At 37.1% G+C, this 114718-nt stretch carries 126 protein-coding genes, 1 pseudogene, 2 riboswitches and 1 other annotated feature (1 of these 130 cut by a window edge); of the genes and pseudogenes, 38 read left to right on the top strand and 89 right to left on the bottom strand.

The genetic code is table 11. The annotated features are described in order from the left end of the window. Positions 1–178 carry the beginning of a helix-turn-helix domain-containing protein gene (locus tag AN161_RS16610; protein WP_053595456.1) on the bottom strand. The gene continues 206 nt to the left of window position 1, outside the view, so 178 of the gene's 384 nt are visible here — the first part of the coding sequence; it begins with the start codon at positions 176–178; its stop codon lies off the left edge, out of view. A gap of 164 nt (positions 179–342) precedes the next feature. Here AN161_RS16610 and AN161_RS16605 point away from each other — a divergent pair, with 164 nt between their 5' ends. Then, a complete protein-coding gene (locus AN161_RS16605; RefSeq protein ID WP_053595455.1) occupies positions 343–1059 on the top strand; it encodes a 3-ketoacyl-ACP reductase in 717 nt (238 codons plus the stop codon). Between the two features lie 136 nt (positions 1060–1195). On the opposite strand, the gene speB is transcribed toward AN161_RS16605, so the two are convergent. After that, on the bottom strand, positions 1196–2068 hold the full coding sequence (gene speB / locus AN161_RS16600) for an agmatinase (RefSeq protein WP_053595454.1): 873 nt from the start codon (positions 2066–2068) through the stop codon (positions 1196–1198). Positions 2069–2633: 565 nt separating this feature from the next. On the opposite strand from speB, the gene AN161_RS16595 reads away from it, so the two are divergent. After that, positions 2634–4688 (top strand): PBP1A family penicillin-binding protein, encoded by a 2055-nt coding sequence (locus AN161_RS16595; protein ID WP_053595453.1) that lies wholly within the window; start codon positions 2634–2636, stop codon positions 4686–4688. Positions 4689–5032: 344 nt separating this feature from the next. On the opposite strand, the gene AN161_RS16590 is transcribed toward AN161_RS16595, so the two are convergent. Further along, complete coding sequence (locus AN161_RS16590; RefSeq protein WP_053595452.1) at positions 5033–5548, bottom strand: YwhD family protein; 516 nt, start codon at positions 5546–5548, stop codon at positions 5033–5035. Between the two features lie 124 nt (positions 5549–5672). Next, a complete protein-coding gene (locus AN161_RS16585) occupies positions 5673–5855 on the bottom strand; it encodes a hypothetical protein (protein ID WP_053595451.1) in 183 nt (60 codons plus the stop codon). 83 nt (positions 5856–5938) lie between these two features. On the opposite strand from AN161_RS16585, the gene AN161_RS16580 reads away from it, so the two are divergent. Then, complete coding sequence (locus tag AN161_RS16580) at positions 5939–6124, top strand: 2-hydroxymuconate tautomerase (protein WP_053595450.1); 186 nt, start codon at positions 5939–5941, stop codon at positions 6122–6124. 324 nt (positions 6125–6448) lie between these two features. Then, the gene (locus AN161_RS16575; RefSeq protein ID WP_053595449.1) at positions 6449–7117 is read left to right on the top strand and encodes a class A sortase; all 669 of its coding nucleotides are present in this window, start codon (positions 6449–6451) and stop codon (positions 7115–7117) included. A 51-nt stretch (positions 7118–7168) separates the two neighbouring features. Here the strand turns inward: AN161_RS16575 and AN161_RS16570 are convergent, their stop codons facing one another. The 4 genes from AN161_RS16570 to AN161_RS16555 form a co-directional block, all read right to left on the bottom strand. After that, complete coding sequence (locus AN161_RS16570; RefSeq protein WP_053595448.1) at positions 7169–12397, bottom strand: collagen binding domain-containing protein; 5229 nt, start codon at positions 12395–12397, stop codon at positions 7169–7171. Between the two features lie 501 nt (positions 12398–12898). Beyond that, entirely contained in the window at positions 12899–14212 is a 1314-nt protein-coding gene (locus AN161_RS16565; RefSeq protein WP_053595465.1) for an HD domain-containing protein, read from the bottom strand. A 135-nt stretch (positions 14213–14347) separates the two neighbouring features. Further along, entirely contained in the window at positions 14348–14605 is a 258-nt protein-coding gene (locus tag AN161_RS16560; RefSeq protein WP_053595447.1) for a hypothetical protein, read from the bottom strand. Between the two features lie 864 nt (positions 14606–15469). Further along, positions 15470–15694: a DUF1450 domain-containing protein gene (locus AN161_RS16555; protein ID WP_049667962.1), complete on the bottom strand. Its 225-nt coding sequence runs from the start codon at positions 15692–15694 to the stop codon at positions 15470–15472. Positions 15695–16144: 450 nt separating this feature from the next. On the opposite strand from AN161_RS16555, the gene AN161_RS16550 reads away from it, so the two are divergent. After that, positions 16145–16795, top strand: coding sequence for an RsfA family transcriptional regulator (locus tag AN161_RS16550; RefSeq protein ID WP_053595446.1), 651 nt, complete (start codon positions 16145–16147; stop codon positions 16793–16795). A 43-nt stretch (positions 16796–16838) separates the two neighbouring features. On the opposite strand, the gene AN161_RS16545 is transcribed toward AN161_RS16550, so the two are convergent. Continuing rightward, entirely contained in the window at positions 16839–17672 is an 834-nt protein-coding gene (locus AN161_RS16545) for a lipoate--protein ligase family protein (RefSeq protein WP_053595445.1), read from the bottom strand. Between the two features lie 157 nt (positions 17673–17829). On the opposite strand from AN161_RS16545, the gene hemQ reads away from it, so the two are divergent. From hemQ to gerQ, 3 genes are all read left to right on the top strand, one after another. Continuing rightward, positions 17830–18579 (top strand): hydrogen peroxide-dependent heme synthase, encoded by a 750-nt coding sequence (gene hemQ / locus AN161_RS16540; protein WP_053595444.1) that lies wholly within the window; start codon positions 17830–17832, stop codon positions 18577–18579. A 940-nt stretch (positions 18580–19519) separates the two neighbouring features. Continuing rightward, on the top strand, positions 19520–19945 hold the full coding sequence (locus tag AN161_RS16530; protein ID WP_082340160.1) for a cell wall hydrolase: 426 nt from the start codon (positions 19520–19522) through the stop codon (positions 19943–19945). 21 nt (positions 19946–19966) lie between these two features. Next, positions 19967–20308, top strand: coding sequence for a spore coat protein GerQ (gene gerQ, locus AN161_RS16525; protein WP_082340155.1), 342 nt, complete (start codon positions 19967–19969; stop codon positions 20306–20308). Positions 20309–20493: 185 nt separating this feature from the next. On the opposite strand, the gene AN161_RS16520 is transcribed toward gerQ, so the two are convergent. The 5 genes from AN161_RS16520 to AN161_RS16500 form a co-directional block, all read right to left on the bottom strand. Continuing rightward, positions 20494–21672: a M20 family metallopeptidase gene (locus AN161_RS16520; protein ID WP_053595442.1), complete on the bottom strand. Its 1179-nt coding sequence runs from the start codon at positions 21670–21672 to the stop codon at positions 20494–20496. Positions 21673–21902: 230 nt separating this feature from the next. Then, positions 21903–22283 carry a DUF423 domain-containing protein gene (locus tag AN161_RS16515; RefSeq protein WP_053595441.1) on the bottom strand — a complete coding sequence of 127 codons (381 nt, stop codon included), beginning with the start codon at positions 22281–22283 and terminating at the stop codon, positions 21903–21905. Positions 22284–22303: 20 nt separating this feature from the next. Then, on the bottom strand, positions 22304–22570 hold the full coding sequence (locus tag AN161_RS16510) for a YwdI family protein (protein ID WP_053595440.1): 267 nt from the start codon (positions 22568–22570) through the stop codon (positions 22304–22306). Further along, complete coding sequence (locus AN161_RS16505; protein ID WP_053595439.1) at positions 22570–22746, bottom strand: hypothetical protein; 177 nt, start codon at positions 22744–22746, stop codon at positions 22570–22572. Before AN161_RS16505 ends, AN161_RS16510 begins: the two co-directional genes overlap by 1 nt. Positions 22747–22824: 78 nt before the next feature. After that, positions 22825–23502 carry a uracil-DNA glycosylase gene (locus AN161_RS16500; RefSeq protein WP_053595438.1) on the bottom strand — a complete coding sequence of 226 codons (678 nt, stop codon included), beginning with the start codon at positions 23500–23502 and terminating at the stop codon, positions 22825–22827. A gap of 174 nt (positions 23503–23676) precedes the next feature. On the opposite strand from AN161_RS16500, the pseudogene thiD reads away from it, so the two are divergent. After that, positions 23677–24506 (top strand): annotated as a pseudogene (gene thiD, locus AN161_RS16495) (bifunctional hydroxymethylpyrimidine kinase/phosphomethylpyrimidine kinase). Positions 24507–24721: 215 nt separating this feature from the next. Here the strand turns inward: thiD and AN161_RS16490 are convergent. Then, positions 24722–25273: an acyl-CoA thioesterase gene (locus AN161_RS16490; protein ID WP_053595437.1), complete on the bottom strand. Its 552-nt coding sequence runs from the start codon at positions 25271–25273 to the stop codon at positions 24722–24724. A gap of 182 nt (positions 25274–25455) precedes the next feature. On the opposite strand from AN161_RS16490, the gene AN161_RS16485 reads away from it, so the two are divergent. Then, entirely contained in the window at positions 25456–25791 is a 336-nt protein-coding gene (locus AN161_RS16485; protein WP_241774587.1) for a hypothetical protein, read from the top strand. A 732-nt stretch (positions 25792–26523) separates the two neighbouring features. Here the strand turns inward: AN161_RS16485 and AN161_RS16480 are convergent. Together AN161_RS16480 and AN161_RS16475 are read right to left on the bottom strand one after the other, a co-directional pair. Continuing rightward, positions 26524–26886 (bottom strand): DUF779 domain-containing protein, encoded by a 363-nt coding sequence (locus AN161_RS16480; protein WP_053595436.1) that lies wholly within the window; start codon positions 26884–26886, stop codon positions 26524–26526. Between the two features lie 21 nt (positions 26887–26907). Then, complete coding sequence (locus tag AN161_RS16475) at positions 26908–28428, bottom strand: aldehyde dehydrogenase family protein (protein WP_053595435.1); 1521 nt, start codon at positions 28426–28428, stop codon at positions 26908–26910. A gap of 280 nt (positions 28429–28708) precedes the next feature. On the opposite strand from AN161_RS16475, the gene AN161_RS16470 reads away from it, so the two are divergent. Both AN161_RS16470 and bshB2 read left to right on the top strand, forming a co-directional pair. Beyond that, positions 28709–29059: a YojF family protein gene (locus AN161_RS16470; protein ID WP_053484519.1), complete on the top strand. Its 351-nt coding sequence runs from the start codon at positions 28709–28711 to the stop codon at positions 29057–29059. A gap of 13 nt (positions 29060–29072) precedes the next feature. After that, entirely contained in the window at positions 29073–29762 is a 690-nt protein-coding gene (bshB2, locus tag AN161_RS16465) for a bacillithiol biosynthesis deacetylase BshB2 (protein ID WP_053595434.1), read from the top strand. 234 nt (positions 29763–29996) lie between these two features. Here bshB2 and AN161_RS16460 read toward each other — a convergent pair whose 3' ends face one another. Beyond that, positions 29997–30740, bottom strand: coding sequence for a DUF475 domain-containing protein (locus AN161_RS16460; protein ID WP_053595433.1), 744 nt, complete (start codon positions 30738–30740; stop codon positions 29997–29999). A gap of 490 nt (positions 30741–31230) precedes the next feature. On the opposite strand from AN161_RS16460, the gene ilvA reads away from it, so the two are divergent. Then, positions 31231–32493 carry a threonine ammonia-lyase IlvA gene (gene ilvA / locus AN161_RS16455; protein ID WP_053595432.1) on the top strand — a complete coding sequence of 421 codons (1263 nt, stop codon included), beginning with the start codon at positions 31231–31233 and terminating at the stop codon, positions 32491–32493. 244 nt (positions 32494–32737) lie between these two features. On the opposite strand, the gene AN161_RS16445 is transcribed toward ilvA, so the two are convergent. The 3 genes from AN161_RS16445 to AN161_RS16435 all read right to left on the bottom strand — a co-directional run bounded on the left by AN161_RS16445 (position 32738) and on the right by AN161_RS16435 (position 35709). Beyond that, complete coding sequence (locus AN161_RS16445; RefSeq protein ID WP_053595430.1) at positions 32738–33697, bottom strand: nuclease-related domain-containing protein; 960 nt, start codon at positions 33695–33697, stop codon at positions 32738–32740. Between the two features lie 196 nt (positions 33698–33893). Further along, a complete protein-coding gene (locus tag AN161_RS16440; protein WP_053595429.1) occupies positions 33894–34688 on the bottom strand; it encodes an ABC transporter ATP-binding protein in 795 nt (264 codons plus the stop codon). Further along, a complete protein-coding gene (locus AN161_RS16435; protein ID WP_053595428.1) occupies positions 34681–35709 on the bottom strand; it encodes an ABC transporter permease in 1029 nt (342 codons plus the stop codon). Before AN161_RS16435 ends, AN161_RS16440 begins: the two co-directional genes overlap by 8 nt. A 356-nt stretch (positions 35710–36065) precedes the next feature. On the opposite strand from AN161_RS16435, the gene AN161_RS31100 reads away from it, so the two are divergent. Further along, positions 36066–36200 carry a hypothetical protein gene (locus tag AN161_RS31100; protein ID WP_277815958.1) on the top strand — a complete coding sequence of 45 codons (135 nt, stop codon included), beginning with the start codon at positions 36066–36068 and terminating at the stop codon, positions 36198–36200. Then, a complete protein-coding gene (locus tag AN161_RS28955) occupies positions 36188–36388 on the top strand; it encodes a hypothetical protein (RefSeq protein WP_143114872.1) in 201 nt (66 codons plus the stop codon). The genes AN161_RS31100 and AN161_RS28955 overlap by 13 nt, the downstream gene beginning before the upstream one ends. 108 nt (positions 36389–36496) lie before the next feature. Here AN161_RS28955 and AN161_RS16430 read toward each other — a convergent pair whose 3' ends face one another. From AN161_RS16430 to AN161_RS16415, 4 genes are all read right to left on the bottom strand, one after another. Then, positions 36497–37519 carry an ABC transporter substrate-binding protein gene (locus tag AN161_RS16430; protein ID WP_053595427.1) on the bottom strand — a complete coding sequence of 341 codons (1023 nt, stop codon included), beginning with the start codon at positions 37517–37519 and terminating at the stop codon, positions 36497–36499. Positions 37520–37873: 354 nt separating this feature from the next. Continuing rightward, entirely contained in the window at positions 37874–38452 is a 579-nt protein-coding gene (locus AN161_RS16425; RefSeq protein ID WP_053595426.1) for a TetR/AcrR family transcriptional regulator, read from the bottom strand. Then, positions 38449–40650 (bottom strand): ABC transporter permease, encoded by a 2202-nt coding sequence (locus AN161_RS16420; protein ID WP_053595425.1) that lies wholly within the window; start codon positions 40648–40650, stop codon positions 38449–38451. Before AN161_RS16420 ends, AN161_RS16425 begins: the two co-directional genes overlap by 4 nt. 17 nt (positions 40651–40667) lie before the next feature. Further along, positions 40668–41360 carry an ABC transporter ATP-binding protein gene (locus tag AN161_RS16415; protein WP_053595424.1) on the bottom strand — a complete coding sequence of 231 codons (693 nt, stop codon included), beginning with the start codon at positions 41358–41360 and terminating at the stop codon, positions 40668–40670. 292 nt (positions 41361–41652) lie between these two features. Between AN161_RS16415 and AN161_RS16410 the strand changes: the two genes are divergently transcribed. From AN161_RS16410 to trpB, 4 genes are all read left to right on the top strand, one after another. After that, positions 41653–41901, top strand: a complete 249-nt coding sequence (locus AN161_RS16410; protein WP_053595423.1) for a hypothetical protein — start codon at positions 41653–41655, stop codon at positions 41899–41901. A 104-nt stretch (positions 41902–42005) separates the two neighbouring features. Then, complete coding sequence (locus AN161_RS16405) at positions 42006–42398, top strand: DUF1259 domain-containing protein (protein WP_053595422.1); 393 nt, start codon at positions 42006–42008, stop codon at positions 42396–42398. A 234-nt stretch (positions 42399–42632) separates the two neighbouring features. Then, positions 42633–42677: riboswitch (PreQ1 riboswitch) on the top strand. Between the two features lie 6 nt (positions 42678–42683). Continuing rightward, positions 42684–43166 carry a QueT transporter family protein gene (locus AN161_RS16400; RefSeq protein ID WP_053595421.1) on the top strand — a complete coding sequence of 161 codons (483 nt, stop codon included), beginning with the start codon at positions 42684–42686 and terminating at the stop codon, positions 43164–43166. Between the two features lie 89 nt (positions 43167–43255). Continuing rightward, positions 43256–43456: a binding site (T-box leader), on the top strand. 58 nt (positions 43457–43514) lie between these two features. Further along, positions 43515–44678: a tryptophan synthase subunit beta gene (gene trpB / locus AN161_RS16395; RefSeq protein WP_053595420.1), complete on the top strand. Its 1164-nt coding sequence runs from the start codon at positions 43515–43517 to the stop codon at positions 44676–44678. 44 nt (positions 44679–44722) lie between these two features. Here the strand turns inward: trpB and AN161_RS16390 are convergent, their stop codons facing one another. Beyond that, the gene (locus AN161_RS16390) at positions 44723–46348 is read right to left on the bottom strand and encodes a long-chain fatty acid--CoA ligase (RefSeq protein ID WP_053595461.1); all 1626 of its coding nucleotides are present in this window, start codon (positions 46346–46348) and stop codon (positions 44723–44725) included. A gap of 163 nt (positions 46349–46511) precedes the next feature. Next, entirely contained in the window at positions 46512–46739 is a 228-nt protein-coding gene (locus tag AN161_RS28950) for a hypothetical protein (protein WP_143114866.1), read from the bottom strand. 299 nt (positions 46740–47038) lie between these two features. On the opposite strand from AN161_RS28950, the gene AN161_RS16385 reads away from it, so the two are divergent. Further along, the gene (locus tag AN161_RS16385; protein ID WP_053595419.1) at positions 47039–48031 is read left to right on the top strand and encodes a serine hydrolase domain-containing protein; all 993 of its coding nucleotides are present in this window, start codon (positions 47039–47041) and stop codon (positions 48029–48031) included. Between the two features lie 239 nt (positions 48032–48270). Here the strand turns inward: AN161_RS16385 and AN161_RS16380 are convergent, their stop codons facing one another. Continuing rightward, complete coding sequence (locus tag AN161_RS16380) at positions 48271–49224, bottom strand: L-threonine 3-dehydrogenase (protein WP_053595418.1); 954 nt, start codon at positions 49222–49224, stop codon at positions 48271–48273. Between the two features lie 354 nt (positions 49225–49578). Beyond that, positions 49579–51249, bottom strand: coding sequence for a methyl-accepting chemotaxis protein (locus AN161_RS16375; RefSeq protein ID WP_053595417.1), 1671 nt, complete (start codon positions 51247–51249; stop codon positions 49579–49581). Between the two features lie 58 nt (positions 51250–51307). Here AN161_RS16375 and AN161_RS28945 point away from each other — a divergent pair, with 58 nt between their 5' ends. The 3 genes from AN161_RS28945 to AN161_RS16365 all read left to right on the top strand — a co-directional run bounded on the left by AN161_RS28945 (position 51308) and on the right by AN161_RS16365 (position 52992). After that, positions 51308–51562 carry a hypothetical protein gene (locus AN161_RS28945; RefSeq protein ID WP_143114863.1) on the top strand — a complete coding sequence of 85 codons (255 nt, stop codon included), beginning with the start codon at positions 51308–51310 and terminating at the stop codon, positions 51560–51562. Beyond that, positions 51514–51702, top strand: a complete 189-nt coding sequence (locus AN161_RS16370; protein ID WP_053595416.1) for a hypothetical protein — start codon at positions 51514–51516, stop codon at positions 51700–51702. The genes AN161_RS28945 and AN161_RS16370 overlap by 49 nt, the downstream gene beginning before the upstream one ends. A gap of 120 nt (positions 51703–51822) precedes the next feature. After that, positions 51823–52992: an FtsW/RodA/SpoVE family cell cycle protein gene (locus AN161_RS16365; RefSeq protein ID WP_053595415.1), complete on the top strand. Its 1170-nt coding sequence runs from the start codon at positions 51823–51825 to the stop codon at positions 52990–52992. Positions 52993–53212: 220 nt separating this feature from the next. On the opposite strand, the gene AN161_RS16360 is transcribed toward AN161_RS16365, so the two are convergent. From AN161_RS16360 to AN161_RS16350, 3 genes are read right to left on the bottom strand one after another with little or no spacing between them, the layout of a single operon-like run. After that, a complete protein-coding gene (locus AN161_RS16360) occupies positions 53213–54571 on the bottom strand; it encodes an aspartate aminotransferase family protein (RefSeq protein WP_053595414.1) in 1359 nt (452 codons plus the stop codon). Positions 54572–54595: 24 nt separating this feature from the next. Next, a complete protein-coding gene (locus AN161_RS16355) occupies positions 54596–56125 on the bottom strand; it encodes a CoA-acylating methylmalonate-semialdehyde dehydrogenase (RefSeq protein ID WP_053595413.1) in 1530 nt (509 codons plus the stop codon). A gap of 24 nt (positions 56126–56149) precedes the next feature. After that, a complete protein-coding gene (locus AN161_RS16350; RefSeq protein WP_053595412.1) occupies positions 56150–57559 on the bottom strand; it encodes an amino acid permease in 1410 nt (469 codons plus the stop codon). Positions 57560–57785: 226 nt separating this feature from the next. On the opposite strand from AN161_RS16350, the gene AN161_RS16345 reads away from it, so the two are divergent. Next, positions 57786–59354, top strand: coding sequence for a PucR family transcriptional regulator (locus tag AN161_RS16345; protein WP_053595411.1), 1569 nt, complete (start codon positions 57786–57788; stop codon positions 59352–59354). Positions 59355–59435: 81 nt separating this feature from the next. Here the strand turns inward: AN161_RS16345 and AN161_RS16340 are convergent, their stop codons facing one another. The 5 genes from AN161_RS16340 to AN161_RS16325 all read right to left on the bottom strand — a co-directional run bounded on the left by AN161_RS16340 (position 59436) and on the right by AN161_RS16325 (position 62556). After that, entirely contained in the window at positions 59436–60230 is a 795-nt protein-coding gene (locus AN161_RS16340) for a carbon-nitrogen family hydrolase (RefSeq protein WP_053595410.1), read from the bottom strand. Positions 60231–60877: 647 nt separating this feature from the next. Continuing rightward, entirely contained in the window at positions 60878–61015 is a 138-nt protein-coding gene (locus AN161_RS30180) for a hypothetical protein (protein WP_198926898.1), read from the bottom strand. A 17-nt stretch (positions 61016–61032) separates the two neighbouring features. After that, complete coding sequence (locus AN161_RS16335) at positions 61033–61923, bottom strand: helix-turn-helix domain-containing protein (RefSeq protein ID WP_075807275.1); 891 nt, start codon at positions 61921–61923, stop codon at positions 61033–61035. A 124-nt stretch (positions 61924–62047) separates the two neighbouring features. Beyond that, entirely contained in the window at positions 62048–62341 is a 294-nt protein-coding gene (locus tag AN161_RS16330; protein ID WP_053595409.1) for a hypothetical protein, read from the bottom strand. Next, positions 62338–62556, bottom strand: coding sequence for a hypothetical protein (locus tag AN161_RS16325; RefSeq protein WP_053595408.1), 219 nt, complete (start codon positions 62554–62556; stop codon positions 62338–62340). Before AN161_RS16325 ends, AN161_RS16330 begins: the two co-directional genes overlap by 4 nt. Positions 62557–62740: 184 nt before the next feature. Here AN161_RS16325 and AN161_RS16320 point away from each other — a divergent pair, with 184 nt between their 5' ends. The 3 genes from AN161_RS16320 (at position 62741) to AN161_RS16310 (ending at position 64297) form a co-directional block, all read left to right on the top strand. Beyond that, a complete protein-coding gene (locus AN161_RS16320; RefSeq protein ID WP_053595407.1) occupies positions 62741–62968 on the top strand; it encodes a helix-turn-helix transcriptional regulator in 228 nt (75 codons plus the stop codon). A 95-nt stretch (positions 62969–63063) separates the two neighbouring features. Next, the gene (locus AN161_RS16315; protein ID WP_053595406.1) at positions 63064–63585 is read left to right on the top strand and encodes an SHOCT domain-containing protein; all 522 of its coding nucleotides are present in this window, start codon (positions 63064–63066) and stop codon (positions 63583–63585) included. 460 nt (positions 63586–64045) lie between these two features. After that, positions 64046–64297, top strand: a complete 252-nt coding sequence (locus tag AN161_RS16310; RefSeq protein WP_053595405.1) for a helix-turn-helix domain-containing protein — start codon at positions 64046–64048, stop codon at positions 64295–64297. 53 nt (positions 64298–64350) lie between these two features. Here AN161_RS16310 and AN161_RS16305 read toward each other — a convergent pair whose 3' ends face one another. The 26 genes from AN161_RS16305 to AN161_RS16190 form a co-directional block, all read right to left on the bottom strand. Continuing rightward, complete coding sequence (locus AN161_RS16305) at positions 64351–65064, bottom strand: N-acetylmuramoyl-L-alanine amidase (protein ID WP_053595404.1); 714 nt, start codon at positions 65062–65064, stop codon at positions 64351–64353. Between the two features lie 4 nt (positions 65065–65068). After that, positions 65069–65461 (bottom strand): phage holin family protein, encoded by a 393-nt coding sequence (locus AN161_RS16300; RefSeq protein WP_053595403.1) that lies wholly within the window; start codon positions 65459–65461, stop codon positions 65069–65071. A 93-nt stretch (positions 65462–65554) separates the two neighbouring features. Continuing rightward, positions 65555–65665 (bottom strand): CD1375 family protein, encoded by a 111-nt coding sequence (locus AN161_RS31095; RefSeq protein ID WP_277815957.1) that lies wholly within the window; start codon positions 65663–65665, stop codon positions 65555–65557. After that, positions 65665–66072 carry a hypothetical protein gene (locus tag AN161_RS16295; RefSeq protein WP_053595402.1) on the bottom strand — a complete coding sequence of 136 codons (408 nt, stop codon included), beginning with the start codon at positions 66070–66072 and terminating at the stop codon, positions 65665–65667. The genes AN161_RS31095 and AN161_RS16295 overlap by 1 nt, the downstream gene beginning before the upstream one ends. A gap of 13 nt (positions 66073–66085) precedes the next feature. After that, positions 66086–67735 (bottom strand): hypothetical protein, encoded by a 1650-nt coding sequence (locus tag AN161_RS16290; RefSeq protein ID WP_053595401.1) that lies wholly within the window; start codon positions 67733–67735, stop codon positions 66086–66088. Then, positions 67732–68553, bottom strand: a complete 822-nt coding sequence (locus AN161_RS16285) for a putative phage tail protein (RefSeq protein ID WP_053595400.1) — start codon at positions 68551–68553, stop codon at positions 67732–67734. Before AN161_RS16285 ends, AN161_RS16290 begins: the two co-directional genes overlap by 4 nt. Positions 68554–68563: 10 nt before the next feature. Then, complete coding sequence (locus AN161_RS16280) at positions 68564–68911, bottom strand: hypothetical protein (RefSeq protein ID WP_053595399.1); 348 nt, start codon at positions 68909–68911, stop codon at positions 68564–68566. Then, positions 68908–69948, bottom strand: coding sequence for a baseplate J/gp47 family protein (locus tag AN161_RS16275; RefSeq protein WP_082340144.1), 1041 nt, complete (start codon positions 69946–69948; stop codon positions 68908–68910). Before AN161_RS16275 ends, AN161_RS16280 begins: the two co-directional genes overlap by 4 nt. Position 69949: 1 nt before the next feature. After that, a complete protein-coding gene (locus AN161_RS16270) occupies positions 69950–70396 on the bottom strand; it encodes a DUF2634 domain-containing protein (RefSeq protein WP_053595398.1) in 447 nt (148 codons plus the stop codon). Further along, complete coding sequence (locus tag AN161_RS16265; RefSeq protein ID WP_053595397.1) at positions 70386–70667, bottom strand: DUF2577 family protein; 282 nt, start codon at positions 70665–70667, stop codon at positions 70386–70388. Before AN161_RS16265 ends, AN161_RS16270 begins: the two co-directional genes overlap by 11 nt. Continuing rightward, complete coding sequence (locus AN161_RS16260; RefSeq protein ID WP_143114857.1) at positions 70668–71648, bottom strand: hypothetical protein; 981 nt, start codon at positions 71646–71648, stop codon at positions 70668–70670. Beyond that, positions 71645–72067: a hypothetical protein gene (locus AN161_RS16255; RefSeq protein ID WP_053595395.1), complete on the bottom strand. Its 423-nt coding sequence runs from the start codon at positions 72065–72067 to the stop codon at positions 71645–71647. Before AN161_RS16255 ends, AN161_RS16260 begins: the two co-directional genes overlap by 4 nt. A gap of 14 nt (positions 72068–72081) precedes the next feature. Continuing rightward, positions 72082–74100 carry a phage tail tape measure protein gene (locus AN161_RS16250; RefSeq protein ID WP_053595394.1) on the bottom strand — a complete coding sequence of 673 codons (2019 nt, stop codon included), beginning with the start codon at positions 74098–74100 and terminating at the stop codon, positions 72082–72084. Positions 74101–74309: 209 nt separating this feature from the next. Further along, positions 74310–74702 carry a hypothetical protein gene (locus AN161_RS16245; protein ID WP_053595393.1) on the bottom strand — a complete coding sequence of 131 codons (393 nt, stop codon included), beginning with the start codon at positions 74700–74702 and terminating at the stop codon, positions 74310–74312. Positions 74703–74726: 24 nt separating this feature from the next. Continuing rightward, a complete protein-coding gene (locus tag AN161_RS16240) occupies positions 74727–75161 on the bottom strand; it encodes a phage tail tube protein (protein WP_053595392.1) in 435 nt (144 codons plus the stop codon). Between the two features lie 12 nt (positions 75162–75173). Further along, a complete protein-coding gene (locus tag AN161_RS16235; protein WP_053595391.1) occupies positions 75174–76229 on the bottom strand; it encodes a phage tail sheath subtilisin-like domain-containing protein in 1056 nt (351 codons plus the stop codon). 3 nt (positions 76230–76232) lie between these two features. Further along, positions 76233–76706 (bottom strand): DUF6838 family protein, encoded by a 474-nt coding sequence (locus AN161_RS16230; RefSeq protein WP_053595390.1) that lies wholly within the window; start codon positions 76704–76706, stop codon positions 76233–76235. Beyond that, positions 76703–77131 carry an HK97 gp10 family phage protein gene (locus AN161_RS16225; RefSeq protein ID WP_053595389.1) on the bottom strand — a complete coding sequence of 143 codons (429 nt, stop codon included), beginning with the start codon at positions 77129–77131 and terminating at the stop codon, positions 76703–76705. Before AN161_RS16225 ends, AN161_RS16230 begins: the two co-directional genes overlap by 4 nt. Further along, entirely contained in the window at positions 77128–77457 is a 330-nt protein-coding gene (locus tag AN161_RS16220) for a phage head closure protein (protein WP_053595388.1), read from the bottom strand. Before AN161_RS16220 ends, AN161_RS16225 begins: the two co-directional genes overlap by 4 nt. Positions 77458–77467: 10 nt before the next feature. Beyond that, positions 77468–77758: a head-tail connector protein gene (locus AN161_RS16215; protein ID WP_053595387.1), complete on the bottom strand. Its 291-nt coding sequence runs from the start codon at positions 77756–77758 to the stop codon at positions 77468–77470. Next, positions 77748–77903, bottom strand: coding sequence for a hypothetical protein (locus AN161_RS29750; RefSeq protein WP_158003040.1), 156 nt, complete (start codon positions 77901–77903; stop codon positions 77748–77750). The genes AN161_RS16215 and AN161_RS29750 overlap by 11 nt, the downstream gene beginning before the upstream one ends. Before the next feature lie 38 nt (positions 77904–77941). Further along, the gene (locus AN161_RS16210; RefSeq protein ID WP_053595386.1) at positions 77942–79111 is read right to left on the bottom strand and encodes a phage major capsid protein; all 1170 of its coding nucleotides are present in this window, start codon (positions 79109–79111) and stop codon (positions 77942–77944) included. 1 nt (position 79112) lies between these two features. Beyond that, positions 79113–79718 (bottom strand): HK97 family phage prohead protease, encoded by a 606-nt coding sequence (locus tag AN161_RS16205; RefSeq protein WP_053595385.1) that lies wholly within the window; start codon positions 79716–79718, stop codon positions 79113–79115. Then, positions 79708–80961, bottom strand: coding sequence for a phage portal protein (locus AN161_RS16200; protein ID WP_053595384.1), 1254 nt, complete (start codon positions 80959–80961; stop codon positions 79708–79710). Before AN161_RS16200 ends, AN161_RS16205 begins: the two co-directional genes overlap by 11 nt. A gap of 12 nt (positions 80962–80973) precedes the next feature. Further along, a complete protein-coding gene (locus tag AN161_RS16195; protein ID WP_053595383.1) occupies positions 80974–82653 on the bottom strand; it encodes a terminase TerL endonuclease subunit in 1680 nt (559 codons plus the stop codon). Beyond that, entirely contained in the window at positions 82650–83111 is a 462-nt protein-coding gene (locus tag AN161_RS16190; RefSeq protein ID WP_053595382.1) for a phage terminase small subunit P27 family, read from the bottom strand. The genes AN161_RS16195 and AN161_RS16190 overlap by 4 nt, the downstream gene beginning before the upstream one ends. A 54-nt stretch (positions 83112–83165) precedes the next feature. Between AN161_RS16190 and AN161_RS16185 the strand changes: the two genes are divergently transcribed. Then, entirely contained in the window at positions 83166–83639 is a 474-nt protein-coding gene (locus AN161_RS16185; RefSeq protein WP_053595381.1) for a DUF2321 domain-containing protein, read from the top strand. 229 nt (positions 83640–83868) lie between these two features. On the opposite strand, the gene AN161_RS16180 is transcribed toward AN161_RS16185, so the two are convergent. The 4 genes from AN161_RS16180 to AN161_RS16165 all read right to left on the bottom strand — a co-directional run bounded on the left by AN161_RS16180 (position 83869) and on the right by AN161_RS16165 (position 87822). Next, positions 83869–84258: an HNH endonuclease gene (locus AN161_RS16180; protein WP_053595380.1), complete on the bottom strand. Its 390-nt coding sequence runs from the start codon at positions 84256–84258 to the stop codon at positions 83869–83871. 69 nt (positions 84259–84327) lie between these two features. Continuing rightward, positions 84328–84951, bottom strand: coding sequence for a hypothetical protein (locus AN161_RS16175; RefSeq protein WP_053595379.1), 624 nt, complete (start codon positions 84949–84951; stop codon positions 84328–84330). Between the two features lie 218 nt (positions 84952–85169). Next, entirely contained in the window at positions 85170–85568 is a 399-nt protein-coding gene (locus AN161_RS16170; RefSeq protein WP_053595378.1) for a hypothetical protein, read from the bottom strand. A gap of 352 nt (positions 85569–85920) precedes the next feature. Continuing rightward, entirely contained in the window at positions 85921–87822 is a 1902-nt protein-coding gene (locus AN161_RS16165) for a phage/plasmid primase, P4 family (RefSeq protein WP_241774586.1), read from the bottom strand. A gap of 133 nt (positions 87823–87955) precedes the next feature. Here AN161_RS16165 and AN161_RS16160 point away from each other — a divergent pair, with 133 nt between their 5' ends. Then, positions 87956–88759, top strand: coding sequence for an RNA helicase (locus AN161_RS16160; protein ID WP_143114854.1), 804 nt, complete (start codon positions 87956–87958; stop codon positions 88757–88759). Between the two features lie 68 nt (positions 88760–88827). Here AN161_RS16160 and AN161_RS16155 read toward each other — a convergent pair whose 3' ends face one another. From AN161_RS16155 to AN161_RS31090, 9 genes are all read right to left on the bottom strand, one after another. Beyond that, positions 88828–89205 carry a hypothetical protein gene (locus AN161_RS16155; protein WP_053595375.1) on the bottom strand — a complete coding sequence of 126 codons (378 nt, stop codon included), beginning with the start codon at positions 89203–89205 and terminating at the stop codon, positions 88828–88830. 13 nt (positions 89206–89218) lie between these two features. After that, positions 89219–90937, bottom strand: coding sequence for a hypothetical protein (locus tag AN161_RS16150; RefSeq protein WP_053595374.1), 1719 nt, complete (start codon positions 90935–90937; stop codon positions 89219–89221). A 1-nt stretch (position 90938) separates the two neighbouring features. Further along, positions 90939–91736: a zinc-finger-containing protein gene (locus AN161_RS29745; protein WP_075807273.1), complete on the bottom strand. Its 798-nt coding sequence runs from the start codon at positions 91734–91736 to the stop codon at positions 90939–90941. Beyond that, positions 91733–92734 (bottom strand): AAA family ATPase, encoded by a 1002-nt coding sequence (locus AN161_RS16140; RefSeq protein ID WP_053595373.1) that lies wholly within the window; start codon positions 92732–92734, stop codon positions 91733–91735. Before AN161_RS16140 ends, AN161_RS29745 begins: the two co-directional genes overlap by 4 nt. Before the next feature lie 2 nt (positions 92735–92736). Next, positions 92737–93654 carry a YqaJ viral recombinase family protein gene (locus tag AN161_RS16135; RefSeq protein WP_053595372.1) on the bottom strand — a complete coding sequence of 306 codons (918 nt, stop codon included), beginning with the start codon at positions 93652–93654 and terminating at the stop codon, positions 92737–92739. Continuing rightward, positions 93655–94917 (bottom strand): DEAD/DEAH box helicase, encoded by a 1263-nt coding sequence (locus AN161_RS16130; RefSeq protein WP_241774585.1) that lies wholly within the window; start codon positions 94915–94917, stop codon positions 93655–93657. Beyond that, complete coding sequence (locus AN161_RS16125; protein ID WP_053595371.1) at positions 94859–95155, bottom strand: VRR-NUC domain-containing protein; 297 nt, start codon at positions 95153–95155, stop codon at positions 94859–94861. The genes AN161_RS16130 and AN161_RS16125 overlap by 59 nt, the downstream gene beginning before the upstream one ends. Positions 95156–95385: 230 nt before the next feature. Next, on the bottom strand, positions 95386–95610 hold the full coding sequence (locus tag AN161_RS16120) for a hypothetical protein (protein ID WP_053595370.1): 225 nt from the start codon (positions 95608–95610) through the stop codon (positions 95386–95388). A gap of 10 nt (positions 95611–95620) precedes the next feature. Continuing rightward, a complete protein-coding gene (locus AN161_RS31090; RefSeq protein WP_053595369.1) occupies positions 95621–95878 on the bottom strand; it encodes an AbrB/MazE/SpoVT family DNA-binding domain-containing protein in 258 nt (85 codons plus the stop codon). A 63-nt stretch (positions 95879–95941) separates the two neighbouring features. Between AN161_RS31090 and AN161_RS16110 the strand changes: the two genes are divergently transcribed. Then, entirely contained in the window at positions 95942–96229 is a 288-nt protein-coding gene (locus tag AN161_RS16110; protein WP_053595368.1) for a hypothetical protein, read from the top strand. A 146-nt stretch (positions 96230–96375) separates the two neighbouring features. Here the strand turns inward: AN161_RS16110 and AN161_RS16105 are convergent, their stop codons facing one another. From AN161_RS16105 to AN161_RS16090, 4 genes are read right to left on the bottom strand one after another with little or no spacing between them, the layout of a single operon-like run. Further along, the gene (locus AN161_RS16105) at positions 96376–96645 is read right to left on the bottom strand and encodes a hypothetical protein (RefSeq protein WP_053595367.1); all 270 of its coding nucleotides are present in this window, start codon (positions 96643–96645) and stop codon (positions 96376–96378) included. Further along, positions 96642–96878, bottom strand: coding sequence for a DUF6877 family protein (locus tag AN161_RS16100; protein ID WP_053595366.1), 237 nt, complete (start codon positions 96876–96878; stop codon positions 96642–96644). The genes AN161_RS16105 and AN161_RS16100 overlap by 4 nt, the downstream gene beginning before the upstream one ends. Beyond that, entirely contained in the window at positions 96868–97059 is a 192-nt protein-coding gene (locus tag AN161_RS16095) for a hypothetical protein (protein WP_053595365.1), read from the bottom strand. The genes AN161_RS16100 and AN161_RS16095 overlap by 11 nt, the downstream gene beginning before the upstream one ends. Before the next feature lie 25 nt (positions 97060–97084). Continuing rightward, positions 97085–97270, bottom strand: coding sequence for a helix-turn-helix transcriptional regulator (locus tag AN161_RS16090; RefSeq protein WP_198926899.1), 186 nt, complete (start codon positions 97268–97270; stop codon positions 97085–97087). Positions 97271–97613: 343 nt separating this feature from the next. Between AN161_RS16090 and AN161_RS16085 the strand changes: the two genes are divergently transcribed. From AN161_RS16085 to AN161_RS16070, 4 genes are all read left to right on the top strand, one after another. Beyond that, positions 97614–98045, top strand: coding sequence for a helix-turn-helix transcriptional regulator (locus AN161_RS16085; RefSeq protein ID WP_053595363.1), 432 nt, complete (start codon positions 97614–97616; stop codon positions 98043–98045). A gap of 17 nt (positions 98046–98062) precedes the next feature. Then, a complete protein-coding gene (locus tag AN161_RS16080) occupies positions 98063–98509 on the top strand; it encodes an ImmA/IrrE family metallo-endopeptidase (protein WP_053595362.1) in 447 nt (148 codons plus the stop codon). A gap of 82 nt (positions 98510–98591) precedes the next feature. Then, positions 98592–99773 (top strand): site-specific integrase, encoded by a 1182-nt coding sequence (locus tag AN161_RS16075; protein WP_053595361.1) that lies wholly within the window; start codon positions 98592–98594, stop codon positions 99771–99773. A gap of 132 nt (positions 99774–99905) precedes the next feature. Next, the gene (locus AN161_RS16070; protein WP_053595360.1) at positions 99906–101075 is read left to right on the top strand and encodes a pyridoxal phosphate-dependent aminotransferase; all 1170 of its coding nucleotides are present in this window, start codon (positions 99906–99908) and stop codon (positions 101073–101075) included. 130 nt (positions 101076–101205) lie between these two features. On the opposite strand, the gene AN161_RS30650 is transcribed toward AN161_RS16070, so the two are convergent. Continuing rightward, positions 101206–101349, bottom strand: coding sequence for a hypothetical protein (locus tag AN161_RS30650; RefSeq protein WP_241774584.1), 144 nt, complete (start codon positions 101347–101349; stop codon positions 101206–101208). A 121-nt stretch (positions 101350–101470) separates the two neighbouring features. After that, positions 101471–101576: riboswitch (SAM riboswitch) on the top strand. A gap of 87 nt (positions 101577–101663) precedes the next feature. Here AN161_RS30650 and AN161_RS16065 point away from each other — a divergent pair. The 4 genes from AN161_RS16065 (at position 101664) to AN161_RS16050 (ending at position 105449) form a co-directional block, all read left to right on the top strand. Then, positions 101664–102497 (top strand): MetQ/NlpA family ABC transporter substrate-binding protein, encoded by an 834-nt coding sequence (locus AN161_RS16065; protein ID WP_053595359.1) that lies wholly within the window; start codon positions 101664–101666, stop codon positions 102495–102497. Positions 102498–102600: 103 nt separating this feature from the next. Next, positions 102601–103626, top strand: a complete 1026-nt coding sequence (locus tag AN161_RS16060; RefSeq protein ID WP_053595358.1) for an ATP-binding cassette domain-containing protein — start codon at positions 102601–102603, stop codon at positions 103624–103626. Continuing rightward, positions 103619–104290, top strand: coding sequence for a methionine ABC transporter permease (locus tag AN161_RS16055; RefSeq protein WP_053595357.1), 672 nt, complete (start codon positions 103619–103621; stop codon positions 104288–104290). Before AN161_RS16060 ends, AN161_RS16055 begins: the two co-directional genes overlap by 8 nt. Positions 104291–104303: 13 nt before the next feature. Beyond that, a complete protein-coding gene (locus AN161_RS16050) occupies positions 104304–105449 on the top strand; it encodes an alpha-hydroxy acid oxidase (protein ID WP_053595356.1) in 1146 nt (381 codons plus the stop codon). A gap of 420 nt (positions 105450–105869) precedes the next feature. Here AN161_RS16050 and AN161_RS16045 read toward each other — a convergent pair whose 3' ends face one another. The 8 genes from AN161_RS16045 to AN161_RS16010 form a co-directional block, all read right to left on the bottom strand. Next, complete coding sequence (locus AN161_RS16045; protein WP_053595355.1) at positions 105870–106499, bottom strand: hypothetical protein; 630 nt, start codon at positions 106497–106499, stop codon at positions 105870–105872. Beyond that, a complete protein-coding gene (locus AN161_RS16040; RefSeq protein ID WP_053595354.1) occupies positions 106481–107347 on the bottom strand; it encodes an ABC transporter ATP-binding protein in 867 nt (288 codons plus the stop codon). The genes AN161_RS16045 and AN161_RS16040 overlap by 19 nt, the downstream gene beginning before the upstream one ends. Next, positions 107347–108936: a hypothetical protein gene (locus tag AN161_RS16035; protein WP_053595353.1), complete on the bottom strand. Its 1590-nt coding sequence runs from the start codon at positions 108934–108936 to the stop codon at positions 107347–107349. Before AN161_RS16035 ends, AN161_RS16040 begins: the two co-directional genes overlap by 1 nt. Before the next feature lie 78 nt (positions 108937–109014). Next, positions 109015–109392, bottom strand: coding sequence for a hypothetical protein (locus AN161_RS16030; protein ID WP_053595352.1), 378 nt, complete (start codon positions 109390–109392; stop codon positions 109015–109017). A 454-nt stretch (positions 109393–109846) separates the two neighbouring features. Continuing rightward, positions 109847–111046, bottom strand: coding sequence for a glycine C-acetyltransferase (locus AN161_RS16025; protein ID WP_198926897.1), 1200 nt, complete (start codon positions 111044–111046; stop codon positions 109847–109849). A gap of 59 nt (positions 111047–111105) precedes the next feature. Beyond that, positions 111106–112182, bottom strand: coding sequence for a nucleotide kinase (locus AN161_RS16020; protein ID WP_053595350.1), 1077 nt, complete (start codon positions 112180–112182; stop codon positions 111106–111108). Between the two features lie 280 nt (positions 112183–112462). Next, entirely contained in the window at positions 112463–113419 is a 957-nt protein-coding gene (locus tag AN161_RS16015; protein ID WP_143114851.1) for a hypothetical protein, read from the bottom strand. A gap of 479 nt (positions 113420–113898) precedes the next feature. Next, positions 113899–114618 carry a LytTR family DNA-binding domain-containing protein gene (locus AN161_RS16010; RefSeq protein WP_053595348.1) on the bottom strand — a complete coding sequence of 240 codons (720 nt, stop codon included), beginning with the start codon at positions 114616–114618 and terminating at the stop codon, positions 113899–113901. Between the last annotated feature and the right edge of the window lie 100 nt (positions 114619–114718).

Genomic DNA, 114718 nt, shown 5'->3' with positions numbered 1-114718 from the left:
ATATTTTCGGAAAAAGTCTTTGAAGCTCACTGAAGCGATGCGGCCCTTCTACACCTAAATGCCACAAAATAACAACTTTCCATTTCCCACTAATAATCGATAAGGTAAGTTCTTTTTCACAATGATAATCATTATTTACTATTCTCTCTTTTATCTCTTCTCTTAATTTATCCGACATAGAGCTAACCCTCTTTCATATAAGTAACTTTTAGTAACCTCCGCACAAAAAAGTGCACTCTTCACAATGTAGAAAACCGTAGTAAAATGAGGTTAGTCTTAAAGACAAATCTTAATCTATTTTTTCGTCTAAATAAAACGATCTTATTTAAAGGAGAGAAAAATATGCAAGTAATCGCAGGTAAAGTGGCGTTAATTACAGGAGCAGGACGTGGAATTGGACGCGCAACAGCAGTAGCTTTTGCGCAAGAAGGTATTCACGTAGGTCTTGTTGGACGTACGCTTGAAAATTTACAACAAGTAGCAGAGGAACTTAAACAGTATGATGTGAAGGTAGCCATTGCTGCGGCAAATGTAGCGGATTTAGACTCTATTACTACAGCCGTTGAATCTATTCGCGGCGAGCTTGGCTCGATCGATATTTTAGTAAACAATGCTGGTATTTCAAAATTCGGTGGCTTCATGGACTTAACGCCTGAAGAATGGACAAATATTATCGATGTCAACGTAAAAGGTGTGTATTACACAACACGCGCTGTATTACCGGAGATGATCGAGCGCAATACAGGCGACATCATTAATATCTCCTCAACAGCTGGTCAAAAAGGTGCACCAATTACAAGCGCATACTCGGCTTCAAAAGCTGCTGTTATCGGACTAAGTGAATCATTAATGCTTGAAGTGCGTAAGAAAAACATTCGCGTTACAACATTAACGCCAAGTACAGTTGCTACAGATATGGCTGTTGAACTAAACTTAACAGACGGCAATCCAGAAAAAGTGATGCAAGCAGAAGATTTAGCAGATTTAATGGTTGCACAGTTAAAACTTCATCCACGTGTTGTCTTAAAACATGCTGGACTTTGGTCGACGAACCCTTAATAGAACGATTCGAAATATCAAGACGCTATCCGATGTATTGGGGATGGCGTCTTTTTTTTATAACGATAAGGAAAATGGGGCTAGCTTATTGCTACCCCCACTCCAACTACTTTATATCAACATTAGAAAACCCTACTTATTTTATCCAGCCCAATATCATTTCTCTTAATAGTTTTGAAGCTGTATTCGCTGTCATTTCTGATGAGTCGTAGATTGGTGCTACCTCAACTAGGTCAAAGCCCACTACATTGACACCACTTGCTGCGATCGCATGGATTGACGCTAGTAATTCTTTTGATGTAATGCCTCCGCAATCTACCGTACCCGTGCCTGGTGCATGTGCTGGGTCAAGTACATCAATATCAATCGTCACGTAAACATTACGTCCTGCTAAAGACGGTAATACTTCTTTTAATGGCTCTAGCACTTCAAATTTTGAAATGTGCATGCCATTTTCCTTTGCCCATTCGAATTCTTCCTTCATACCTGAACGAATACCAAATGAATACACATTTTTCGGTCCGATATGTTCAGCAATTTTACGAATAGGCGTTGAGTGAGAAAGTGGCTCCCCTTCATATTCTTCACGTAAGTCTGTATGTGCATCGAAGTGGATAATTGCTAGGTCATCATATTTTGCTGAGACAGCCTTCATTACAGGCCATGATACTAAATGCTCGCCACCCATGCCGACAGGAATCTTGCCATCCGCTAACAGCTTTTCGATAAATTTTTCAATTTCATCTAACGAGCGCTGTGCGTTGCCGAATGGTAAAGGTATATCTCCCGCATCAAAATATTTCACTTCTTCTAGCTCACGGTCTAAATATGGGCTGTATTCTTCTAGACCAATCGATACTTCACGAATACGTTGCGGACCAAAACGTGAACCCGGACGATAACTAACTGTCCAGTCCATTGGCATACCATAAATGACTGCCTGAGCATCCTCATATGTAGGATGACTTTTTATAAAAACATTTCCTGAATAAGCTTCATCAAATCTCATTGCTCGACCTCCACTTTTATTAGAATTAATTCTATTAGATTCATTTGCATCACTTAGGGTTGATTTCCGTACCGACTGGGCGCTTTGTAGCTGCCGCTTCGCTTTCGCACAGAGCAAAGCTTCCTGGGGGCGTCGGGGCAACAGGATGTTGGTCACGAAGGCGTTATCACAGGATGTGATGGTTTTAGCCTTCGTTCCCCTATTGCTAATCCCCAGGAGTCGCCCAGTCGTAACGAAGATCAACTTATCCACAAGGGTACGTTTTAGCAAAACGTCATCCCTAACTTTCAGTGATGGACCTTTTACCATTACTCTATTAAGGGCTTACAGGATTGTAATGAAACCTCTATCCTTGTATCCTCGTATAAATTATTGGAACGTCTAGCAAAATTCGATTAAAATTTACAAGGTGTCATTCTTTTGTCGAATGCTAGCATTTCAAACAGTACAAAAAAAGTATAGATGTTTTTGAATAAAGTGCAATAGTTTTTGCCTAGAATTTCGATTAAAGATGATTGTTCAGACACATACTATACGCAAGTGTGAGAAAACGAGGTGAAGTCGGATGAAGAGAAAAAGCTATCAACGTAAGCAAAAACGTTCAAAGCGTACACGTAAAGCACTTACCCTTTTTGTCGCCTTTACATCCGCAATTGTAGTAGCATTTATAGCTTTACGCGTCTATGTTCAAGTGGCTGGTGCCCCGCCTTTAACCGTACCTAAAGCCTCTATTTTCTTAGATGAAAATGAGAACCAAATTGGGGATCACTTTACGAATGAACGACGTTACTGGGTTAGTCTTGATGAGATGTCTCCCTATTTAAAGCAAGCAGTAGTAGCTGTTGAGGATAAAGATTTTTATAAGCATGGCGGTTTAGATTTTTCTCGTATCGCTGGTGCATTATTAGTTGATCTTAAGGCTGGAAGTAAGGTTCAAGGAGCTAGTACAATTACACAACAATATGCTCGGAATCTATATCTTTCACATGAGAAATCGTGGACACGAAAATTAAATGAAGCACTGTATGCTTATAGATTAGAAGTTTTTTATGATAAGGATGAAATACTGGAAGGTTACTTAAATACTGTTTACTACGGCCATGGTATGTACGGCGTAGAAGCTGCAAGTCGATTTTATTATGGAAAATCTGCAAAAGATTTAACACTTGCGGAAGCAGCAATGTTAACTGGGGTTCCAAAAGGGCCAAGTATTTACTCCCCTATTGTCAATATAGATAAGGCAACTAATCGCCAACACGTTATTTTAAAACTGATGACCGATCAAGGTGCTATTACGCAAGATGAAAAAACACGTGCAGAAAGTGAACAGCTTGTCTTAAAGAATGATAGCTGGGTAGCAACAAAATCTGTAGCGCCATTTTTCCTTGACGTAGCATGGCAAGAGGCTAGTGAAATTTTGAAATCAAAAAATCTCGACATTAGTGAAGGTGGCTGGACCATCCAAACAACTCTTAATCTAGGACACCAAAAAGCAGCAGAAGAAGCGGTAACTAAAAATATGCCTGGTAATGATCTCCAAGCTGCATTCGTTAGTATGGAATCAAAAACAGGTGCCGTTACAGCACTAGTCGGAGGTCGTGACTATGCTACAAGCTCATTTAACAGAGTTACACAAGCAAAACGTCAGCCAGGGTCAACCATTAAACCTATTTTATATGCAGCAGCTTTAGAGAATGGTTATACACCATTAACTTTTTTAGAGGTAGGTGAAACAACTTTCACTTATGATAAAGGACGTGCCACATATTCACCTAAAAATGTTAACGGTGAATTTGCAAACCATGATATGTCTATGGCACAGGCTATTGCTATTTCTGATAATATTTACGCAGTTAAAACTTTAGAGGAGATTGGATTTAAACCATTTCACGAGATGGCTAATCGCTTCAACGTGAATATCGGTACTAAGGACAACCTATCCATCGCGCTAGGAACGGCGGAAACAACTTTATATGAAATGACGAATGCCTATAATATTTTAGCATCACAGGGTCAAAAAACCCTTCCTACTACTATTGTTTCTATTAAAAATGCTAATGGTGACGTCATCTACGAAAATAAAGAAGTTAGTAACGAAGCTGAGCCAGTTCTCTCAAAGGAAAATACGTATATCTTAACAGAAATGATGACAGGTATTTTCGATCCTGTATTTAGCGATTATTCTCCAGCTACAGGGATTAGCATTCGTTCTCGTATGACGCATACGTATGCAGCCAAATCTGGCTCTACAAATAGCGATCAGTGGTTAATTGGATTTACACCTAGCTTAACCGCTGGCGTATGGAACGGCTATGACCAAGGAAAAAATCTAACGGCAAAAGAAGATACTGCAGCTACAAAGCAAATATGGATCGATTTTATGGAGGCCGTCAATAAAGGAACAAAGAACGAGGATTTTGCTAAGCCTAAAGACGTTAAGGGTGTAGTCATCGATATTGAATCAGGTAAGTTGGCGACAGATGCCTGCCCTAAACAACGTCTCGTGTATTTAGATGCTAAGGATGTACCGACTGAAAAATGCGCAAACTTTGATATTCTCGATAGCAATACGTGGGGAGAATTTTGGAACATGCTCCCATTCTCCATTTTTAAAAAATAACTAATCAGGCGGAACCTTTATCCGCTGCACACGTTTAATAAGCGAAGGCTCTCGACAAAGTAACAGATATATACGAAAAAGAAAAGCTTTCTCTTCCCCGGAGCCGTGTCCGTGGGAACAGAAAGCTTTTCTTATTTATGGTTCGCGAAGTAGATGAGCATCATGGGGCATTCGGCTTGGGTTGTTCAAATGCCGCATAGCGCTCATCACATTCGCAGAACCAAGTGTCCTAGCTTACTAAAATGTAAGCTCTGAATCAAGTTTACTTTGTTTCAAACCCACTTTCAACCTTATATCGAAAGCGATTGCAAAATGTCACAGATTGTTCAATCATTATAGGTCTATTATACAAATAAGTCTTGACGTAATTGATCCTCACTACGTACCCAAAGTTCCGGATTGAGCTCCTCTAAGAAAGAAGCTAACACTTTTTTGGATGGTGCATCCATATGCTCTACAATAATATGACGCTTCATAGATTTATCCATTTTATTCACATGATCAGCTAAAATTTTATAGCCACGACGTTTTTCCCGATTGACTACCATTTCACACGCAGTAACACCCGCATAGTAAGGTCCATCCTCTTTATGGTCTATTGTTACCCATACTAGCCAATACGGTTTTCCACCCTCTGAATCAGCACGATCTTTCGTAAATTTAATACCTCGTTCCACATCACTGCGAGCATGCATTGCACCGATCTCAACTGATGCCGTCCCCTCTTCTATATCGATAATGACTGGCGATACGTTTTCAAGTGAAAGCGAACCGATACCAAATCCCTTATGTCCGTCTGTTGGGTCATTTTTGATAATAGTAAAGCCCATTTTTTGTTTTGGTTTTTCTTCATTTGACATTCTTTAATTACCTCCATTCTGCTATTATAAAGTAAAGCATAGTTAAGCGCATTGGTGCCGTAATGAAAGCGATACTGGCATTGCGCAAATGCCTAAATACAAGTAAGAAGTTTATACTTTCTTATCAATTTCGCCTTGGCGTAATTGTTGCTGTCGCTTCGCTATCGCACAGATAAACAATGCGTCCGAATTTTGAATTGTGCTCGCACAATTCATTCCTTTCAAAATCCGTGACATCCGCGGAGGCTTTATCTTCATTCAGTAGGTGTTTGGACACCCACGGAAAAGGAATCACGCCCGCATTCATCTTACCACCTTCAGAGGTTGAAGTCTTCTACTGAATGGAGATAAACTAACTATACAACATTATTCTATAAAGGAGGCAATATTATGCCATACGTAACAGTGAAAATGCTTGAAGGTCGTACAGACGAACAAAAACGTGCTCTAGTCAAAGAAGTAACAGAAGCCGTTTCTCGTACTGTAGACGCGCCACCAGAAAACGTAACAGTTTTCATCGAAGAAATGCCAAAAAGCCATATTGGAGTTGCAGGCGTACGCTTCAGCGATAAATAAAGATTATAACGGGTAGAGCAACCTAAAGCTCTACCCATTTTTATAATTATGATATAGTGTCCCCATTGGCGATACATAACGTTTAATCAGCTATAATTGCCGATTTTATTTAGTTCCAACAGCTGAGTATGACCTACTACCAGCGATGTCTTCGGTTCTAGCGACGAGACTTAATCTGTTACCGGCGATTCTTGCGGTTTTAGCGGCGGAATTTGATCTTCTTCCGGGAAGTCTTCAGTTCTACCAGCGGAACTCGGCCTGCTTCCGGTGATGTCTTCAGTTCTACTAGCAATCCGGAATTTCAACTAGGATGTGATCTATAAAATGAAAAAATTTAAACTGACACTACTCATTTGTATGCTCATCATTGGCCTCTTACTTATTTTTATTAATCCCATTCAAAATGCACTTATCGCCCATTTGAGTAACCTATTAAATACAACTGATTACAGCGCAGAAGATATTAAAAAGAACAACAATGCGGATGCCGACTTCGAATTTGAAGCAGTGCAATCCCTATCCATTGCGGAAGTTTTAAAAGCTCAAACAACGGCAAATAAAATGCCTGTCATTGGTAATATCGTTGTTCCTAGTGTTGATATGAAACTTCCCATCGTTAAAGGAGTCGGAAACGCCTCCCTTGCCGTTGGAGCAGGCACCATGAAGCCTAATCAAAAGCTTGGACAAGGAAACTACGCATTAGCAGGACATTACTTTGAGAAAACAGATATTTTATTTAGCCCCTTATACAAGGCGAGCATAGGAGATACGATTTATTTAACAGATTTAACGAATATTTATGAGTACAAAATAACGACTAAGGAAATCATCTCTGCAACAGATGTTTATGTTATCGATGATATCCCTGATAAAACTGTTTTAACCCTCGTTACATGCGCTGATAAGGGTACAAAGAGACTTGGTATTCAAGCTGATTTTGTCGAGCAATATCCATTTGAAGAAGCACCTGCAAAGCTATCAGAAGCTTTTTAGTATATGAAAAACCCCAAGATTTTTATGATCTTGGGGTTTTCTTATTGAAAATTATTTCACTTCCGTATTGCGACGACGCAATAAGAATAACGCACCTAGAACGAGCGCTACACCAATTAGTGTAAGAGCTGTTTGATTTGCTCCATCTGTTTGTGGTAGTTTGCCTTTCGCCTTTAATTGAGCTTCCAATTTTTCAGCGTCTGCTTTGATTTTGTCAATATCAAGAGATTTTGCTACTTCTGCCTGTTCCTCTTTTGATAAGCTGTTGTACTTATTGAGGAAATCCTTATACGCATCTAATGTGTTCGTATTTGTTGTAGAAGAATTATATGGCGGTAAGTTTGTCCCTTGATCAATGACTTCTTGTACAGATGGTTTTCCAGGATTTGTTGGATTTTTTGGATCTGTTGTTGAGTTACCTGGCTTTTCTGGATCAACTGGCTTTCCTGGACCAACCGGTTTTTCTGGTTCTGGTGTTGGTTTTTCTGGATCAACTGGTTTCTCCGGATCTGGATTTGGTTTGTTTGGATCAACCGGTTTCTCCGGATCTGGATTTGGTTTGTTTGGATCAACTGGTTTCTCCGGATCTGGTGTTGGTTTTTCTGGAACAACTGGTTTTTCTGGATCAGGCGTCCAGCCACCGCCATCTCCGCCTCCACCTGTTGATGAAGGTTTAACTGTTGCAGAGCATGTATCTTTTACAGTAAATGAGCCAATTAAACTATTTCCTTCATATACATAGTACGTACCTTGTTTAATAGCTTTATCTGGTAATACAACCGTTCCTGCAATACTAGTTGTGAGAACTCCATTGTCGTCTGCACCTTTAACAATATTACCTTTAGCATCTTTTATTGTTATCTTTGCATTCGCATTAGGCGTTCCAAATTTAGTTAGTACTGTTAATGTAAATGTAGGACAAGCAGGTGCTGCTGATATTTCTGCTTCACAATTAACTGAATATTTAACTGTAATTTGACCAATAAATAGGTCTCCTTGATATACATCGTACACACCTGAAGGAATATTTTCAGATGGAATAGTAATTTGACCTAATTCATTTGTTGTTTTGTTTGTAGCAATAGTTGCTCCTGTTTTATCTTTGATTGTGATGTTGCTTACATTAGGACGTGGATTGCCATTTTCATCCTTCACTGTTACTGTGAATAGGTCACATTTTGGTGCTGGTTGAACTGATTTTTCACATTCGATATTGGTTTGGAAGGTACCAATTTTTTCACCATCCACTTCAACTGTATAAGTACCTGGTTCTAAATCAGTTAATTCAATAACGCCTGTCTTAGTTGTTGTGTTAATGATTTCCTTCTCTTCAATATCTTTAACAACAATTATTGTAGTGTCATCAGTAATTTTATTACCATCCACATCTTTCACAGTTAATTCAAACTTTTCGCATCTTGGTAATTGTTTAACGATAAATTCATGCCCACATTTTTCTTTGTACGTTAAAGTTACTGTACCCAAGAACTGGTTACCTTCGTACACCGTATACTCACCTGGTTTTACGCCATTTTCAGGATTATTTTTGTTAGATTCAAAAATAAACTTACCTGACGCATCAGATGATATCTTTACTTCTGTTGTATCTGATTTTAACGTTAACTCTTTAATATTTGTACGGATATTTCCTTCTTCATCTTCAACCACGATTGTGAAGTTTTCGCACTTAGGTGCTGGTTGAATTACATCTTTACATTTACCATCGTATTTCACTGTAACGCTACCTAGATCACCTTCAACTGAATGAATTACTGTATACTCACCAGCTGTGAAATTATTAGGTAATGTAACTTTGCCATTTGTTACTGTATATGGTGCTGTTTCTAAACCATTTTTATCTATTAATGTAACTGTGCCTGATGTAATTGACTTACCATCAATATCATTGATAGTAATTTCAAATTGTGTACACGCACTACCTACTATTGGTGTTGTATTTACAAGTTGCATTACTAAATCTGGATTACGATCTAGTGTAGTATCTTCATCTAACTTAAATGGATAATCTCCCATTTTATCGTAGCCAATTGGTGCTGCTACTTCACGAATGAAATAATCGTTGTACGCTACATTATCAAATGTAAATTCACCATTCTCATTTGTCGTAGCCGTTTTAATGATATATTCATTCGTTGCTGTCTTTTTAATAAGTTGGAATGTAACATCAGCTAAATTTTCTTTGAATTGACCTGTAGCTGAATCAATACCAACTTTTGTGAATTTTGCGCTACCTCGTGTTGAAGTAAAGCTAGATTCTGAGCTACTAAAGTTAAAGTTACCATTAAACTTGTCTTCAGTTTGTTGGTTAGCCATTGTTTGACCAGTATAATTCAATGTTGCTGTGTTTATCAAAGAATCCTTAAACTTACCAAAGCCTACTGTTTCATACTGTACTTGATAGCCCTTATTAATTAGGTCAGGGAATACTATGCTAAAGCCACCTACTGTATCAAACGTTACAGTCAATCCTAATTGCTCAGGTGTTTGCCAAGCCCCATTCGTAATACCTGTTGGAGTTACCGTATATGGTGCTATTTTAATGTTATTCTCTAATAACATTAAGTTGTCACCTGGTAGGTCTGTTAATGTTACTTCTTTACCTAAATCAGAATGAGATTTATTTACATCTAACGTCCAAGTAATTAATTCTTTAGCCGCATCTTGAGTTGGTGTATTTTTCGTAATTAAATTATTCGCAACATCTCCATCAATTATTACTGGAGTTGAATCAAGTGTAAACTCTTGAGTACCATTTGTTTTAAATGTGGCACCATTCGTATAAACATTTCCTTCTTCTTTTTTATTATCTGAACCGATACCAAGAATTTTATCATCATCCATTGTTTTATAACGAACAACGTATGCTTTGTTGTTTATTTCTTCTGATAAAGACTTGAATGTTAGGGTAAAGCCTTTATCAGATTCGTCACTAACATCATAATAATCTGAAGAAATCGGTTTTGTTCCAATTGTCCCACCTGTATCACTACCACCTAAATTAGTTAAAGGTAGTACTTCAATTGTTCCTCGTACATACTTATGTCCATCTCCAACTGTATCAACTAATACGGCCCCATTAATATCTTTTTTATTAATATTAACTTTTACATCCCATGTAAATTCCTGTGTTACGTAATCGAACTTACCTGATTTACTACCGTTGTTAACTGTAGTTGTATCCGGAACATACTTATCTGTATCAGTTTTTTCGTATGTTTCTTTACCACTTGTCCACTTTGTAGTAGCTTTATTACCATAACCTTGATTCTGTACTACACCATTATCATCAATTGCGAAGCTTGTTTGATAAGTTATAGTTGCTGTTTCACCTGAAGGCACGTTAATATCTGTGATTGTAAAGCCTTTTTCAATAAGGGTATAATTTGCATCTGTACCGTTAAGCTTTACAGAATTAGCTATTAACTCATGTTTACCATCTGCATCATCTGCTGTAAATGTATCAGTTAATGTTAGGTTGTTAATCGGTTTTTTAGGATTGTCAGATTTAATCTCAATCGTCCATGTAATGACTTTTTTATCAAAGTCAACTTTATGTGATTTTTCTAGTAAATTCTCAGTTAGTTCATACGACTTATTATTCGTTTTACCTGAACCGCTTGTCACGCTGTTCTTAAATGGACCATCTTCTGTTTCATAGAAATCTTGTTTATTGTAATTCGCATCATAAACAATTGTATATGCATCTAAAATAGCACTATCAAATGTTAGTGTGAAGGTTTTAGCATCTCCATCAATAGTAAAGCCTGTTTTAACCTCTTCACCTTGCGACACTTCATTAACTACATTTCCAGTTGCATCATTCATTTTATATACTTTGATGCTTGATGTGTCAATTTCGTGAGGGCCTGTAATTGTATCAGTTATCTTTGCATTATCTTTACCGATATTTAACAGGTTATGGTTGTAATCAATACGCCACTCTGTTTTATAGTTTGTATTGCTGACTAACTTTTTTTCTAGCGCTTTACCATACGTAATTGTATGAGTAGCTTGTTTAGAAGTTTCACTTTGCCCATTATTAGTAAATGTAACTGTGTTATTGAATTTAACTTCACCATCACGCTTATCAGAATCTAATGATACTGCCGTTTTATACGTAATTTTATATGCGTATTTACCAGTTAACTTACTTTCAATATTTCCCCAGTCACCATTTTCAATAACCTGAGTTCCATTGCCTGTTTGATTTTTCACACCATTTAAACCAACTTCATATTGATAAACATTAACAGAATTAGCCACAATTTCATGTGATGGTGAACCTGCTAGCGGAGTTGGATTATCTATTAGTTTTGGATTATTTAACGTTTTACCAGCTTCGTTAACCCAAACTTGCCATTCCATCTCATGGTTACCGCTTGCTGTTGGTGTAGGAGTACCTACTTCTGACTTGCTTACTGTTTTATTGCTAGTTGATGGCAAGAAAGTAAATTTAGCTTTAATTGTATCACTACCACCAGTGACTGCTGGAATTTCCAGTTCTTGCTCAATTTCATCAGATAGATTATTAAATTCAGAATTGAATGTAATTGTCAATTCTTCTGGTTGAGAACTCGCTGATTCTGGTGTCATACCATTTAACTCTACACGTACTTTATTATCAGTAGTTGTATAAGTATATGTGATACCGTCAACTGTTCTACTACCATTAAATTTTTCATCAAAGTCAATTAATGATTTTGGTAATTGGAATTCAAACCAGCTACCGTCTCCCCACGCTTCTTCTTGATCATTTTGCATAGGGACAGAGAATTTAATAGTAAAGTTTGCTAATGTATCTTTAGGTAACTCTGTACCAAAACCACCATTTTCAACTGTTTTACCATTAATTTTCATTTCAAATGATGTTAAAGTAGCGGGAATTTGTTGAGCAGCTAATTCCTCCTTATTCAACGGCAATATCACCGAGTCATCATTTGTTGTTTCTTCACCTTCACTATCCTCGTCTACATCTTTACTTATTTCTTCTCCTATATCGCTTTCAGGAGATTGATTAGTACTTTCCTCTTCATTTGTATCACTAGCATTACCGCTAGATTCTTCGTCCCCGCTATCTGTGTCAGGTTGTTCAGTGTCAACTTGTTGTCCCATGTCAGCTTGTTGTTCAGTTACTTCTGATTGTTCCGACGGTGTTGAAGAAATGTCTTCACTCGCAAACACTGAAATCGGTGATAGTACGGTTTGGAATACGAGTAGCATTAAGATTATTGCTATGTTTAATTTTTTAAATTTTTGCATGTTTCTCTCCTTTTCTAAGTTCAGAGAGATACCTGTTGATGTTTGCTGACGACGTTGCATCTTTTCGTAGTGTCGGAAAGTATGCCACAAACACAAGGTTGGTCCCTCTTTTCTTCATTTAGCTTGTCGTCATAAATGAATACATTCTATTGAGTACTCACGAATAGGTAATCATGATGACTTATGTATGTGAGATGTACAATTTGCATGTATCCATAGTACTTTTGTGACGCCTTTAATAATAGACCTCACCCCCTTTAGGGTTTTAGTCTTATTATAAAAAAGACTACTGAACAAATTCTAAACAATTCCAGACTTTTTATTTACACAATTCAAAAAAATTCTATATTATTTCCACATCATTAATCTTTATACAACGACAAAAAAACAGTAAAAATCACTCAAATAGAGCACTTTTACTGTTTTTCATCATAGGTATGTTGGAAAGCTATTCATTTTACTTATTTTATATACATGTTTTATACATGGAAAATTTTTTATTTAATTTTTCCCACGTCCATATAGCAAGGTTAATATTTGTTGCTTCACATCGGAATGGGTACTGTTGTCCTCTAAGAATTCTAGTGGGAAATACACTTTATGATCTCGCTTCATGCGGCCAGAAATAGAATCCACAATAATAGATTCACGAGATAGCTCTTTTAGCTCTCCATTTTTCATTTCTAGGAAAATAGGAACGCGTACTTCTTCCTCCCCTGGGCGGTAAAAATCATAAGGTAAATCTGCCGTCGTATCATGGACAAGATAATATTCTGGATTTAAATCTGCTTGCTTGAAGAGCTCTTGAAGCTTTTGATATTTGTCTAGCTCTACACCTGGATCTAAATCGATGTACTGAAATAGCTTTCGATTGACGAAACGGCGACTTAAGTCACTCAAAATAGTATCTTCCTCTTGCATCCAAAGCTGAAAATATGTAAAAAGAATACTCTCATCTAATGCAAGATAGTCCTCAAGCGTAATGGAGTTGCGGAAAAATGCTAAAAAGTGTGTAGGCTCGTGCTTAAACTTGTAGCCAGCTATGCTTAATTGCTTAGCGCGTTTTAAAATATTATTTAAAATAACCTCCGCACTGCGAGATACTGGGTGGAAATAAATTTGTAGGTACATTTGATAGCGGCTCATTATATAATCCTCTACCGCATGCATGCCTGTCGCCTTAATAACGACCTGATTTTTTCGTGGGCGCATCACTCTTAAAATACGTTCCATATCAAAATGGCCATAGCTTACGCCAGTGAAATATGCATCGCGCTGTAGGTAATCCATACGATCAGCGTCGATTTGACTAGATATTAAACTGACAACCTGCTTATTTGGATATGTTTTTTCAATTACCTGTGATACTTTCTCGGGGAAATCAGCCGATACTTTTTTTAATACTGCATTCACTTCTGTATCGCCGACCAAAATTTGTCTTGTGTAAAATTCATGATCAAGCTCAAAGACATTTTCAAAAGCATGCGAAAATGGCCCATGCCCTAAATCGTGTAATAGGGCTGCACAAAGCACAAGAAGTCGTTCATCCTCATCCCATTCAGGACGACCTGCAAATATATCATCTACTATGCGGCGTACAATTTCGTACACACCAAGTGAGTGACTAAAGCGGCTATGCTCTGCTCCATGGAATACTAAAAACGTTGTACCGAGCTGGCGAATTCGGCGTAATCGCTGAAATTCTCTCGTCCCAACTAAATCCCAAATCACTTGATCCCGTACATGCACATAGCGATGCACTGGGTCCTTGAATACTTTTTCCTCTTGTAATTTAGCTTTTGCATAGTGTGTCAATTGTACAGCACCCCCGTTTCCTATTTGTTCTATTATATGCGATAAATGTAGGACTAGCATACATATTTCACTTTAATTATAGAGACTATCAACCTAACTCAATGTATTCTCGCCTTAATTTAGGATTCTATTGACCTAATTTCCAGGTTCATCATCAAAACGTGGGGTTGATTTCCGTTCCGACTGAGCGCTTTCCCGGGGGCGTCCGATGAGTCGCTTCGCTTCGCTGATTCTATCCTTCGCTTTGTCTCTTCTTTCCGTCGCTTCGTTGATTCTATCCTTCGCTTTGTCTCTGCTTTCCGTCGCTTCGTTGACTATTCGTCGCTTTGCCTCTTCTTTCCGTCGCTTCGATGGTTCTATCCGTCGCTTTGCCTTTTCTTTTCGGCGCTTCAATGACTATCCGTCGCTTTGTCTCTGCTTTCTACCGATCGTTGATTCTATCCGTCGCTTTGACCCTTCTTTCCGTCGCTTCGTTGACTTTCCGTCGCTTTGTCTCTGCTTTCCGTCACTTCGTTGATTCTATCCGTCGCTTTGACCCTTCTTTCCGTCGTTTTGCCTCTTCTTTCCGTCACTTCGTTCGTTCTATCCTTCGCTTTGCCCCTTCTTTCCGTCGCTTCGTTCGTTCTATCCTTCGCTTTGCCCCTTCTTTCCGTCGCTTCGTTAACTATCCTTCGCTTTGACTCTTCTATCCGTCACTTCGTTGATTCTATCCGTCGCTTTGACCCTTCTTTCCGTCGCTTCGTTGACTTTCCGTCGTTTTGCCTCTTCTTTCCGTCACTTCGTTCGTTCTATCCTTCGCTTTGCCCCTTCTTTCCGTCGCTTCGTTAACTATCCTTCGCTTTGACTCTTCTATCCGTCGCTTCGTTAACTATCCTTCGCTTTGACTCTTCTATCCGTCGCTTCGTTGACTTTCCGTCGATTTGACTCTTCTTTCCGTCACTTCGTTCGTTCTATCCTTCGTTTTGCCCCTTCTATTCGTCGCTTCGTTGGTTCTATCCGTCACTTTGTCTCTTCTTTTCGCCGCTTCAATGACTATCCGTCGCTTTGACTCTTCTTTCCAGCGCTTCGTTGATTCTATCCGTCACTTTGACCCTTCTTTCCGTCGCTTCGTTGACTATCCTTCGCTTTGACTCTTCTTTCCGTCGCTTCGTTGATTCTATCCGCCACTTTGCCTCTTCTTTCCGTAGATATTAAACTCTACAAAAAAAAACAAAAACTATCTTCAACTAGACTAGTGAAGATAGCATTTTGTTTAACTTATTTCTTTAACTTTGCTAAAACCTTTTCCATTAGTTCTTCTTCCGTTAGTGCAGCAACAGGGCGGCTATTTACAAAGGTAAATGTTTTTTTACGACCTGGGCCACAGTAAGAATGACAGCCAATTTCGATGGTTGCATCAGGATCGATTTCCTTTAATTTTGGAATTAACGTTTTTAAGTTAACGGCCTGACATTCATCGCAAACTTTAAATTCGTTTGCCATTTTGTCAACAACCCTTTCTATTTAGTATTTTTTTAACTTCTTTCAGCAAATGTCTTTTGTAGCTAAAGCAAAGCGTCAGCTACAAAAGTCTCCCACCTCTATAGGTGGTGAGATGAATGCGGTTTTAAATCACTTTTCAGCGGGTGTCCAAACATCCGCTGAAATAAAGGAACTCAGTCTAAGAACGCCACGTCCTGTGGCAACGACTGAGTGACCAACATCGTGTTGGCCTAAAGCCTCCGGCGGATGTCTAAAAATCGCTTCTATTGAACGTATGATCTTCACATATTTAAGTATGTAGCATACGTACAAACCTACATCCGGTATTGTATCGCACTTTTCACCTTGTATTCAAGCAAAATTCCTTCCACATAGATGAATAAAAGGTTAAAAGATTGGTCATGCTAGTTGTAAATAAAAAGTTCCAAATAAAGGTGGGAGGATTTTAATATGAGTAAAGTAAGACAAGATGCTTGGTTAGAAGAAAACGATGAATTATTAGCAGAGGCGGTAATTCGCCATGTAACGGAGGGTAGTACCCAGTTAAATGCCTTTGAAGAAGCTGGTGATGCTTTAAACCGTACTGCTGCTGCATGTGGTTTCCGTTGGAATGCTGTCGTTCGCAAAGAATTCGAGGAGCAATTAGCAGAAGCCAAAAAAGAAAGAAAAGAAAGAATGCGAGTGTTGGGAGCTCCAGCTAGACGCCGTGCTTCTAGTATGTTTACAGTCAATAATAGTGGCGCAGAAGGCAGATCAATTCCTCTATCTGCATTATCTCTTGATATTGTCATAGCCTATTTATTACGTTTACAGCACTCTGGTGAAGTAGGCAATGAGTCTTCAAAATGGAGACAGCTAGTGCACGTAACATCTGAGAAAAATAAAAAACTAGAGAAGACAATTACTCAGCTAGAAGAGGAAAATAGAGCTATTCGAAAAGATTACGAGCAATTTGTACAAATTATGAACCGTGCTAGACGACTAGTAACACTAGATGAAGAGGAAGAACGAGTTGCACCTGTTTTTAAAATGGAGAAAAACGGAAATCTTGTTGTAAGTAGTACTCCTTTTCAACAAGAAAATGGCGATGTGCTTAGTTAGCAGCATCGCTTTTTCTTTGGTCAATAATTATAGAAACCATCTATCACTTTAGTTCAAGCATTTTCGTATTCCGTTCTAAAATACGTTGTAAATAGAACCCATATAGCGTTAATTCTTCATCATGAAAAGACTCAACTCGAATTTCTTCTGCCATATTGTTAAGAAGTTGCTGTAAGCGAATAACAACATCTTCCACTGTTAACGATGCATCAACAAGTTCTGCTAGTGACGCCATCACATCAGGGACAATGTTAGGATACGTAAATTTTGTTTCTTCTCCTCTTAGACTTTCCTCATAAAAGTCACGAATGAGTGCTGCTCGGTCTGAACCGCTTCCTTCAATACATAAATAAATTTGTACTGCTACCCCTTGGCGTAAGCGTCTCTGAGAAATACCAGCAAACTTCTTTCCTTCAATACTTAAATCATAGGAGCCTGGGCAATAGGAACCTACAATTTCATAGGCTTCAATTTGATCCGCTACTTCAGGGAATAATCCCTTTACTAGAGCTACCATTACATCATAGCCATCATTAATGCTTAGCGCATCCGTTTGCTCAGATAAAACAATGGATATATTCAGTACGCCTTCATCAAGGACAACGGCTAGTCCGCCTGAATTACGCACAATGGGATGATAGCCACGTGTATTGAGCAAGTCCATACCCTGCTGCACATATGGTAAACGGTGATCCTGAATACCGAGCACAACAGATGCATCATGCACCCATGTACGAATAGTTGGTGGAGAGGCTAATTGTCCAACTAGCTGACATAAAGTATCGTCTGTTGCAAAGGATTCAAGTGGCGATCTTTGCTTCGCGCTAATGGATTGATCGTAAAAACGCCAAATCGGCTGTTGTAAAATACTTTTCATGAATGGTACTCCTCTATTTACATCTCTTCTCTTTAGAATACATTATCTATGGAAGGTGTCAAATTCGTGAAATGCAATCATGAACTTAGGGATTTTGTACAAACTATGATAAACTAAAATTTGAATGTTATTCACTTATAAAGGAGTGTTTTAAATAATGAATGAAGCAGCAATTACTTTAGATGGTTGGTACACTTTACATGATTTTCGCTCAATCGACTGGGCTTCATGGAAACTAGTTTCTGCTGAGGAACGCCAAGCAGCAGTTGAAGAATTCATTGCTTATTTAGAAAAATTAAATGAGGCTGATGTCGCTAAAACAGGTGCTCATGCATTTTACGCAATCGTTGGTCAAAAAGCTGACTTTATGATTATGACATTACGTGAAACAATGGAAGAGCTACAAGAGCTTGAAGCTGAATTTAATAAATTAGCGATTGCTGATTTTACAATTCCTACATATTCATATGTATCTGTTGTGGAGCTTTCTAACTATTTAGCAGGCGATTCAGACGAAGATCCATACCAAAATCCACATGTGCGTGCTCGTCTATACCCTGAACTTCCACGTGCTAAGCATGTTTGCTTCTACCCAATGGATAAGCGTCGTCAAGGCGATGATAATTGGTATATGCTTTCAATGGACGAACGCAAATCTCTAATGCGTTCTCACGGTATGATTGGTCGTGGCTATGCTGGTAAAGTTAAACAAATTATTACTGGTTCTGTTGGCTTCGATGATCATGAATGGGGCGTAACACTATTCGCAGATGACGTACTACAATTCAAAAAATTAGTATATGAAATGCGTTTTGATGAAGTTTCAGCTCGCTACGGTGAGTTCGGTGCATTCTTCGTTGGTAACCTTCTTGATCAAGAAAAACTAGTGAAATTCTTAACTGTCTAATCCAATATATAAAAATGCGAGTCCATACTAGCGGACTCGCATTTTTTAGAATTCGTTTTCTTCGCTGTTCTCTGATTCCAATATTAAAATAATTATATGAATAAAAAAACCAGTTAGAATCATAAGGAAAACTAAATACCAATTATATGGCTGATGGTAGTATTCTGCTATACCAATGGCCATGAATGCACTTATGATAATTGCTACAAACATACCAAAAATACGCATTGTAACACTCCTTCATGAAAGACAAAAATAATTTTCCATGTTAGTATGCCACAGTTTATTTTCAATATACTTGCAAAACATAAAAATTTAGCTATTTAATCATAAAAAGTTAACAAAAATAAAAAAGCGCCATCCACTACGAAGGGCACTGAAAAACTAAAGAAATTCATTTTTATATTACAAATCTGTCTTTTATTGGATTTAGAAACTTAAAAAAGTCGATTTGCATCACATTTTTTGTGGCAAATCGACTTTTTCAGTGCCATCCACTACGATGACACTTTCTTATATGGCTGCATTGTACCTCAAGACCTTTCATCCTTAACTTTCAAAATTAATATAATCGTATTGATAAAAAAACCTATAACGATTATTAATATAAAGAGATACCAATGGAGAGGCTGTCCGTAAAAACTCCCCACCAAAAATGCCAGCACAGCACTCAACAAAATACCAACCCAAACACCAAACTCCATTCCCTGTCACCTCACATGTATTCAATACACATGCAATTTTCAATCTCACATTCCCCAATATATTTTCTATTCTCTATTTACCCATTCTTTCTAAAAATTATATAAAGGATTTTCTCCTCTTTTACAAACTACTCGTCATTATTAATATATGCTCAGCATTTTTATAATGTGAATTTCTTTCATCAAAATTGAACATGTCTACAATACCTTCATGCATATACTGTCTGCGAGGAGGAATGAAAATCGCTGTTATAAAGACGAATGATGCACAAACATCCCTATTAGCAAGGCTTATGCGCGCCGAGGCAGAAGGCGATGGAGATTTAGGTATGCTGATGGTCGGCAATGTTGGCGTCAATCGTGTACGAGCAGATTGTTTAGATTTTACTGATGTTCGGACAATTGAACAAATGGTTTTTCAGCGTCCTGGAGGCTTTGAAGCAACAACACAAGGCTACTTTTTTCAACGAGCACGTGATCAAGACGTTAGATTAGCAAGGAGAGTTATTCAAGGTGAAAGATTCCATCCAGCAACTCGTTCGCTATGGTTTTTCAGACCTGGGGGAGATTGTCCTGCACAATGGTACGGTCAATGGAACACGGGAAGATTCAAAGCGCATTGCTTTTTCTCGCCAACTGAAGAAGATTGTCCTCAAATCTAAAAGAAAGAAGGTTGAAAATTTATGATGCCTTATTATTGGACACCGACAACGCAACAACAAATGCCTCCACAGGTAATGCCTCCACAGACGACTGGAGCACGACCACCTGGACGGGAGCAATCGTATATTGAAAATATTTTGCGTTTGAATCGCGGAAAACCCGCTACCTTCCATTTTTCCTTCGAGCACGCGGTTGAGCAAGGCAAAAACACGAAAACTGTGCGAGGCGTTGTAGAAGCTGCTGGTCGAGACCATGTTATTTTACGTGAACTCAAATCGAATCATCGTTTCCTATTCCCAATGATTTACTTTGATTTTGCTGAATATGATGAGGAAATGTCTTATTTTAACCAAAATCCATAATTGAAATGGGCTAACTCAAAGTTCTCAAAACAATAACTAATATATAAACCACCATACAAATGGTTCATAGGAGTCTACGTGGATATTTGCCCTTAGATCAAAAAAATCGGCATGTTAGGATAACCTCCTAGCATGCCAATTTTTACTTTAAGCTCAAGCCTTACAGTACGTCAAATGGGGACTTACTATTGATTTTCTTGTAAATACTGCAATGTTGCTTTTCCTAATGTTTTGGCAGCAATCAACATTGCACGCTCATCAAAGTCAAAGCGTACATGATGATGAGGATATGCCACTTCCCACTCTGGCTTTTTGGCACCTGTGAAGAAAAATGTACCTGGTACATTCTCTAAATAATACGCAAAGTCCTCACCAATCATAAATGGTGGGCACGTTATAATATTTTCTACTCCTGGTACATCTGCTGCAAGCTGTGCAATAAATTCTGTTTCTTTCACATGGTTGTAAACAGGTGGATAGCCTCTTGTATACCGATACTCATAGCTTGCGCCAAAAGCTAGACAAGTGGCATTTAATACTGCCTCAAGCTCTTGCTCCATCTGTCTGCGCACCTGCTCCTCAAAAGTACGTACCGTTCCCGCTAGTACTACTCGTTCAGCAATGACATTGAAAGGATTAATCGCCTCAAAATGACCAATTGTTAAAACGGCTGATTTTAAGGGATCAATGCGTCGAGATATAAGCTGCTGTGCATTGACAACAAACTGTGAAGCAAGGGCAACAGCATCAATAGAATGATGAGGCTCCGCACCATGACCACCTTTGCCTTGAATCGTAATTTCCACTTTATCCGCAGCAGCCATAATGGCTCCATCTCTCACCAAAATATCTCCCAGTGGCGTTGGTGCCCATAAATGTGTACCAAAAATAACGTCTACCCCATCTAGACAGCCATCTTCAATCATAGGCTTTGCTCCACCTGGTGCAATCTCTTCCGCATGCTGATGAATAAATACCACATTACCTGCAATCTCATCCTTTATTGCATTGAGTGCCTTAGCAAGCCCAAGTAATGTTGCAGTATGACCATCATGTCCGCATGCATGCATTTTACCCTCTATTTTTGACTTATAAGGAATATCGTTTTCTTCTTGAATCGCTAACGCATCAAAATCAGCACGCAATGCTACCGTTTTACCTGGCTTCCCACCACGTAATGTCGCAACAACACCACGCTCGCCTACATGTTCACGAACCTCATGTCCTAACGCTTGATGAAAAGCAGCTACATACGCCGGTGTCTCCACTTCCTCAAAGGATAATTCCGGATATTCATGTAAATGACGACGAATCGCTACCATTTCATCATAGTTATTATCTAGTAAAGTAAACAGCTTCTCCATATCACAAACCTCACTTTCTTTTGTCGAACTCATTTGGTAATAATAGTGTACTATAAATCCCTACAAAGACAATAGGATTAAAAACTATTATTCTCTATGTATTATATTGTTAGTTCGGAAGATAAATTCTCTTTATTATTACTAGTGGTTACCTGAGAAGCCTATTAAAACAACAAAAACTCCCTTACATATAATGTAAAAGAGTATCTTTGTAGGAATTCTAAATTTTATTATCGAGCATGTTTAAGGGCTGATACTATAATTAAAATCCATCCAGCTAAAAATAGCACACCACCAATTGGTGTAATAGCGCCTAGAACTTTAATACCGCTGATTGCCAGTACATACAAGCTTCCTGAAAAGAAGACAATACCGAGGTTAAAAAAGATGCCGGCTAGATTTAACTGCTTCACCTCACCTAGTAGTTTAGAGCTCATCAATAAGCCAATTATAAGTAAACCAGTGGCATGAAACATTTGGTACTGAACTGCTGTTTCCCAAATCCCCTGACCATAATCGTCTAGAATTTCTTTTAAAGCATGTGCACCGAATGCACCGAATGCCACTGCTAAAAAACCGTGGAGTGCACCTGTCACGATAAATTTTTTCATGTCATTTTTCCTACCTTTGGTTAAAAGTCAAAAATTGAATCACCATTTGCCCCGTCTTCTTCTTCAATTTTTGCAGTATATAAACTTGATTGCTTCGGCTCTGATACCAGCATTTGTGGCAAATGTTTTGACTGCGTTTTAGCAATGCCGTCAGGTGAGTCTAATACCACATCACATAATGCTCGAATTGCTGTTAAGGCTTCACGAATTTGCGGTTCGTTTCCAGCATTTTTGACACCAGATAATTGTTTTTCAAGTTGTTGAATAACGGCTTGATAAGGAATCATTACGCTCTCCCACTTTCTGCTTTTGGCACAAATTTTAGACATTCCGTGCCAGAGGATTGTTTAACGACAACGGATGGTATTTGCTTTGTTTTAAAGCCATACGCTACACAGGCCCGTGGAGTTTGTGGGTCCCATGTTACTTTAAAATATTGACAGTTGAAACAATTTACCTTCATCGTTGCCCCTCACTTTCTTCTATTATTAACTGTAACACGAAACGATGAGTGCATAAAGAAAACGATTTGTGCCAATCTCTAAGCTAGGCACCAATCAATTGGCTGCTCTCCCCATTCCATTAGCTGTGCATTGATCTTCGAATATGGTTTACTACCAAAAAAACCTCGATAGGCACTAAGAGGACTTGGATGAGGTGCTTCTAAAATGAAATGTGGCGTTGCGTATTTACGAATTAATTGTTTTTTTCGCTGTGCTGGTTTACCCCAAAGCACAAATATAATTGGTTTGTCCCGTGATGCTAATTTATCAATTACAGCATCCGTAAATTGCTCCCATCCTTGTTCTTTATGAGAATGCGCCTGGCCTGCTCGAACCGTTAATACAGTGTTCAATAGCATTACACCCTGTTGCGCCCATTTTGTTAATGTTCCGTTTTGAGGGATTGGACAGCCAAGATCATCCTGTAACTCTTGTAGCATATTTCGCAAGCTTGGTGGATTTGGGATTCCTGGCATGACCGAAAAACTTAATCCATGTGCTTGGTTTGGTCCATGATAAGGGTCCTGACCTAAAATTACGACATTTACATCCTGATAAGCTGTCGTATAAAATGCATTCATTATGTCATTCATTGGTGGATAAATTGTTTGTGTTGAATATTCAAGTGCTACAAATTGACGTAGCTTTTTATAGTATGGTTTTTCTATTTCTTCTGCAAGTACTGCTTGCCAATCATTCGGGAATACTTGTTTCATCGTAATATAAGCCCCTTTCTTCTCCTATAACGGTACAAAAAAATAATGTTGAATTCAAGCATTAGTTAAGACTGACATTATAAAAATATCGTATTGTGACTATTTTTATAGAATCAGAATAGGACTATACTAGATGGTAATTTTAAAACTTCATCTACAAAGGAGATCTATCACATGGCTCTTAAAAAAACTTTAACAATTGCTGGTTCAGACACATCAGGCGGCGCAGGTATGCAAGCCGATCTTAAAACTTTTCAAGAACACGGAACATATGGCATGGTGGCATTAACGGTTGTCGTAACAATGGATCCAAACGGCTGGACACATAACGTAACATCATTACCAACAGAGCTTTTACAAAAACAAATCGATACTGCTCTTTCAACAGGCATTGACGCAATAAAAACTGGCATGCTGTCAACTGAAGAAATCATTTCTATCGCTGGTGACGCTATCGCAAAGTCTGGCACTACAAATGTTGTCATCGATCCTGTAATGGTATGTAAGGGAGAAGATGAAGTATTGAACCCCGGTAACACAGATGCGATGATTCAACATCTTTTACCATTAGCAGCAGTAACAACACCAAATCTATTTGAGGCTGGACAATTAGCTGGAACTGGAACACCAAAGACAATCGAAGAGATGAAAATAGCAGCTCGTAAAATTCATGAGCTAGGTGCTAAAGCTGTTGTGATTAAAGGTGGAAAAGCGTTAGCTACTGAAAATGCAAGTGACTTATTCTTCGATGGTGAAAATTCTATTTATTAGAATCTGAAAAAGTCGCTTCTACTTATAATCATGGGGCTGGCTGTACATTTGCTGCTTCGGTGACAGCAAACCTTGCAAATGGTCTTTCAGTGAAAGAAGCTGTTATTGAAGCAAAAGAATTCGTATCTGCTGCAATCGCTCACGGTTGGGCATTAAATGACTATGTAGGACCAGTTATGCACGGTGCAAAATCTCGTTTTGGCGCACCACAAGTAACCGTAACAGAAATTTAACTTCTTTCAGCAAATGTCTTTTGTAACGAAAGCAAAGCGTCAGCTACAGAAGTCTCCCATCTCTAAAGGTGGTGAGATGAATGCGGGTTTAAGTTACTTTTAAGCAAGTTTCCAAACACCTGCTGAAAGAAGTTAAAGCCTCCGCGGATGTCACGCAATTATGCCGAGGCATAATTGATAAAGAGAAGGCATCTGATTAATTTCAGATGCCTCTTTTACATATAGTAGTTCTCCATCATTTCGAGCCGATAATCCCATGGATCGTTCATCGAAATGAATTGAGCCAATGCCTTACTTTCCTTTTTACGCTCTGCACGCGCCTTTGCTCGTTCAGATGCTGTTTCATGGAGTTTTGTCTCTTCTACTGTTTCTGGAATGACAGATGGAACTGGGGCTGGTTTATTATTTTCATCTAATGCAACAAAGGTTAATAATGCTGTTGCCGCTACCTTCCGTTCTCCCGTTTTCAAATTCTCAGAAATGACCTTCACGAAAACCTCCATTGAAGATATCCCAGTCCACGTTACATAAGATTCGAAATATACAGAATCAGTCGGGCGTATTGGATGTAGGAAGTCTACGGAATCCGTTGAGGCTGTCACACAATCTCTACGACTATGCTTAGCAGCTGAAATTGAAGCTACTTGATCGATGTCACTCATTAGTCGGCCGCCAAACAGTGTATTATGATTGTTAATATCATTCGGAAAAACTCGACTTGTACGCATAACTCTAGAATCTTTACAATATTTAAAGTCCTTGTTCACATCTATTCCCCCTAAAAACAACTGTTTATTTCTACTATATTGCTCTATTTTTCCATAAAAATCAAATAAATTATTTGAAAATTAAGAATTTTTATTCCGACTGTGGTTTTTTATTAATTCTCTGGACAAGATACGCTACTACTTCATATACCATATATTAGCTGTATATGGGAGGGAGAAGAATGGCAAGACGTAGACAACAACAAGACCCAAATACAAATACACAAGCAAGTTTCCTAGGTGGTGAAGAAGCAGGTCTCCTAGGAGAAGACATAGGTATCCAAGGTGGAAGTATAACCTCTACCAAAGTAGAATTAATTTCTTCAATGGTTTTGACAATAGGGTATTCACTAGCAACCCTCTCCACCATTTTAGCATTGCAGGAAGAAGAGGCAAATGAACAAGCAAGAACATCCGACGCGCAAAATCAAAGTGTACAATTTAGACAAATGCATAAGCATCTATCACATCTCAACAATCGTCTAGATTCCATTGAACGAAAACTCAACCGATATTAACATACATACCCCCAAAAACCACTAATTATAAAAAGCCGCGATTCTCCGTCATAAAAGAGAATCGCGGCTTTTTTACTATACTATGATAATGAGCTTTCTGTTTTCTTCCCTTATTACAGCTATACATATCAATGTTGAAGGAACGTCATCTATTGTACCAAGATAGAATTCGTTATTACCTAGTTTCCCTTCAACATTTTGAGCTGCCTATCCGTCAGTTAAGGAAGAAATCATGGTCAGTATCTTTTCATTTGTGAAACCGTATACAAAACAAAATGACACACTTTGTACAAATTTGCTTTCACATTCATTATATTGATATATTTCAATAATATTTTCAAGAATATTGCTTGATACATCTCCATAGATTAAAAGATGCAATCAATTATGCCTCGGCATAATTAACGTCCGGATTCGACTTTGTGCTTAGGCCTGCATGAGTCTGTCATTTCGGTAATGCGACAGGACGTGGCGTTCTTAGACTGAGTTCATCTATTTCACTAGGTGTTTGGACATCCACTGAAAAAGTAATTTCCACTTACATTCATCTCACTACCTATAGAGATGGGAGACTTCTGTACCTGTCGCTACGTTTTCGGTACAAAAAACATTTGTAACTGCCGTTTCACTTACGTTACATAAAACATCTGTAGCTGACGCTTTGCTTTCGCTACATAAAACATTTGTAGCTGACGCTTTGCTTTCGCTACATAAAACATCTGCTGAAAGAAATTAAAAGAGCTTTATTACTTCTTCATACTCTTCTGTTGTGAATACTCTAGAGTTCGTAATGAAATGCATATCTTCAACACTATCTAAAGAAAAACTTGCACCTCTGCCCTCAATCGCATGAATAATCAATTGAGTATGCTTAAAATATTCATATTGCGCTCTATGAATGTAAAAAGGAACGTCACCTATTGTACCAAGATAGATATCGTTTTCACCAATTTTAAAATCTCCTTCTACATAACACATCGGTGCAGAGCCATCACAGCAACCCCCAGATTGATAAAACATGATAGCGCCATGTCGACTCTTAATTAGCTCTATCAAATTTAAAGCCTCTTTTGTTGCAATCACTCGTTCTACCATGTTGTTATTCATCCTTTGGTATTAGAAAAATCCTTGTGCTTCTTTTTTGTAGCTCACTAAAAGACATTTAGTTTGTTGGTAGTGATCTAACATCATTGCATGGTTTTCACGACCGATACCAGAAAGTTTGAATCCACCAAATGCAGCACCCGCTGGATATTGATGATAAGTGTTTGTCCACACACGACCAGCTTGAATAGCTCGACCTGCACGGTAAGCAATGTCACCAGAACGTGACCAAACACCAGCACCTAAACCATATTCTGTATCATTTGCAATTTCCATTGCTTCATCGAAATCTTTGAATGTAGTTACGCCAAGCACTGGGCCAAAGATTTCTTCTTGGAAGATTCGCATTTTGTTATGACCTTTGAAAACTGTTGGTTGAATGTAGTTACCTCCAGCAAGGTCGCCTTCAAGAATATTTTCTTCTCCACCTATTAAGCACTCAGCACCCTCTTCTTTACCCAATTGTAAGTAAGAAAGAATTTTTTGCTTTTGTTCATTTGAAGCTTGAGCACCCATCATGACTTCTGTATCTAATGGATTACCAATTTTAATAGCTTTTACGCGTTCTAATGCACGTTCAATGAATTTATCGTAAATGGATTCTTGAACAAGTGCACGTGAAGGACAAGTACAAATTTCGCCTGAGTTTAATGCGAACATCACAAAGCCCTCAATTGCTTTATCTAAATATTCATCATCTGAAGCCATTACGTCCTCAAAGAATACGTTTGGTGATTTACCACCTAGCTCTAACGTTACAGGAATAATATTTTCAGTTGCATATTGCATAATTTGGCGACCAACAGCTGTTGAACCAGTAAAAGCAACTTTTGCAATTCGTTTGTTCGTTGCAAGTGGTTTACCAACTTCAACACCGAAGCCGTTTACAATGTTAAGTACGCCTTTTGGTAGGATGTCTTGAATTGTTTCAATTAACACTAATAATGAAACTGGCGTTTGTTCAGCTGGTTTCATCACGATACAGTTACCTGCTGCAAGTGCAGGAGCGATTTTCCAAGCTGCCATTAAGATTGGAAAGTTCCAAGGTATGATTTGACCAACTACACCTAGTGGCTCTTGGAAGTGGTATGCAACAGTGTCGTTATCTAATTGTGTTGTACGCCCTTCTTGTGCACGGATGACACCTGCAAAATAACGGAAGTGATCAATTGCTAAAGGAATATCTGCGTTTAACGTTTCGCGAACTGCTTTACCATTATCCCATGTTTCTGCAACAGCAATCATTTCTAAGTTTTCTTCAATGCGATCTGCGATTTTATTTAAAATAGATGCACGCTCAGTTGCGCTTGTTTTACCCCATGCATCTTTTGCTGCGTGTGCTGCATCAAGAGCAAGCTCAATATCTTCAGCTGTTGAACGAGCTGCTTTTGTGAAAACTTGACCTGTTACAGGTGTTTTATTTTCAAAGTATTGACCTTTTACTGGAGGAATCCATTCGCCACCGATAAAGTTATCATATTTTTCTTTGAAATTTACTACTGCTCCCGGAGTATTAGGATTTGCATAAATCATAGTATCAATCTCCCCATATTCTATTTATGAAACCGCATACAAATTATAACGACACAATTTATATTAATCTGTTTCACGTGTCCTATATTGATACATTAGAATAGTTTTTTCAAGTAATTAACCCTAGATAAATAGTGAATAATAATTATTTTAAAATAAAGAATTTTCTGTATTTTACTAACAGTATTTATTATTATGTTGGCAACAAAAGCCTTTCAATTTCCCTTTGTGAATTTTTTTTACTATACTTAAAGGAGAAATAATCGAGAGGAGTGTTAAGATGCAAGAAGTACAAGTAAAGACGTTGCAGGAATTATTGAATTCTTTCGCCAACAAAGACGTTTATATTCATCTTGAGACAACGAACGGTTCATATGCAGCACACTTTGATGAGAAATTTTTTAATGCAGGTGCTTTTATTCGCAATGCTAAAATCAACTATGAACTTGCTAAAGTGGTAGATGATTCACCCCATCGTGTCGGATTAAAAATGGCACATGGCTGGGTTTATGCTCAAGGCATCACACATTTTGAATTAGATGATTTAGGCCGTTTATTAATGGCTGGACTAGACTACTCAGGTAAATTGGCGATTGCACTTGAAATTAGTGAAACGCCGTTTACTTACTAAGGGGGACGACTATTTGAATTTACAACCACAACGTCATATTTTAATTGTTTACCCTCACCCAGATGATGAGGCTTTTTCAGTTGCTGGAACAATTGCCTATTATACAAAAAAAATGAATACTCCTGTTACATATGCCTGTTTAACTTTAGGCGAAATGGGGCGTAATTTAGGAAATCCACCTTTTGCGACACGTGAATCCTTGCCAGAAATTCGACGCAAGGAGCTTATTGCAGCAGCAGAGGCAATGGGAATACAAGATTTACGTATGCTTGGCTTCCGTGATAAAACGATTGAATTTGAAAACGATGAAAAAATGGTAAAGCTAGTTGAAGGTTTAATAGAGGAATTAATGCCTTCTCTTATTATTACATTCTTACCTGGCTTTGCAGTGCATCCAGACCATGAGGCAACAGCACGTGCAGTAGTAGAAGCTGTTCGTCGTATGCCAAAAGCTGCACGTCCACAAGTGTTTGGATGTGCCTTTGCAAATGATACAATTGAAAAAAATGGGGAGCCACATGTTGTCATCGATATTAGTGAAATGAAGACGGATAAAATTAAAGCATTACAAGCACATGCATCTCAAACTGCTTGGATGATGCAAGAAACTGAAAAACGCATCGATGACGGTGAGCCAATGAGTGAAAGCTGGCTAAATATTGAAAAGTTCTATATTGTGAATCCTGATCAATATGTAAAATAAGAACAAATGCGCTAAAGCGCTCGTTTACATCCGACAAGCGCTAGAGAGCCCGAAGCAAAAGTAAACGCTCTACCACTTTTGCCCGAGGGATCGAAGCGACCTCGAGGATGTAGCGCTTTAGCCTAGACGCCGACTATGCACTAGGTTATCCACAGGAAAAAAATCTATAGTTTCCTTAACTAGAACAAAACGGTTCTGTTCTCTTTCTTAAATGAGAACAGAACCGTTTTTATATTAAGCGACCCTTAATTTTTTTAAAATATGAACAAAAAAAGTTATAGCAAATACAATAATTAACACGATAAAAAACATATAGTGTGGAACGTGAACACCGATGACGCTAGCTAGCATTTTCAGCGCAATAATACCAATAATAATAAATGCTGTTGCCTCTAGTTCTGGTATTTTTTCAATAATGATTAAAAATAAGCCTGCAATGGTTCTCATCATTAAAATACCTAGCATCCCCCCGATGAGTAATATCCAAATTTGATTGGATATCGCAAAAGCGGCAAAAATCGCGTCAATTGAAAAGGCAATATCCATCAGTTCTACCGAAATAACAGTCGCCCAAAACGTGCCAAAAAGACGAACCATCAGCCCTGTTTTTTTCATTTCCTTGGCGCTATCCTCTTCCCCAATTTGTAAGAAATGGGCGACACATAGCCAACCTAAATACAAAGCTCCTAGCAATTTAATATACCAAAACTCTACCAAATAAACACCTATACCAATAAACAAGAACCTGAAAAAATAGGCACCAAACATACCGTACATTAACGCTCGTTTGCGTTGCTTGTTTGGCAAATGCTTCACTAGCACTGCTAATACAAGTGCGTTATCTGCCGACAGTAAACCTTCTATTATAACTAGTGTTGATATTAACCCCCAAGATACAGGGTCAGTTAAAATTTCTTTCCACATTTCCCAATCGAAAAATTGAATGTATGTAGATAGAATTCCTTGAATGATTTCCAATTACATACCCTCCTACTTGTCCTAAGGTATTCTAGTATATGCTTGACCATTTTCGTTATGAGGAAATGAACGTATCCTTTATTTCTACAAAAAATTCTCGAAAAAATTTAATTATTCTCCGTTATGTAGGTACCTAGATCAATTATGCCTCGGCATAATTGCGTCCAGAATCGACTTTGTGCTTAGGCCTGCACGAAGGCCGACACGATGTCGGTAATGCCACAGGACGTGGCGTTTTTACCGATGCAGGTCAGTTAGCCGTTATCGCATGGATGCGATGATTTTAGGCTAACATCCTCTGTGAACTCCTTTTTCCGATTCCGTGACATCCGCCAGAGGCTTTAACTTCTTTCAGCGGGTGTTTGGACACCCGCTGAAAGAAATTGAAATAGACACCGAAAATTTAGAATTTACTAAAAATTAATAACAAAAAGCTAATAAAATATGCTATCATAGATAAATGTTTTACGTATAACGGAGGATGAATACTATGGAAGTTGCTGACACTAGAACTGTGCAAGTAGAAAATGTCTTAATTGCTCATCATTTCTTAAAAGACGTAGTGGTGCACACGCCGCTACAAAAAAATGACTATTTATCCGAGAAATACGGAGCTAATATTTATTTTAAACGCGAAGATTTACAGCATGTACGCTCATTTAAACTTCGTGGTGCCTACTATAAGATTAAAAAAATTGAAGAAGAGGCTCGCAAAGCTGGCGTTGTTTGTGCAAGTGCAGGCAACCATGCCCAAGGTGTTGCTTACGCCTGTGCACAACTGAAAATTCAAGCAAGCATTTTTATGCCTCAAACAACCCCTAAGCAAAAAATTGATCAAGTGCGTATGTTTGGTCGTGATTATGTGGAAATTATTTTAGCGGGTGATACCTTTGATGATTCTGCGGAAAGTGCATTAGCTTACTGTGAAGAACACGATAAAATCTTTATCCATCCATTTGATGATTTTGATGTCATCGCTGGTCAAGGAACGGTTGCCGTTGAAATTATGAATGACATGGAGGAACCAATCGACTACGTATTTGGTAGTATCGGTGGCGGTGGCTTAATGTCAGGTGTTTCTGCCTACGTGAAAAACCTTTCCCCCAATAGTAAAATTATCGGTGCAGAGCCTGCTGGGGCAGGTAGCATGAAGGCTGCATTTGCAGAAGGCGGCGCAGTGGCACTTGATTGGATTGACAAGTTCGTAGATGGTGCTGCAGTAAAATGTGTCGGTAATCACACGTACAATGTTTGTCGCCGCTATTTAGACGACATTGTACTAGTACCAGAAGGAAAAGTATGTACAACGATTTTAGATCTTTATAATAAACACGCCATTATCGCAGAGCCTGCCGGAGCATTATCTGTAGCGGCACTCGATTATTATAAAGAAGAAATAAAAGGAAAATCTGTCGTTATCATCATTAGTGGTGGTAATAATGACATTGGACGTATGCAGGAGATTAAAGAAAAATCTTTAATTCACGAAGGCTTACTATACTACTTCATCGTAAGCTTCCCACAGCGTGCAGGTGCTCTTCGCCAATTCCTCACAAGCGTTCTAGGACCAAATGATGATATAACGACTTTCGAATATACAAAGAAAAACAACAAAGAAAGTGGTCCTGCCCTAGTCGGTATCGAGCTTGGCAATCGTGAAGACTACGAAGGATTACTAGCACGCATGAATGAATTCGGCTTCAAATATAAAGAGGTAAACAACGACATTCAACTATTTGGCTTACTAGTCTAAAATAAAGAGTCACACTTGCTATGTAAGTGTGGCTTTTTTTGTGGGGCTGAGAGGTTTATCGAGACTTTTTTGAGGTTTATCGAAACTTTTTTGAAGTTTATCGAAACTTTTTTGAAGTTTATCGAAACTTTTCTCTTGTTTATCGAGACTTTTCAGCGTTTTATCGACCAACTTTTTAAAAATATCGACATCTACCTTACAAGCGTCACTATCTGACCGCACCGATAGTTTGCGCCGCTTACATTTACTCTAACAAATTGGCAGGAATTACATATTTCCTGTTTTTATTTTCACCTATCGTTTCAAATTTTAACTTTTTCAATAAATAATAAACCGCCTTTTCTGAGTCAATATCAAAAAAATTGCGAAATTGGGCATTTGTAATATTGTTGCTCATCATTAATCGAAAATCATGTAATGCGATTAGCATTGATTGATTATCAATCGATTGGCAATTACTACAACGCCATTTCCCATGGGTGTAACGTAGGACATAGTCAAAATGACAATGCGAGCATAGTGCACCTTTCTTCAATTCATCCACTTTAATATCTAGGGTCCATTGAATTGATTTGTGCATCTTTAAAATATGCGCTGATAATTCTCTCAAATCTTTTTCACTTAGACAGACTTGTTGATACTGCTTGAACAGCTGCTCCATCCTTTCTGCCAACCCACTCACATGAATAATCGGTTGCGCAGACAAGCTTGGCGTCATAATCATGTTCGGATTTGCAGAGACGATCATATAAACAATAGGTATATGGTAGCTCACCTTTTGAAAAATCTGGCGCAAAAACCTAGCATGCCGCTTCACTTGATCAAATGGATTTCTAAAGCCATCTACTCTGCCATCAGACGTAATTCGAATAAATTGATGGTTATCTTCCATATATTCTACACGACCAACGATATTTTTAATTTCCACTATTAATACAAAATTTCGCGACATATATAATGTATCTATTTGATGTATTGCTCCACCTTCAGCTTTAAGCTGGACATCATGCAATAAATAATGCGCTTGCTCCAAATAGATTTCCTGCCATTCCTGATCTACTCGTTGCTCACCTGCATAGCCTGCTCTTGTTCTATTTAGCATTTCTTGATAGTAAGTAGACTTTGGGTGAGATTTCGGTAACCTCCTTTCAATCATTTCTAATATGAGTTGCTTCGATGAAACTTTGCGCTTTTTGAGTAACATATTTTCACCTCCTTTAGCTAGATTATAATGCAATTTATCGAAACGCATTGCCTATTTATCGAAAATTTCTGATTGTTTATCGACCAACTTTATCGATTTATCACCCAACTTTGTTAGTTTATCACCTAACTTTTAAAAAATATCGACATCCAGCGAAAAAAACGCCCATACCTATGTATGAGCGTTTTATCATTTATTATCCTAGTAACGCACGGTCTGAGTTCATTTTCTCACCGCGGATACGTTCGAACTCTGCCATTAAATCTGGGATGGTTAACTCGTGTTTGCGATCCTCGCCAACCTCTAAAATGACTTGACCTTTATCCATCATAATCAGTCGATTTCCTAAGTCTAATGCTTGTTGCATATTGTGCGTGACCATTAATGTTGTTAAGCTGTCTTTCTCAACTAAATATTTCGTAATACGTGTGATCAACTCCGCACGTGATGGATCGAGTGCCGCAGTATGCTCATCAAGCAATAAAATCGATGGCTTCGTGAACGTTGCCATTAAAAGTGACAATGCTTGACGTTCTCCACCTGAAAGTAAGCCAACCTTCGCAGATAGACGATTCTCCAGATTTAAGCCCAACATCTCTAACGATTCTTTAAAAAATTCTCGACGCTTTTTATCAACACCGAAACGCATGCCTCTACTCTTATTACGTGAGTAAGCTAATGCTAAATTTTCTTCAATTGTCATTGTTGGTGCTGTACCAGCCATTGGATCCTGAAACACGCGACCGATGTAGTGAGAGCGCTTATATTCTGGTAAAGTAGTAACCTCATTCCCATCGATTGAAACTGTGCCGAAGTCAGGTGTTAATGCGCCAGAAATCATATTCATCATTGTTGATTTACCAGCACCATTACTGCCGATAATTGTGACAAAATCACCTGACTTTAAGTGCAAATTAATTTCTGCAAGTGCTATTTTTTCATCGGGCGTACCTTCATTAAAAATTTTGTTAATGCCGTTTAATTTAAGCAAGGCCTTTCCCTCCCTGCTCTACGGTTTTTACTTGTGCACGCTCTGCTGCGCGCTTCACCTTACGTTTGCGCTCCTTACTTTTATTGATAAATTGAGGTAAAATCAACGCTAAAATTACAATGATAGCTGTTATTAATTTCATATCTCCTGAATCGAGGAAATCTACACGTAATGCTAATGCTAAAATAATGCGGTAAATGATCGCTCCCGTAATGACAGCTAAAGTTGTGCGCATAATGGTTTTTGTACCGAAGATGGCTTCACCGATAATAACAGATGCAAGTCCAATAACAATCATCCCAATCCCCATACTTACATCTGAGAACTTCGAATATTGTGCGATTAAAGCTCCAGAAAATGCGACAAGGGCGTTAGAAAGTCCTAGCCCTAGAATAATCAGTGTATCTGTATTTGCTGAGAAGCTACGAATCATACGCTTATTATCACCAGTTGCTCGAATAGCCAGTCCGACCTCTGTTTTTAAGAACCAGTCTGCAATGAATTTAATTAAAATCGTGATGATTAACACTACAATCAATGTACTCCATGTTGATGGTAGTTGCTGAACGCCGATGCCTTTTAATAGGTTATTTAATGCAGCATCGATACCTAAATCACTCCAAAATGCTTGAAACTTTGAAAATAAAGTCTCTGAATTCAATAGTGGAATATTTGGACGACCTATCGTATTTTCTGCAGTTAACCCCATGATACGTAAGTTAATAGAATACAAAGCAATCATCATTAAAATCCCCGATAATAGTGGATTAATTTTCCCTTTTGTGTGAAGAATTCCTGTCATACATCCAGCAATAAATCCAGCAACAATTGCCACTAAAGTCGCTAAGATTGGGTGGTAGCCAAGCAGAATCATCGTTGCTGACGTAGCCGCCCCTGTTACAAAGCTTCCATCAACCGTTAAATCCGGAAAATCTAACACGCGGAATGTTAAATACACACCAAGCGCCATAATTGCATAGATGATTCCTTGCTCCATTGCGCCAAATATTGCTAAAAACATAGTTGAATCATCTCCTAATAATTTCTTAAGCTCATTTTTATTAAAAATTCTTACTTGAGCTCCATTCCCTTAATGGAGCTCAAAACTAATAAATCCCTTTGAAAGACGTACATAATATTATTTTTAAGGTTTTAGCACGACGGCCTGCGATAACTTCTTGCCCAACATCCGCATTGCCAAAAGGAAGCTCAGTTCTCGCCTGTGGAAAGCATTACTAAATCCATTTGTTAAATTAATGGCCCATCACCCAAAATTGGAGAAGATATTTATAAAAAAGTATATAAGTTGATTGGAGTGGAGACTGGGCGACTCCTTGGGGATCAGTGTCACAGATGAGACCCCTGGAGCGCAAGCGAATGTTTTCTGTGCGAAAGCGTCGTACTAACGTAGCGACAGCAAATGTTTTATCTGTGCGAAAGCGTAGCGACAGCAACAACAATGTTTTATCTGTGCGAAAGCGTAGCGACAGCAACAACAAATGTTTTCTGTAGCGAAAGCAAAGCGGCAGCTACAAATGTTTTATCTGCGCGAAAGCGAAGCGTCAGCGGCAAATGTTTTCTGTAGCGAAAACAAAGCGGCAGCTACAAATGTTTTATCTGCGCGAAAGCGAAGCGTCAGCGACAAAGCGCCCAGTCTGAACGGAAATCAACCTTACGTTATGATAATGAGCCAAATTTAATAGGAATTCACATGAATTTCCCATCGACCCAAAACCGCTTTAAAATAAGATAAAGCGGGGGCAGCTTTAGTTCTCCCCCGCTTTGCTTCATAAGATGACTTCAGGCCATTACTTTTCTAAAAGCTCTGCACCCCAAGAATCTTTAATGTCGATTCCTAAATCATCTGCTACTTTTTTATTTATTAATAGTTTTAAGTTTTGTGGGTATTGCGCTGGTGTATCGGCAGGTGTTGCTTCACCTTTTAGAATCTTTACAGCCATTTGACCAGCTTCATAACCGATATCGAAATATTCAAAACCATATGCCGCTAAGCCACCACGTGCCACAGAGTCAAGCTCCCCTACAATAAGTGGTAATTTATTGGCATTCGCTACATCAATCACAGATTCTAGAGCAGAAACTACTGTATTATCAGTAATGATATAGAATGCATCTGCTTTACCAATTAATGATTCAGCAGCTTGTTTTACCTCCGCAGAAGTTGCAGCAGATGCCTCAACCACAGTTAGGCCTTGCTCGCCCATAACTTTTTTCACTTCTTTTACTTGTGCTACTGAGTTTTGCTCACCAGCGTTGTACACCATACCTACTTTTTTCGCACCTAATTCCTTTAAGAATGACACTGTGTTCGAAATAGTATCAGGATGTAAATCGATCGTACCCGTTACATTTTTCCCTGGCTTCTCCATAGATTCAATTAACTGTGCGTCAACAGCATCTGTTACAGAAGTAAAGATAATTGGAATATCACTAGTTGCTGTTGCTGCCGCTTGTGCGGACGGCGTAGAGTTTGCAAATATTAAATCTACGTTCGCACTTACTAGATTGTTTGCAATCGTCGTGTTAAGACTGTTATCCCCTTGCGCTATTTGTGGATCGTATTCAACTTTTAAGCCAGATTCTTCAATTGCTTTTTTGAAACCTTCCGTTGCAGCATTTAAAGATGGATGCTCAACTATTTGAGTAATCCCGATTTTATATGTTTTGCCATCTTCATTGCCGCTCTCGCTTACATTATTCTTTTCGTTCCCTTTCGAATCAGATGAACTAGAGCCACCGCTACCACAAGCAGCAAGCATTAAAACTAACCCAAATAACAGGAACGAAAGCTTTTTTAAATTGCTCTTCACAAATAATCCCCCCGACTATTATCTCTGATATTTATCACACTTCATCCAAACAAAGTGTGAACGTATCGCTATATTATCGTTATTATCGAGGTTCGTCAACAACATTATGAATGTTCTGACTTTTACAATTGACAAAATATTTTAGTTTTTCATTCAATTTGTCGCTTTAAACCGCTAAACTGCGCTGTTCTTACAAATTGATTTCTTTTTCTAACATAACAAAAAAAATTTTGACAATTTCACGAAGTTATTTTTCTGACATCTAATTATATGTAATATATGTAAAAATTAAAAAACCTGACATTCTCCATTGGAAATGTCAGGCTGCCTTCATAACAAGTATATAATTCGCTCTTACTTTTTCAAAATATCTACTAACCAACTACTTTGAGGTAACGGGATATCTGGGAAGCATACATACGTTTGAGCAACACCTTGAATTGCTGAATAAAAACAACCCGCGAGTGCTTTAGAATCACCCTCTCGTATTACTCCCTTAACTTGCCCCTCTTTTACTAGACTTTCAAATCCCTCAGATGCAGCAAGGTCCTTTGCAACTTGTTGGATCGTATCTGGTAAGTTACTTGCTATTTGCGTTTGAGCAACTAACATTAATAGTTTTGGCGATAATGGATGAGTTTTAAAGGAATCCAGTATCGAAGTAACGATCACATTTATATACTCTAACGGTTGTGCAAATTCCCCTTCTGAAATCCCAATTACAGACATACTAGCTTTAGCTCGATTTAAAAGTTCAAGGTATACCTCTTCCTTAGAGCCGAAATAATGAAACAGTAATCCTTGGCTAATTCCAACTGCGTCACCAATCTCTTTAGTTGTAGTCCCTTGATAACCATTTCTAATAAACAAATCTAAGCCCGCGTTTAGAATTTGCTCTCGTCTAACTTCCTTCTGTTCGCGGCGTTTATTCATTTCATCATAACCTCCTGTAATGATACTGCATTCATGCTTTTTTTATAGAGTAACATAATGACCTCGTATGAAACAGCAAAGATCACGAGAGAAAGTGCTATTCCCTTGCTATCAGGTGTCATTGGTATTGCTACTGTAGATGCTTTAGCCAATAAATCAAATAAAAACTTAGTTAATACAATGGCATAGAGCGTTCCAATTATAAATCCAATGTATGCAATTATTCGAAAGCCTGACAACACAATGCGATTACATTCTGCATTTGTATATCCAAATGCTTTCATCATCGATAAGTACTTACGATTAGATGAAATAATGATTTTCACTACAATACTAATCGTTAAAATACTTAAAGCTAAGCCAATTGTGATAAATAAAAAGGATAGTGCAAAATACGTTCCTTTTTGCTGAGAGCTTGAATATAATACGTCTTCGAGCTTTGAAACAAACATATGCTGCTTGCTGTCAAACTCGACATTGTCTTTAGTAAAAACACCATTATATTCTTCTTTTTCTAAAAGGCCAGCATTGATTGCAACATCCATATTACTGTAAACTACTTCCCCATACACTGCTTGCTCAAAAGCTGTTATAGGTAACTGATACGTAACATTATTTATATGTATTTTCGCAGCGTCACCAATCGACAAATCATATTTCTTGCGCATCCAATCATTCACGACAATGCCTTCCTGCTTTGAAATATCTATAGTCTCCTGCTTCTGAATACTATAAAGTTTAAAAAGAGAATGACTACTAGACAATGCCATAAATTGGCCGTTATTTAATACATCACCATTCGGAAATTCTATTTTACAGTCTTCTGAAAAATAAGGTGTTTCAGAGTCTAAAAGTTTCATTTCCTTCGTCTCAATAAATCGAACATTACTTTTATATTCGGAACCTTTAAGTGTTAAAGAGGATACCTTATCAGACATTGCCTGCAAAGAAAAAGCAATCTGTAAATTAGCGCTAGCCATGAATCCTGTCAGCAACGCTAAAAAGACTAACAGAATATTATTTAATACGATTGCTTTAAAGACCGCTTTTTTGAAAGGGTTAGTTGATCTGTTTTTCCTAATTCGCTTAACAAGAAAATTTAATTTTACTGATTCTGCATTATGAATCATTTCTAATGGCGGTTTACGCAAGGTAAATACGGCAATCCCAAAAGCCATTACAGAGAAAAACAGCGCGGGGATTGTTGTAAACGGTATGAACTGTACAAGATCAAAATTTAGTGAAACATTTGGCACGAGAAATGTAGCATTAATTCTATTAATGAACAGAGGACTAACTGCATAGGAAACTACATATCCTACAACTGCGCCTATAAACAAGAAAGGTCCAATTAGGAAATATCTTTTAGCAATTTGTAGCTTAGAGTAGCCTAGCGCTTTTAAAACACCCATATTTGATTTTGCTTCATTTATATTTTGGATAATGATAGTAACAAGCAAAACCATTACAGTTAAACCGAAGAAACTTAAGGCGCTAATAAGACAGATTTTAAACATTTTTTCTTTTGCGATTAATGTAGAAAGTATTTGTGGATTATCTTCTTTCTTCACCACGGACTTTATAATTGAATCCATAAGCATTTTTTCTAGAAGGAGTTGTTTCTGTTCCTCAGATACACTTTCAAAAAAACGGCCCGAATAACTCGTTTTTTCCTGTTCCTCCCAATTTGAGTAAACTTCTTCACTACATAGTATTAATGCTTGAGTAGTAGGTTTGTAGCCAACTCCATTAGTAGCTACCTGTGGTGAAATTGCGTCAGGTAAAGTAAAAACTCCACTAATTGAATATGTTGTATTACTAATAGTAACTGTATCTCCAAGTGCTATATTATTCTCCAGTGAATAATTTTTATCTATTGCAATTTCAGTTGTTCTTTTTGGAGCAACGCCTTCCAAGTATATTGGAATATCAATGTTGCGCGTATTTGGCATAATACGATATACATTTTTTTCATCATAAATGACTTTATATGTTACAGGTTCATACGTAAATGAATACTTATTTGAAAGGCCCGTTATTTCCCCTCCTTGTAGAATAAGTGTAAAGTCCTGCTGATGTTGATGTTCTTGCACTTTCTTTATGGAGTCTATGTTTTGAAGATAGAAAACCAGTAACGTACAAATAAATACTGCACAGGCAACAACCATTACGAGTGGAAACTGTTTTTTTACTCTCATCAAATGTACTCCCTTTCTCACCATGTAATTTCACTAACATCTCTTGGATCAGCATTGCTAGTTACTTCTATGATTCTTCCGCTAGTCATTTTAATCACTTTCGTTGCGATTTGAGCAATGCTAACATTGTGAGTTACCATAATAATTGTAAATTTCAATTGTTTTTGAAGCTGCTTCAAATAGGTTAAAATTTGTTTGCTCGTTTCTTCATCTAATGCCCCAGTAGGTTCATCACAAAACAAAAAATCCGGTTTTTTCGCTAATGCACGTGCAATAGACACTCGTTGTTGTTGTCCCCCTGAAAGTTCATAAGGAAGACGTTTTTCTAATCCCCGAAGTCCTAAACCATCAATTATTTCAGTAATATTTTTGTTCCCTTTTAAATCAGCACCCATTTTAATGTTAGATTCTACATTTAAAAATGGGAGTAAATAATATGCTTGAAAGATAAAAGCTGTTTTATCACGTCTAAACAACGTCAGTTCTTTCTGATTTAACCCACAAATCTCATAGTCATCATAAATAACACTCCCTGAATCTGGCTGCTCTAGACCTGAAATTACATTAAGAAGCGTAGATTTACCGGATCCAGAAGGGCCTAAAATGACAACGAATTCCCCATCATCAATTGACAATGAAACTGAATCTAATGCATAAAGCAATTCACGACCATTTTGATAACTTTTAACCAAATTTTCTACTCTTAACATGTTAGACCTCCAAACATTTCACTTATTAATTAATTAATCAATTAATTAATTAATAAAACAATATTATTGATTAATTAATTTGTCAATAAGAGCCGTGCTTATTTTCTTATATTTGTTCTGGAACGCTTGTTTTAAGTTCTTCTACGTAAGGAATATAGGTATATTAAAAAGCCACACGTGGTTAGATGTGATTTAACTTTTCTATAGAAAATGTTCATTTTAGTCCCCCTTTTTACATGTAATGCATATGATGCAAATGAGGTTAGTGCTGTTCCCAAAAAGGAGGAATACAATGAATAATGATGATTTAAATCAGCCGTCTTATTCACAAAAAAAACAAAATGCAAATACAGGAAATATTGACTCAATCATTTCTAATCTATGTGATAGTCTATTTGCATTTGCTTTGGATTTTGCCTTAAATGCCTTAGAGTATACAAAAGAATTGGATGAGGAATTAGAATATACAGATGAATTCAAGCAACAAGTAGAAGTTTTAATTTTGGAAATAGAAGAAATTAAAAATATTTTAGAGGAGTAATTTCAAATCAGAAACCCGTTATATCAGGATAGTGATATGTTTACGTACTACTTTTCGCGCCAAGACATCCTCATTATAAATATAAAAAAGTAGAGGTGTCTATAATGCAAAGCTTTCAAGATATGTGTACGAAATTTGCACAGATTGCCAACGGAAAAGCTTCTGTGGAACATGGCGTATGCTCAGTAAAACTTAGTCGAAATCTCCATGTGAAGATTCAAGGTCGCCCAAGCCGTAGTGCACTTCATGCTGGGATAACATTCGAATCGCTTGATATATATGGAAATGCACTTAACTTAGGTGAAGTTGTAGTACTCCAAGAGGAATTACAGCCATTTGTTAAAGTACTTGCAGAAAATAATTTAATTATAAGTGCAGTTCATAATCATTGGATATATTCGGACCCAACTATTTTGTACGTCCATTTTCAATCAATAGAGCCTCCATTAACCTTTGCCCAAAAATTTGCTCAAGCATTTAGTGTTTTAAAAAAATAATGAAATATTCACTTGTTAAAAGAACTGCTTAGAACAGTTCTTTTTGACGTGATTCAAAAACATTCATAGTAAGTAGTACAAGCTCCTCTTCTTATAAATATTGAATTGGGACATCATCCATATATCTAATTTAAAGTATTGAGAGTAAGCTCAAATATTACCATTATCATTTTTACACATTTTTTACTCATGACTATTTACAAATAAGCATGAACATTGATATGATTGCATTTGCTTCACGTGGTTCGTAACCATCCCACGTAAAAAAACTAAGGAGAAATAAATATGAAAATAAAATTTTTAGCAACGAGTGGCATTATTGCAGCACTCTACATTGCTGTTACATTACTGGTCGGATCATTTGGCTTTACAGAGGTGCAGTTCCGTATATCAGAAATGTTTAATCATCTAGTTGCGTTTAATCCACGCTTTGCCGTTGGGATCATTATTGGTGTATTTATCTCCAATATATTTTCACCACTCGGCATGTACGATTTAGTTTTCGGTGTTGGGCATTCGATGATTACGCTTGGGTTGTTCATTCTAATCTGTAAATTTGTCAAAAATATTTGGGCACGTTTAGTCATTAATACATTGTTATTTACATGCACAATGTTCATTATTGCCTTTGAATTGAACTTAGCTTTAGAATTACCATTCTTCTGGACATGGTTAACTGTTGCTGCAGGTGAATTTGTTGTCTTAGCAGTCGGTGCGCCGATTATGTATACACTGAATAAACGCTTAAACTTCAAAGATTTAATTTAGCAGACGGGTCTTAATTGATTCGTCTTCTTTTATTTTTTTGGACAATCACACCTTGACACTATTCTGAAAATACTTTACAATTCATTTCAATAAATGCTAGGAAAAAGAATAGTAGCAAGTGGTAGTACTTAAAGAGAGCTGATGGTTGGTGCAAATCAGTAGTATATACTTGTGAATGGACTTTGGAGCAGCCTCATCAAATGTGAGGCCGAATTCACTCCCCGTTACCGGAGTACGAGAGCGCGCAATTTTTGCGAATGAAGGTGGCACCACGGTTACTCGTCCTTTTTACAGAAGGATTGAAGTGACTTTTTTTATGGAAAAATTAGATAGAGGAGTCGAGAAAAGATGAGTACAGTAGCAGAGAAAAAAGGATATTTTGGTGAATTTGGCGGTAGCTTTGTTCCTGATGAGCTTCAAAATGTATTAACTACTTTAGATGAAAACTTCCAAAAATATAAAGACGATGAAGACTTTAATAAAGAGCTAGATTATTATTTCCGTGAATATGTTGGGCGCAAATCTCCACTTTATTTTGCTGAAAATCTAACAAAGCAATTAGGTGGCGCAAAAATTTATTTAAAACGTGAGGACCTTAACCATACAGGCTCACATAAAATCAATAACGTTCTTGGGCAAATTTTATTGGCAAAACGCATGGGTGCTAATCGTGTTATTGCCGAAACAGGTGCTGGTCAGCATGGTGTAGCAACAGCAACTGCTTGTGCAATGTTCGGAATGGATTGCACAGTTTATATGGGTTTAGAGGATACAAAACGTCAAGCATTAAACGTGTTCCGTATGGAGCTTCTTGGTGCGAAGGTAGTAGCTGTTGATAAAGGGCAAGGACGACTCAAGGATGCAGTGGATGAAGCATTTGCTGATTTAGTAGAAAACTATGAAACAACTTTCTACTTACTAGGTTCTGCTGTTGGACCTCACCCATTCCCTTCAATGGTGAAGCATTTCCAATCAGTCATTAGCCGTGAAAGTCGCGAACAAATTTTAGAAAAAGAAGGCAAGCTACCAGCAGCAGTACTTGCTTGTGTCGGTGGCGGTAGTAATGCGATCGGTGCGTTTGCAGAGTATATTGCAGATGAAAGCGTTCGCCTCATCGGTATTGAACCCGATAAGGCAGCAACATTAAATGAAGGAACACCAGGTGAATTACACGGCTTCAAATGCTTAGTACTGCAAGATGCAGAGGGCAATCCACTACCAACCTATTCGATTGCCGCTGGACTAGATTATCCTGGAGCTGGTCCAGAACATAGCTATTTAAAAACAATTGGTCGTGGAGAATATGTAACGGTGACAAATGAAGAGGTGCTTGAAGCATTCCAAGTGCTGTCAAAAGTTGAAGGAATTATTCCTGCACTTGAAAGCTCGCACGCAGTGGCTCATGCACTAAAGCTTGCACCAACATTATCTTCAGAAGAGAGCATTATTATTAATATCTCTGGCCGCGGAGACAAAGACGTAGAACAAGTATTCCAAATGTTAAATAGATGACGAAATGAAAGAGCGACTTCCCTTTGTGGAAATCGCTCTTTTGACTATACCAATGAACTTAATTTCGGATAAATTTCTGCCACATTATCTCGAAGCTTAGCTTTCAGGAATTTTCCAACTGATGTTTTTGGAATCTCCTCTAAAAATACCACATCATCTGGTACCCACCATTTTGCAAATTGGCTTTCTAAAAATGCAAGAAGTTCCCCTTCGGTTGCTGATTTTCCTTCCTTCAATACAACGCAAGCTAGCGGACGTTCTTGCCACTTGACATGCGGAATTGCGATAACCGCTGCTTCCAAAACAGCATCATGGGTCATTAACGTGTTTTCTAAATCCACTGAGGATATCCACTCCCCACCAGATTTAATTAAATCCTTTGTACGATCTGTTATTTTGATAAAGCCATCCTCTGTTCGTACTGCAATGTCCCCTGTATATAACCAGCCGTCTCGATAGGCATCATTTGTGCGTTCATCACGATAGTACTCGTGTGAAATCCACGGACCTCGTAAGCGTAACTCACCCATTGTCTCTCCATCCCACGGTACTTCTCCATTGTCATTAATAATACTTGATTCAATACCGGCCATCGTCATTCCTTGCATAGCTCGCGATTCGATTCGCTTTTCAATTGGCCATTCATCCATCCAAGACATATAATTTGATAATGCTACTATCGGTGTTGTTTCAGTCATCCCATAGACAACTATATATGGAATACCATATTGCTCTTCAAATGTACGAATAAGTCGAGTAGGTGAAGCAGAGCCGCCGCAACAAATGGAGCGCAGCGAACTTATATCTCGTTCACGCTTCTCCTGTTCCTGCAATGCTCCAATCCAAATTGTCGGCACTCCAGCTGTTAATGTGACCTTCTCCTGCTCCACTAAATCCAATATGATTGCTGATGTAAATTGTGGACCAGGCAGTACCTGTGTTGCTCCCACATTGACACTTGCAAAAGGTAGGCCCCATGCATTTGCATGAAACATCGGTACAATTGGCATCACGACATCACGCTCTGAAATGCCCATTGAATCAGACATACTCAGCATCATACTGTGTAACACTAGGCCTCGATGTGAATAAACAACGCCCTTTGGATTTCCTGTTGTAGCACTTGTATAGCACATTCCAGCAGGCTCCTCTTCCTCTAAATCCTCCGGAAATTGATAATTTTCATCTGCTGCTGCTAATAAATCCTCATATGATAATGCATTTGGTAATGTCGTTTCCGGTAAAGTGTCCTCATCTGTCATAATAATATAATGCTTCACTGTCTTAAGCTCAGGCGCAATGTTTTCAATGATTGGTAGCAAATCAACATCAATCATTAAAATTTCATCTTCTGCATGATTAATAATATAAATTAAATGCTCTTCTGATAAACGAATATTCACCATGTGCAAAATAGCACCAGAACACGGTACCGCAAAATAGGCCTCTAAGTGGCGATGCTGATTCCAGGCAAAGGATCCAATCTTTGTTCCCCTCTTCATCCCCAGCTTTGTTAGCGCATCTGCTAAACGACGTGTCCTTTTCGCCCACTCCCCATATGTTAAACGGTGAATCTTCTGTGGGCTTGTCCGTGAAACTATAGTCTTTCTAGCAAAATAGGTTTCTGCTCGTTTAAAAAAGCTTGTTAATACTAACGGCGTTTGCATCATAAAAATCATCCATCCCCTCTTCTTGTGAACTCCCTTTTTTACCTTTGTGAAATATTAACAGCTAATTTAATTGAATACTATTAATATTTTGAATATGATTATAGTAGAAAATTATAAATTAAGCTATATATTCCAATAATTTTCTTTTTATTGTTAACTTTTTCTAAAATAACTCATTCACATAACGTGGGGTTGATTTCCGTTCCGACTGGGCGCTTTGTTGCTGTCGCTTCGCTTTCGCACAGATAAAACATTGCCGCTGACGCTTCGCTTTCGCACAGAGCAAAGCTTCCTGGGGGCGTCCGATGAGCCGCTTTTGTCGCTGCCGCTTCGTTGCACTACGCTTTCGCGCAGAAAACATCCGCTTCGCTGCAGGGTCTCGGGCCAACATGAGGTTGGTCACGAAGGCGTTATCACAGGATGTGATGGTTTTAGCCTTCGTTCCTCTATTGCTGATCCCCGAGGAGTCGCCCAGTCTCCACTCCAATCAACTTATTTGCATGGCATATATTTCAAAATGACATCTTAACCTTCCGATGATGAACCAGAATATATTAGAAAATCCACTTGTATGGCTCATCACCATAACGTGGGTTGATTTCCGTTCCAGCTGGGAGCGTCGGAGGGAAGAATGAGTAAAATTGATACTTGCATACATCAATGTAAGTATATTTAAAGGAGAGAGAAACGATGGGGCTTGATGAATGTATAAACGAAGATTTTAGTGGGGTCATATCAGTCACTCAAAATGGTAAAAATGTATACCGTAAAGCCTTTGGATACGCAGATTTACCAAATAAAGTATCAAATGAGATTGATACAAAGTTTGCAACAGCCTCAGCAGGAAAAGTATTTGTTGCCATAGCCATTTTGCAATTGATTGAACAAAGGCAATTATCTTTTGATAGTTGTATCGGGGACATCTTGAATTTTGATTTAAAGAATATTGATCCTCAAATCACCATCAGGCAGTTGCTTAATCATACATCGGGAATACCCGATTATTTTGATGAGTCTGTCATGGAAGATTATGACGAACTATGGATAGATTACCCCAATTATAAAATTCGCACATCATCGGATATCATTCCATTATTTATAGATAAGCCGATGATGTATCCTACAGGAGATAGATTTCAATACAATAATACAGGATTTGTTGTTCTTGGTCTTATTGTTGAGGCCATTACTGGCTCTTCATTTGATGTGTATCTTAATGAACATGTTTTTATTCCTTGCGGTATGTTGAATACGGGGTATTATGAGCTGGACAGATTGCCTGCTCAATGTGCAAACGGGTATGTATATGATGACAGTATGCAAGAGTTTTATACTAATATTTACAGTGTAGACGTAAAAGGAACAGGAGCAGGTGGGGCATTTACTACTGTAATCGATGTTGAAAAGTTTTGGGCCAGTCTGATGAAGGGTCAATTGATATCGAAGGCAATGTTAAAAGAAATGTTAACTCCTCAAGTGAAAGAAGAGTGCTATGGGTATGGGATTTGGCTGGATAAAAAAGAAGGTGGCACGTTTGATTACCACTTTGAAGGCTGCGATCCTGGTATAAGTTTTTATAGTTCGTACGACAAACAACAAGATTTGCTTATCACATTGGTAAGCAATTTTGGGTGTAACGTATGGAAGGTTTTCAGAGATATCAAAGATTTGATCAAACGGTAATACAACTATATTTTAACCCCGCCCTAAATTTAGGACGGGGTTATGCTTGTTTTAGGTTCGTAACAGCAACAACATGAGGTTGGTCATCTGTGACGCTAATCCCAAGGTTCGCCCAGCCTTCACATTCAATCTACACGGTATACTTTTAGCAAGTGTCATTCCAATTTTAAGTGATTGCCCGTCAAAATAAAAAAAGACGAAGAAAACTAAATTCTTCGTCCGCTTTTAGGAATTTTTATTTATGAACAAGCTTTTGTTTGTAGTTTGATTTTTAATTTTTCTAGCATATCAACTGTCATTTTGGCTAAGTCATACTGTGCTTTAAAGCCCCATTCTTTCTGTGCTGCTTCTATATTTAAAGAATTTGGCCAACTATCTGCTATCGTCTGACGCACAGGATCTACATTGTAATCCATACGGAAATGTGGCAAATGCTTTTTAATTTCCGCCGCAATTTCAGATGGTTCGAAACTCATTGCAGTAATATTAAAGGCATTGCGATGAATTAGTTTACTACTATCCGCTTCCATTACATCTACAATAGCTTGCAATGCATCTGGCATGTACATCATATCCATGTAGGTGCCTTCTTGAATATAAGATGTATACTTACCTTGCTTAATCGCCTCGTAGAAAATCTCTACTGCATAGTCTGTCGTACCACCTCCTGGAGGCGTTACGTATGAAATTAACCCTGGGAAACGTACACCACGAGTATCTACGCCAAAACGATCGAAATAATAATCACATAATAGCTCACCAGCCACTTTATTTACCCCATACATAGTTGTTGGACGTTGTAATGTATCCTGTGGCGTATTATCCTTCGGTGTCGATGGGCCGAACGCGCCTATTGAGCTCGGTGTGAAAAATTGCAAGTTTAACTCACGTGAAACCTCTAACGCATTCATTAAACCACCCATATTTAAATTCCACGCTAGTAACGGATTTTTTTCCGCTGTTGCTGATAATAACGCAGCTAAATGCATCATTGTGTCTGCACCAAAATCCTTCGCTAATTCATGCATTCTTTGTCCATCCGTCACGTCCAATATTTCAAATGGACCCTTAGTATATTCAAGCTTTCGAATATCTGTCGCTAATATATTGTCCTCTCCATAAATACTTCTGAGTTTTTCTACAAGCTCAGAACCTATTTGACCTAGTGCTCCTGTAACCATTATCTTTTTCATTTCTCCAAACCTCCACCTATGAACAATTGTACTTCCTAAAAGTACAATGATATATAAACAAACCTTGATTTAATAACCCTTTTGATGAATTTTATTATAATGTGTTCACATTAAAAATACAACCATTATATTTTAAATTTTGAGAAACAGAACGCACAATCCTTTACTATCAGTATATGAGCCCTATTAAATATTGTGCTAATAAAACAAACGAAATACATATGTACGTTCAGAGTGTACATTTATACATTTTTTCTTAGTAACGATAGTAATTTTGTTGATGAACGGAATCCTAGCACCTACTAATCCACAAAAGGACCTTCTTTGATACAAAGAAAGGTCCTTTTGTTCTTATTAAATTGAGAAACGCTTTACGGCTATTTGTAAAACTTTTGAAACCTTATGTAACTCTTTAATATACTCATGGAATTGTTGCTGCGCAGTTAATTGGTCGGCTGTTAAAGTAGCTACATGTTTAGTTGATATTGCATTCGTATCAGAAAATGACGTTAACATTACCGCATCTTCACTAACTTTTTCCGTATGATTTGCAATCTCTTGAACGGTTGCAGATACTTCCATTATATATGGCTTAATTGTATGTACTTTTTCTAAAATCTGATCAAAGCTTGTTGCCGTATCCCCTGTTACTTGAACACCTTTTTCAGTTGCGACTAATACACCCTCCATCATTTGTACAGCATAGTTAGAATCTAAATGAATGTTTTGTACAATGGACGTAATCGTTTGCGTTGAATGAACTGTCTGCTCTGCAAGCTTACGTACCTCATTGGCCACAACCGCAAATCCTTTACCATGCTCCCCTGCTCTAGCGGCCTCTATGGATGCATTTAAAGCTAGGAGGTTTGTTTGGGCGGTAATTTTTTCAATCACCTCTACCATTTGATCGATTGTAGCTGCTCTCTCTACAAGATTAAAAATGGCTTTATTCGATTTTTCGACTGCATGCTTAATAGCCTGTATTTGTGTTAAGTTTGCCTGTACAATTTCCGTACCACTTTCTGCATCACGTGCAGTTTTATGAGCAAAATTTTCTACAACCTGCACTTTTTCTAAAATTACTTGCACCCCATTTAGCACTTCCTCTAGAGAAGCTGTATTGGACGCTAATTTTGTTGTAGAAGCAGCAGTTGAATCTGAAATGGACTGTACATCCTTTGCAATTTTGAGCGTCGTGTTAGACGAATGTTCAGAGGATTCCTGCAGTTTCCCAGTCATTTCTTCAACCTCATGTACACTATTTGATACTGTATGAAGTAGTCTTTTCACCTCTGTTACCATTTGATTGTAAGACAATACTACCTCGCCAAGCTCATCCTGCGCCACATAGCTGGCACTCGCTGTGAAATCACCCTGCTCTGCACGCTTTAATAGTGATTTCAATTGACGCGTTGGTATATTCACTGCCTTCGTTGCTATAAATCCTATAAAGATCACTAACAAAACAACAAATAAAGACACTCCTCCTAATAGCCAATAACCAAATTGCACATCTTTCTGGTATGCCTGTTGCTGTTCCTTAGCTCTCTGAACCAAATAGCTTTGAGTTTCTTCTAATAATGTATGACTTTGCTGGCTTACGGGTAAATAAGACTGAACATAAAACTGTTGTTGCCCATTTTGATCCAATTGCTTATAGCTATCAATCAATTCTACATGCTGTGCTAGTAAGGTCTTATATTTCTTCATCTGATGATCCATCTTTTTATCGATTACTAGACTTTCTAAATGACCTAAAGGCTGCTCAGTATTTTTTAAAATGGCTGTCATTTCTTGATAAACCCCAGCTGAATCCACTACATAATCTAATTGTCGTTGTGATTCTTCTAGTTCATTTAACCATCCGATCGGTACAAGTCCTTCTGTATAACTTTCACTTGCATGCCATGACATTTTCCGTAGATAATCAACGCTAAAAACACCTAGCAATACATTCGATAGTACACAAACAATCATCAGTACAAGTAGCTTGTCTTTCACCATTATGTATCGTAAAAAATGCATTATCCTTGGCTCCTTCTCCAACTCTTACCAATAATCATAGTATGAAGATATAAAGCCAGTGTTATGTTTTTGTAAAGATTGTACGAAGAGTTATGAAATTAATCCCATTACTTCTAATATAATAGGCGCACGTTCCTCTCAGGAGGAGCGTGATGTTGGTCCTAAGCGACTCATCGGACGCCCCCAGGAAGCTTTGCTCTGTGCGAAAGCGAAGCGACAGCAACAACAAGTGTTTTCTGTAGCGAAAGCAAAGCGGCAGCTACAATGTTTTATCTGTGCGAAAGCGAAGCGTCAGCAACAATGTTTTATGTAGCGAAAGCAAAGCGGCAGCTACAATGTTTTATCTGTGCGAAAGCGAAGCGACAGCAACAAAACGCTAATCGGAATGGAAACCAATCTCACGTTATGGTTGCAATCTACAAATGTACTCATATAGAACTAAATGTAAAATAAGCAACAATAGTAAAATTAGTTTATGATTTTTAATCTTTGTAATACTTATTTAACTTGCAACCTTCCACACTTACCTATCGTTGTCTATTAATAGTGTCTCTAACCAGAGGAGGTGTTTGAATGTTACAGTTCAATAAATTAGATAAAAGTTTAGTAATTAGCTTATCATTGCTCGGTATTATTAGTTGTCTTTTTGTACATTCCAGTAGTACGGTGTTTGAGCAATATACAAGCTCTTTTATTATAAAGCAGTTTATTTATTACCTGATCGGATTTTTGACTATGTATGGAGTAGCAATGCTTGATATTGAGCAACTTAAAAAAATTGGCTGGCCGTTTTATTGGGCAATGGTTTTGTTAACATTTGGCTTATTTATTGCACCGGAAAGTATAGCCCGAACTATCAATGAGGCGAAGCGTTGGTATCAAATCCCAGTGCTAGGATCATTTCAGCCATCAGAATTTTTAAAGTTCGCGTTTTTAATTGTTGTCAGCAAGATCATTGTTGCACATCGAGAGAAATATGTGCGCCCTACCTTTTTAACGGATATGCGACTTCTCTTAATAATTGCTGTTATCACTCTTCCACCGACACTTGCTGTTTACAAGCAACCTGATACGGGCATGGTAATGCTTTATATGTCGATGATTCTACCGATGATTTTCTTTTCGGGTATACAAAGAAAATTACTTATAATCTTTACAGCTATTCCTGTATCAATTATTAGTGTTGTGGTTATTCTTTATGTAAAATTCAATGATTTTTTTACAGATAAAATTTTAAATAAATTATCAGGGCATCAGATTTCACGAATTTATGGTTGGCTACAGCCTTATGAGTATCCAGATTCATCCTTTCAAACTAGGCAGGGCTTTTCGGCAATTGGTACAGGTGAGTTTACTGGGAAGGGATACATGAACAATAATGTCTATGTCGTGGAAAAGCATACAGATTTCATTTTTGCCAATATTGCTGAAGAGGTCGGGTTCATTGGAGCGGCATTTGTTATTACTCTTTTATTTTTTGTTATTTACCGTATCGTTCTCATTACAGTAGAAGCAAAGGACCCATTTATGACGCTGATGGGAGCAGGTATTTCTAGTTTATTAGCCTTCCAAATTACACAAAATATCGGTATGACAATTGGACTTTTACCTGTAACAGGTATGACATTGCCATTTTTAAGCTATGGCGGAAGTTCACTCATATCCAATTTCATGTTAATGGGCATTGTGATGATTATCCATAATTCTTATAGTGGCTACATGTTTAAAACAACAAAAGAGTAGGTGATGGTGCATATGAACACTACGTTAAAAAAGAGAATTTTATTATTATTTTCTCTAGCAGTAGTTGTTTTGTTCATACTCATAGTTCGCCTCGCCTTTCTTATGCTGTAAAACATTCAAAAAGCTGTCTCAAAAGTTTTTACTATGACTTACGAGACAGCTTACTTTTATAGGCAGTAATTTATCTGTACCGAAAGTGAGTTAGATAGAACCCCACTAATTATGCCTTCACTTTATGAATATTATCAATGACAACTTTTATTATTGTATCAAGATCTTCTTGTACGATATTAAGTGGCGGAGATAATGTTAATACGTTATTAAAGCCTGCAACAGTTGCCCCATTTTTCCCAATGATGACCCCTTGCTCCTTACATGCTGCAATAACAGCATTTACTTTATCTACTGGTAAAGGCTCTTTCGACGTTTTATCTGAAACTAACTCGATGCCAATTAATAAACCTTTGCCTCGAACATCCCCAACATTCGGGTGATTACCCAACGCTTGCTGAAGTGCTTGTAGAGTAGCAGCTCCAACCTCACTAGATCTTTCAAATAATGCTTCTTGCTGAAGAATCTCAATGTTTTTTAATGCGACCGCACATGCTACAGGTGATCCGCCAAATGTATTGACATGACGGAAATAACCATATGCATCAGACCCAGTGAATGCCTCATAAATTTCGCGTTTTACTGCTGTAGCTGATAGTGGTAAATAGGCGCTTGTAATCCCTTTTGCCATTGTAATAATATCTGGTTTTACACCGTAGTTCATAAAACCAAATGGCTTACCTGTTCGACCAAAGCCACAAATTACTTCGTCTACAATCATTAATGCTCCATGTTTTTTACACACTTCCTCAATGCCCTTTAAATAATTTTCCGGAGGCATGATGACGCCCCCGCCAGTAATAATCGGCTCTAAAATCATTGCAGCTATTGTTTCGCTTAGCTCCCATGTCATCGTCTTATCAACAGCCTTGACGCTTGCTAAATCAGTTGGGGCTAGTGTATCACTTTCGTGTTCTCGATATTGATCAGGTGGTGCTACATGGACAAAGCCAGGAGATAATGGTTCATATTTATATTTTCGTTCCGCCTGCCCTGTCGCAGCCAATGCACCAAAGGAATTTCCGTGATAGGCACGGTAGCGGGAAACAATTTTATAGCGTGAGCTTTCTCCCTTTTGCTGATGATACTGACGCGCAATTTTAAACGCAGTTTCGTTAGCCTCTGATCCACTATTAGAGAAGAAAATAACATAATCTCCACCAAGCATTTCATTAAGCTTTTCAGCTAGTTCGACTGCTGGTAAATGTCCTTGTGATAAAGGAGCATATGCATTTTTCAGCATCTGCTCATGTGCAACATCGGCTAATTCCTTGCGTCCATAGCCTACATTTACACACCATAATCCTGCCATTGCATCGATGTATTCAACGCCATCTGTATCAACAATTCTCGCACCATTTGATTTTTCTACTACATATGTTGCTTGTGGATTGTAGGGTTTCATTGAATGCCATACGTATTGTTCATCTTTCTTTAAAATATCACTTTTAAGATTTACTTGAACCATATCCATACACCCCTCTATGTTTTTTCACTTATTCACATCGTTATTACTTGGGAATGCAAATGAACTTGTCGTATCCTCTGTCTCATCTGGCCAGCGTTCAGAAATCGTTTTCGCTTTTGTAAAGAATCGTGCTTGGTCTGGTCCAAACATATGCCCTTCACCAAACTTAGATCGTTTCCATCCACCAAAGTTGTGATAGCCAACCGGAATTGGAATCGGAACATTAATACCTACCATACCTACTTCAATTTCTTCCTGGAATTTACGTGCTGCCGAACCACTGCTCGTAAACATCGTGACACCATTCCCAAGTTCGTGGTCATTAATCAAATCAATAGCTTCTTGTAAGGCTTCAACACCTACAACAATACGTACAGGACCAAAAACCTCCTCTTTAAAAATGGTCATATCGGGCGTTACATTATTCACCAATGTCGGGCCAAGGTAAAAGCCTTTAGATGTTTCGCATATTTCTGGATTTCGACCGTCCGTTACAAGATTTGCACCCTCTTCAACAGCACCGTCAATATATCGAAGAATCGTATCTTTTGATTGCTGCGTAATCACTGGACCAAAATCGACTTCGTTGTCTGTATATGGACCAACCTTTAGCTTCAAAACTTTCTCTTTTAATATTTCTGTAAAGCGTTTTTCTGTATCTTTTCCAACGACTATCGCTCCTGAAATGGCCATACAACGCTGGGACGCCGCTCCATATGCTGCACCTAAAAAGGCATTAGCTGTCTGCTCTAGGTTTGCATCTGGCATGACAATCATAAAGTTTTTCCCGCCACCAAATGCAGCGACACGTTTATTGTGCTTCGTCCCTGTTTGGTAAATATACTCCGCAACAGGTGTAGATCCAACAAATGAAATTGCTTGTATCTCTTTATTTTCTAGCAGTTCATTGACCGCCTCTTTATCACCATTAACGACAGTCCAAATTCCATCTGGCAGTCCTGCCTCTTTCCATAATTTACTCAAGTATAATGCTGAGATTGGCACGCGCTCAGATGGCTTTAAAATAACGGCATTTCCTACCGCAACTGCCATACTCGTAATCGCAAGTGGGACCATAACAGGGAAGTTAAATGGCGCAATCGTTGCAACAACTCCAAGTGGGGCTTTTGCAGAGAAGGCATTTATATTGCCGCCTACATTAACCGAATATTCCCCCTTCAGCATTTGCGGGGCACTTATTGCCATATCTACGGATTCAATGCCACGAACAATTTCACCCTTTGCATCTTCCTTCGTTTTCCCACTTTCCTCACAAATCACTTCAATCAGCTCATCCTGTCTTTCTATTAATAGCTGACGGAAACGATGTAAAACCTCGATTCGTTTGCCAATCGATGCCTTTTTCCATGCAGGGAAGGCTGACTTTGCTAGCTGGATAGCCTGCTTCACCTCATCTCTTGTCGCTAACGGAACTTGTGCAATAACCTCTCCTGTTGTTGGATTATAAACTTCCGAGTAACGACCACTTGTACCGGCTGTTTCAACACCATTGATAAAATGTGTTAGCGTTTTCATTTTTTGCTGAACTGTCATAATTTCCCCACTCCTCATTTATTATTATTCAAAATCTAATTCTTCCTTTTTGAAAATAGAACTTGCTTCATCTACTGGGTTAGGCGACTTTTTCTTTTGTGTAACTACATAGAAAATCATCACTACTGCCACTACAATACATGTAAATAAAATTTGTGAACGCATTGATTCAATAAAGAACATCGCGATTAGTAATGCTGTTGTAGCCAATATTGTGAAATACGTTAAATATGGGAATAACCACATTTTCACTTTTAATAGCTCGGGATTTTCTTTCTCAATTTTCCGTCGCATTCTTAATTGTGAAAATGCAATGATTAAGTAAAGAATTAGCGTGATTGCACTACATGAACTAAGTAAAAACATAAATACTTTATCTGGTGAAACATAGTTCATAATAACGGCAATATAAGAGAAGAATGTCGCTGTTAATATGGCATTAACAGGTGCTCCCTTTTTATTTAATTTCAAAAATGCTTTTGGGGCCTCCCCCTTCTCCGCTAAAGAAAATACCATTCGAGATGTTGCGTAAAGTGCGGAGTTCAAGCATGATAAAACCGCTGTTAAAACGACAAAATTCATGATTTGCGCAGCTGCAGGAATACCGATGTAATCCAATACTGCTACATATGGACTTGTTAATATATCCGAGGAATGCCAAGGTAATAATGTGACAACTACCGTTATCGATCCAACGTAGAAAATCAAAATACGCCAAGTAATTGAATTTGTAGCTGTTGTTACCGCTGCTAACGGCTCGTCAGATTCCCCTGCCGCAATGGCAACAATTTCTGTGCCCATAAAGGAGAAAATAACAATGACTACCCCCATCAAAACAGCACCGAAACCATTCGGTAAAAAGCCGCCTTCCCCGATTAAATTGGCAGTACCTACTGCATTAAAATTCGGTGCGATACCAAAGATAATAAATGCGCCAAGTGCCAGAAAAGCTATAATACTTGCAACCTTAATAAGAGAGAACCAATATTCAAATTCACCAAAAGCTTTTACGGAAAGAACATTTGTTAAAGTAAGTGCTACAGTTAATACAAGACTCAGCAGCCATAAAGGAATCCCATCATACCAATATTGAATAATCGCAGCTGCTGCCGTTGCCTCTAAAGCAATGGCAACGACCCAGAAAAACCAATATAACCAACCAATCATAAAGCCAGCCCATGGACCAATTGCTTCATGTGCATAATGCGCAAAAGACCCACTTGTTGGATTGACAGCTGCCATTTCCCCTAGCATTCGCATGACAAGAATAACGATAAAGCCTGCAAAAATATAAGATAAAATTGCTCCAGGGCCGGCCAAATTAATCACTGAGCCACTCCCCATAAATAAACCAGCACCGATAACCCCTGCAATAGCGATCATCGTCATATGCCTTTTCTTTAACCCTCTCTGTAAATGCGTTTGTTGCTCCATATCTGTCACCTCTTTTTATTAGATTGGATTGCCGCTTACAAAAATTTTACATGTTACATAGAAATGAAGGTATAGACAAACTGTAAAATTCTATACTTTTGTTTTAAACATAATGTAAAATAGACTAAACATTCTTAAAATATAATATTTTTTGTTTATTTAAGCTAAAATCGTACATCAATAAGAAAACCAGAAAGGAACTATGTTAAAAGGAAGGAGGATAAACATGAGTCAATTTAAGCTTCAAGTGAAAGATGTATTAGAAAATACATACTTTCAAAGTGCAGAGGTCGTAGCTGGTGAGGGTGGATTATTACGAATTGTCAAGTGGGCCCACGTCATTGAAATTATACAGGTAGATAATTTTCTAGCTGGTGATGAATTGGTCTTAACAACAGGGATTAGCCTTCAGCATTGCCTAGAGGATTTTGTCTTTTTTGTAGAATCATTAATCCAAAAAAATTGCGCTGCATTGTGCATTGAATACGGCACTTCCATACAAACCATCCCAGAAGCGATAATATCTCTTGCGAACCGTTATAGCTTCCCTATTATCGTTTTTCATGAAACGGTTCCTTTTGTCCGCATTACACAGGATTTACATAGTCAAATTATGAATCAACAATATTTAATGATTTCCTCTTTAGAATCGTACTCTCAAACGTTAAATAAAAATGCACTATTAGGGCAAACTGCAGAAGAAATTTTACAAAATATGTATAATGAACTAAAGACACAAATCACCTTTTCTATTAAAGGGCGAGAGCCGATCTTTTTTCCAAATATGTCACACAATAAGCGCCAACAACTATTAACGATGAAAAAAACGGCATCGAAATTTAAACATGAACCGATCTTTATTTTTGATCAGCATTATGCAGATTTATTTCTCTATAGGGAAGATGGTTTATTCTCAGAGTTTGAATTACTTATTTTAGACCGTACAGCCACTGCGTTAGCACAGCTATTAATGCGGGATTTTTATATTGAGGAGAAAAGGGACATTGAGGATGCCTCTATTTTAGCGGATTGGATCGATCAAAAACTATCGAAGGAGGAAATTTATAAATTTATCGTAACCTATCATTCTAACTATAATCTTTCTAGTGGGGCTGTCTTTATTTTAGCATCTCCTACTGCCGTCTCTAAGGTGCAAGAAGATATTGTCTATAGTAAGCTCTATTATCGAAACCTTTTTGAGCAAAATGGATTTATACCATTTTTATTTGAAAGAAAAAGCTATGTCGTTTTTATTTTGCTCCATACGAAGGATAGTAAATCGAGTCGCGAATTATTAAATACATTAGTTTCTTCCGTTCAGAAAACTGATTTTTATAAAAAACAAATGGTTCAAGGGTATCAAATAGCCATTGGCAAAGTCGTTGCAGACGTAGAGGAAATACCGAAGAGCTATCAAACTGCATTAGAAACATTGTATATTTGCAGTAAAGTACAAACAACTTCTTATTTTTACGATGATTTACATTTATATCACCTCATCTATAAATTACAGATGCAAGTAAATTTACAGGAAGTAATTCAAGATTATTTACAGCCTGTTATTGAATACGATAGAAAATATAATAGTAAACTGTTAGAAACACTGCAGGTATACTTACAAACGAATGGCTCTAAACAACAAACGGCCAATCAATTGTTCATCGTCCGTCAAACGCTCTATCATCGTTTAAAAAAGCTTGAGAGTCTCTTAGGGGAAAATTTCATGAAGGGGCATAATCGGATTACGCTTGAATTTATGTTGCTCGCCAATTCTTTAATTGAGGATAAAAACTAACTGCTGGGTTATGCTTTATCAGCGATGTTATATCATTAGCACGCTCAAAGTTGCTTTGTTCTTTGAGCGTGCTATCAGATTTTAATTTTTAGCAACTACTCCACTGTATAATGCTGGTCTGCGATCGTCATAAACTGGAATTCTACCTCGTACTTCATCGACAATCGAAAAGTCCACGTCAATGACAGCGACTTCTTCGTCCTCTGCGCCAACCCAAAGCACCTCGCCCCATGGTTGAATAATCATGGATTGACCATTGAAGTTTTCTACCTTTCTCGATATACGATTAACAGCGATCACGAAGCATTGATTTTCAATGGCACGTGCTTGTAGCAATGTGTTCCAATGATCGATACGTGGCGTCGGCCATTGTGCCGGCACGAATAATACTTTTGCACCCTCTAAGGCATGAGCACGTAGCCATTCTGGGAAGCGAATATCATAGCAAATCACGCCTGCAGCCTCGATATCACCTAGAGCAAAGCGATTCATTTCATCCCCTGCTTCTAAATATAAATGCTCGTCCATCAAACGGAAAAGATGTGCCTTGTTATATTCACCTACTAACTCACCATTGTTATCAAACGTATACATCGTGTTGTAAAATTTATCGCCCTTCTTCGTTGAAACAGAGCCTCCAACAATATGTACGCCAAGCTCTTTCGCTAAACCTGATAAAAATGCTTTCGAACGTTCTCCATCCACATCTGCAAGCTCTTGTAATTTTTCAAGTGCATAGCCTGAATTCCACATTTCCGGTAGTACAATAATTTCTGCACCTTGTTTTGCCGCTTCACGAATTTTGTCCTCAGCTCGAGCAAAATTTTCTTCCACTTTACCAAAACCAACATTTAGTTGGATACACCCAATTTTCATCTTAATTCCTCCCCTACTCCCAAACGTATTTCTTTTACTGCATTTGTGCTTTTCTAGATTCCATTATACTACAACTGAAAATGTTATCGCTGTTGTCTGAGCTAAGAGCAGCTTTGGAACAAATACAAAAAGACCAGGATCTCAGCAATAAAGTGAGCCCTGGCCTTTTCGCGAAAGTGAATCTTACTAATCATTTTTGCTCTTAGTTTTAGATTCTATTAATTAGTACGATTAAGTCCAATAAAAGTTACAGTAATTAATAAAAAAATTAAATATTTATTTTAAAGTACTTAAAAGTAATTCCTAAACTTATGTTTTATGGGCATTGTTCAATAAAAATAACGGTAAATCTACGCTTGCGTTTTCTGTGCGTCCACCTTTGTAAATAAAGACTCTAGACAATTAGTAAAAAAAGTAATAGCTTTTAGATTTAATGTACAAACAACTTCTAACACTTACAAAAGTGTTTGTTTTACTGCATTTACGCTTTTGTGAATTTCATTATACTACATTTAAAAGTAGCCTAATTTAGATTTCTTCAGTCGCTTGGTCGCTTTTTGGTCTCCTAAAGTCGCCTATTTTTACTGATGACCACCCATGCTTTCTTCTATCTAATTAAGACCACTTAGCGATGAGTGGTCTTTTCTTTATCTCCGCACAATATACCCTACTACACGAGGCACTATTACGTTCTTTTTATCAACAGCTTTATTAACATCTGTGGAAAGTTTTTTAATTGGTTGTTCTATAAAATCATACATAGTAATTTGTTTTTGTTCTTTCATATCTTATATTCCCCTCTCTACCATTCCAGCCAATTTTCTATGTTTGGTCTGCTATTTATTTGTGTACGACTATCACGTTCTTCTAACCAGTTATAAAACGGTACTGGACGTTCTCTATTTGGTGTTTCTTCTATATATGATGATTTATCCGATTTATTACTCAAACGTTCTACAGCCTTACCATATGCCCCTACGAATACGGCTCTTAATGTACTAGCAATTGTTAATGTACCGTTCGTAATATCACGGAAAATGTTAGCTAAAACGTCTTTAGCGTTCACAAAATCACGTATATCTTTCATTTTTGTAGCCAGTATGCACTTATGTAGCTGGTTCTTTAAATCGTCACGTAATGGTAATGAGTGCATGAAATCGAATAACATCACTTGGTACTCGTTCATGTATTCCTTTTTCTTTTCAGCTTGCAAAGCTAATTCATTTTCAAGACTCATAATATTATTTGCATGTTTAGAACTTAAAAGATTAAAAGAGTTTAAAGATAGGTTTTCGAATTGTTGCTCTCTAACCTTACTCTCACAATGCTTTTCAACGTTTTCACGCTCGGACATTGACGCTGGGACATTGTAAGGCAAAATGATGTAAATGCTTGCTCCTTGTCCACCTTTGCTTTTTACAGTCGTTTCTTTCTTGATAATTCCTAGTGACTCTAATTTTGTAATAGCTCGATAAACCGTCTTCGTGCTGATCTCCAATGTTGCAGCAATAGTTGCCGCCTTTAAGTGACAGGCCCCTGGATGTTCCAAAGCATGACTAGCAAGCTTGAAAACGATGGCACGTTCTGATTCAGTCAAATCATAGTAGTGTGCTGCCATGTGATTTTCTACAGCCGTGTCCATATCTGCTATTGATTCAAATGTTTTGTATGTTCCTAAATATTCAAATGCCATCGTTTTCACCTCACTTTCTAATTCCGAACTTTAATGGATCCTGAAACTAAATATTGTTCGTCTTTTAAAGAGTTATTTAAAAACTCAATCGAGAGCACCAGCTGTGATGCTCCCTGTTCAGTTTTTAAATTTTTAAATCTGAAGCACGATAGTGGGATTCAATTCGTGCAGCTACTGGATCTGTAATTTCTACTTTTAACGAGTATCCTTTTTCCTCTAAGAGCTTTACTTCTGCTCCCTTTGATACCGCCCATTTTTCAATTTTTTTCAAAGCTGAATATGCACTTTTCAATTTACCTCCGACTGCATTCACTCCATGAATAATGAATACATAAGGCTCCGTTTTTGAAACTTCTACACGTTTCTCTATAGTTTCAAAGATTAAATTACTTACTTCTAATCCAGCTAAATTTTTCATTCCGCACCCAGCTCCTTTTTATCAGAAAACTTTTCTTCCACAACTGCCAAACCTTCGTTTATGATTCCTAGTAACATAGTTGCAAACTCGACAACATCCCTTGATTCGCCGTACTTGATTGTTCCTTTCAAATGACCTTTCACCGTTGATAATACAAGTGTTTGCTCTAATAAATATCTAGATCGTTCTTGCTCGAACTTAAAATAATTGTTCATTGGTTTCCCTCCTTGTTTTTACGATTAAACGTATTTCATTTTCGTTATATACATTTAAAATGTAAATAACATATCTTAATTACACAATAAACAATTAAAATATAAATTTCAATTACGAATTGTGTATCTGAGTTAAATATTATATAATTTAAGTACATGAAATACATTTAAAGGAGTGATTTCTTTGGCGAAAGAAATTAAATTACGTTTACGTGTTTTGCTTGCAGAAAAAGAGTGGGAACAAAAAGATTTAGTCGAAAGAACAAATTTAACAAACCGAGCAGTTAGTGATTTATACAACGACAAAACAAAAAGTTATACCAAAAACACTATCAACGAGTTGTTGAATGCATTTGATATAACTGATATGAATGAATTATTTAAAATCGTAGAAGTAGAAGATATTGATTAAAACAGATAACTAATTACAGTTGTCTGTTTTTTTATATGTACTATTGGCAAGATTTTCTATAGAATTAAATTACAAATAAGTAAGGAGTGCATGACATGGATACAATAGCAGAAACAATAAAATTTGCTGGCTTTGGCAAAAAGAAAGCAATGGCAAAACAAATTCAAATGTTTGACGATAGACTGACAGAACAAGGTGAAGCATTACTCGCTGTATGTGCATCTGTAAAAGGTACAAAACAGCTTTATGTCACTGACCAACGAATCTTATTACATGAAATCAAAGGGATCGTATCCAATGATGAAACGAGCATTCCTTTGTCTTCTATTAGTAGTATCAACATTTCTAATAAACTTGTTTATTCAAAAATTGAAATAGTATCTACTGGAAACATAGCTATCATTGACGATGTACCAGCGCATATTGCACTTGAAATTAAATCGGGTATCGAGAATCTAAAGATAATGACCAAGAATGCATCTGCACCTTCATCTAAAGAGGGAAAGGATATGTATGATATTGGTGATGAAATTCGTGAATTGAAGGATTTATTAGATGATGGGATTTTAACGCAAGAAGAATTTGACGCGAAGAAAAAGCAATTGTTAGGAATCTAGGTCACTCATTTGAGTGGCTTTTTTATTGAAATATTTTAGCATAATAGGAAAATAAATCATCAACATCTATTTACTTAAGTATGTAGTTATGCTATAATAAGAGTATAGAAAGGGGGTAAGAAAAATGGAGATTGAAAGAGTAGTTGCACTAACCGCGTTCATCAACTTAATAATCACACTGATTAACTTACAGATAGTGATTAAGAACAACAAAAAAGACACTACTTCAAAGAAGTAGCGCCCAACAAAAGTTTTTAAAAAGAAGGTTAAGGCTGACCCCCTTAGCCTTCTACCCTAACTATAGAACATTTTAAATTGAGATACAAACAAAAACATCAAGAAAGAAGGTGTGTCATATGATGATCTTAACTTCAATTCTCATAGTTGCAGCACTAGTAGTTATTGGTATAACAGTTGTTATAATGAGAAGAAAATAATAAATATTAGGTGGTATAATACAATGTCGAAAAACTACTCTTTCAATAGCAAAGAAGATTTTATTAAATTAGTTCAAACTGAAATCTTAACATCATCAGAAGTGTTGGAGGAATTGCAAATTTCTAGGCAATCATTAAATTCACTTGTAAAGCGTGGAAAGTTAGTTCCTATCAAAGAGTTACCAAGAGATAGAATGTTTTTACGTGAAGATGTGGAAGCTAGAAAAGAAGCAGCAAAAGAATTGCATGCTAAATACAGACCATATGACGAATAAACAAAAAAAGACCAGGTACTCACTTTCAATTGAGCGCCTGGTCTTTGCTATTCCTAACTACGCTGTGCAATGATAAGTTTCAAGCCTTCATAGTCACCTGTAGTCATTGTTCCATTGTCGAATTTATCTAGCCATGACTTATCAATCAGCTTTTTATCAACTGCTTGTTTAATGTGGTCACGTACTGCAGCTTTAGTTGTCTCGTTTGTAAATTGCATTTTATCATCATCCTTTTCTGTTGGTTTATCTAAGCCGTTTTTAATGTCTAGCTTGAATTGTTCTTCTGAAATTCCCATACTCTGCAAATACGAATACGGATCTACATGAGTAGTGCCTCCTAAATTATGTGTAATCCATCGATGTGATTTAATACCGTTGCCTGTTCCATCTAAAATAACAGGAATCCCAGCATCTTTTGCAAGCTTGCGTAACAACCAAATATAAGCCGCATAATCCTTCTTGAACTGTTCTTTGTCAGCTGTACGCGCTAATTCTACTTGTGCATAGCTAAGTGGATTGCCTTTAGGTCCACAACCGTACTGTACACGATTAACTGGTGCAATTTGAACAATGCGACCGCCACCACCTACCCAATGTGAGGTGAATGCCTTTGCTTTATTTCGATTCATATTTGTTATTTCATTTTCTAATGCATTTGGACCACAATTGTTCGGATTGCCTGACTCATGAGCAATAACATATTTAATAGCTTCCAAAGCATAGTTTGGCAATCCTGACATCAAACGTTTTTCGATAGCATAAGTCATTTCCTCACTTCCCCTCTCGACGCATTAAGCCTTTGAAAAACTCAATGAATGGATCCATACTCTTGTCATCATCCGTCAATTTAAAATGATTAAGAATTGAATTAATCTCGCTAAATAAATAGCCCATATACAATACATACAATGCGCTAATTCCTAATGGTGCTGGCATAAGAAGTGCTACAGGAATTGCATACACAAGTACGATAAACAACACTAATTTACGAGCAATACCAAAAATCGCTTTCGCACTACTAAACTTTACTTTTTTATTAAACTTAGCGTTGAGCCAACCAATTGTGAAATCAATCATGTTGGCACTTAAAATTAACGCTAAAATATAAATTAACTTTGAACTATCTGATTCCAAAAAACGTTGTAACCATTCAATCATACTCATTTTCCTCATCCTTCATTTTGGTTTTTTGTATAATAAAAGCCCTCCACAATCATCTGTGGAAGGCATAAAAAATAACGCTAGCTTATGCTGCGTTTACTTGTTTTCGTTATTGAGTAATGTTTTTACATCTTCACGCCATAATAATGGCACTTGGTCAATCGTTCTTAGTGTTAATTTGATTAAATCCCAATATAATTTAGCCATTATAAAACCTCCTTAGTTGCTATTAATTCTGCCAATTCCGCAATAGCTAATTGATTTTCTATTTTGTCTTGTTGCTGTGCCTCTGCTGATTCAGCCAATGCCAACATTAACGTTTTATTTTCTGCTTTTACAGCGTTTAGCTCTTTTTGCAAGTCTTTAATTAGTTGTTCTGGTGACATAGGCGGTAACTCTACGTCGAAATATTTGTAAAATAGTTCCTGGGTATCCGTGTTATAAAACAACTCGGCGCGTTTATCAGGGATATTTTCAGCTTGTGGCACTTCGTCCACTAGAATACCTAGTTTTAATTCTTCCTCTGTTAACAACTCTGGTGCGTGGTGGTATGAAGCAATACGCTTTACATTTGGCTCGTCTGTTTTTTCTAGAAATAAAAATACTTTTCCCATGTTTATATCTCCTTTAGTATTTAACTTTTAGTGTTCTTGAAAATACTGGTGGATTCATCAATAGATTGTAGACAGGTGCGACGAATGCATTTTCTGAAAAACCTAAACATTTTATTGGATAACCAACAGTGTAATTAGTCCTGAACACCTTTTGGGCTTCCAGACTGTAGGAAGTTCCGTTGTTAGTAGCCCTAAATAACACTATAAGAGTGTCAGTCGAGTAAGCAAAATACTCACCTTTCATTGCTAGACCTGTACCATCTTGAACTATCCCAGGTATGGAGTTTACTATAGCTAATGACGTCGAATAATGAGTTAAAACGCCTAATCTATGCAAGACTGACAAACCGCCGAGGTGGTTCGGTGCTATGCCTCCTAGCGAATAAGCTCCGAACGGTGACGTTTTGGCTATAAATTGATAAGCGAATGTAAACGCGTATATACAGTCAGTACTAGCTAGGTAAATAGTAGAACCTGCAGTCTGTATCCAAAGAGGCAATACATCGTTGAATTGCGCCCCAACGTTACTGCTCATTTCTATAAATTTACCATCTATACTGTATTTTGCGATTAAATATATAGTACCTATATAGCCGTACACTAGTACGAATGGCGTGCTGTTGAGATTGTATAGACAAATATCATTAACATAACTCATATTGTAAGACCCTATGGCTTTTTCGTAGCTTATACGCTGACCTGTCAATGCGTTTATTACTTCTAATCCACAACCGTAACCTATCACACCGTCGTAATCTTCATAGCCCATATAAAGTTTGTCGCCAACAACAACCACGCGACCTTTATACTGGTACGCCGAAGCCCTTTGGTAGACCAACTTACCTGTCAGTACTTCCCAACAATAAATCTTACTATCCCTAGTAGTTCCGTAATAAGAAAAGCCGTACTCGACTCCATTGATGGTTGCGACTTCTGATGTGGCAAAGAAGCCTCCGCCAGTTATTCTTTCGGCAACGTTAGTTTGTATATAGTCGCTATCGACTAATGACCGTGCCTTTATTGTCTCACCCACACCATAAGCAACTAAATTCCCTGTTTGTTCGCCTTCGTCATTTGTAAATGTGTAACCTTTTCGCACATGTTGCGGTTGTGCGTTACCAGACCCCCCATCACCCTGTAAGATAAAAGCCCCTTTATCCGCGCTATATCTAAGAGTTAATATAGACCCTGCAATTGCATTTTTTGCTTGTTTCATCTTGCTAGTATAAACGACTTTGTTGACGCCTGTACCTTTAATCTGAATTAAATATTCAGATGCACAACTGGCGTCGATAGTTAGAACCAATCCCATGTTATTTATATATCCAGTAGGTGCGGGGTTAAGTTCCACTATATACGTAACGCCAGTTAGCTTTGTGGTAGCAATAGCAGGATGCTTCACATAATCAACCTTATGCTCAGTAAGTTGTTGATCCGTATACTCTTTGGCATTTGTTTGAACATCACTTACCGTTTGTTTAAGCTCATTAATCGCCCCCGCCAACGTCTTATCATTTGTTTCTAAATCAGGAATCGAAGTTGCACCTTCTTGTAATTCACTGACTGCAGTGTCCAACACGTCCATGTTTTCGTTTAAGTCTGTTATTAAAACATTCTCAATTAAATCAGGCTTCTTTAAATTTAAATTTGGTGTATATTTCATTTGCTCACCCCATCCCATATTCTTATATCGTTCCAAGTTATTTTGCTTACATCTTCCCACGTGCGCTCACTTACAAAGCCCCAAGTGTTGAAAGTATATACATAGTTAAACTGCAAATGGGCTGGAACAATAATATCAATCGCTTGCATAAGACCACTCATATTATTTGGAATGCCCTTTGTACCAATAAATTTAATCTCATATACACCTGGCGTATCCGTTGAATTTACCTCAACATCTCCATTACTGTAAGCAGCTGCAACTAACTTAATTGTTTCTTTTGTTGTTTGGTCAAAGCTTGCTCGACTTCGTGAATTAATTTGCTCTCTGCGTTGGTCATAGCGTAATGAGCTATTTGGTTTAATACCAAGATCACGTTCGTAAATTGGCAAAGCTTCAATAGCTGTGTCCACAAAAAGGTTTCTATCCACTATTTCAAGCTGTTGTTCAGTGTTCCGGAACTCTTTATCCTCAGAACTTAAAATAGCCCTAAAAACAGTTGATTTGCGCTCATACAGCGGTAAATGTTTTACCATATCTGTTAAATAGTCTTTTGTGGAAACAACTATACTTGTAATCATTTCAGTTTGTGTTTGCATGATAATAGGCGACTGAACTACTTTGACACCTTGCGTTTGTAGCTCTGTTATGACTTCATTTTGTGAAGTGCCTGACGTTGCTACAGTTACGCCCTGTGCCTGCAGTTCTGTTTCGGTTATCATTAATGCTAATCTAAAACATTCCCATTGGTGCGCTGATAGCTCTCCCCAGGTAAAGACTGAAACTTGTCCCCATTCTGTTTGTGATAATGCGTGCATAGTTAATCACCTACTTCAATCGGACAATTAGATAGTTTTTAGGGATCTTGTATTGGCTGGACACATCGATGTTCTTTGTAAATTCTGCTTGCGATTTAAACAGCAAATTACCTCCTGTTTTTGCGTCAAAAATGCCGATGTGTGAAATATCTCCCCAGGACTCTGCAGCAATGGGGAATAAAATATCAGCGTTATTCGATGTTTGGCCATCTGTTGGTACTGTAAAGCCTGCAGATTGACGCGAGTAGCTTGCTGCATTCACCTCTGTGTCACCGTTAAACAACGCACCATATACTGTCGCTGTCCTTAAATTGTCAGTTAGAACCTTATCTTTTAAATAGACTGTCATGTGATTCATTCATTTACACCTCCCATAAGTGCCACCGCATCATCAGGAATAACAACATTTGCTGTGGAATCATTAATGAGTAGATCCTGATAATCTAAAACACCACTACTTTCGATAACAAGCGCCCCAATCTTTGCATAACTAACGAAAGAGGATTTGAAGGCTATTTCTTTTAATTGCGTAGTAATATTCTTTTTAATATTGTTTATAACAATTTCCTCAGTGTAGCCAGGCATTAATGTTAAGGAAACTTTTAAATTAAGCTTTAGTGCAACTGCAGACATTACAAGCAAATCCTCAACACCAAATGGCATTTCTACCTCAATGTGATCCCTCACATCTTCCACTAATTCATTCGGTGCAGGTAGTTTATTCGCATCGATCACAACCACTTTCATTGATAATGGGCCGTTGTAGCGTTTAAATATTTTTGCATCTCCTGTACCTGTAACCTCTAAGGCCCATTCACGGTAATGATATTCATTTCCTGATTTACCTGGACGTTGTAACTTATCGTAATACCGTTGGCGTAAATCATCATCTGTTTCCTCGTCATATCCATCCACAACAGAATCAGGGTTGTACACATTGATTAAGCCAGGAATTGACACAGGAAAGTTTTTGATTGTATTGGCTGGCACGTTTCCTATTTGGCCAAACTCGTTACACTGTATTCGAACATGTCCTAATCCACTTTCATTAAGTGTTGCTTCCTCAATTACGGAATATAAAATTGTATCTGTGCCAACTAATTCGCCAGTCTTAACAATTGTTCCAGCTGCACCCGATACAATGACAGTCGTTGTCGCTTGTGTGGCCAACTTTCGACTTTGCCCCGTTCGTTGATATACGGTACGTGTTAATTCATCACCTGTTAACTTTTCGACATCTAATTTATCTTGTACTTCTGCAATCTTCTTTTGCTGATTTGCAAACTCTACAGCTGCAGGTTTTGTTGCATCATAAATAAATTCGCCTTTTGCCTTGTCGTACTCGTCATTAATACCTAACATCATACGATCATGAATGAGTTTTTCATCTTCCACTTTAAGCAGCCACCTCCTTTAACTGTTCATCAATATCAAATGCCCCTTCTACAGTAACGACTCTAAATTTGATCCTCATCCATTTACCATCACGCTCAAATTGCCACTCCTGGACATCCTGAATGTGTGTATGTTCCATCAATGAAGCTGTTACTTCTCGTTTAATTTCTGCCTCGACAAATGCACGTGGCAAGCTAGAACCTATTAAATCAGCAATTGTGACACCATAAGGAATATCTTTATAAATCCTGAAACGAAAGCGCTCAGTCTTTAAAACTTTTAAGATCCATTGCTTCAATGTTTCAAGACCGTGAATTGCAACCATCTTTCCGTTACGTATCACAAAATCCCCTTTATCAAAGTCATATAAAAAAGACTTACCAAGTGGCGGCAAGTCTGTTTCAATGTCCTGTGTATTAAATTCAAGTTCTGCAATCTTAGGTAACATCAAACTTCACCGCCTTATCGATTACAAAATACTGTTGTTCATCAGCTGTCGGTATTAAAATAACTTCATCACCGTTAATTAAGCCTTTGGTAACAACTGTTTCGGTAAATATAAGTTGTTCATTGTCTAAATCAATCGTATCATTTAGCTGTATTAAAGCCACAGGTGGAGGCAAAATTACTTTTCCAGTTGTCATAGATTTTGAAGTGCTTGCATTTGTACCATCTTGGCCACCTTTAATTATCAGGGCCAGTTCAGTTATTGGATCCATTTACTTCACCTCAAAACTCGGTTTCATCGTGTGAATTCCTTTACTTATCGTGTGTAATACATCTTTGATCAAAAATGTACCCTTAATGCCTGTTACTGGCTCCTCTAATTTAAATAGTCGGCCAGCTCTAAAATTATCATCGCCCATTAATTCAACTTCGTTTTCCTCGATAATTTTGGAAAACTGCTTTAATTCATTTTCAGCAATCTGTTTAGCACTTTTCTTCTCATTCTGATCTAGATTAACTACTTTAGTAATTCGACCATATTTCTCAACCATTTTATTATCCGATTTTGTTAAAACAACTTTATCATTGTTGCCTACAACCTGAATTGTGTTGGCCATGTCCACGATGCTGCGTCTTTTAGATGGATTCATAATAGCTGAATGATTGTCGTACTTTGTACCACCTTCATAAAGTTGAAATGTACCTGTTACCACTACATTACTTCGCTTTTCAATGTATAGTTTGCCCTGGCGCATTTCCATTAAATATTTCACGCCTAACGATTTTTCTGCAGTCTCTAAAATGTCTTTAATAATATCACTTACTTTTTTATCGTTATAAATTTGTGATATTGGTTTAGGAATAGATGTGATCTTACCAATTGGAATATTGAAGTCTTTTGCCAGCTTCTTAATACAGGCGTCTGCAGATAGCTTTTTAAATTGATATACAGCTGTGGATTTATTTAGATAAAAGGCATAATCAAATCCAATGTATGCAATTGGAGCAGTCCCACTCTTTACCTCGTCCACAATAATAGCACGCGTGATTTCTTTTCCATTGTTAAGCAAAACAACCATATCGCCTATGTCGCACGGATTCACTGGAAAGTAATTTGTATCATTGAAAGCAATGCTAAAATTAAGTTCATCCCCTAATTCCGCCATGTTACTACGCCAGGTTAAAGTGCCTATCATTGGTGTTATATTCGTCTTGGTACCACCCTTAATCAACCATAATTCATGAGCCATCATTTCACCTTCTTCTTATCAAGATTAATAAACTTAAATTCCGATAGACTGAGACTGTAATAAATATCACCCGAACCATCTTGTGGTCCATAATCAAAGTTTTCGATAGTCATTGCTAAATTAATTGGTGTATTTGTGATAATTAAACGAATAGGGACTCTCTTACCAATCCAAGATTCAATGATTTCAACGTATTCCCAACCTTTATAGGCTCGATTTCGAGAAAAGGGATAATGTTTTGAAGGAAAAAAGCTTTCAATCGTTAGCGACTTCAATCCCCTACGGCCAATTACTTTAATATCACCCTGGTTAATGGTTGTGAATGTTTCATTATTCATCGGGCTAGCTATTTTAAATTCAGATGGCACAATAGGAAGTTGAATAATTTGTTTGCGGTTATTGATACTTAAAAATATATCCATTTTTTTCAACCTCCCTACATATTGGCCAATCTTAATTTTAATAATGGCACCACTTCATTTACCACTTCCATTGCCGTTACACCTTTTGCATTTATATTTTCAATAACAAGTGAAATACCACCATTATTCGAAGGTGTTGCTTGTGATGTATTGCCCGATGGTGCAGGCTTTGCCACTGCAACAGATTTCGGTTGAATCATTTGATCGATGTTATCAATCGTCCCTCCTGCAGCACGGATACGAGCCGCTTGGCGTGCTGGAATTATCATTTCATCTTTATGAATATTAGCAGTCATATCACTCGCAACTTGGTTAGTCCCTACATCAAACGATGGTAAAAAGCTTGCTACTTTCGATGCCGCCCCACTTAGTGTACCGCCAATTGACGACACCCAATCAGGTAACTTAAAACTAGTAATTGCATCTTTAAAACTAACAAACTTTTCGTATAAGCCCTGGAAAAATCCGGTTACAGGTTGGATTTTAGACATCCCCCAGTCATAAATACCACCGAATACCTCCGTCACTTTACCCCACAACTCGCCTGCTTTCTCTTTAACTACATCCCAGTTACGATATAACGCGACACCTGCCGCAACTACTGCAGCAATACCAACAACTACCCAAGTGAGCGGACTGGCTAGCATAGCTGTATTCATAGCCCATTGACCTGCAGTAGCAAGACCCATAGCTGTTTTAAAACTACTAATCATTGACGTTACTGTTGTGACAACTTTCAAAGCCCCCATTCCTGCAGCTACAACGGCTACCGCTGTACTCACACCAATAAGAGTTTCTTTAATTGGCCCCCAATTTTCTCTCACCGTATTACCAAATTCAAAAGCTTTTTCAACAACGCCCTGAATTGCTGGTACAAGTTCATCAGCTTTATCCGCAACACCTTGTAAAAACTCCTGCGCTCCTGCTCCGTTTACAACGTCAGCTATTCCTACCTGCAGTTCACGCCAAGACGAAACTAGCCTATTTTTAAGGCTCCCTTCCACTTTGGCTGATGCGGAATCCGTAGCTCCTTCAAAATCCGACATAGCTTCTTTTGAACCAAGCATTGCATACATAGCCCCTGCCTCGAGGTCTTCCCATTTTGTACCGAAAAGTGATACAGCTAATTGGTTGGCAGTAACCTGGTCATCCATACCTTTCAACTCGCTTGTTACAGCACTTGCAACCTCAGCGACAGTTGCTTCACCCCTATTGAATGATTCCCAAAGATCAAATGTTGATTTACTCATGGCTGAGAATGTTTCATCTGTTGATTTCGAGCCATCTTTAACCCTGATCTGAAACTCTTTCATGACATCATTCACGTAATCTAAATTGTAAACGCCAGCTTTTGAGCCTCTTTCCATGATGCCGAAATATTCTTCCGCGCTATACCCCATATTGCCAAACAAAGATGAATACTCGGCAACATTGTCAAACATCTCATTACTAAAGTTCAAACCACGTTGGCCACCTGCTGTAAAAAGGTCAAACGCCTTTTCTGACGTGATACCGAAAGCTTCCATCATGTTGTTCGCGCCACGTGTGACTTCGTTTACGTCAGAATCAAATGTTTTTGCTAATAACATCGAATTTGAAGTAACTTTACTAATTTCCCCATTATCGATATTACTCATATTTTGTTTGACGCGAGCCAATGCATTTGTTACTTCATCGATGTTTTCTCCGTACCCTTTGCTAAATACTTCTTTTGCTGCACTACCGTATACTTCCATTTGCTCGGCTGTTGCACCAGTTTGGGCTTGCAACGTAGCAAAAGCACTATCCATATCAAAAATGGATTTTGCAACGCCTGCACCTAATGCCGCAACTCCGGCAGCACCTACTGCTCCGACACCCATCGCTACCGTTTTAAATGCCTTGGTAGCACCTTGCCCGAATCGTTGTATCTGATTTCCTACCCTGGTAACACCTCGGCCGAAATCATCTGATCGTTCACTCGCTCGTTTTAAATTGCTAGAAAAATCACGATCTTTCAACGATAAGACTGCAGATATAACCCTTTTTCCCACTTCCTCACCGCCTTTAGCAAAAGAAAAAAGCTAGAACGGTATTGTTGCAATCGCTCCAGCTTTCATACGTTTATCTCTTTCTTCCAACTCTTTATCCAAACTTGCAGTCATGAACAACTTTTCGTCATACTGCAAGTTCAACAGATAATCGAGTGTGTGACCTTTTTGTATATAGTGATGAAGAAAATAAAAATCATCATCACTATCAATTAGTTTTTTATAGCCTTAACCCCGCCTTTTTTATACCCTGCTAATTCAAATGCTATACCTGATAATTGTTCAATTTCACCAGGATCAAATATTTTCACCACAATGTCGGTTGGTAATGTAACACCATATGCTTTCTGTAATTCTGCATCTTTTAAATTTGGTTCAACCATCGTGTTATACACCATGTACGTATCTGCGTCTGTATCATTATTTTCATCGCGAGCCATTTTCATAGTATCTACGCAAAGAGATTTTTCAGGTTTACGTAAAACTACATCAACGCCTAAACGCTCTACAAGTACTTCCTCAGTAACATCATCCTTCACTTGGTACTTTTCTTTTTCCTTAATTAAATCTGTTACTGATAATCGTTTGATTGTTTTTTTAGACATTTATATTTCCTCCGATATATTTATTTAGGCACTAATTAAATCGATTAGATCGTAATCCGCAAAGGCAAATGGTAATTCTTCCGTTCCGACTGTTTTTTGTGCAAATTGCATTAACATGAATTCACTGAAAGTTACTTCTTTAATGGCCATACGTTCAGAACCGAAAGCGTCAGGATCAGCAAGCTTACCTACGATATTTACCTCGGGTACCTTACCCTTTTTAACATCGGCTGCTAATAACTTCGCACCTCGGCTATACACCTTTTTCACTTTTAAAGAACCTTCACCTGTCCAACCTGTCATTTTTTTATGAGTGGCTGGATCTTCTGCCATATTTACATCTTCGTAATCAATAGAAACTTTAGCTTCAAATTCCTCAACATCTAGCCATTTTTCATTGTTTACCCACACGCTACCATATGTGCCATTAATAACGCGATTAGACTTAAACTTTTCCATGTGTTCCCCTCCTTAAATTGTAATATCTAAATCTAAATCCTCCATCGCATCAACAATTTTGACCTTTCCGGCTAAAAATACATTGCGCTTAAAAGTTCTTTCTTTGACTTTTTGATCGTCCCAATCGGATGTATCGACACCTATTTTCTCCCATGCAGCACGCTGTTTTTTCACATTTACTTCTGCTAAGTTATCAAATTTAGGATCTAGTATTTCTTGCCCCCCTAACCCTGCATAATAAACATTTACAGACTGTATAAATAGAACCTGGTTATCGTAGCTATTGATTAATTTACCGACATAATATTTATCAAAGGTTGTACGAATATCATCTTTAATCAGGTCTTGCACTTCCATGATTCGAATTGATTTAAAGTCTTCCGTTTTTACCCCTATAAGTGTCGTTAAACTATTTACACCTCGTCCAATTTTAATAACCTCACTATCATTGATAAGAATAAGTTCACCATTATCAACAGCTTCGTCAGGATCTTCTATTTCTGTAATAGCATCGATTTCGTTCAACTCGTAATAAGTAGATGATCGAGTAAATGGCAACCCCGCTAAAATGCCTGCAATACGACATGTGTATTCAGCTGTCGTGTACTCTTTTTCACCCACTCTAATTCCGCCTGTTGTGAAGTTAATAATCCCTTCATGATCCGCCTTACAGTTAGGTAGTACAGCTTTAACAGTCTTTTTCTGGCCACGTTTGGATTTGATCCAAGAAGCTGTGGTTATTGTTTCCTTATCTCCAATACTTGGTATAGCCAAGTAATTAAAGCGTTTATTATTTAACCGTATCAATGCATCAGTGTAATCGGCTGCAGTTGATGGCAAACGTTCAATAATTACTTTGCCAGGTGTACCCTTAAACGTTAATTGAATATAATCTAAGTTTGTTGGAGACCATCCATCTGTTGGCACATCCTCAATGTTTTTATAAATCACTGTATCAGCTGTTTGCACATCATCTTTTAAAATTAAAGCTACAATTCCTAGCTGACTACGTTTGATAACATTCTCAGCTTTACCTATAAACTCAATATTAATTTGCGGTAGGCCCATTATTTAATCCCCTTCCTCATCATCCAATTCGCCCATAAGCTCAATTGGATGTTTTTCATACCAATCTTTACCGTTGTTAATTTCATCCTCGATGTTGATTCCTGACTCACGTCCATCAAAGAATTGAAGATCAAATTCAAACTGCAGCACGCCATCTATTTCATCAAAATTCGGTTCGTTTATACCTAAATGGCGATCCTCAACAGTGAATTTCAAGTCGAATAAATCGCCTAACTTTTCTTGAACATCTAACAATTCAACGGAGTTATCAATTTCATCTGCAGGGAAATAAAAAATGCGAACCGTACAAGACTTTTCAACTTGTGTTAAATAGCCCTCTCGCCTCACATTATCTAATTCCACTTTGAATGATGGCCTAGTAAAGCCCTCGTTCGCTGATTTACTTGAAACATCTATATCAAAATTCGATAGCAATTTCTTATTAATTGTCGTTTTAATTTGTTTAAAAGTAATCATAGTTTCGCCTTCTTCAACAGGTCATCAAGCCATTTTACTGTTTCAATTTCTACATCACCTGAGGCTTCAAATTCTCTCATGCCCTTGTCCAATGGTTTTTTACCTGGCACAAAATCACCTGTTTTATTGCCTTCGTGGTCTACCATCCAGTGGCCATCCTCCACCAAGTGTGCGTGAGGTGATGAATTATAAACACGTACAACTAATTCGCCGTGATAACCGACAAAGACTTTACCACGTTTCCACTTTTTGTGGTATGTTCCTGTCTTCTTTTTTACAAGACTGCGAGATTTTTTAGCCACAGTTGTTCTTGCTTTTGAGCCAATTTTACGCATCAATTTTGGGGCCTCATTTGGAAGACTTTTTGTTGCTGTATTATATAAATCTCTTTGAAAGTCAGTTAAACCGTTCATTTGAATGCTCACTTCAACACCTCCTGGACAAAGATTTCAAGCGTCTCATTCTTAAAATAAGGATTAAGAATATATTTGATTTCAAACTCATGACCCTTATAACCAATACGCATATCCTTTGTAATGTCTTTACTAGCGTTGTAACGAACAATGATTTTATGCGTGACATTCGTTAGTACTGTGTCAGCAACTTGTTTTTGTAGCGAGCCTGTTTGTGGAATGATCGCCGCCCATATTTTTTTAACAGGTAGAAATTTATAAATTGTTTCTTCTAATTCATTTTTTGCCTTTTGATTAGTGAAAATTTCAATTCTGTGTCTTAAATCTCCAGGATTCATAATGCTCACCTCAAAGTAAATTAATAGAGTGCATATCTAAAATAGATTGAACAACTTTATTTACATTGTTATCTTTCACTGTAAAGATACGGTTTTCATACATTTCATTCGCAAGCACAAATACAGCTATAGAAACATCTTCTTTTGTATCTAGTTGTTCATCCGATAACCCTGTATAGCCTTTTATATAAGCCTTTACAGCGGATAGAATAAGTGTAAAAGTTGAAAGGACTTCTGTATCCGTTTCATCTTCTCTCGCATATTTAGCCAGCTCACCTGGCGTAATTTCACTAACCTGCATCAGTTTTCACCTGCTTTTTTGTAACAACTTCCTCTACGTGGCCAGCCTGTAACAAGTCCTCTGCAGCTTCTTTAGACAACACTTTAACTTCATCTTTAGACATTGTGACGCTACCCGAAAAGCTTACAAGTGCTTTTACTTTCATCCTGTCACCTCCAATAAAAGAAGCGTAGAGTTTAGCCCCTACGCTGATTTCATAACTAATTTAGAGATTTTTTGTTCATTTTCAATCTTTGAATCAATTTCAATCCAACCAACAACACCAATTGCGTGTTGAGTAGCATACTTTTCGCGTAGAATTTCAATCGAAACATTCTCAGAAAGTTTTACTGCAAGGCCCGACATATCACCATAGTAAATTGCTGTTTTCCCTGCTTCCATTCCGGACATATTATCCGATGTATAAACATCTTTACCTAGTAAAGTATATCCCCAACGAGCTGTAGCATCTTTGTTTAATAGGTAGTTGCCTTGTCCATCTTTCAATTTTCGAATAGCTTTACGTGTAGTTTTATTCATAATCCAAATAGCATTGCCCTGGAAAGCGTCAGGTACTTCTTCTTGAACATCAATTAATTCATCTGCTGTTAATACTGTTGCGGCTGCTGCAGTTACAGATTGCTTAACCGTTGATAGGCCTGTAATTTTATTTTGTGTCCCATTTAATAATTGGTTTTCAATCCATTTTGCGATTGATTCAGCCATTTTCCCCACAACAAATGAAACAAGATCAAATTGAGAATTATTAACGAGTGACTTAGACACTTTACTTAATGCACCTGCTAAGAAACCTTTTAACTCAATTGATGTGAATTTTCCACTTGTAGATTCTAATTCCACAAATTCATCTGCATAAGCCATTTCAATTGTTCCTGCAGATTCATCATAATAAGGAATACTTAATGAACCACCGATATTATAGCGAGTTGCTAATTGATAAATCGGTGAAATATCATATACCTTTTGAATGATTTTGTTTGCAATACTGGAAGGAATTACGGCACCGTTTGCCCCTACAGTTAAATTAACATCTGCTCGTTCCTCCACTACCCCACGAATGTAATTTTCAAAAGCACGCGTTTCAGATTCTTCTAGAGTACGTTTTTCAGCTTGTTTAGCAGGTTCTTTTTTATCTAAAGAACGTGCTTCATCCAATGCAGCGATTGTTTTATCAAGCCCAGCGATTTCTTTTTTGACTTCATCAAAACGAGTTGATTCTTGGTCAGTTAGTGCGCGTGTTTCTTCTTTGGCACCCTTTAGTAAATTGTCCATTTCATCTAATAAGTTGTTGCGCTGCTCAACTAGTGATGGCATAGATCGCGTTTCAATAAATTTCTTAATACCTTTTTTCATGTTAGTTTCCACCTTTCAATTTTAAAAGCTCAATTTCTTTTTCATACAATGAGTAATCAATATCTTTTTTAGAACGTGTTTCTTCTGAGCGATTTTCAATTTCGGCTTTAAAATCTGCACCGCGAGTTTCAGAAATTGCTTGTTCCTCTCCGCGTGCTTCAATTGAAGTAGCAACATAAGCTGGCGTTTTATCTAAAATAGACACCTCTAATAGTTCGATGTCCTCTAATGTGCGTTTCTGAATGCCGTCTTCTCCGTCTTCCCATGATGGTTTGTTATCGACAAAGCCAAATGACCACCCTTTCAGCTTGCCGTCTTTCGCCTTTTGAATAATATCTTCATCAGATACATGAGCAATAGCACGTAAACCGATGTTATCCTCATAGAGTCGCAAATTGCCCTCTTGTAATGACCCAAGCTTACGGTTTTTGTCGTGATTGAATAATAAATCCACATTTTCAGCCTTATCCAAAGCTCTTTCGAACGTTTTGGCACGAATTTTTTCTTTAAATCGTCCTCTTGGTGAAGGTAAAACACGACTTTCACGCTCTACAGCATTTACATAGCCATCTAGCAACACTTGATTTTCTCTAATTTCAATCCTCAACTTCTTCACCTCCCTTCTCGGATACTTGGCCACCATCTGAAATATCAGCTGTTTTATTCGTGTTTGGTGTGTAAATCGTCCGTGTTTTTGGATCATACAAGACATCTTGCAAGCCTAACTTAATGAAATCTAACCCCAGCGGCGGCAGATCTTCTGAATAACGAACTTCATCTACTTGCATCCAACCATTTTTAACAGCAATTTCATAAGCTTTAAAACGTTTTTCAATATCACCTTTAACAAGCTCTTTCATATCGAAAGCAAAATAAAAAGACTGCTCTTTTTCCGATGGAAGAAGCAAGTCCTTGTTCAATGCCGTTTCAATTGCTCGAATAATCGGCAGTATGCAATTTTTAATAAAGTTTGTATGCACTTCTTCATTGGCTGATCCATCCAAAATGCTATCAGGTACTTTGAAAAGTTTATTTATTTCGCTTGAATTGGTCTTTTTGTTTTCATTCAGCTGCATTTCAACCGATGTGCTCGACGCCTCTTTGAAATCTAAGCCATTATTTAATACAACAATATTCTCTGTATTGTTCTTGTATAAATTGTTCCAGGCTGTTTTTAATTCCGTAATTGCATCCTTTGACAATCGGCCCAATGACTTTAAGAAACCTTTTTTATTACCGCCAGTCCTAACAAGCGAATCCTCATAAACTAGCGTATTGTACGCTACAGATAAAATTTTATTGTGATCCTTAATGATGCCATTACCTGTTACACCGTCTTTTGAATTTCGAGCGATCTTTATAAATTCAAATTCACGATAATTCACTCCATTAACGGAAATATCATAGCTTTTAAATATCGGATCAATACCAACTAGCACCGATACATTTCGATTTTCTACATAGTGAAGACTTTCGACATTGTTTCTTCTTCGGTTGATATATGCATACCCTGCACCCTCCAACAAGTAATCAGTTACTAGGGCCTTTTTAAATTGGAAGCCATCTAGCGTGTCGTGTGTCTCGTCATTAAGCAAAATAATTCGTCTATCTTCTTCCATTTCATCAACTTTACCGCTGGTTTCTTTGTGCAATTTGATAGGTAAAGTTGCAATAATGTCCGAAATCAAATCTACACAGGTGCCAACACTAGGTATACTTAGCGCTTCTTCCTTTGTTAAAACTGCACTTGTTAAACCTGCTTGCAGCAACAATTCATCCATTCCACTTTCACGAAACTCCTGAATACATCTATAATCACGCCATTCACGCCACTCTTTTATTAATCCCACAATCTCACCTCCTTATATGACTTGTGCGCCCCAATCAGAATCAGGATTAAAGATGACATCATGCTGCAGTAAATAGATCGCGTTGATTAGACTAACAACCATATCGACCTTACCAGTTGATTTTTTCTTATTAACGTAGATATTTTTGTTCGTGTCCTCAGTGACTTTTGCATTTTGAAAGTTTTCTTCTAGCAATTCATTTTCGGTATAGTGAAATTCTTTGTTCATAATCTTTTCTCTTAATAGCTTTGTAGCTGGATGTAACACGCTTGAATGCTGTTTTACTTCCACAGTAACTAGACCTTCCTTTTCTAGTTTTTGAGCAGTAGAAAGGCAGTTATAACGGTCATACGCTACGCCCATTACAATCACGTTGAATTTTTCTTCTACTTCCAAAATCATTTGTTCAATAAAACCATAATCAACAGTCATATCACCACAAGAAAAACATTTTCCTGTCTTAATGTGATCGTAGTAATTAATCTTTTCAACACGGTTTTTATCAGGGATACGCTCAGTTGGTACAAACGCGTAGGAATCCGAATAAATTTGCATGTCTTCCTCTGTCACCATCGAGAATGAACAGTTATCATTCGTCATGGCCAAGTCTAAACCTAGCCATACTTGACGGCCTGACCAATCAAAATTATCCATTTTACATTTCCGCAAGTCTTCAACATTTACATACGCTTCACCACTATTAGAAGGTAAAAAGTGATTCATGTGTTTACATAGGTATTCTTCGCGTTCTGAGGGCTTTTCTATGGCTGATTTACGGCTGTCTCGTATCTCGTTATAGTTTTCCTCAACTCTCAATGGATTCGCTTGTAATAGCCCTGTATCGTCCCATAAATGCTCGTCCTCAGCGTAATAAAGCAGTGCAAACATGCGATCATCTTCAATAAATCCATTAAAGACTTTCTTTGCATACGCCAATTCTTCCAGCATGATCGATTTATCCTCAGCGTAGGCTGTTGTTAATTTAAAGCGTAATGGATTTTTAACGTTTAATTGCCCTGATTTCATGGCGTTTATATTCTTGTAATCCTTAAATGCGCCCACTTCATCAGCAATAAAAGCAGATGGCCGGATTGAGTTGTTTCTATTCGCCTCTGCAGTACGTGCCTGGTAAAAACTATTCGTTAATGTGCAAACGATACGGCCACTCAATGTTTTGGGAATCACAAAGTATTTAGCTATGTTAGGGCTAGCCATGATAATTTGTGTCATAGCCTTTTTAACTTCACCTGCAAGCTCACGATCCAAACAAATAGAATAAAACTCCGAATAATCATCCTCTGTAAGCATTAAGATGATGATGATTAAAGCACAAATGAACGTCTTTGCATTCTTACGAGGAATGAACAACGTAATATCACGATACCTAAACTTTTCTTTATCGTTTTTAAAACGCCAACCGAATATATTGACAAGAAAAAAAGCCTGGAATCCTTCCAAGCCTTCTAAAATAGTTTTCCCTGCAACTCCTAAACCTGTTGCAAAATGAAGTAATTCCAATAGTCCATCGATCTTTTCTATTTCTTCCGTGTCGAAATAGTAATCAAAATCATCCTCATACTGCTTTTCTAAGTCTTTTAAAAACCAATTACATTGAATAATGACCTCTTTTGTTGTAATCTCCTTACCTTTTACAACTCTTTCAGCGTATTTTACCGCCTTTTCAAATATCATTTTTTACCACCACTCAATACTTTTAACAGTGGATCATCTTCTTCCACTCGAACTTGGAAATTAATATTACCTAGCTTTGCTCGGCTTTGTGGTGACAGGCTTAATTCATTACAGCAACGGAAAAACTCTTTTGAATACTTATCTTTAGCACTCAATAAGTTTCGATCTAAAAGCCGTTCAATATCCTTGTTAATGATTCGCTCAATTTGTTGTACTCGGTCAATGGCTACCGCACAGGTGCTTAAAATATAAATATCAAGGTTCCCTAGAATCCCACTCGCTTGTAATTCCTTCACAATGAAATTGAAAATTTTCTTTTGCCTTGCATTCAAATGAGTAGGAGGCAAGATTTCATCGGCAGCACCCTTTAATTTTTCTTCTGTTTGAGTACGAACAGCGATTTCTTCTTTCGTTAGATTCTTACTCATTGTTTTGACACTTTTAGACGGTCTAGCCAATTTCCTCACCTCCTTAAAATATTTGATATAATCACCTAAAAGGAGGTGATATAAATGAGTGGATACTATGATAATGCTACAATTTGTTTAAATGGTCATGTTTCTTCAAGTCGTTCATCTAACTATACAAAGCATTGTAAGACTTGCGGTGAAACTACAATTTCAAATTGTGAATCTTGTAACGCTTCAATTCAGGGTAAATATATTGTCCCTGGTGTCCTAGATTTAGCCAGTAAATATAAGAGACCCGCATATTGTCATAATTGCGGCTTGCAATATCCATGGACCTCAAGGGTAATAGAAAATGCTATTGAGTTACTTGCTCTTGATGAAGATTTACCCGATGACCATAAAGAAACTATTAAATTAGCTTTACCTGATTTATTAGTTGAAAAACCTTCTACACCAGTAGCTATCGCAAAATATAAGAAATATATTGATAAAACCCAATCATACATAAAAGATGGGCTTAAAAATATTCTTGTAGATGTAGTTAGTGAAACTGTAAAGAAATCTATTTGGGGTTAGGATTACCGCAATAAAGACAATAATTATCTTTTACTAAAATAATTTCATTACACCGAATACACTGTTTATGATTGCCGTCATTTAACTTAAAGTATTCGGTATATTTTTTTTGAAAATAGTAAAATAATTTTGATACCCAAAACATCAATTCGACCTCCTTAAAAATTTTCATTTAGGGAATTTTTTTTGAATAAATGGGGGCAGTCGGTGTACCGTAATTTCGATATTTTTAATCCAAAACCCCGGGGGTACTCTCACGAATTATATTTTTTAATTTATCTTTTGTTATTAAACCTTTCTCGGCAAGCTCATGATGATAACGACAAAGAGAGATTAGGTTGTCATCATCCAGTCTCTTATCCCATGCATCTGCTATAGGTTCTATATGATGTACCTCTAAGTCTATGAAGTTATATTGTATCTGTGTATTGTGTAGGTTACGTAAGCACACCTGGCATAGATGTTTGTCACGGTCAGCTATGTATGCACGCTTACTCTTCCATGCTCTGGACCACCTGAATCTATCAATGTATGTAGTCTTCTTTGTAGCTGCTGGCTTAGATGGACACCGTTGCCCATGCTTATGTATGCCACCACAATATGCACAACTCTTTAGCATCGTGTCACACCCTTTCATATGCATAATAAAAAGCCTACATCTGAATAGACGTAGACCTTTTATTCATAATTATAGCGATTGCCACCATTCTCCTACATTTTCGCTTTTTCTTTGTTCTTGTAAATATTTAATTCGGTTATTAATAGATTGTGCTTGTTCAATTAATTTAATATACTCATTATTAATTTTATAAAGTTCTTCTGTAAAAGTAATACCGTAAGCATATTTTAATCTACGTTGACCATCATAATTCCAGCCTCCGGAATAATCTCTTGTATATATAGCAGAAGCATCTACAATCTTGTATTTGATTAAAATTTTCCCTAGTTCACCTAACATTATTCTTATTGCATTTTCCTGTTTTTCTAGCAATCTATTGTTTTGCGGGTAATACAGTGAACTATCTTCTTTTTCATGCCACCAAATATTTTCTTTTTCCATATATTCACTGACAAGTTCGGAGCTTCTTTCTATGAGTTTTTCTATTTCTCTTTTAAGTTCCTTGGCTTTTTCATCACCCAATGCAGCAAATTTTTCTCCATCTTTTTTTACAGTGGATAAAGTTGTTTCGTCAAACCACCTGATTGTAAATTTCGTAAGCTCGTCGAGAAAACACTCTTTTTTTATTTCCATATCTCCTATTAATTTTGCCTTCTCATTTACTTTCTGTGCAATTTGTAGATCATAATCCATATCTCGCCACTCCCTATAAAATATTTGTTAAATTCACAATAACACAAACATTCGTTCTAAGGGAATATTATACATTAAATATTTACAAAATAACAAAAGACCGTACTACTTGTAAGGCAATTTTGTTAACGCATTTCCGTGCGCTTTTTGATACTACTATCATATAACGGATTTTCAATAGATTCAGCCACTACATGGTAAGGTACTATTTTAATACATTACTTAGATGATACTTTTTCAGCATATTGCATCATACGCATAATGTTAGCGTGTTTCATCTTAATATAGTTTGTGCTGTAATTTAATTCACTAGCAATTGTTTCAAGTGTCTTACCTTCCACATGCTTACGATAAAGTATTTTATATTCAAGCCCTTCGAATGTGCTAATAAGGTTTTTCAAATCATAAAGATCATTTAATTTATGAGCCAATTCATATTCGATTGCTTCGATTTTTACTTCTACATTTGCACCCAATGATTCAGCTTCTAGCTTGTACTTACCTAAATCATTTACATTTTCCCAACGTGATAATTCACGCTTTGTTTTATCGAGATTGTATTCAAGGTAAGTAATTTGTTCTTCAAGCTTTCGATAATCCTTCAACCATTCGTACATGTGCAGCACCTACCTTATTAATTTGGTTACAAATATAGATACAAGCAGTTACAGGATGTTTGTAACCCTAAAAACATTGATATATCAACGCTTCAAACTCTCTGGTTACAGATATACAGATTTTTAAGCGTTTTTTCTTTATATATTTTTCTATTTCTTTCTTTTTTTCTTTTATTTATTTTTTATATACTTATATCTATTATTTATCTGTAACAAAAAAATAAATATATATATAAATATATATATATTAAGGGTTTGTAGAGGTTACAGATGTATTTTTTTATCTGTAACCATTCTTCATATGAATATCATTCTAAACCCTTGATAAAATAGGCTTTTAAGATGGTTACAGTTATATACCTTCATCTGTTGCCTCATCCGTAACCTTTTTATAAACTCGTACGGAATTGCCCATAACTTTTACAACCCTTGATTCCCAACCTTCCTTCTTCATACGACGACCGAACTCGGTACTTCCAGCGGGTTTATGCCCCTCATCTTCACAGTAAGCCACGTACATTGCGTAGACATCCCTGGTTCTTTTATCTTCAATTTCATCACTATAATAATGCAAGAATGAAAGAGCACTATCGGATTGAATAAAGTATTCAATGGTTTGCTGTTCAATTGTGGCTGAATCAGATAGTTTGTTTCCGTTCTGGCGTATTCTCTTAATTCCTTCGAGTGCTAGCTTTAATATGTAAGACTTAGCTGTATCACTCGAAAGTTTTTCATCTAAATTTTCATCAATAACTTTAACCTCAGCATCACAAGGAATCACAACTAAACGCCGACCAATACCACCCGATTTATCTTTGAATTGTGGCATTTTGTTACATGTAAAAATAAGTGTTGCCTTTGAACGTATGGTAATTGGGCTTGAATAGATTGGTCGCAACATAACTGGATCACCAGATGCAAGTGTTTTGAAATTGGCCGACTTGTCCAGGTATGAAGCATCAATATCATCGGCGATGTTCATTAATTTACCGGACATGCCGTATACGGCTGTATCATCATCAAATTTATCTAAAGGCACGTTTGTCTCAAGACCGTTGGTAAATGCAGTTAACATTTTTAATAACGTTGACTTACCATTGTTCCCTTTTTCCGACTTGTAAAAGAATACTTTGTGTGGAAAGCCTTTGGTCATTAAAATATGGCCAAACATTTCTTCAATCACGTATCTTAAATCTTTTCGATTACAAGTGAAGAAATCTAAGAAAGCATCAACATGTTCGTCATAAGCTTCTTCATCGTATTGAACATCTAAATAATACGGTGTAAAGCCTGCATCGATTATTATTGGATCACCATCATCGATAATCACACCGTTAGGCAGCTGAATAACAAAATCGTTATCCTCTACAACATTAGATTTAATTTTAAATAGTTCAAGTAGCTGCTTATGTTGAGCTGGCTTTAATTTAATATTCTTGTCTATTTCACGCAGTAGTTTGTTGGAATCGCTAATGTAACGGTCCAGCTGCTTAAAATAAATTTGATTGTTGTAATAATGAAGATCCAAACGTTTAGCCAATACTTCACTAGTCATGACCATGTCTTTTGGATTTAGCCATTGTTGTGAACTAGGTGCTGGCTTTTTATCTAACACTGACTTGATAGTATTATTAAGCTCGTCATCGTCCATTGCTTCAGCAAATACTTTGGTATTGATAAAGGTTGCAAGTACCTGCAGCGTTTCGTTGTCGATCATATCGGTGCCATACTGTTCTAGCGTTGTGAGCAAATGACTATATATTGCACTATTGCGCCCTTGCCCTTCTTTAATGCCTAGTAAATTATGTTTTAATTTAGAAGGATACAAGAGCAAAGGAAGCTCTGGTAATGTACTCACATCTTCAAGATAATGAGCATTTTCCATTGGTCGAAGTTTGCCATTTTGCTTAATCGTAGCTTGTGAGCGCGTGCCTGTTTTATAATCGACCTTTAATCCGGCCACCGTTGTTTTATCTGTATAGTTTTTGATTGGTGTGGTCATTCCCTCAGCCTTTGGACGTTTATACCAAAGGTGAAACCCTCGATTTGTTTCAACACGTAATGATGGATATACAGAATAGATATATTCAGCTGCATCTGAGCGTGTATCAAAATCCACAACCACTATATCTTTTGTTAATATGACACCAGCACCTTTATAATTTTTGTGGTCCGTAGAAAATATGTCGAATGAGTGTTTCGGCTTCTTTTCTTCTAGCTCGATATAGCGCAATGGCTTTATTGTAGACTTCAAACCGTAGCACCTCCTTTCTTTTCCATTTAAAACTTTCATTTAAGTTACAACTCTATTAAAATAAATTTATTACAATATTTTTTAGAGGTGAAATAGATTGGAAAAAAATCCAGAATTACAATGTGGACTTATTATGCCTATTGCTCCTATGTTCGACTATACTGCGGAACATTGGTTAGAAGTTAAAAGCATCATTACACAAGCAGTATCACAAGTTGCTGATTTTAAATTTAAAACAGATATTGTAAGCAACTCTGATGGAGAAATTGACGTTATTCATAAACGTATTGTCCAGAACCTTTACAATGCAGATATTGTTATTTGTGATATAAGTGGCAGAAATCCTAATGTACTTTTCGAATTAGGTATGAGACTAACATTTGATAAGCCCACAATTATTATAAAAGATGATAAAACTGATTTTATTTTCGATACTGGCCTCATTGAACATTTAACTTACCCAAGAGATTTACGATTTAATCGAATTGTAAAATTTCAGGCTGAGTTAGCTAATGCAGTTATTCAAACTTATAAAAAGTCTAAAAATGATCCGACTTACTCTACATTCCTAGGGAATTTTGGGGAATTCAAAGTACCAGCATTAAATCAAACACCTGTTTCTGATGTACAACAGTTAATACTAGATGAGATTTCAAGTATTCGACGAGAAGTGAATAGCTTGAAAACGAATTCTCCCAAACGAGTTTCTAATGATGACAAACATCTAAAAATGAAAATGAGAGAAGCAGTACAAATCTACGCTGATTTTAATGACTTAGATGATGAGCCAATAGAGATTATAAGTAGACGTTCATTCAACGAACATCTTAACAATTTCGGAATAGTACCAACCATTGAAAATATGGAATATATTTTAAACTTAATAACTAATTACAAGGAATCTATTATTAAAAACACAAGAGTTAATAATTATTAATTAAACAGGGCAATTCACAGGACTTTTGAAGCCCTTCGAATTGCTCTTTCTATTTAAGAAATCACTCTCTACGCCTCATGCTCCGTTTCAAGATCATCAATACTCATTTGTTGAGGTTGTATTAATAAAGAAATATTCGTACCAGCTGCAGGATAAATAGCGTTTACTCGGTCTACATCCTCTGTTGCTACATTAAATTTGAGCACAGTCTTTTTATTGTCACGTTGTAAGTTCACAAATTCAGCTTGAATCGGCTCATAGGGCCCCTCATCATCAGAAATTGTTAAAATGGTCATTTTACCTGTTAATCTTAATAAATCAGCAGCATGTTTCGTTTCATCTGTTAAGATATGAAACATTAAAACTTCTTTTTTATCGTCCTTTTGCATTTTCTTAAAAAGCACATTAATTTGAATGTCTTTTGTTTGTACTGTTTCTGTTGTCATTTGAAACACGCTCCTATACAAATAATTGTTTTTGAATCATTTTTACGTACCAATTCAAATCGATTTTTCGTTTCTCAAAATCCTTCAAATCACCATTCCACACAATAACTTGCTCTGGACTATTAGAAACCTTTTGGTATTTTTCATCACGCACTTTATAAGCACCACCACGCTTTGGGTCATTCGTTGCAAAGATCCTAATTACTTTCTGCAGCTGTTTCATTTTCATTTGGCCATCCTCAAATACCTCACAAGTCAAACCCTCGAATTTCCCTTGTTTAGCCACCAATTGAAAAGCAGATAAATCTTTCTTAAACATATTAATGACCGTTTTTTGAATGGGTATATCATGCATGTAGTAATTGACCAGGGCTGTATCGATAATTGATAAGCTATTCCGTTCCCAGGTACCACCTTCAAAGTTTTTCATGATTCCTTTTGCTACGATTTTCCCATCAGAATAGCGTACACAATAATTATTGGCATCACGTTGAGCGATTTTATTAATCTCGTTTACTTTGAAAGTTATTTCATAGTGTTTACTAAATCGATTAATGATCTCATCGATAATCGGTCGGAATGACTTGTCCTCATATTTAACAATTAAGCCGTCTGTATTTGATTGAATGAGCTCTATGAAAGGCTCTAATAATACAATCAAATGCGTAAGAATTAATTGGCCATTTACTACGATATTGTTAAATTGTTGCGGATCAAATAGCGCATTGAACTCTGACTTGCAAGCACCAACTGCAGCATTAAGTAATATCTTATATATTTCCTCTTTTGATTCCCCTGCAGCTTGATACTTTAATCGTTCCTGGTATATCTTTTCGTATCTTTCAGGCATCTTTGCAGCTCTACTTATAAAGCCGTTATTGATCTTTAACGTTGGAAAATAAGACTTCGCATCGATGTGAAGAAAATGCCCTTCTCCTAAATAATTTTCTTTAGCTGCATGCAAACCACCGAAGCCATACGTATGAATTAATCCAGCAAGCTTGTATTCAAATTGTCGTTTCTCTAAATCCGTTACGGATCCACCTTCTAAATAGGACATATGGATATTGTTATAAAAATCTACAACCGATTTTGGCAATTCATTTATTTTTAGTCGCTTGTCATAGCTGAGCTTTAATCGATCTCGCTTATGGCTCTTAATTTTGAATGCTTTCAATACTGAAGATGCTAAATTTGCACGTGTCTTTTTCACATCAGATGGATGTAATTTGAAAGTCTCAATAATTTCAAATTTAGAGGTGAAATAATCTTCACGTTTTTGAAAAGCTTCTCCGGTTGCTCTTACATCGTTTTCACAGTAATTAAAAACCGTTTCAACTTCCTCTGGTGACAATGCTTCTTGTTGGAAATCTACTGGTGTTTCAATTATGTTCATACCTAAGTTGGCCATTGCTTCTTTTAATGAAAGTCCTTTATTTATAAGCTCTTGCTTCACGTCCAGGGTAAGAAAACCACAACTTACTTTCCGTCTAAAAGTACTGTCTATAATTTGTTTACTAATTTCATAAGGATTCTGGTCCGTTAATATCGCCCATAAAATGATGTCGTCATAGTGATAGTTATTGAAGCCAACAAGAATATCTTTTGAAGAAAGAGCGCTTTGTAGGCGCTCTTTATCGTTGTGTATGCGTATGATTCTATTGTTGGCCAGATTTAGGATGACGCACATCCAATCGTTAGGGAAAACCTCAAAATCATACACTTTGAACATATTAGAATGGCTCCGGTTGACTTAATGAAAAGTTAACAAATGTACCATTTTTAGATTTAGAATGCTTAATATCCATTTCACATTGGGTACCTAGTGCTTCTTTAAATGCATTGACTAAATCTGTCTCAGGTGAACCGAATACAGATGGATCCAATTCAATATCAAGCGCCGATGCACATTTCATCGTTTGTTTTAATGCACGCTCCATCATTTTTTCGGTGAAGAAGATCATTCCAAAATGTTTACGATTTTCATAACCTTCATTTAAAATTTCAAGGTCTAGTTGTAACCATTCTGTACCTTTATCATTTACACGCCATTGTACCTCTGAAAGTACAACATCATAACCACCTTCCGGTAATGCCTCATAATCATCTACCGGTGATGTTTTAGGATCAAATCCCTCTGCTAATAATTTTTGAGCCATAGCTGCTAAGTTACTCATATTCTTTGTCTCCTTTGGTAATAGTGATAATAATTTTTTACATTGTTCTTTATCAAACATACCGATATGTGCCATTTCTCGTGTTAATCCCATCATATCGGCTAACTGTTCATAAGCTTTTGAACGACTTACTTTTCCAAACTTCCACCGTACATCAAATCGTGCATGACACAATTTACGTAGTTCTCTCAATTCAGCGTTTGCCATTGTGCCAAGTGGTGTTTTACCCCGCCCATGCGTACCTACCCTAGCATCACATGGTCTACATACATATAAGTTGGTACGATAATTCGTACCATAAAAATCCTTTGAACTGATAAACTCAGCCGGTTCATGACAATATGGACAAATCATTTAGTGCGTGGAGCTCTTGGTGCTCTTGGTGCACCTGGTTTTGCTGTACGCGGTGCTTTTACAGTTGTATTTGGTTCATTAGCTGGCGGTGGGTTGTCCTTCACGTATTCTTCAATGTTAGGATCAACACTATTTGATTCATTTTCTTCTGATGAAACAACATCCTTATCTTTTTCAGTTACTACAGTAGCAATAGAACCATCTTCTAGTTCAACCGACACTTCTTCAGCAATTTCGGTTAATGTTTTCTTTTCTTCTACAGGCTCAGCTAGCTCCTCAACCTTACTCTCTGTTTGCGGTACTGCAGCAGAACCTTTATCGAAAGCACCAATTACAGAATCTAAGATTTTTAAGATACGCTCGTCCTCAATCCAATCACGTTGATAATTTTTACGGCGATCCACTACGCGGCGAAGATATTTTTTACCGATTTTTTGACACATGATGTTTAGGTCACAGTTGCCATTTACTACGTTTAAATCTTTATCCCCTAAAGATGGAATTGGCTTTTCAATAGTACCTTCAAGCTTTGTTGCATAGCGTGAGATATAAATAACATTCATCGGCAAGGCTTTAAGACGTACCACAATAGAAGTAATGAAGGTTTTACGTAAGCCCCATCCTTTTCCGTATGGAACATCCCCAACATAATCAACACCATTTTCTTCACAGATGGCTTGTTCAATTAGTGTGATTAAGTCATCGACTACATCGATAACAACAGTTTCAAAGCCGTGACCGCCTTTTTCAAGGTCCTTAATGAGTCCTAACATTTGTTCAACTACAGATACCTTAATTTCCCCAGTCTTTGGATCGCGCTCATTTTTCAAGTCTACTGACGGTGTTTCAATTTGTGCTGCGTTACCATCTGTATTAAAAATAACTGGATTAGGATATTCACTCGCAAGATACGATTTCCCATTCATTGTTGGTCCCCAGATGAAATAATTACGTGGTGTTTCAATAGTTTTCTTTGGTTTATTTGGTGGTAGTGCCATGGCTATTTAGCCTCCTTCTTAGGTTTGATTAGTACATATCCAGCACGATTGCTTGTTTTTTCTTCGATGATTTTTTTCGCAATGCGTGGATGCGCTTCTTTAAAAGCCGCAATATCAATTACTTCTTTTGTAGAAGTCGTTGGTAATACTGCTGTAATAGTTAGCCTGTCTGTTTCAAAAGATTTCACTTTTTGATCTATCATAAGTCCATAAAGTTTTTGTTTCATATCCTTGTATTCAGCCTCTAGACTTTTAAGATTAAAAATTTCGTTTTCTAATCTCTCTACCTGTTGCGCTACAATAGCAATCTCATTTTGTTCTTTTAAGGTAATAGAATAAAATTCAGCCTCTGTCATTTCATGATGTTGTTTCAATGCCTCACAACGTTTCCAGAACAACTCAATGGTTTGTAAAATCTCATTTATTTGCGACTCGTCACGATGGACCACTTCAATTTTCAAACGCTCTGGATCAAATTCAGCATCAAAGTTTTCTGGACGTTCATAGAGTGCTAACCAAGCTGCAGGTAAATTAAATTCATTCATATACAGTTGCATTTGAACTTTATAAACATCCATCGTTGGCTTTTTACCATGTGTTTTAATTTCAAGTAATAATGATTCGTCATAATCAGCGCCGTCACAGTTACCACGGATACGACTCTCTTTATTAATAACTGTATCCGGTCGAAAGTTTGTTTCGTTGATTACATTAATGTAGTCGCGAATTTGCGGCTCCATTGTTTGGCCATATACTGTGTATTCATTTCCTTCAAACACGGTTGGTACTATGCCAGTCTTTTCTTTCGCAAGCTCAAATTGTGATTTGTATTTGCTTAGACCTAAAATTATTGGAACATCCGAACCGCCTACAAAAATTCGGCGGTTTTCAGTGACGTTTTTATCATCTGTTTGGAACATTTATTTTTCCCCCTCCATATACTTCACAAATAATTCGTCTGTGAAGTCCTTCTTTGTTTTTAAGGCTCCGTATATTAATTCCTCAATCGTATCTTTGGTAATGAAATGATAGACTGTAACTTTTTTATCCTGGCCATTTCGATATGCTCGACCTAATGACTGCTCGTAATCTTGCAAGCTATAAGTTGGCGTGTAGAAAATAACAAGGTTCGCATACTGTAATTCAATCCCTGCAGCACCAGCCTGATATTGAACAAGCGTTACACTTCCCTTTAACTTGGACCATCGATTGCGTGCTGGTAACTCTGATTTTTGACCACTAACCTCAAACACTTTTTTCTTCAACTTTGCCATTAATGAAAGTAATGCTTCTTTTTCAGCCTTGAAATTATAGAAAATAATAATGTTTTCATTGGTACCCTCTGCGAGCATTTCGATATATTCAAGCTTGTTCTTTTGATTGGCGTAGAATCGCAATCCTTGCGCTAGTTTTGGATAAGTATCAAAGACAACCTTCTCACCATCTATCTCTAAAATGCGGTCTTTCTTTAGCTTCAAATACTCCGTGGATCGCTTGAAAAATACATCTTCCACAATCATTGGTGGAAGGTCCAGACAATCATCTTTGGAAAGCTTCACACTAAATGATTGGTACATTTGCTTGAGCTTATTTTCACGTGTCCATCCAACAACCTTATTCACTCGCCTTTTACCAAGATATAAGGTGTCGAATACGCCAAATTCACGTTCAAATTGTGTTTTACTTTGAGCCAAATTAAACATGATAAAATAATTAATCGTATCTACCCATCCATTACTTGATGGTGTGGCGGATAAAAGAAGAAAATACGTACTTGCTTTAACTAAGTTTTTAGCAGCCTTACCACGCTGTGATGTGGATGTTTTTACATAGTGGCATTCATCGAAAATAACGAACCAACCTTTATAATTCTTCCAATCACTAGCAATCTTGCCGTAACTTAATAGGTCATAATTTATTTCAATACCGTAATAATTAACAACCGTTTGAATATCTCTATCCCATCCACCTTCTTTAATTTTTTGTGGTGGTGCCACAATCAAAAGAGGTTCACCGTTGTTATGAAGCAAATAATGATGAATAGATAAGATTGTTTTACCGGTACCTGTATCAAGTGCATAGAGCCAATTAGGTTTAGCAGCTTTTAATACTTCCTTTTGATACTCATATAACATGGAATCGGTCAAGATTAATTCGGACATCTTCGACACTGTATGCGACAAATGCTATACCTCCTGCAGCTTGAATTTTTTCGATATTGTATTTTTGGAGCTCACTCACAACGCCACCTGGTCGTTTCACTTCAATTCCAATAAACTTTCCATTGATACAAGCCAGGATGTCAGGTACTCCCGACTTTTGAAACATGTCACCGTGTACTTTCATCCACCAATAACCTTGCGAGTCGAGCCATTTCTTTATTTGATTTTCAATTGTTTTTTCGAGTGGTTTTCTCGTCATACTAGGAAACAACCTCCCGATTTGATATACTGATTTCAGATATTTATTTTGACTAGAGCCTAAACCGTTGCACCGGTAATAGGCTCTTATTTTTTGGCCATCACTATAGTTCCTCGTTGCCATTCGGTCACAAATTCATGAAACTCCCAACCTTGGTTTACTAGATTGTTAGCTACAAAATAATCGCCCAGGACTTCTAAAAGACAATCGTTCATGTTTTTCACCTACTTTCAAGCTGTTAAAGATAATTCTTGAATATCAGCAAAACACACATATTTATCGCGCTTATTACCGACATCAATATAAATACCTCTCGAAGTGATACGTGTTAATTCACCATGCCAACATCCTCCGCTGTCACCTTTAGAGTTCCAACTACAACGTACATGATCACCAACGAAAATTTTGTCGCTACCAGCGCTTTGGACATGAAATTCACCTGTGTATTTATTCATTCATCTTCACCTACCGAATTAATTTAATTGCACGATCAATTGTCTCGAGCACATTTGGATTTTTAGCACCTGCAGCCATCTTTTTCAGCGAAGCAACAACCTCATCTTTCTCTGTATTTGGTTGATATTTTTGTAGAATGATTTGATCCTTATCGATAAATATTTCCAATGCATCTTTTACATCAATACCTAGTGTGCGACGTAGCTCAATTGGAAGAACTACACGTCCTAAATCATCGACTTTACGAACAATACCTGTTGATTTCATTTGATTTCTTCCTCCTTATATTTCCTTTCTGTTAAACTATTGGTAGAAAGGATGGTGATTGAAATGTTTGAAATTAAAAATCCTAGTAAGAAAATAAAGTCCATTTTAGAAGAATTAGGACATAACTATGAAATTAAAGTGATTGACGCTGAACAGTGTATTTACCGTAACTTACAGAATGGCTATGATATTGAAGTTAGCGGACTCAACAATCAAAAGCAGTCGATTGAAGCTAACATTTACGTATGGGACTGTAATAAAGGCTCCAGAATTGTTGATAGAGTTCAAAACGTAACATCACTAGATGAGTTAAAAGAAAAATTAGAAGAATTAAGTATCAAGTATTCTTAATTCGATACGTTTTTAATAACAAAATTAGCTCTTGGCGTGTTAAGCTCTTACACTCTATTAATTTCTCAGCTTCTGCCAAGAGCTCTTTGTCAATGACTTCAATCCTGCGATACAATGTTTCCTGTTTTTCGTGGTTGTCCTCCACACTACTCACCCCAATCCACTGTGAAGCCAGTTACGCCATTGTTATTAAAAATTGTATAGCCAGCTTTCTTTAACTCTGCTGAAAAAACTCCTAGCATACGTGGTTCGTCACCTTGATAAATGTAAGCAAATTTACAGCTACCTTGTTCTGCTTTTGATTCAATGCCTTTAACTAAGTCTGTGAAATATTCGCTTGCTAACGCATCCTTCTTGAATTTTTCAATTGCTTCATTTGAAACTTTTTTCATTTCATCTGCAGGTTGAAGCTTCATCCTTTTTCACCTCCTTTCAATGCCTGGTAAACCTTCTGAGCATAAGCAACTTGTTGCTTAATGTATGGATCTGTTTCTTTCCCACCACTTGCGAGCCAGTCACCTATGCGCTGTTTGACATCAGATAGAACGCTTAACGGTAGTTCACAAGCAATCTGGTTCAGTTCATACAGTGGCGCAAAACTCTTTAATGTTTCACCAACTAATGCAACTGGCACCGGTTTAATGTTCATTTAGTTCACCACCTAACCATGAATCAATATCATCTAAATCGAAAAGTAAAACTCTTGGCGCTGGACGATTAAATGGAATACTATCAGTGCGCATTAAACCGTAAATTGTTGATTGTCCAATTGGACAATTGATAGATTCTAAGTAATCAACTAATGCTTGGACACCTCTAACTTTTCTCATTTCAAAATTCCCTTCCTACATACTCTTAAATATCTAAGATCTTACGAATGTGCTTTATATGCTCTTGTGCTTTTGGACCATCTTTACGTCCGCGAATTATGTCTGATAGATAAGCGTTTGAAATGCCGACCATTTCAGCCAATTCCTTTTGTCTCATCTTCTTTTTGAATAGTTCTGATCTAACTTGTGCTCCTAAATCTTCTGGCATAATGACACCTCATTTCTTTGAAAATTCATACCGTCATTGGCTCGGTACCACAGCGCTTTACTTATTTGGAAAAAATTAAGCTAATTTATTAGCTAATTGTATTGACTATTTTTAGTCTTTAATATAGAATACAGACATAGCTAAATAAGACTTATGAAAGCCTTTGAACTCAACACTTTAACCGTTCCCCAACGAAATAAACGTGTTTTTATAGGTTGTCTTTTATATTGCTTTTAGCTAATAACTTAGCTTATGAACACAGTATATTAGCTTTAGAACTAAAAGTCAATTTGTTTTTAGTTAAAAGATTAATTTATTGTGCTTGTAAGTCATGAGGATGGTTGATATGACTACATTTGATAGATTAAAAAAACTTTGCGAAGAACAGAAAATTTCTATTGTTGAATTAGAAGAAAAACTATATTTTGGCAGGAATTCTCTCTATGGTTGGAAAAAGAAAGTTCCAAATGGCGCTAACTTAGAGAAAGTAGCAGATTATTTCGATGTATCCGTAGACTACCTACTTGGTCGTACAGATAAAAAACGATACTTTGATCTAACTGAAAAAGATGAACAAGATATACAATTAGAACTTCAAAAAATGATTGCTGGTTTATCTGAAAGTGGCCATGCGGCATTTGACGGTAGAACTCTTGACGAATTAAGTGAAGAAGAGATTGAAGATAGAGAATTGTTATTATCAAGTTTAGAAAATTCGCTGAGACTTGCTAAACGTGTAGCAAAACAGAAATTCACCCCTAAAAAATATAGAGATTAATGGGAGTGTAGGATGCGATGTCAATAAAGTCAATTGTTAATCAGTTAGTTAAAAAACACGGTACAAATGATCCTTTCAAAATAGCAAAAAACATGGGAATACTAATTGTATTTGAACCGTTAGGTAATGCCTTAGGATATTACAGCAAGCATTTCAGAGTACCTATTATTCATATCAATCAAGATGCAGATAAAACTTCTCAGTTTTTTATTTGTGGCCATGAATTAGGGCATGCTATTCAACATCCAGATACAAATACTTCTTTTTTGAAAAAACATACTCTTTTTTCTACAGATAAATTAGAAATAGAAGCTAATACATTTGCAGTTGAATTGCTATTGCCTGACGATCTGTTTTTGGAGCAAAATAATTATTCATGTTTTACCATCTATGATGCAATTAAAGAAAAAGGTGTTCCGGTCGAACTATTATCTTTAAAAAACGTAGATGGTAAAAAAATTTAACTTTAAACAGAACATTTATTCTCATCAAAGGTGGTGATGCACAAATTTTCACCGTTCAGCTTATAAGAGAGGAGAATTACCAATGGCAAGTTATAGAGAGTTAGAACCTGCAAAGAATGGCAAACCACGTATCAAAATAACAGTTGAACTTGGATACGATGAAGAGACAGGTAAACGTATTAGAAAATATAAAACAGTAACATTAAATAGTCTTTCAGATCGTGCTATTAAAAAAGCCATTACAGAATATGAAATTGAAGTATCAAAATTGGATGTTATACAGATAACAGAAAGCATTACATTTATGGAGTTCCGTAATCGATGGTTAGACAATTATGTGAGACTTGATCTATCTCCTGCTACTAAATCACATTATGTACGTATTTTAAACACTGGAACATTTGATATGTTTGATAGTATGAAGATGAAAAAAATAAAGAAATTCCACATTGTCGAATATTTTTCCGAAGAAAAGAAAGAAGGACGTAAAAATTTAAGTAACAAATTTAGCATTTTAAAAAGTATCTTTGCAAAGGCAATTGAGTGGGAAATCATTAATGAAAATCCAATGAACGGAATAAAAGCTCCACATGTAGAACCTCGTCAAAGAGAGTTAGAGTTTTATGATTCTGAACATTTATCTCAAATGTTAGAAGCCATAAATAGTTTAAACCTTAAATATCGAGTAATTTATAAATTAGCTTGCTTAGTTGGTTTAAGGGAATCTGAAATAGCAGCTCTTAGACTAGAGAAAATTAACTTCGTTAATAACACTATATTAATCGATCAAGCTTTGAAATATGATACTGAGGAAAAATCAGAATTGATTTTAGGGCCAACTAAAAATAAAAAATCACGTATTGTAAATGTCCCTCAAAAGTTCATGGACGAAATTAAAGAACAAGTGAATGATCAAAAAAAATTAAAAATTAGATCAGGCAACGCATGGAAACCTATGAAGGATGATGATGGTAAAGACATCGATTTTTTAGTTACGTCACAACGTTTTTTAGGATACCCTATTGTACCTTCAGCAATAAGTAATACCTGGAGACGCCATTCGAAAAAACTTGAACTACCAAAGATAAATTTCCACGCTTTAAGACACTCTTGTGCATCTTACTTATTAAGTAATGACGCCAATTTTAAAATTATACAAGAGCAATTAGGTCATAGTGATGTTGGATTGACTATGAACACATATAGTCATTTGACTAAAGAAGATAAAAAAACTGCAATTGATTTATTTAATAAGATATTGTAATTTGGTCTCTTTTTGGTCGCCTGTGGTTTTTAGCGAATTTCAAACCCTTTGTAAATAAAGACTCTAGACAATTAGTAAAAAAAGTAATAGTATTTGCATCAATTATTAAATTCTGAAAAAGGTGAACATTTCATGGAATTCTCAAAAAAACTACAGCAACTCCCGACTCAATTTTTTGCAGCATTGGTCCAAAAAGTGAATACTGCTTTAGCAGAAGGGCGCGATGTTATCAATCTCGGTCAAGGCAATCCAGATCAGCCCACTCCTCAACACATTATAAAAGCATTACAGGAGGCAGCTGAAAATCCTCAAAATCATAAATATTCTCCATTCCGTGGCATAGCAGAATTACGTCAAGCAGCCGCAGACTTCTACAAACGTGAATACAACGTTGACATCGACCCTGAAACAGAGATCGCTATTCTTGGTGGTACGAAAATCGGACTTGTCGAGCTACCGTTAGCCGTTTTAAATCCTGGCGATACAATGCTTTTGCCTGATCCTGGCTATCCTGATTACTTATCAGGTGTTGTATTAGGTGATGTTAATTTTGAAGTCATGCCGCTTTTTGCAAAAAATAATTTTCTGCCTGATTATCATGCTTTATCCGATGACGTAAAAGAAAAGGCTAAGCTTCTTTATTTAAATTACCCGAATAACCCAACTGGCGGCACTGCAACACTTGAATTTTTCGAGGAAACAGTGCGCTTTGCTAAAGAGCACAACATTATCGTCTCACATGATTTCGCTTACGGAGCAATTGGATTTGACGGCAATAAACCTAATAGCTTCCTGCAAGCAGAAGGTGCCAAAGAGGTCGGCATCGAAATGTATACTTTATCTAAAACGTATAATATGGCAGGCTGGCGCATTGGTTTTGCAGTTGGTAACGCTGATATTATTGCGGCTATTAATCTTATTCAAGATCATCTATTTTGTAGTCAATTCCCTGCTGTGCAACAAGCAGCAGCGGTTGCCCTTACAGCATCTCAGAATTGCGCGGATGAGCTAAGAGCGACTTATGAGCGTCGACGAAATGTTCTGATCGAGGAAGCACAGCGAATTGGTTGGCAAGTAACCGCACCGAAGGGCTCTTTCTTTGCATGGCTCCCTGTTCCATTAGGTTATACAAGCGAGCAGTTTGCTGATGTATTACTCGACAAAGCTGATATCGCAGTAGCGGCAGGTAATGGTTTCGGTGAATATGGTGAAGGCTATGTGCGGGTCGGTTTACTTGTTAGTGAAGAACGCTTACGCGAAGCGATCAGTAGAATTGAAAAATTAAACTTATTTAACGCATAAGTATTTGATTTCCCTCTATCCAAAAACTGTCCCATTAGCTCACACTTGCTATGGGACAGTTTTTTCATCTCATTATCTTCCTTGGTAGCTCTAGCCCTTCTTCTAGCGGATAACATTGGACATGCCCCGTTTACTGTCGAATATGCTGAATCCCCTGTACTTCTGCTAGAACAACATCAGCTGTGATAACAACATTCCGCCGGACACAACACCCTAATAGTGCACTAATAATCCTTCCAAATGAACCCACACCATAGTTGACTCTCACTGACATTCCAAGCCTTCTTCCTTGATGAAATATTATAATAAAATAAAAAATTTCAAAAATTCCATTGACTTACCATAACCAATAATTTATATTAGTTCTATCGGATTTACAAAAAAATATTATAAATCTCTTATCAAGAGTAGCTGAGGGACTGGCCCTATGAAGCTCGGCAACCTCCTTTTTTTAAGGAAGGTGCTAAATCCTGCAAACGATCATCGTTTGATAGATAAGAGAGGACGTTTTTTCATGAGCCTCTCTTAGTTTATAAGAGAGTTTTTTTTATTTTTAACTACCGATAAAACAACATTGGAGGTTTTCTCATGAAAAAGAAAAACAAATTTTTACTAGGTTTAGCGAGTCTCACATTGGTAGCAGCATTAGTAGGCTGCGGTACTAAAGAAGACAGTAAAGATAGTCAAGATAAGGCTATTAATGAAAATAAAATTGTAGTGGGTGTGACTTCTGGTCCACACGAACAAATTACAGAGATTGTTGCAAAAGTTGCCAAAGAAAATGGCTTAGAGGTTGAACTAAAAACGTTCTCTGATTATGTTTTACCAAATACATCGTTAGCCGAGGGTGATCTTGATGTAAACAGCTATCAACACAAGCCATTCCTCGACGCATTTAACAAAGATCACAAAACAGATTTAGTGCCAGTAGGAAAAACAATTTTAAATCCTATGGGCTTATACTCTGAGAAATATAAATCATTCGATGAGATTCCTGATGGTGCAACATTCGGATTACCAAATGATCCAACAAACGGGGCTCGTGCTCTATTTGTCCTTCAAGAAGCAGGCATCATTAAATTAAAAGAAGGTGCAGACTTAACAGCATCTATTCGCGATGTGGAAGAAAACAAAAAGAATTTCAAATTCATTGAATTGGAGGCTGCACAAATTCCTAAGCAGCTTAGTGAAGTAGATGTGGCAGCTATTAATACGAACTTTGCTCTTGATGCTGGCATTAATCCTAAAAAAGATTCCATCCTTTTAGAATCTACTGACTCTCCTTATGTGAATTACATTGCAGTCCGTGCTGAAAACGAAGATGACCCAACGATCAAAAAATTCGTTGAAGCTTATCAATCTGATGAAGTACGCAAATTTATTGAAGAAGAATTCAAGGGTTCTGTTATTCCGGGCTGGTAAGTGACGATTAAGGACCTTTCATACAATCGAGGATCTGCGAGACTTCTACGGAAAACTAGCAGATTCTTGCTTTAAGAAGGGCTTAGAAAGGAGATATCACAGTATGATTCAATTAGAAAATATAACAAAAGAATTTAAAACTAAAAAAGGTATCGTCAAAGCAGTAGATGGTATTAACTTGCATGTCAAAAAAGGTGAAATTCATGGAGTTATTGGCTACAGCGGTGCAGGAAAAAGTACTCTTATTCGCTGTGTTAATTTATTAGAGCGACCAACAACAGGAAAAGTATTGATCGACAATGTAGATATTACTTCCCTTTCTCTAAATGACCTTCGCAAAACACGTCAAAAAATCGGGATGATCTTCCAGCATTTTAATCTCTTGAAAACAGCGACTGTTTACAACAATATCGCGGTACCATTAAAGCTTCTAGGCTATAACGACTCTGAAGTGAAAAATCGCGTTGCACAATATGCAGAAATTGTTGGCTTAACAGAGAAATTAGATAGCTATCCTAGCCAGCTTTCAGGTGGTCAAAAGCAGCGGGTCGCTATTGCACGTGCCCTTGCCCAAGAGCCTGAGATTTTGCTCAGTGATGAAGCGACGAGTGCTCTCGATCCTGAAACAACTGACGCTATTCTTGAGCTTCTCTTGAAAATTAATCGTGAGCTCGGCATCACTATTTTACTCATTACACATGAAATGAATGTTATTCAAAAAATTTGCGATGATGTATCCGTTCTTGAATCAGGGAAGGTTGTAGAATATGGCTCTGCTATAGAACTATTTTCGAAGCCTCAGCATTTAACGACACGTAAGTTTTTAAATACCATTTCTCAACGCAATTTATCGCCTTCCCTTATCAAGCAATTAAATGTCTCAGGAAGTGTGATTCGTTTAACATTCCTTGGTGAAAGTACCGGGAAACCTTTACTTGCAGAAGTGAGCAAAGTTTATGATGTACAACCAAATATCTTAACAGCTAATATCATTGAATTAAAAAACGGCATTGTCGGTAATATTGTCGTGCATTTACACGGTGAGGCTCATGTCGTAGAAAAAGCACTCAATTATTTTACAGAAAACGGAGTAGCTGTTGAGGAATTAGGAGGCGAATTAAATGAATAGCATTCAAAGCTTCTTTGCAGACTGGTCAGATGTTATTGGAAAGTCTATTATCGAAACCTTCCAAATGGTCGGGATTTCATTATTCTTTTCTATTTTAATTGGGATTCCTTTAGGGCTTTTAATCGTTTTAACTCGCCCGGGGCAATCGTTTGAAAATAAATTTCTCTATCAATTTTCCAATTTATTTATTAATATTATTCGCTCGGTACCATTCATTATTTTGCTATTCTTCATTTTACCGTTCACGAAGCTAATCGTTGGCACAACTATTGGTGTAAAAGGTGTTATTGTGCCGCTTGTTGTTTATACAGCGCCTTATATTGCGCGACTTATGGAAACGGCACTTTTAGAAGTTGATCCAGGTGTTGTGGAAGCTTATACAGCAATGGGTATTAAACGTCGTCACATTATTTGGAACGTCTTATTACGCGAAGCACGCCCATCCATAATTTTAGGCTTAACAATTGCCACAATAGGTCTTATTGGAGCAACGGCAATGGCAGGAATGGTTGGTGCTGGCGGTTTAGGTGATCTCGCATATCGTTACGGTCATTTACGCTATGAGGTCGATGTGATGTATGCGACAGTGTTTATCTTAATCATCCTTGTTCAGATTATTCAATCAATAGGTAACCGCTTTGCTGCGAAACTAAAGAAAGATTAGTAGGAGGATGACGATGACAAAGACAACACATAGCGATCTACTGTTAAAAAATATAAATGCACAAGCCCCCTTCCCTATTTGCTTTGCAGATTTAGAAAAGGCAGTTGCAGAAAAAATGGAAGCTGGTCCGTTTGGTTACATCCGTTCAGGTGCTGGTGGTGAGCAAACATTACGAAATAACCGTGCAGCCTTTGAAAAATACTCAATTACTCCTCGCTTTTTACAGGATGTTTCAAGTATTGATACGTCGATTGAACTGTTCGGAAAAGTACATCCAACGCCGTTCTTATTTGCCCCTGTCGGCATGAACAAAATGGCGCATGACGAAGGAGAGCTTGCCGTTGCACGTGCAGCTGATCAGTTAAAAATTCCTTATATTCAAAGTACAGTTTCAAGCTATGCACTTGAGGATGTGGCACAAACAGCCCCCACTGCTACTAAATGGTTTCAATTATATTGGTCAACAAATGAGGAAATTGCCTATAGCATGGCCGCTCGAGCCGAGGCTGCTGGTTTTGAGGCAATTGTTTTAACTGTAGATACCGTCATGCTTGGCTGGCGTGAAGAAGATGTTCGCAATCAATTTTCACCTTTAAAACTTGGGTATGCACGAGGAAACTATATGAATGATCCTGTTTTTACTGCTTCCTTACCAGATGATTCATTCGAGTCATATGTACAGGGCGTTTTGCAAAATATTTTCCACCCGACATTAAATTGGGAGAATGTACGTGAATTAAAGCGCCGTTCTAATCTCCCTATATTACTGAAGGGAATCTTACATCCAGAAGACGCAAAGCTAGCTATAGAAAACGGCATTGACGGTATTATCGTATCAAACCATGGTGGTCGCCAATTGGATGGCGTAATTGGTTCACTTGATGCTCTTCCTAACATTGTGAAAGTTGTAAACGGACAAATCCCTGTTATTTTAGATAGCGGTGTGTATCGTGGTATGGATGCTCTTAAGGCACTCGCTTTAGGAGCAGATGCTGTTGCCATTGGTCGTCCCTTCGTCTACGGCCTTGCATTAGAAGGACAGCAAGGAGTCGAAAAAGTAATGACGAATTTATATGATGAATTAAAAGTTTCGATCGCACTAGCAGGGGCAACATCTATCAAGGGACTACGTGATATCACATTGCTGAAAGATGTTTAAAATGATATCGCTGTTATCTGAGCTAAGAGCAGTTTTGGAACAAATACAAAAAGACCAGGATCTCAGCAATGAAGTGAGTCCTGGTCTTTTCGCGAAAGTGAATCTTACTAATCATTTTTGCTCTTAGTTTTAGATTCTATTAATTAGTACAATTAAGTCTAATAAAGGTTACAGTAATAAAAAAAAATTAAATATTTATTTTAAAGTACTTAAAAATAATTCCTCAACTTATATTTTATAGGCATGGTTAAGATGCCTCAAACGTAGTTATAGCTCAATTATGCCGTGGCATAATTACGTCCGGAATCGACTTTGTGCTTTGGCCTACATGACTCGCTATCCTTCACTTTTAGCATGATACAAATAGAAAAGCAGAGACACTGATTCAACAGCATCTCTGCCTCTCTATTACGCAAAAGATTATAATGACCAGTGATACTTATTTCGATGCTTCAATAAATAGACACCCCACAAACTAAAACCAAGCGCTGCAATCCCTTGTACAATTATACAATCATAAAGTGAAATATCAGGATTAGCTCTACTCCATTGAAGTAAATAAAAATAACCTTGCCCTGTACCTGTTGTAAACATCCCATAAAATAAATAAGCTAAAGGAAGTGCAACACCCATTGCTACATTTTTAAAAAGTATAAGAAAAAACGCTGTTAAAATCATATAAAATAATGATGATATAAAAGCAGCCATTAACTCTACAAATGTATAATGATTCGTAAGTGTTAATGATACAACAAAAGCTGCTGCATAGATTATGCTTAATGTAATTGGTCGAACCCATCCAAAAATAAAGTTATGTAATGGGTAAGTTAATAGTAGTTCTTTAAGATGAATAGAGCCAATTTGGTATAATAACGCGATAATAGGCAAGATTAACAACGGAAATACTACAAATATTAATATATTATTCGGCAAATCCCCATCATATCCCTTGCTAAGAATAGCAAGCAACATTAGGATGATTGGCAATATCATAAGCTTGTACTGTATTTTCCATAAGAAGCGCCAAAAAATTATTTCTTGTTTAACCAAACCATGTATCCCTCCTCTAAGGTAGGATTAACAGGGGTAGCCTGTGGATGAATGGAATCCGATGCTATAAAGCGTAGGTCAACCACATCATCCATTCTTGAAGTTAGCGTGATAAGTATGTCTGTATTTTGTCGAACTTGCTCATATGTTGTTGAATCTATTTCTAAAGCCCAAACCTTCCCCTTGGCAAGATGAGTAACTTCTTGAATAGATGCATACTGCTCAATACTGCCATTTTTCATAAGCAGAACTTGGTCACATGTCATAGCAACATCTTCCGTAATATGCGTGGAAAGAATGACAAGTCGTTCTTTCCCTAATCGTTTAATTAAATTTCTAAAACGAATTCGCTCCTCAGGGTCTAAGCCGGCTGTAGGCTCATCGACAAGCAATACATCGGGGCTATGCAGAATGGCTTGTGCAATACCAAGTCTTTGTCGCATCCCACCAGAAAATGACTTAATCCGATCATCCACCCTCTCCTCTAAGTTAACCTCTCTTAAAATAGCAGGAATATCTGTAGCAAGCTGTTTTGTATCAAGCCCTCGAAGGACACCTAAATATTCCAAATATTCACGCGCTGTTAAGTTAGGAAACCCACCTATATGCTGTGGTAGATAGCCAATATGTTTACGTACCTTTTCCAAATCTTTCGACCAATCAAGCTCATTAAACATAATTGTGCCTGTATCAGCTTCATAATAAGTTGATAAGATACGCAAAAATGTAGTTTTACCAGCTCCATTTGGGCCCAATAAACCGACAATGCCTTTGTTTAATGATAGCGAGGTTGGCTGAAGCGCTTTCTTTTTTCCAAACTTTTTCGATAGTTCATGAATATTTAACATTATTGATTACCTTCCCCTCTATAAAAAGCATTGAAAATATCACTTGTTGAATAACTCTCAGGATTTATATAGGCTTCATCGGGATTCGCCTGAATGCCATTAAAAACAGGAGCATAATAAAGATGCGTTGGAAGCTTTTCTGAGACATTGTATTCTTGATTATTTTTTTGCATTACTTCATTGATAGTATGAGTCAAGGGATCAATTTGCTGTAATGATTTGTAGCTTGGATACGTTAAGTTATCTATTTTATCGAATTTACCCATTAAAATCGTAGGACCATAGGCTTTACCTACCCAATGATTTACAGTATTTTCATCTAAATTAGATAAAATTGGATGAGGCATTGGGGAATCCCAATACAGCTCATAGTCTTCCTTAACACCATGATGATATGGGTCTTGTGCTTCGGAAGGCAGCATTGGATACCAAGCAGATGTTGCAACTAGCTGAGCAGTTGTTGGTCCAATCGGGCTATAAGTACTTGTCTCAATCTCCATTTCTATTGTGCCATTACGTTCAGGTAGCTCTAATTGTACAAGCTGTCCCAAGCGCTTCATTTTTATTGGAGATGTACTCATTGTAACAGTGTTAATCTGAAAATCTTGCAACAATGCAAGCGTAATATGATCTGTATTAGACGTTATATCCATCGCTACTCTATATTTAAGGTCATGGTTATTTGCCCCATGTTTGAAATTAAAAGTATATTTATTAATTTGATACTCTTCAGAAACCGTTACACTTTGCTCCTCTGTTAGCGACAATGTTGTAGCCAAATCCAAGCTACCCTTTCCAGTAATATAGGGTACATACGGAGAAAAAATAGGTACTAACATCGAGACAGCTAAAAGACTAATGGAAAAGGTCTTTATTTTCAAATTTCGTTTATATCTTGTCCATAGATAAAGTGCAATTACAATAAGGAACATAAATATTCTTTGGATATAATATCCATTATTGATCACTAGGCTTTCTAAAAAGCTTACAGAATTTATTTCTATAATATTAGGGTCGCCATTGATTAGCCACCCTCCCCATTCACGCGGAAGAATCCCTACCATCGAATTGTAAGGCATTGTTAAAAACCATACACCAATGATCATTAAATAGCTATATATATTCGGGAGCCAACTATAAATAACATAACCAAGGATAATCGAATAGAAAAAGGGAATATACCAACAAAACAATGTATATGTAAACGATTCAAGCACACCGTCAACTGTGATACTTCGATGAACGATTCCTATATACCCCACTATCGCAAGATAAAAGACAATATAAATTAATAACGATAGGACAAGCCAATACAGCAATGTGCTACGATTATATTTTCGAAATAATGGAGTTACCGAAATGGTTTCATCAAGCTGTTGATTAATTTCTAGTCGTGCTCGCTCTGCACCATATATAAACAGTAATAATGTCATCACCATAATAAAATAAACCATCCCAGGAATAACGGTTAGATCTGTAATATTGGCTCGAGGTAAAAAAATAGCAACAATTATAAATAGAATAAAAATAGTAGGCCATATGGGTTGTCTTATTAATTGCAAAAATTCCATTTTCATTATTTTAAGCATAAATGAATTACCTCTACATTTTTGACATAAATTGGATTATGAACATCCTGAGTTAATCTGAAATTTCTAAGTATAAAATTAGTTAATTACTACACTTGTTCTAATACCAGCTGCGTAATCTCCTTTAGCTACAACATTGTACGCATTATTCGCATCTGCAACAAATGATACTGAAGCATTAGGAGATCCACTTGTGTTTGAAACAGATGAACTGCTCATCTTTTTATCTGGTAAAAAACGTCTGAACTCGTATAATTCACCAGTTCCTGATCCTGTACCTGCATATAAATTTGTATAATGCCAGCTAGTAGTACCATTCCCTTGAATAGATACACTTTCAGCACTACCAGATTTATTTGCTGGTTTGTCAGCTGTACCTGTTGCTGCCAAAGCACTGGTAGCAAAGATTGAAAATACTGCAATACTAGTCATAAAAATTCTACTATACTTTTTCATAAATTTATTAGCCCCCTAAAAGTTTTCAGTCAGTTACATAATCCAATCTATTAATACATTACCTTATTTACAATATTTTGTAAACAATTACTGATAATTACTTGGAAATTATATGGGTATAACTCAATGCCTCAATACCTCAATACCTCAATACCTCAATACCTCAATACCTCAATACCTCAATACCCTTATAATAACTAATATATATTTATTTATAAACATATATTGTTAATAATAGTAAAATTAACTTATATTTGAGTTTATTACTATTTCAAGATGTCAGCTTTCACTAATCGTCCTAACAAATACTTTTGAGCGGCTATTCTTCACTTTCCCTATTCTATCCATCACTTTCTTCTTTCTATTTTGTAAAAAGGCTTCCCTATCAACAAGGATAAATTTTACTCACTCTATCATGCAAAAAGGCTTCCCCATTTGTGAGGAAGCCTTTTTCTTATTGAATAACGCCTAGTTCACGGCCGACTTTTTCATAGATTGCTAGAGCGCCGTCCAGCATTTCTTTTGTATGCGCCGCTGTAGGCATGTTACGAACACGCCCTGTGCCTTTTGGAACCGTTGGGAAAACGATGGATTTAGCATAGACGCCTTCTTCAAATAGGCGACGTGAAAATTCCTGTGTAAGCTTTTCATCACCAATAATACATGGTGTAATTGGCGTTTCAGATGCACCAATATTGAAGCCTAGCTTAGCAAGACCCGCTTTTAGGTAATCGCCATTTTCCCAAAGCTTATCATGAAGCTCTGTTGAGTCAATCAACATTTGTACTGCCGCTGTAATCGCAGCAACATCACCTGGTGGTAATGCTGTTGAGAATAAAAATGGACGAGAACGCACTTTTAGCCAGTCAATTAAATTTTTCTTACCTGCTACATATCCACCAACAACACCAATTGCTTTAGAAAGTGTACCAATTTGGAAGTCAATTTCTTTTTCTAAACCGAAATGCTTCACAGTGCCTTTTCCTTTACCTGTTACCCCTGATCCGTGTGCATCATCGACATATGTTATTAAATCAAACTCTTTCGCAATCTCAACGATTTCTGGTAATTTTGCAATATCACCGTCCATTGAGAATACGCCATCAGTAATGACCATGACTTTATTGTATAAGCCTGATGCTTTTGCTTCCTTTGCCTTTGCACGTAAATCATCCATATCGGAGTGATTATAGGCAATAATTTTTGCACGTGATAAACGACAGCCATCAATAATCGATGCATGGTTTAATTGGTCTGAAAGAATCGCATCATTTTTATCCATAACAGCTGAAATAGCTGCCATATTACAGTTAAAACCTGATTGGTAAGAGATCGCTGCCTCTGTACCTTTAAATTCAGCAAGCTTTCCCTCTAATTTTACGTGTAAATCAAGTGTGCCATTAATCGTACGGACTGCTCCAGCACCCACACCGTATGTTTCAATTGTTTCTTTGGCAATACGCTTTAAATCTTCATTCGTTGCTAAGCCAAGATAGTTGTTTGAGGATAGATTAATTAGATGTTTGCCACGCACCTGAATAATGGGTCCGTTTGCTCCCTCTACTGGATCAATTTCATTGTATAAGCCTTGTTCATGTAAGTTTTGTAGGTTTTCATCTAAAAATGCATTCAATACTTTTGACAAGCGTATCATCCTTTCCTAGGAAAACTATTTCTAGCTCCTAGTGTAGCACAAGCATGTTATAAGAAAAATTACTTTGTTAATCTTTCGAATAGCGGGGCAGTTTTTTCTCGCCAAAGAGATGACGATGTACAATTATCTATTAATCGACGGACAGTATACTCCGCTTCCGCATAACGCTTCGAATACCCCATTGCATCCTGCATTGCTTCTTTATACTTTGCCCGAATATCTTCAATTTGAACTTCTGCTTCCTGTGAAATTGCGCAATGTTTCCCTATATCGAATATTTCATCTCCAAGTCTGCCGTCCTCTGGGTCAAAGATATGAGGCTCTGTACTATCAAAGATGCAGAAATTCAATTCCGGAATAATAACCATGTCAACAGAGTTTGCATCCAAGCCACACCAAATAATTTGTGCATCGAGCCCTCTCGCATTTGCTTCGTCTGCTAAATCTTTCATTAACGAAGATTTACCTGTACCCGGCTTTCCTTTGATCATCAATCTCCGAGATACATTTTTCGTTATACTATCTACAGTATTTTCGGCCCCCCTCGGTGTTAATGTTCCGAGTAAGCGATGCGTGCGTATACCTGTTTTGTTTAAGACAATCGATTGGAAAACATCTGTCTTTAAATTTTCAACCTGGTCATTTAATGCCTCCCAGTTCATACAGCTCTGTGTCACTACTTCCCAATCATCATGAATCTTTATAGCTTTAGTAAGCGACGAAATACACTTCTCACGCCATGACTCTCGTTCCGTCATCGTATTAGCGAGCTGTTCACCAACCTTTTCAAGCTGGATTTCTTCTAAGCAATCATAAAATGACATCACCCGATGCTTTGTGCCAAGAAAAGTCGGTTCAATCCCCCACTCCGATGACCATACAAATAATCGATTACAGCCTTGAACGTATACTGCCTCTACAACATCCTCCAGCAAAGCATGCTTAAACCACTCCACCGCAAAGCCCTGCTTCACATAAAAATACCCAAGCTCTTTAAGAAGCTCAGCTCCTTTAAACGTCGGTGCACCCTGCAAAATATAAACTAATTCTGCCTCATCCATCATTTCTTTATATAAATGTTTAATTCCTTGCCCAGTCAGTGCGTGTCCATAATAATAGGTCACATTTCCGTTCAATTTCGATCCCCCTTTATCTTATGCCTTGCATTATATGAAGCAACCTTTAAAAAAATGAAAAGCTACTTTTCTCCAAAACAGTTTTCCTCGGCAAGTTGTGATGCCAGTCGTTCTTCGTGCACTCTTTGCAATGAGCTACCGGCAATCGTATGATTCCCCCGTTTCTCTGCATGATTAGGGTCGGTTCGAACTATAAAGAATCAAAAAAAGCCAATGAGAGTAAGTGACTCACTGGCTTAATTAAGAAATAACTCAATATTTGTTGTGAAATATTGAGTTATTAGTTAAACGCATCATATACGTATTTATTTTTCGGATCAACACCGTACCAACCCCATGTAGCAGTATGTCCTTCTTTTGTTTTCGGGTCGTCAATCACAACTTCATAAACATGAAAAACATAATCGCCATGCTCATTGTCATACTCATATTCAACAAACAAATTAGGGTTATTAGGTAGCTGTAGTTTTTGTATTACTAGCTGTTTTGCTTGCTCTTTTGAAACTTTAGCATTTTGCGCTTGCTTTTGCGCTTCTTTTTTAGCATTTTCTTCTGCTATCTTCCGTTGCTTTTCTTCTTCTGCTTTCTTCTTTTTCTCTTCTTCCGCTTTATTTTGCTGCTCCACGATATATGCTTCTTTTTTATCAACTGTTTCTTTTGCTAAGTTAGTTGCTTGAACAAACAAATCTTTAAATAATTTGTAACTTGGATAATCCCCTTCTTGAGTAACAAGTGCGTTAAAAATAGTGTATGCTTCGTCAAACTTTTGCTGTTCTAGCAACACTTTCCCTTTGGAGATATTTGCCTCTAACTCTTCCTTTTGAGCGCTTTCCACATCTGTCTGTTTTACAATTTCTCTTGCTTGTTTTTTTGTACTCTCAATGATTTTTTTATTTACTTCTTCTTTAATTTTATAATCTATAATTTTTTCGGCATTATAATTACTTGCTTCAAATTTACCTTCCTTTTTAGCAATTAAGCTATCATTAAGGATCTTTGCAATCGATATTAATTCATCAATTTCCTTCGTATTTTTTTCTTGTTCAGCAATCTCAAAGAATTTTATTGCTTCACTGTAATTACCATTTTCAAGTTCTATTTTTCCCTTATCGAAGTTATCTGTATAAACTTTTGAAGTACATCCTACTAAAAAGATACATAAAATAAATAATGCTAGTTTCCTCAAATTAATTCCCCCTAAAACCCACAGCAAAGAAAAAGATATAAATTTTTCCAATATTACTAAATCAATTATATATAATAACCTACAAATTAAATACAAAATTTTTCATACGCGAACAGTAAGTTGGAAAAAGGAATACCCAAAACGAAGTCGAATTTTTAAGTTTGGAGGGAGATGTATGATAAAAAAAATTGGGACTGTTTTGTTTGCAATTGGTATAGTAATGATGGTTTATAGGTATGCCTTATTTATTGGAATATTCAACAAATGAATTTTTAAAGTATCCTTTATATTTAGGATTGTTAGTAACGGTTATATTTGCTCCTACTCCAACAAAAAGAAAGTAATGTTCTTGAATTACTGGATAGTATCTTAGTCGAGCATTCTTCACTCTGCCTAAATACTTCTTCCACTTAGAAAAGTACATTACGCTACACGAAAGCTATCGTGATATATCATTAATAGAGGGTGAAAAAAAATACAGCCTTCTCTTTTAGCAACATTCGCTAAAAAAGAAGGCTATGAACATGCCATTACTTCATTAAACCTTTAATAAGTCGGGCTGAGACATAACAAACTTCACCATTATCTAAAAAAATAATTCTTTCCTTAGAATCTATATTTTTAATTTTGCTTTTATTTACAATAGAAGATTTGTGACAACGATAAAAATCATCATATAAACCTTCATAATCTTTTAATCGACCGTAAAATTCAATATGTTCATTTTCTAAATGTAAAATAATTTTATGTGAGCCTGGGGAAGCTTCGAAAAAATAAACATTTTGAAAATCAATATTATGGGTACGCCCTGTTGTTTTAATTTGAAATTTTTGAATGTTATCTTGTTCCCCTATTTTTAAATAACGTCGATGCGCTTCTTTTAAAGTAGATAATAATTTATCTTTTAACGTATCTGGGTGATCTTTAATGATAAAATCTAACGCAGCCAGTTTATAAATAAATGTAAGATAACTCATTTCAGCATGTGTTGTAATATATACTAAGCTAGCAATAGGGTCTTTTTCTCGAATCTTACTACCTAATGCGATACCAGTAATTTCGTGATTTAAATCTATATCTAAAAAATAGCAATCCGCTTTATCATTTTCTAAAAATGATAGAACATCATCAGGATTTGTAGTGGCCAGCACAATTTCCATCCCATTATCTTCTATAATAGCGTAGTTTTCGATTGTTTTTTTTACACTTTCTAATTGAGCTAAATCATCTTCACAAATAATAATATCCATCTTATCTACTCCTTTGAAATTCGACTTCTTGAATAAAATAAGGGGGACTAATTTTCGTGTTCAAATTGACGTTATGTAAATCATTTGTTATTTGACGTAA

The sequence above is a fragment of the Lysinibacillus sp. FJAT-14222 genome, from assembly GCF_001278875.1.
In the GTDB taxonomy this organism is placed as follows: domain Bacteria; phylum Bacillota; class Bacilli; order Bacillales_A; family Planococcaceae; genus Lysinibacillus; species Lysinibacillus agricola.
Note: the sequence above shows the minus strand (reverse complement) of the source record. Positions and strands in the feature narration are given on the sequence as shown.

What these genes read in the sequence shown, in the direction of transcription:
- AN161_RS16605 (WP_053595455.1), top strand. Translation starts at nt 343, where the DNA reads ATGCAAGTAATCGCAGGTAAAGTGGCGTTAATTACAGGAGCAGGACGT.
- speB (WP_053595454.1), bottom strand. Translation starts at nt 2,068, where the DNA reads ATGAGATTTGATGAAGCTTATTCAGGAAATGTTTTTATAAAAAGTCAT.
- AN161_RS16595 (WP_053595453.1), top strand. Translation starts at nt 2,634, where the DNA reads ATGAAGAGAAAAAGCTATCAACGTAAGCAAAAACGTTCAAAGCGTACA.
- AN161_RS16590 (WP_053595452.1), bottom strand. Translation starts at nt 5,548, where the DNA reads ATGTCAAATGAAGAAAAACCAAAACAAAAAATGGGCTTTACTATTATC.
- AN161_RS16585 (WP_053595451.1), bottom strand. Translation starts at nt 5,855, where the DNA reads ATGAATGCGGGCGTGATTCCTTTTCCGTGGGTGTCCAAACACCTACTG.
- AN161_RS16580 (WP_053595450.1), top strand. Translation starts at nt 5,939, where the DNA reads ATGCCATACGTAACAGTGAAAATGCTTGAAGGTCGTACAGACGAACAA.
- AN161_RS16575 (WP_053595449.1), top strand. Translation starts at nt 6,449, where the DNA reads ATGAAAAAATTTAAACTGACACTACTCATTTGTATGCTCATCATTGGC.
- AN161_RS16570 (WP_053595448.1), bottom strand. Translation starts at nt 12,397, where the DNA reads ATGCAAAAATTTAAAAAATTAAACATAGCAATAATCTTAATGCTACTC.
- AN161_RS16555 (WP_049667962.1), bottom strand. Translation starts at nt 15,694, where the DNA reads ATGGCAAACGAATTTAAAGTTTGCGATGAATGTCAGGCCGTTAACTTA.
- AN161_RS16550 (WP_053595446.1), top strand. Translation starts at nt 16,145, where the DNA reads ATGAGTAAAGTAAGACAAGATGCTTGGTTAGAAGAAAACGATGAATTA.
- AN161_RS16545 (WP_053595445.1), bottom strand. Translation starts at nt 17,672, where the DNA reads ATGAAAAGTATTTTACAACAGCCGATTTGGCGTTTTTACGATCAATCC.
- hemQ (WP_053595444.1), top strand. Translation starts at nt 17,830, where the DNA reads ATGAATGAAGCAGCAATTACTTTAGATGGTTGGTACACTTTACATGAT.
- AN161_RS16530 (WP_082340160.1), top strand. Translation starts at nt 19,520, where the DNA reads ATGAAAATCGCTGTTATAAAGACGAATGATGCACAAACATCCCTATTA.
- gerQ (WP_082340155.1), top strand. Translation starts at nt 19,967, where the DNA reads ATGATGCCTTATTATTGGACACCGACAACGCAACAACAAATGCCTCCA.
- AN161_RS16520 (WP_053595442.1), bottom strand. Translation starts at nt 21,672, where the DNA reads ATGGAGAAGCTGTTTACTTTACTAGATAATAACTATGATGAAATGGTA.
- AN161_RS16515 (WP_053595441.1), bottom strand. Translation starts at nt 22,283, where the DNA reads ATGAAAAAATTTATCGTGACAGGTGCACTCCACGGTTTTTTAGCAGTG.
- AN161_RS16510 (WP_053595440.1), bottom strand. Translation starts at nt 22,570, where the DNA reads ATGATTCCTTATCAAGCCGTTATTCAACAACTTGAAAAACAATTATCT.
- AN161_RS16505 (WP_053595439.1), bottom strand. Translation starts at nt 22,746, where the DNA reads ATGAAGGTAAATTGTTTCAACTGTCAATATTTTAAAGTAACATGGGAC.
- AN161_RS16500 (WP_053595438.1), bottom strand. Translation starts at nt 23,502, where the DNA reads ATGAAACAAGTATTCCCGAATGATTGGCAAGCAGTACTTGCAGAAGAA.
- AN161_RS16485 (WP_241774587.1), top strand. Translation starts at nt 25,456, where the DNA reads ATGGCAAGACGTAGACAACAACAAGACCCAAATACAAATACACAAGCA.
- AN161_RS16480 (WP_053595436.1), bottom strand. Translation starts at nt 26,886, where the DNA reads ATGGTAGAACGAGTGATTGCAACAAAAGAGGCTTTAAATTTGATAGAG.
- AN161_RS16475 (WP_053595435.1), bottom strand. Translation starts at nt 28,428, where the DNA reads ATGATTTATGCAAATCCTAATACTCCGGGAGCAGTAGTAAATTTCAAA.
- AN161_RS16470 (WP_053484519.1), top strand. Translation starts at nt 28,709, where the DNA reads ATGCAAGAAGTACAAGTAAAGACGTTGCAGGAATTATTGAATTCTTTC.
- ilvA (WP_053595432.1), top strand. Translation starts at nt 31,231, where the DNA reads ATGGAAGTTGCTGACACTAGAACTGTGCAAGTAGAAAATGTCTTAATT.
- AN161_RS16445 (WP_053595430.1), bottom strand. Translation starts at nt 33,697, where the DNA reads ATGTTACTCAAAAAGCGCAAAGTTTCATCGAAGCAACTCATATTAGAA.
- AN161_RS16435 (WP_053595428.1), bottom strand. Translation starts at nt 35,709, where the DNA reads ATGTTTTTAGCAATATTTGGCGCAATGGAGCAAGGAATCATCTATGCA.
- AN161_RS31100 (WP_277815958.1), top strand. Translation starts at nt 36,066, where the DNA reads ATGTTTTCTGTGCGAAAGCGTCGTACTAACGTAGCGACAGCAAATGTT.
- AN161_RS28955 (WP_143114872.1), top strand. Translation starts at nt 36,188, where the DNA reads ATGTTTTCTGTAGCGAAAGCAAAGCGGCAGCTACAAATGTTTTATCTG.
- AN161_RS16425 (WP_053595426.1), bottom strand. Translation starts at nt 38,452, where the DNA reads ATGAATAAACGCCGCGAACAGAAGGAAGTTAGACGAGAGCAAATTCTA.
- AN161_RS16420 (WP_053595425.1), bottom strand. Translation starts at nt 40,650, where the DNA reads ATGAGAGTAAAAAAACAGTTTCCACTCGTAATGGTTGTTGCCTGTGCA.
- AN161_RS16415 (WP_053595424.1), bottom strand. Translation starts at nt 41,360, where the DNA reads ATGTTAAGAGTAGAAAATTTGGTTAAAAGTTATCAAAATGGTCGTGAA.
- AN161_RS16410 (WP_053595423.1), top strand. Translation starts at nt 41,653, where the DNA reads ATGAATAATGATGATTTAAATCAGCCGTCTTATTCACAAAAAAAACAA.
- AN161_RS16405 (WP_053595422.1), top strand. Translation starts at nt 42,006, where the DNA reads ATGCAAAGCTTTCAAGATATGTGTACGAAATTTGCACAGATTGCCAAC.
- AN161_RS16400 (WP_053595421.1), top strand. Translation starts at nt 42,684, where the DNA reads ATGAAAATAAAATTTTTAGCAACGAGTGGCATTATTGCAGCACTCTAC.
- trpB (WP_053595420.1), top strand. Translation starts at nt 43,515, where the DNA reads ATGAGTACAGTAGCAGAGAAAAAAGGATATTTTGGTGAATTTGGCGGT.
- AN161_RS16390 (WP_053595461.1), bottom strand. Translation starts at nt 46,348, where the DNA reads ATGATGCAAACGCCGTTAGTATTAACAAGCTTTTTTAAACGAGCAGAA.
- AN161_RS28950 (WP_143114866.1), bottom strand. Translation starts at nt 46,739, where the DNA reads ATGTTGGCCCGAGACCCTGCAGCGAAGCGGATGTTTTCTGCGCGAAAG.
- AN161_RS16385 (WP_053595419.1), top strand. Translation starts at nt 47,039, where the DNA reads ATGGGGCTTGATGAATGTATAAACGAAGATTTTAGTGGGGTCATATCA.
- AN161_RS16380 (WP_053595418.1), bottom strand. Translation starts at nt 49,224, where the DNA reads ATGAAAAAGATAATGGTTACAGGAGCACTAGGTCAAATAGGTTCTGAG.
- AN161_RS16375 (WP_053595417.1), bottom strand. Translation starts at nt 51,249, where the DNA reads ATGCATTTTTTACGATACATAATGGTGAAAGACAAGCTACTTGTACTG.
- AN161_RS16370 (WP_053595416.1), top strand. Translation starts at nt 51,514, where the DNA reads ATGTTTTATCTGTGCGAAAGCGAAGCGTCAGCAACAATGTTTTATGTA.
- AN161_RS16365 (WP_053595415.1), top strand. Translation starts at nt 51,823, where the DNA reads ATGTTACAGTTCAATAAATTAGATAAAAGTTTAGTAATTAGCTTATCA.
- AN161_RS16360 (WP_053595414.1), bottom strand. Translation starts at nt 54,571, where the DNA reads ATGGTTCAAGTAAATCTTAAAAGTGATATTTTAAAGAAAGATGAACAA.
- AN161_RS16355 (WP_053595413.1), bottom strand. Translation starts at nt 56,125, where the DNA reads ATGACAGTTCAGCAAAAAATGAAAACGCTAACACATTTTATCAATGGT.
- AN161_RS16350 (WP_053595412.1), bottom strand. Translation starts at nt 57,559, where the DNA reads ATGGAGCAACAAACGCATTTACAGAGAGGGTTAAAGAAAAGGCATATG.
- AN161_RS16345 (WP_053595411.1), top strand. Translation starts at nt 57,786, where the DNA reads ATGAGTCAATTTAAGCTTCAAGTGAAAGATGTATTAGAAAATACATAC.
- AN161_RS16340 (WP_053595410.1), bottom strand. Translation starts at nt 60,230, where the DNA reads ATGAAAATTGGGTGTATCCAACTAAATGTTGGTTTTGGTAAAGTGGAA.
- AN161_RS30180 (WP_198926898.1), bottom strand. Translation starts at nt 61,015, where the DNA reads ATGAAAGAACAAAAACAAATTACTATGTATGATTTTATAGAACAACCA.
- AN161_RS16335 (WP_075807275.1), bottom strand. Translation starts at nt 61,923, where the DNA reads ATGGCATTTGAATATTTAGGAACATACAAAACATTTGAATCAATAGCA.
- AN161_RS16330 (WP_053595409.1), bottom strand. Translation starts at nt 62,341, where the DNA reads ATGAAAAATTTAGCTGGATTAGAAGTAAGTAATTTAATCTTTGAAACT.
- AN161_RS16325 (WP_053595408.1), bottom strand. Translation starts at nt 62,556, where the DNA reads ATGAACAATTATTTTAAGTTCGAGCAAGAACGATCTAGATATTTATTA.
- AN161_RS16315 (WP_053595406.1), top strand. Translation starts at nt 63,064, where the DNA reads ATGGATACAATAGCAGAAACAATAAAATTTGCTGGCTTTGGCAAAAAG.
- AN161_RS16310 (WP_053595405.1), top strand. Translation starts at nt 64,046, where the DNA reads ATGTCGAAAAACTACTCTTTCAATAGCAAAGAAGATTTTATTAAATTA.
- AN161_RS16305 (WP_053595404.1), bottom strand. Translation starts at nt 65,064, where the DNA reads ATGACTTATGCTATCGAAAAACGTTTGATGTCAGGATTGCCAAACTAT.
- AN161_RS16300 (WP_053595403.1), bottom strand. Translation starts at nt 65,461, where the DNA reads ATGAGTATGATTGAATGGTTACAACGTTTTTTGGAATCAGATAGTTCA.
- AN161_RS31095 (WP_277815957.1), bottom strand. Translation starts at nt 65,665, where the DNA reads ATGGCTAAATTATATTGGGATTTAATCAAATTAACACTAAGAACGATT.
- AN161_RS16295 (WP_053595402.1), bottom strand. Translation starts at nt 66,072, where the DNA reads ATGGGAAAAGTATTTTTATTTCTAGAAAAAACAGACGAGCCAAATGTA.
- AN161_RS16290 (WP_053595401.1), bottom strand. Translation starts at nt 67,735, where the DNA reads ATGAAATATACACCAAATTTAAATTTAAAGAAGCCTGATTTAATTGAG.
- AN161_RS16285 (WP_053595400.1), bottom strand. Translation starts at nt 68,553, where the DNA reads ATGCACGCATTATCACAAACAGAATGGGGACAAGTTTCAGTCTTTACC.
- AN161_RS16280 (WP_053595399.1), bottom strand. Translation starts at nt 68,911, where the DNA reads ATGAATCACATGACAGTCTATTTAAAAGATAAGGTTCTAACTGACAAT.
- AN161_RS16270 (WP_053595398.1), bottom strand. Translation starts at nt 70,396, where the DNA reads ATGTTACCTAAGATTGCAGAACTTGAATTTAATACACAGGACATTGAA.
- AN161_RS16265 (WP_053595397.1), bottom strand. Translation starts at nt 70,667, where the DNA reads ATGGATCCAATAACTGAACTGGCCCTGATAATTAAAGGTGGCCAAGAT.
- AN161_RS16260 (WP_143114857.1), bottom strand. Translation starts at nt 71,648, where the DNA reads ATGATGGCTCATGAATTATGGTTGATTAAGGGTGGTACCAAGACGAAT.
- AN161_RS16255 (WP_053595395.1), bottom strand. Translation starts at nt 72,067, where the DNA reads ATGGATATATTTTTAAGTATCAATAACCGCAAACAAATTATTCAACTT.
- AN161_RS16245 (WP_053595393.1), bottom strand. Translation starts at nt 74,702, where the DNA reads ATGTCTAAAAAAACAATCAAACGATTATCAGTAACAGATTTAATTAAG.
- AN161_RS16240 (WP_053595392.1), bottom strand. Translation starts at nt 75,161, where the DNA reads ATGGAAAAGTTTAAGTCTAATCGCGTTATTAATGGCACATATGGTAGC.
- AN161_RS16235 (WP_053595391.1), bottom strand. Translation starts at nt 76,229, where the DNA reads ATGGGCCTACCGCAAATTAATATTGAGTTTATAGGTAAAGCTGAGAAT.
- AN161_RS16230 (WP_053595390.1), bottom strand. Translation starts at nt 76,706, where the DNA reads ATGATTACTTTTAAACAAATTAAAACGACAATTAATAAGAAATTGCTA.
- AN161_RS16220 (WP_053595388.1), bottom strand. Translation starts at nt 77,457, where the DNA reads ATGAATCCTGGAGATTTAAGACACAGAATTGAAATTTTCACTAATCAA.
- AN161_RS16215 (WP_053595387.1), bottom strand. Translation starts at nt 77,758, where the DNA reads ATGCAGGTTAGTGAAATTACGCCAGGTGAGCTGGCTAAATATGCGAGA.
- AN161_RS29750 (WP_158003040.1), bottom strand. Translation starts at nt 77,903, where the DNA reads ATGAAAGTAAAAGCACTTGTAAGCTTTTCGGGTAGCGTCACAATGTCT.
- AN161_RS16210 (WP_053595386.1), bottom strand. Translation starts at nt 79,111, where the DNA reads ATGAAAAAAGGTATTAAGAAATTTATTGAAACGCGATCTATGCCATCA.
- AN161_RS16195 (WP_053595383.1), bottom strand. Translation starts at nt 82,653, where the DNA reads ATGATATTTGAAAAGGCGGTAAAATACGCTGAAAGAGTTGTAAAAGGT.
- AN161_RS16185 (WP_053595381.1), top strand. Translation starts at nt 83,166, where the DNA reads ATGAGTGGATACTATGATAATGCTACAATTTGTTTAAATGGTCATGTT.
- AN161_RS16180 (WP_053595380.1), bottom strand. Translation starts at nt 84,258, where the DNA reads ATGCTAAAGAGTTGTGCATATTGTGGTGGCATACATAAGCATGGGCAA.
- AN161_RS16175 (WP_053595379.1), bottom strand. Translation starts at nt 84,951, where the DNA reads ATGGATTATGATCTACAAATTGCACAGAAAGTAAATGAGAAGGCAAAA.
- AN161_RS16170 (WP_053595378.1), bottom strand. Translation starts at nt 85,568, where the DNA reads ATGTACGAATGGTTGAAGGATTATCGAAAGCTTGAAGAACAAATTACT.
- AN161_RS16160 (WP_143114854.1), top strand. Translation starts at nt 87,956, where the DNA reads ATGCCTATTGCTCCTATGTTCGACTATACTGCGGAACATTGGTTAGAA.
- AN161_RS16155 (WP_053595375.1), bottom strand. Translation starts at nt 89,205, where the DNA reads ATGACAACAGAAACAGTACAAACAAAAGACATTCAAATTAATGTGCTT.
- AN161_RS16150 (WP_053595374.1), bottom strand. Translation starts at nt 90,937, where the DNA reads ATGTTCAAAGTGTATGATTTTGAGGTTTTCCCTAACGATTGGATGTGC.
- AN161_RS29745 (WP_075807273.1), bottom strand. Translation starts at nt 91,736, where the DNA reads ATGATTTGTCCATATTGTCATGAACCGGCTGAGTTTATCAGTTCAAAG.
- AN161_RS16140 (WP_053595373.1), bottom strand. Translation starts at nt 92,734, where the DNA reads ATGGCACTACCACCAAATAAACCAAAGAAAACTATTGAAACACCACGT.
- AN161_RS16135 (WP_053595372.1), bottom strand. Translation starts at nt 93,654, where the DNA reads ATGTTCCAAACAGATGATAAAAACGTCACTGAAAACCGCCGAATTTTT.
- AN161_RS16125 (WP_053595371.1), bottom strand. Translation starts at nt 95,155, where the DNA reads ATGACGAGAAAACCACTCGAAAAAACAATTGAAAATCAAATAAAGAAA.
- AN161_RS16120 (WP_053595370.1), bottom strand. Translation starts at nt 95,610, where the DNA reads ATGAATAAATACACAGGTGAATTTCATGTCCAAAGCGCTGGTAGCGAC.
- AN161_RS31090 (WP_053595369.1), bottom strand. Translation starts at nt 95,878, where the DNA reads ATGAAATCAACAGGTATTGTTCGTAAAGTCGATGATTTAGGACGTGTA.
- AN161_RS16110 (WP_053595368.1), top strand. Translation starts at nt 95,942, where the DNA reads ATGTTTGAAATTAAAAATCCTAGTAAGAAAATAAAGTCCATTTTAGAA.
- AN161_RS16105 (WP_053595367.1), bottom strand. Translation starts at nt 96,645, where the DNA reads ATGAAGCTTCAACCTGCAGATGAAATGAAAAAAGTTTCAAATGAAGCA.
- AN161_RS16100 (WP_053595366.1), bottom strand. Translation starts at nt 96,878, where the DNA reads ATGAACATTAAACCGGTGCCAGTTGCATTAGTTGGTGAAACATTAAAG.
- AN161_RS16095 (WP_053595365.1), bottom strand. Translation starts at nt 97,059, where the DNA reads ATGAGAAAAGTTAGAGGTGTCCAAGCATTAGTTGATTACTTAGAATCT.
- AN161_RS16085 (WP_053595363.1), top strand. Translation starts at nt 97,614, where the DNA reads ATGACTACATTTGATAGATTAAAAAAACTTTGCGAAGAACAGAAAATT.
- AN161_RS16080 (WP_053595362.1), top strand. Translation starts at nt 98,063, where the DNA reads ATGTCAATAAAGTCAATTGTTAATCAGTTAGTTAAAAAACACGGTACA.
- AN161_RS16075 (WP_053595361.1), top strand. Translation starts at nt 98,592, where the DNA reads ATGGCAAGTTATAGAGAGTTAGAACCTGCAAAGAATGGCAAACCACGT.
- AN161_RS16070 (WP_053595360.1), top strand. Translation starts at nt 99,906, where the DNA reads ATGGAATTCTCAAAAAAACTACAGCAACTCCCGACTCAATTTTTTGCA.
- AN161_RS30650 (WP_241774584.1), bottom strand. Translation starts at nt 101,349, where the DNA reads ATGTCAGTGAGAGTCAACTATGGTGTGGGTTCATTTGGAAGGATTATT.
- AN161_RS16065 (WP_053595359.1), top strand. Translation starts at nt 101,664, where the DNA reads ATGAAAAAGAAAAACAAATTTTTACTAGGTTTAGCGAGTCTCACATTG.
- AN161_RS16060 (WP_053595358.1), top strand. Translation starts at nt 102,601, where the DNA reads ATGATTCAATTAGAAAATATAACAAAAGAATTTAAAACTAAAAAAGGT.
- AN161_RS16055 (WP_053595357.1), top strand. Translation starts at nt 103,619, where the DNA reads ATGAATAGCATTCAAAGCTTCTTTGCAGACTGGTCAGATGTTATTGGA.
- AN161_RS16050 (WP_053595356.1), top strand. Translation starts at nt 104,304, where the DNA reads ATGACAAAGACAACACATAGCGATCTACTGTTAAAAAATATAAATGCA.
- AN161_RS16040 (WP_053595354.1), bottom strand. Translation starts at nt 107,347, where the DNA reads ATGTTAAATATTCATGAACTATCGAAAAAGTTTGGAAAAAAGAAAGCG.
- AN161_RS16035 (WP_053595353.1), bottom strand. Translation starts at nt 108,936, where the DNA reads ATGCTTAAAATAATGAAAATGGAATTTTTGCAATTAATAAGACAACCC.
- AN161_RS16030 (WP_053595352.1), bottom strand. Translation starts at nt 109,392, where the DNA reads ATGAAAAAGTATAGTAGAATTTTTATGACTAGTATTGCAGTATTTTCA.
- AN161_RS16025 (WP_198926897.1), bottom strand. Translation starts at nt 111,046, where the DNA reads ATGATACGCTTGTCAAAAGTATTGAATGCATTTTTAGATGAAAACCTA.
- AN161_RS16010 (WP_053595348.1), bottom strand. Translation starts at nt 114,618, where the DNA reads ATGGATATTATTATTTGTGAAGATGATTTAGCTCAATTAGAAAGTGTA.